82 protein-coding genes (2 of these 82 cut by a window edge) are annotated in these 115,343 nt (G+C 69.4%); 35 read left to right on the forward strand and 47 right to left on the reverse strand.

Going from position 1 to position 115,343, the window contains the following annotated elements; all coding sequences use genetic code 11:
• On the reverse strand, positions 1-267 hold the start of the coding sequence (locus K0H49_RS03785) for a sodium:proton antiporter (RefSeq protein ID WP_374122347.1). Its footprint begins 1,128 nt before the window's first position; 267 of the gene's 1,395 nt are visible here — the first part of the coding sequence; the start codon lies at positions 265-267; its stop codon lies off the left edge, out of view.
• Positions 268-305: 38 nt separating this feature from the next.
• Positions 306-1,517 (reverse strand): nicotinate phosphoribosyltransferase, encoded by a 1,212-nt coding sequence (pncB, locus tag K0H49_RS03790; RefSeq protein ID WP_219209796.1) that lies wholly within the window; start codon positions 1,515-1,517, stop codon positions 306-308.
• 200 nt (positions 1,518-1,717) lie between these two features.
• On the opposite strand from pncB, the gene K0H49_RS03795 reads away from it, so the two are divergent.
• Complete coding sequence (locus tag K0H49_RS03795; RefSeq protein WP_183023963.1) at positions 1,718-1,951, forward strand: CsbD family protein; 234 nt, start codon at positions 1,718-1,720, stop codon at positions 1,949-1,951.
• Positions 1,952-2,006: 55 nt separating this feature from the next.
• Entirely contained in the window at positions 2,007-2,411 is a 405-nt protein-coding gene (locus K0H49_RS03800; protein ID WP_219209797.1) for a hypothetical protein, read from the forward strand.
• 50 nt (positions 2,412-2,461) lie between these two features.
• On the opposite strand, the gene K0H49_RS03805 is transcribed toward K0H49_RS03800, so the two are convergent.
• On the reverse strand, positions 2,462-2,956 hold the full coding sequence (locus tag K0H49_RS03805; protein WP_219209798.1) for an acyl-CoA thioesterase: 495 nt from the start codon (positions 2,954-2,956) through the stop codon (positions 2,462-2,464).
• A gap of 222 nt (positions 2,957-3,178) precedes the next feature.
• Between K0H49_RS03805 and K0H49_RS03810 the strand changes: the two genes are divergently transcribed.
• On the forward strand, positions 3,179-3,733 hold the full coding sequence (locus K0H49_RS03810; protein WP_219209799.1) for a phasin family protein: 555 nt from the start codon (positions 3,179-3,181) through the stop codon (positions 3,731-3,733).
• Positions 3,734-3,876: 143 nt separating this feature from the next.
• Complete coding sequence (locus K0H49_RS03815; RefSeq protein WP_219209800.1) at positions 3,877-4,635, forward strand: 3-hydroxyacyl-CoA dehydrogenase; 759 nt, start codon at positions 3,877-3,879, stop codon at positions 4,633-4,635.
• Between the two features lie 167 nt (positions 4,636-4,802).
• On the opposite strand, the gene K0H49_RS03820 is transcribed toward K0H49_RS03815, so the two are convergent.
• Positions 4,803-5,681, reverse strand: coding sequence for a YihY/virulence factor BrkB family protein (locus K0H49_RS03820; RefSeq protein ID WP_219209801.1), 879 nt, complete (start codon positions 5,679-5,681; stop codon positions 4,803-4,805).
• 89 nt (positions 5,682-5,770) lie between these two features.
• On the opposite strand from K0H49_RS03820, the gene dnaG reads away from it, so the two are divergent.
• From dnaG to K0H49_RS03835, 3 genes are all read left to right on the forward strand, one after another.
• On the forward strand, positions 5,771-7,837 hold the full coding sequence (gene dnaG / locus K0H49_RS03825) for a DNA primase (RefSeq protein WP_219209802.1): 2,067 nt from the start codon (positions 5,771-5,773) through the stop codon (positions 7,835-7,837).
• A 348-nt stretch (positions 7,838-8,185) separates the two neighbouring features.
• A complete protein-coding gene (gene rpoD, locus K0H49_RS03830) occupies positions 8,186-10,537 on the forward strand; it encodes an RNA polymerase sigma factor RpoD (RefSeq protein WP_219209803.1) in 2,352 nt (783 codons plus the stop codon).
• Between the two features lie 162 nt (positions 10,538-10,699).
• A complete protein-coding gene (locus K0H49_RS03835; RefSeq protein WP_219209804.1) occupies positions 10,700-11,932 on the forward strand; it encodes a multidrug effflux MFS transporter in 1,233 nt (410 codons plus the stop codon).
• 262 nt (positions 11,933-12,194) lie between these two features.
• Here the strand turns inward: K0H49_RS03835 and phhA are convergent, their stop codons facing one another.
• The gene (phhA, locus tag K0H49_RS03840) at positions 12,195-13,091 is read right to left on the reverse strand and encodes a phenylalanine 4-monooxygenase (RefSeq protein WP_219209805.1); all 897 of its coding nucleotides are present in this window, start codon (positions 13,089-13,091) and stop codon (positions 12,195-12,197) included.
• A gap of 2 nt (positions 13,092-13,093) precedes the next feature.
• Complete coding sequence (gene hppD / locus K0H49_RS03845) at positions 13,094-14,182, reverse strand: 4-hydroxyphenylpyruvate dioxygenase (protein WP_219209806.1); 1,089 nt, start codon at positions 14,180-14,182, stop codon at positions 13,094-13,096.
• 121 nt (positions 14,183-14,303) lie between these two features.
• Between hppD and K0H49_RS03850 the strand changes: the two genes are divergently transcribed.
• On the forward strand, positions 14,304-14,786 hold the full coding sequence (locus K0H49_RS03850) for an Lrp/AsnC family transcriptional regulator (RefSeq protein WP_183023974.1): 483 nt from the start codon (positions 14,304-14,306) through the stop codon (positions 14,784-14,786).
• A 27-nt stretch (positions 14,787-14,813) separates the two neighbouring features.
• On the opposite strand, the gene K0H49_RS03855 is transcribed toward K0H49_RS03850, so the two are convergent.
• The 3 genes from K0H49_RS03855 to K0H49_RS03865 form a co-directional block, all read right to left on the reverse strand.
• Positions 14,814-19,040, reverse strand: coding sequence for an OmpA family protein (locus K0H49_RS03855; protein ID WP_219209807.1), 4,227 nt, complete (start codon positions 19,038-19,040; stop codon positions 14,814-14,816).
• 62 nt (positions 19,041-19,102) lie between these two features.
• Positions 19,103-26,761, reverse strand: coding sequence for an SdrD B-like domain-containing protein (locus K0H49_RS03860; protein ID WP_219209808.1), 7,659 nt, complete (start codon positions 26,759-26,761; stop codon positions 19,103-19,105).
• Positions 26,762-27,475: 714 nt separating this feature from the next.
• A complete protein-coding gene (locus K0H49_RS03865) occupies positions 27,476-28,141 on the reverse strand; it encodes a response regulator transcription factor (protein ID WP_374122301.1) in 666 nt (221 codons plus the stop codon).
• 162 nt (positions 28,142-28,303) lie between these two features.
• Between K0H49_RS03865 and K0H49_RS03870 the strand changes: the two genes are divergently transcribed.
• The gene (locus K0H49_RS03870) at positions 28,304-30,418 is read left to right on the forward strand and encodes a sensor histidine kinase (protein WP_219209810.1); all 2,115 of its coding nucleotides are present in this window, start codon (positions 28,304-28,306) and stop codon (positions 30,416-30,418) included.
• A 45-nt stretch (positions 30,419-30,463) separates the two neighbouring features.
• Here the strand turns inward: K0H49_RS03870 and K0H49_RS03875 are convergent, their stop codons facing one another.
• The 5 genes from K0H49_RS03875 to K0H49_RS03895 all read right to left on the reverse strand — a co-directional run bounded on the left by K0H49_RS03875 (position 30,464) and on the right by K0H49_RS03895 (position 35,283).
• Positions 30,464-31,171 (reverse strand): ABC transporter ATP-binding protein, encoded by a 708-nt coding sequence (locus tag K0H49_RS03875; RefSeq protein WP_219209811.1) that lies wholly within the window; start codon positions 31,169-31,171, stop codon positions 30,464-30,466.
• Positions 31,164-31,922 carry an ABC transporter ATP-binding protein gene (locus K0H49_RS03880; protein ID WP_219209812.1) on the reverse strand — a complete coding sequence of 253 codons (759 nt, stop codon included), beginning with the start codon at positions 31,920-31,922 and terminating at the stop codon, positions 31,164-31,166. Before K0H49_RS03880 ends, K0H49_RS03875 begins: the two co-directional genes overlap by 8 nt.
• Positions 31,919-32,920, reverse strand: a complete 1,002-nt coding sequence (locus K0H49_RS03885; RefSeq protein ID WP_219209813.1) for a branched-chain amino acid ABC transporter permease — start codon at positions 32,918-32,920, stop codon at positions 31,919-31,921. The genes K0H49_RS03880 and K0H49_RS03885 overlap by 4 nt, the downstream gene beginning before the upstream one ends.
• A complete protein-coding gene (locus K0H49_RS03890; protein WP_219209814.1) occupies positions 32,920-33,792 on the reverse strand; it encodes a branched-chain amino acid ABC transporter permease in 873 nt (290 codons plus the stop codon). Before K0H49_RS03890 ends, K0H49_RS03885 begins: the two co-directional genes overlap by 1 nt.
• Positions 33,793-34,107: 315 nt before the next feature.
• Positions 34,108-35,283, reverse strand: coding sequence for an ABC transporter substrate-binding protein (locus tag K0H49_RS03895; RefSeq protein ID WP_219209815.1), 1,176 nt, complete (start codon positions 35,281-35,283; stop codon positions 34,108-34,110).
• A gap of 197 nt (positions 35,284-35,480) precedes the next feature.
• Here K0H49_RS03895 and ampC point away from each other — a divergent pair, with 197 nt between their 5' ends.
• On the forward strand, positions 35,481-36,647 hold the full coding sequence (gene ampC, locus K0H49_RS03900; RefSeq protein WP_219209816.1) for a class C beta-lactamase: 1,167 nt from the start codon (positions 35,481-35,483) through the stop codon (positions 36,645-36,647).
• A 19-nt stretch (positions 36,648-36,666) separates the two neighbouring features.
• Here the strand turns inward: ampC and K0H49_RS03905 are convergent, their stop codons facing one another.
• From K0H49_RS03905 to K0H49_RS03915, 3 genes are read right to left on the reverse strand one after another with little or no spacing between them, the layout of a single operon-like run.
• The gene (locus K0H49_RS03905) at positions 36,667-37,653 is read right to left on the reverse strand and encodes a PDR/VanB family oxidoreductase (RefSeq protein WP_219209817.1); all 987 of its coding nucleotides are present in this window, start codon (positions 37,651-37,653) and stop codon (positions 36,667-36,669) included.
• 35 nt (positions 37,654-37,688) lie between these two features.
• Positions 37,689-38,465: a GntR family transcriptional regulator gene (locus K0H49_RS03910; RefSeq protein WP_219209818.1), complete on the reverse strand. Its 777-nt coding sequence runs from the start codon at positions 38,463-38,465 to the stop codon at positions 37,689-37,691.
• The gene (locus K0H49_RS03915) at positions 38,462-39,568 is read right to left on the reverse strand and encodes an aromatic ring-hydroxylating dioxygenase subunit alpha (protein ID WP_219209819.1); all 1,107 of its coding nucleotides are present in this window, start codon (positions 39,566-39,568) and stop codon (positions 38,462-38,464) included. The genes K0H49_RS03910 and K0H49_RS03915 overlap by 4 nt, the downstream gene beginning before the upstream one ends.
• Before the next feature lie 144 nt (positions 39,569-39,712).
• On the opposite strand from K0H49_RS03915, the gene K0H49_RS03920 reads away from it, so the two are divergent.
• Positions 39,713-40,834 carry a 5-methyltetrahydropteroyltriglutamate--homocysteine S-methyltransferase gene (locus K0H49_RS03920; protein ID WP_219209820.1) on the forward strand — a complete coding sequence of 374 codons (1,122 nt, stop codon included), beginning with the start codon at positions 39,713-39,715 and terminating at the stop codon, positions 40,832-40,834.
• A gap of 3 nt (positions 40,835-40,837) precedes the next feature.
• Here K0H49_RS03920 and K0H49_RS03925 read toward each other — a convergent pair whose 3' ends face one another.
• Entirely contained in the window at positions 40,838-41,731 is an 894-nt protein-coding gene (locus tag K0H49_RS03925) for a LysR family transcriptional regulator (protein WP_219209821.1), read from the reverse strand.
• 99 nt (positions 41,732-41,830) lie between these two features.
• Between K0H49_RS03925 and K0H49_RS03930 the strand changes: the two genes are divergently transcribed.
• The 3 genes from K0H49_RS03930 to K0H49_RS03940 all read left to right on the forward strand — a co-directional run bounded on the left by K0H49_RS03930 (position 41,831) and on the right by K0H49_RS03940 (position 45,234).
• Complete coding sequence (locus K0H49_RS03930) at positions 41,831-42,748, forward strand: dihydrodipicolinate synthase family protein (protein WP_219209822.1); 918 nt, start codon at positions 41,831-41,833, stop codon at positions 42,746-42,748.
• Between the two features lie 48 nt (positions 42,749-42,796).
• Positions 42,797-43,756 (forward strand): Bug family tripartite tricarboxylate transporter substrate binding protein, encoded by a 960-nt coding sequence (locus K0H49_RS03935; RefSeq protein WP_219209823.1) that lies wholly within the window; start codon positions 42,797-42,799, stop codon positions 43,754-43,756.
• Between the two features lie 95 nt (positions 43,757-43,851).
• A complete protein-coding gene (locus K0H49_RS03940; RefSeq protein WP_219209824.1) occupies positions 43,852-45,234 on the forward strand; it encodes a phospholipase D-like domain-containing protein in 1,383 nt (460 codons plus the stop codon).
• On the opposite strand, the gene K0H49_RS03945 is transcribed toward K0H49_RS03940, so the two are convergent.
• Positions 45,231-46,457, reverse strand: coding sequence for an ROK family protein (locus K0H49_RS03945; RefSeq protein WP_257624577.1), 1,227 nt, complete (start codon positions 46,455-46,457; stop codon positions 45,231-45,233). The genes K0H49_RS03940 and K0H49_RS03945 overlap by 4 nt on opposite strands.
• 114 nt (positions 46,458-46,571) lie before the next feature.
• Here K0H49_RS03945 and K0H49_RS03950 point away from each other — a divergent pair, with 114 nt between their 5' ends.
• Positions 46,572-48,101: a glycine betaine ABC transporter substrate-binding protein gene (locus K0H49_RS03950; RefSeq protein WP_374122302.1), complete on the forward strand. Its 1,530-nt coding sequence runs from the start codon at positions 46,572-46,574 to the stop codon at positions 48,099-48,101.
• Positions 48,102-48,110: 9 nt separating this feature from the next.
• Here the strand turns inward: K0H49_RS03950 and K0H49_RS03955 are convergent, their stop codons facing one another.
• From K0H49_RS03955 to K0H49_RS03995, 9 genes are all read right to left on the reverse strand, one after another.
• Positions 48,111-48,716 carry a glutathione S-transferase gene (locus tag K0H49_RS03955; protein ID WP_374122348.1) on the reverse strand — a complete coding sequence of 202 codons (606 nt, stop codon included), beginning with the start codon at positions 48,714-48,716 and terminating at the stop codon, positions 48,111-48,113.
• 61 nt (positions 48,717-48,777) lie between these two features.
• Positions 48,778-50,214 carry an aldehyde dehydrogenase family protein gene (locus K0H49_RS03960; protein WP_219209825.1) on the reverse strand — a complete coding sequence of 479 codons (1,437 nt, stop codon included), beginning with the start codon at positions 50,212-50,214 and terminating at the stop codon, positions 48,778-48,780.
• A gap of 202 nt (positions 50,215-50,416) precedes the next feature.
• Entirely contained in the window at positions 50,417-52,093 is a 1,677-nt protein-coding gene (locus K0H49_RS03965; RefSeq protein ID WP_219209826.1) for a ShlB/FhaC/HecB family hemolysin secretion/activation protein, read from the reverse strand.
• Complete coding sequence (locus K0H49_RS30890; protein WP_219209827.1) at positions 52,090-72,108, reverse strand: leukotoxin LktA family filamentous adhesin; 20,019 nt, start codon at positions 72,106-72,108, stop codon at positions 52,090-52,092. The genes K0H49_RS03965 and K0H49_RS30890 overlap by 4 nt, the downstream gene beginning before the upstream one ends.
• Positions 72,109-72,368: 260 nt before the next feature.
• Positions 72,369-73,694 carry a glucarate dehydratase gene (gudD, locus tag K0H49_RS03975; RefSeq protein ID WP_219209828.1) on the reverse strand — a complete coding sequence of 442 codons (1,326 nt, stop codon included), beginning with the start codon at positions 73,692-73,694 and terminating at the stop codon, positions 72,369-72,371.
• The gene (locus tag K0H49_RS03980) at positions 73,691-74,143 is read right to left on the reverse strand and encodes a nuclear transport factor 2 family protein (RefSeq protein ID WP_219209829.1); all 453 of its coding nucleotides are present in this window, start codon (positions 74,141-74,143) and stop codon (positions 73,691-73,693) included. Before K0H49_RS03980 ends, gudD begins: the two co-directional genes overlap by 4 nt.
• Positions 74,144-74,299: 156 nt before the next feature.
• The gene (gene kdgD, locus K0H49_RS03985) at positions 74,300-75,211 is read right to left on the reverse strand and encodes a 5-dehydro-4-deoxyglucarate dehydratase (protein ID WP_219209830.1); all 912 of its coding nucleotides are present in this window, start codon (positions 75,209-75,211) and stop codon (positions 74,300-74,302) included.
• 158 nt (positions 75,212-75,369) lie between these two features.
• Entirely contained in the window at positions 75,370-76,350 is a 981-nt protein-coding gene (locus K0H49_RS03990) for a Bug family tripartite tricarboxylate transporter substrate binding protein (protein WP_219209831.1), read from the reverse strand.
• 126 nt (positions 76,351-76,476) lie between these two features.
• Positions 76,477-77,289 carry a FadR/GntR family transcriptional regulator gene (locus K0H49_RS03995; protein ID WP_257624579.1) on the reverse strand — a complete coding sequence of 271 codons (813 nt, stop codon included), beginning with the start codon at positions 77,287-77,289 and terminating at the stop codon, positions 76,477-76,479.
• A gap of 165 nt (positions 77,290-77,454) precedes the next feature.
• Here K0H49_RS03995 and K0H49_RS04000 point away from each other — a divergent pair, with 165 nt between their 5' ends.
• The 14 genes from K0H49_RS04000 to K0H49_RS04065 all read left to right on the forward strand — a co-directional run bounded on the left by K0H49_RS04000 (position 77,455) and on the right by K0H49_RS04065 (position 91,044).
• A complete protein-coding gene (locus K0H49_RS04000; RefSeq protein ID WP_219209833.1) occupies positions 77,455-78,204 on the forward strand; it encodes an amino acid ABC transporter permease in 750 nt (249 codons plus the stop codon).
• Positions 78,205-78,322: 118 nt separating this feature from the next.
• On the forward strand, positions 78,323-78,979 hold the full coding sequence (locus K0H49_RS04005) for an amino acid ABC transporter permease (RefSeq protein WP_219209834.1): 657 nt from the start codon (positions 78,323-78,325) through the stop codon (positions 78,977-78,979).
• A complete protein-coding gene (locus K0H49_RS04010; protein ID WP_219209835.1) occupies positions 78,963-79,781 on the forward strand; it encodes an amino acid ABC transporter ATP-binding protein in 819 nt (272 codons plus the stop codon). Before K0H49_RS04005 ends, K0H49_RS04010 begins: the two co-directional genes overlap by 17 nt.
• A gap of 52 nt (positions 79,782-79,833) precedes the next feature.
• On the forward strand, positions 79,834-80,631 hold the full coding sequence (locus K0H49_RS04015) for a transporter substrate-binding domain-containing protein (RefSeq protein WP_219209836.1): 798 nt from the start codon (positions 79,834-79,836) through the stop codon (positions 80,629-80,631).
• A gap of 12 nt (positions 80,632-80,643) precedes the next feature.
• A complete protein-coding gene (locus K0H49_RS04020) occupies positions 80,644-81,450 on the forward strand; it encodes an NAD-dependent epimerase/dehydratase family protein (RefSeq protein WP_219209837.1) in 807 nt (268 codons plus the stop codon).
• Between the two features lie 19 nt (positions 81,451-81,469).
• Complete coding sequence (locus tag K0H49_RS04025; RefSeq protein ID WP_219209838.1) at positions 81,470-82,369, forward strand: SMP-30/gluconolactonase/LRE family protein; 900 nt, start codon at positions 81,470-81,472, stop codon at positions 82,367-82,369.
• A gap of 47 nt (positions 82,370-82,416) precedes the next feature.
• Positions 82,417-83,394: a TRAP transporter substrate-binding protein gene (locus tag K0H49_RS04030; protein WP_183024009.1), complete on the forward strand. Its 978-nt coding sequence runs from the start codon at positions 82,417-82,419 to the stop codon at positions 83,392-83,394.
• 127 nt (positions 83,395-83,521) lie between these two features.
• The gene (locus K0H49_RS04035) at positions 83,522-84,010 is read left to right on the forward strand and encodes a TRAP transporter small permease (RefSeq protein ID WP_219209839.1); all 489 of its coding nucleotides are present in this window, start codon (positions 83,522-83,524) and stop codon (positions 84,008-84,010) included.
• 4 nt (positions 84,011-84,014) lie between these two features.
• A complete protein-coding gene (locus K0H49_RS04040) occupies positions 84,015-85,310 on the forward strand; it encodes a TRAP transporter large permease (RefSeq protein ID WP_219209840.1) in 1,296 nt (431 codons plus the stop codon).
• A gap of 20 nt (positions 85,311-85,330) precedes the next feature.
• A complete protein-coding gene (gene garD, locus K0H49_RS04045; RefSeq protein ID WP_219213014.1) occupies positions 85,331-86,881 on the forward strand; it encodes a galactarate dehydratase in 1,551 nt (516 codons plus the stop codon).
• 18 nt (positions 86,882-86,899) lie between these two features.
• A complete protein-coding gene (locus K0H49_RS04050) occupies positions 86,900-87,664 on the forward strand; it encodes an SDR family NAD(P)-dependent oxidoreductase (protein WP_219209841.1) in 765 nt (254 codons plus the stop codon).
• A gap of 44 nt (positions 87,665-87,708) precedes the next feature.
• The gene (locus K0H49_RS04055; protein ID WP_219209842.1) at positions 87,709-88,689 is read left to right on the forward strand and encodes a tripartite tricarboxylate transporter substrate binding protein; all 981 of its coding nucleotides are present in this window, start codon (positions 87,709-87,711) and stop codon (positions 88,687-88,689) included.
• A gap of 104 nt (positions 88,690-88,793) precedes the next feature.
• Positions 88,794-89,783: a Bug family tripartite tricarboxylate transporter substrate binding protein gene (locus K0H49_RS04060; RefSeq protein ID WP_219209843.1), complete on the forward strand. Its 990-nt coding sequence runs from the start codon at positions 88,794-88,796 to the stop codon at positions 89,781-89,783.
• Between the two features lie 196 nt (positions 89,784-89,979).
• The gene (locus K0H49_RS04065) at positions 89,980-91,044 is read left to right on the forward strand and encodes a GGDEF domain-containing protein (protein ID WP_219209844.1); all 1,065 of its coding nucleotides are present in this window, start codon (positions 89,980-89,982) and stop codon (positions 91,042-91,044) included.
• Positions 91,045-91,405: 361 nt separating this feature from the next.
• On the opposite strand, the gene K0H49_RS04070 is transcribed toward K0H49_RS04065, so the two are convergent.
• The 3 genes from K0H49_RS04070 to K0H49_RS04080 all read right to left on the reverse strand — a co-directional run bounded on the left by K0H49_RS04070 (position 91,406) and on the right by K0H49_RS04080 (position 92,915).
• Positions 91,406-92,035, reverse strand: a complete 630-nt coding sequence (locus tag K0H49_RS04070) for a LysE family translocator (protein ID WP_219209845.1) — start codon at positions 92,033-92,035, stop codon at positions 91,406-91,408.
• Positions 92,036-92,190: 155 nt separating this feature from the next.
• The gene (locus tag K0H49_RS04075) at positions 92,191-92,541 is read right to left on the reverse strand and encodes a VOC family protein (RefSeq protein WP_219209846.1); all 351 of its coding nucleotides are present in this window, start codon (positions 92,539-92,541) and stop codon (positions 92,191-92,193) included.
• Positions 92,542-92,558: 17 nt separating this feature from the next.
• Positions 92,559-92,915 (reverse strand): hypothetical protein, encoded by a 357-nt coding sequence (locus tag K0H49_RS04080; protein WP_219209847.1) that lies wholly within the window; start codon positions 92,913-92,915, stop codon positions 92,559-92,561.
• Between the two features lie 196 nt (positions 92,916-93,111).
• Between K0H49_RS04080 and K0H49_RS04085 the strand changes: the two genes are divergently transcribed.
• Complete coding sequence (locus K0H49_RS04085) at positions 93,112-93,495, forward strand: DUF4259 domain-containing protein (RefSeq protein ID WP_219209848.1); 384 nt, start codon at positions 93,112-93,114, stop codon at positions 93,493-93,495.
• A 152-nt stretch (positions 93,496-93,647) separates the two neighbouring features.
• A complete protein-coding gene (locus K0H49_RS04090; protein ID WP_219209849.1) occupies positions 93,648-94,628 on the forward strand; it encodes a quinone oxidoreductase family protein in 981 nt (326 codons plus the stop codon).
• A 59-nt stretch (positions 94,629-94,687) separates the two neighbouring features.
• On the opposite strand, the gene K0H49_RS04095 is transcribed toward K0H49_RS04090, so the two are convergent.
• From K0H49_RS04095 to K0H49_RS04115, 5 genes are all read right to left on the reverse strand, one after another.
• The gene (locus K0H49_RS04095; RefSeq protein ID WP_219209850.1) at positions 94,688-94,873 is read right to left on the reverse strand and encodes a hypothetical protein; all 186 of its coding nucleotides are present in this window, start codon (positions 94,871-94,873) and stop codon (positions 94,688-94,690) included.
• A complete protein-coding gene (locus K0H49_RS04100) occupies positions 94,870-96,054 on the reverse strand; it encodes a PepSY-associated TM helix domain-containing protein (RefSeq protein WP_219209851.1) in 1,185 nt (394 codons plus the stop codon). The genes K0H49_RS04095 and K0H49_RS04100 overlap by 4 nt, the downstream gene beginning before the upstream one ends.
• 29 nt (positions 96,055-96,083) lie before the next feature.
• A complete protein-coding gene (locus K0H49_RS04105; RefSeq protein ID WP_219209852.1) occupies positions 96,084-98,168 on the reverse strand; it encodes a TonB-dependent siderophore receptor in 2,085 nt (694 codons plus the stop codon).
• A 238-nt stretch (positions 98,169-98,406) separates the two neighbouring features.
• Entirely contained in the window at positions 98,407-99,234 is an 828-nt protein-coding gene (locus K0H49_RS04110; RefSeq protein WP_219209853.1) for an alpha/beta hydrolase, read from the reverse strand.
• On the reverse strand, positions 99,221-100,534 hold the full coding sequence (locus tag K0H49_RS04115; RefSeq protein ID WP_219213016.1) for a hemolysin family protein: 1,314 nt from the start codon (positions 100,532-100,534) through the stop codon (positions 99,221-99,223). The genes K0H49_RS04110 and K0H49_RS04115 overlap by 14 nt, the downstream gene beginning before the upstream one ends.
• Before the next feature lie 22 nt (positions 100,535-100,556).
• Between K0H49_RS04115 and K0H49_RS04120 the strand changes: the two genes are divergently transcribed.
• The gene (locus K0H49_RS04120; protein ID WP_219209854.1) at positions 100,557-101,402 is read left to right on the forward strand and encodes a symmetrical bis(5'-nucleosyl)-tetraphosphatase; all 846 of its coding nucleotides are present in this window, start codon (positions 100,557-100,559) and stop codon (positions 101,400-101,402) included.
• A 15-nt stretch (positions 101,403-101,417) separates the two neighbouring features.
• On the opposite strand, the gene K0H49_RS04125 is transcribed toward K0H49_RS04120, so the two are convergent.
• A complete protein-coding gene (locus tag K0H49_RS04125) occupies positions 101,418-102,131 on the reverse strand; it encodes a GNAT family N-acetyltransferase (protein WP_219209855.1) in 714 nt (237 codons plus the stop codon).
• Positions 102,132-102,229: 98 nt separating this feature from the next.
• On the opposite strand from K0H49_RS04125, the gene pdxR reads away from it, so the two are divergent.
• Positions 102,230-103,705 (forward strand): MocR-like pyridoxine biosynthesis transcription factor PdxR, encoded by a 1,476-nt coding sequence (gene pdxR / locus K0H49_RS04130; protein WP_219209856.1) that lies wholly within the window; start codon positions 102,230-102,232, stop codon positions 103,703-103,705.
• Here pdxR and K0H49_RS04135 read toward each other — a convergent pair.
• The 10 genes from K0H49_RS04135 to K0H49_RS04180 form a co-directional block, all read right to left on the reverse strand.
• Entirely contained in the window at positions 103,702-104,631 is a 930-nt protein-coding gene (locus K0H49_RS04135; RefSeq protein WP_257624580.1) for a helix-turn-helix transcriptional regulator, read from the reverse strand. The genes pdxR and K0H49_RS04135 overlap by 4 nt on opposite strands.
• A 38-nt stretch (positions 104,632-104,669) precedes the next feature.
• Positions 104,670-105,371, reverse strand: a complete 702-nt coding sequence (locus K0H49_RS04140; RefSeq protein WP_219209857.1) for a fumarylacetoacetate hydrolase family protein — start codon at positions 105,369-105,371, stop codon at positions 104,670-104,672.
• An 80-nt stretch (positions 105,372-105,451) separates the two neighbouring features.
• Positions 105,452-106,408, reverse strand: a complete 957-nt coding sequence (locus K0H49_RS04145; protein WP_219209858.1) for an ABC transporter substrate-binding protein — start codon at positions 106,406-106,408, stop codon at positions 105,452-105,454.
• 31 nt (positions 106,409-106,439) lie between these two features.
• Positions 106,440-107,591: a c-type cytochrome gene (locus K0H49_RS04150; protein ID WP_219209859.1), complete on the reverse strand. Its 1,152-nt coding sequence runs from the start codon at positions 107,589-107,591 to the stop codon at positions 106,440-106,442.
• 152 nt (positions 107,592-107,743) lie between these two features.
• Positions 107,744-108,517 carry an ABC transporter ATP-binding protein gene (locus K0H49_RS04155; protein WP_219209860.1) on the reverse strand — a complete coding sequence of 258 codons (774 nt, stop codon included), beginning with the start codon at positions 108,515-108,517 and terminating at the stop codon, positions 107,744-107,746.
• Positions 108,511-109,590, reverse strand: coding sequence for an ABC transporter permease (locus K0H49_RS04160; protein WP_219209861.1), 1,080 nt, complete (start codon positions 109,588-109,590; stop codon positions 108,511-108,513). Before K0H49_RS04160 ends, K0H49_RS04155 begins: the two co-directional genes overlap by 7 nt.
• A gap of 63 nt (positions 109,591-109,653) precedes the next feature.
• Positions 109,654-110,652 carry an ABC transporter substrate-binding protein gene (locus K0H49_RS04165; RefSeq protein ID WP_219209862.1) on the reverse strand — a complete coding sequence of 333 codons (999 nt, stop codon included), beginning with the start codon at positions 110,650-110,652 and terminating at the stop codon, positions 109,654-109,656.
• A gap of 24 nt (positions 110,653-110,676) precedes the next feature.
• The gene (locus tag K0H49_RS04170; RefSeq protein ID WP_219209863.1) at positions 110,677-111,501 is read right to left on the reverse strand and encodes a class II aldolase/adducin family protein; all 825 of its coding nucleotides are present in this window, start codon (positions 111,499-111,501) and stop codon (positions 110,677-110,679) included.
• A gap of 153 nt (positions 111,502-111,654) precedes the next feature.
• Positions 111,655-112,761, reverse strand: a complete 1,107-nt coding sequence (locus K0H49_RS04175; RefSeq protein WP_219209864.1) for an LLM class flavin-dependent oxidoreductase — start codon at positions 112,759-112,761, stop codon at positions 111,655-111,657.
• 37 nt (positions 112,762-112,798) lie between these two features.
• Positions 112,799-113,827, reverse strand: coding sequence for an ABC transporter substrate-binding protein (locus K0H49_RS04180; RefSeq protein WP_219209865.1), 1,029 nt, complete (start codon positions 113,825-113,827; stop codon positions 112,799-112,801).
• Between the two features lie 136 nt (positions 113,828-113,963).
• On the opposite strand from K0H49_RS04180, the gene K0H49_RS04185 reads away from it, so the two are divergent.
• Positions 113,964-115,175, forward strand: a complete 1,212-nt coding sequence (locus K0H49_RS04185) for an acyl-CoA dehydrogenase family protein (RefSeq protein WP_219209866.1) — start codon at positions 113,964-113,966, stop codon at positions 115,173-115,175.
• A gap of 29 nt (positions 115,176-115,204) precedes the next feature.
• Positions 115,205-115,343, forward strand: the 5' end (the start) of a protein-coding gene (locus K0H49_RS04190; protein ID WP_219209867.1) for a rhodanese-related sulfurtransferase. Its footprint extends 1,505 nt past the window's final position; 139 of the gene's 1,644 nt are visible here — the first part of the coding sequence; the start codon lies at positions 115,205-115,207; its stop codon lies off the right edge, out of view.

Genomic DNA, 115,343 nt, shown 5'->3' on the forward strand with positions numbered 1-115,343 from the left:
GGCCAGCAGCGCGTGCACGAACTCGGCGCCGGCCACGGGCAGGCCGAACACCAGGCCGAAGGGGACCAGGAAGGCCAGCGCCCAGCCGGCCGTGACCTTGCCGTAGTGGTGATGCCAGAAGGCCGGGACCAGCAGCGGCATCAGCGCGATCGACAGCAGCATGGCGGCGAAGGGAAGACCCCACCAGGCCGACAGCTGGCCGCCGTCGAAGGTGGCCGCCTGCGCCAGCGCGGGGCACAGCAGCAGCAGAAGCAGCGCCGGCAGCACCGCGCGCCGAGCGGTCGGCGCGCCGAGAACGCCGCGGCTCACGCGGCGGGCTGCGCGATCTCGAAGACCTGGCGCAGGTAGGCCAGGTACTTCTCGTCTTCGCACATGTTCTTGGAGGGTGTGTCGGACAGCTTGGCGACCGGCTGGTCGTTGCAGCGGATCATCTTGATCACGATCTGCAGCGGCTCGTAGCCCAGGTCGTTGGTCAGGTTGGTGCCGATGCCGAAGGCCAGCTGGCAGCGGCCGCGGAACTGCCGGTACAGCTCGATGGTGCGCGGCACCGTCAGGCCGTCGCTGAAGATCAGCGTCTTGGTCAGCGGATCGACCCGGTTGGCGATGTAGTGCGCCAGCATGCGCTCGCCCCACTGGAACGGGTCGCCGCTGTCGTGGCGCGCGCCATCGAAGAGCTTGCAGAAGTACAGGTCGAAGTCGCGCAGGAAGGCGTTCATGCCGTAGACGTCGGACAACGCGATGCCCAGGTCGCCGCGGTACTCGCGGGCCCACGACTCAAAGCCGAAGATCTGGCTGTCGCGCAGCCGCGGGCCCAGCGCCTGGCAGGCCTGCAGGTACTCGTGGGCCATGGTGCCCAGCGGAATCAGGCCGAGCTTCATGGCGTAGAGCACGTTGCTGGTGCCGGCGAGTTGCGGCAGCTGAACGCCGCGCTGTACGGGCGTGGTGACCGCGCCGAGCCGCGTGTTGAGCGTGCGCAGCACCTCTTCGTGCCAGGACTTGGAGAAGCGGCGGCGGGTGCCGTAGTCGGCGATCTTCAGGTCCGACAGGCCATCGGCCTGAAGCTGCCCGATCTTGGTCTCGAGCCGGCGCCGGCCCTCGGCGACATCGGCCTGGGGCTGGGTGTTGCGGAAGTAGACCTCGTTGACGATGGCCAGCACCGGGATCTCGAACAGGATCGTGTGCAGCCAGGGGCCCTTGATGCTGATGTCGAGCTCGCCGTTGGGCAGCGGCGTGATGTCGATGTACTTCTCGTTGAGCCGGAACAGCCCGAGGAAGTCGACGAAGTCGCTCTTGATGAAGCGCATCGAGCGCAGGTAGGACAGTTCGGCGTCCTTGAACTGCAGTGAACAGAGGCCCCGTATCTCCTCGCGGATCTCGCTGGCGTAGCGCGCCAGGTCGACGCCGGGGTTGCGGCACTTGAAGCGGTACTCGACGCGCGCCCCCGGGAAGTGGTGCAGCACGACCTGCATCATCGTGAACTTGTAGAGGTCGGTGTCCAGCAGGCTGTGAATGATCATGGTTCGGCGCGCTTGTCTCGGTGTCGTATCGGCGTGCGCTCGATTATCACGGTCCCCGTCGGCTTGTGCCTACGGTTGCATCCCCGGGCGTCCTACCAGAGGGGGAATGGGGCTGCTTCTACAGTGACTTCACGCCGGCCAAACAGCTCCACCACACGGCAGAGCGGCCATCGATTCATCTGACTCTGAAGGAGACCGACATGAACAAGGACACCATCGAAGGCAACTGGAAGCAGCTCAAGGGCAAGGTCAAGGAGCAATGGGGCAAGCTGACCGACGACGACTTCGACGTCATCGCCGGCAAGCGCGACCAGCTCCTGGGCCGCATCCAGGAACGCCATGGCATCAGCCGCGACGAAGCCGAACAGCAGGTCAAGGCCTGGGAATCGGCCGACGGTCGCACGCCCAGCGCGCTCTGGTTCGAGAAGTACTGAGCCCCTCCCCTTTCCCCTCTCCAAAAACCCACCCAAAACTCAACAGAGAACTCTCATGAAAAAACATCTGCTCATGCTCGCCATCGCTTCGACCTGCTTCATCGGCGTGCAGGCCAGCGCCCTGACCAAGGACGAATACAAGGTCGCCAAGGAAAAGATCGAGGCCGACTACAAGGTCGCCAAGGCGCAGTGCGACACGATGAAGGACAACGCCAAGGATGTCTGCCAGAAGGAAGCCGAAGGCACCGAGAAGGTCGCCAAGGCCGATCTGGAACAGCAGTACAAGCCCAGCGATGCCCATGCACGCAAGGTCGCCGAAGAAAAGGTCGCGATGGCCTACAACGTCGCCAAGGAAAAGTGCGACGACCAGACCGGTGATGCCAAGAGCGCTTGCGTGAAGCAGGCCAAGGCCGACGAAGCCAAGGGCAAGGCCGACATCAAGGCCATGAAGAAGATGTGATCGTCGTCCCCTGACGAATCGATGCGGCGCCTTCGGGCGCCGTTCGTCCGTCAGGCTCTGCGCACTTGCAGCGACTCGACCACCTGGCGCAAGGCGTCGGGCAAGGGCACCGGCCGCTGCGTGGCGCGATCGACATACACATGCACGAAATGCCCTTGGGCAGCCGCCTCGGCGGCGCCCTCCGCGAACAGGCCGATCTCGTAGCGGACGCTCGAACCGCCGGCATGCGCCACCCGGATGCCGGCTTCCACGGTCTGGGGGAAGGCCAGCGGCGCGAAATAGTTGCAATGGGTCTCCACCACGAAGCCGATCGTCCGGCCCTGGTGGATGTCCAGTGCACCGCGCTCGATGAGCAGTGCATTGACCGCCGTGTCGAACCAGCTGTAGTAGACGACGTTGTTCACGTGCCCGTACATGTCGTTGTCGGCCCACCGCGTGGAGATGCTGCGAAAGGCGCTGTAGCTGTCGCGCCGCTCCGGGCGGGCGCGGGGCAATGGGGGAGACGGAGGGGACGAAGGGGACGAAGGGGACGAAGGGGACGTCATGGCGCGGCATTCTGCCAGCCCGGCGCCAGCGCCACCCGCCCTGCGCCGGCTCAAGCTCGCACGGTTTTAGACAGTGCCTCCTAAACAGCGGCAACGCGCGCCCAAACCCTTGCTTGCGGCGTGCATCTCCCTATACTTGAGGCCATGCTGCACCGCAACATAGACGAGACAGGCGCAGCGCAAACGTGATCCATTCCATCCACCATTTCTGGAGCTAACACCATGGCACTGACCGCTGACCAAATCCTCGCCGCCCAAAAAGCCAACCTCGAAACCCTGTTCGGCCTGACCTCCAAGGCCTTCGAAGGCGTCGAGAAGCTCGTCGAACTGAACGTGACCGCTTCCAAGGCCGCCCTGAGCGAAGCCGCCAACACCACGCAAGCGGTGCTGAGCGTCAAGGACGCCCAGGAACTGCTGGCCCTGCAGGCCAGCCTGTTCCAGCCGCTGGCCGAGAAGACCGCGGCCTACAGCCGTCACCTGTATGACATCGCCCAAGGCGCCGGCAGCGAATTCGGCAAGGCTTTCGAAGCCAAGGCCGCTGAAGCCCAGCAGTCCTTCGTCGGCCTGGTCGACAGCGCCGCCAAGAACGCACCGGCCGGTTCGGAAACCGCCGTCGCCGTGATGAAGAGCGCCGTCGCTGCCGCGAACAACGCCTTCGAATCGGTTCAGAAGGCCGTCAAGCAAGCCTCGGACGTGGCTGAAGCCAACTTCAACGCGGTGTCCGCCACCGCCGTGAACGCTGCCAAGACCACCACCGCTGCTTCGCGCAAGCGCTGAGCCCTCCTGCAAGTTGTCTCCGGGTCCTCCGTGGGCCCTTTCAAGGCCTCGTCTCGCGACGAGGCCTTTTTTCATGGGCGCGCACTTTGCCCCCTGCCGCGCGCGTCTTCGATAATCCCCGCTCTACATCAGGAGATACGAACATGCAGATCGAAGGCAAGGTTTTCATCGTCACGGGCGCGGCCTCGGGGCTGGGCGAGGGCACGGCGCGGATGCTGGCGGCCCAGGGCGCCAAGGTGGTGGTGGCCGACATGCAGGCCGACAAGGGCGAGGCCGTGGCCCGCGAGATCGGTGGCGTGTTCGTGCGCTGCGACGTGACGCAGGAAGCCGACGGCCAGGCCGCCGTCGCCGCCGCCCTGAAGCTGGGCAAGCTGGTCGGCCTGGTCAACTGCGCCGGCATCGCGATCGGCGAGAAGACCGTCGGCAAGAACGGCCCGCACGCGCTGGCCGCCTTCAGCAAGACGGTGACCATCAACCTGATCGGCAGCTTCAACATGATCCGCCTGGCCGCCGACGCCATGGCCAAGAACGAGCCCGAAGCCACGGGCGAACGCGGCGTGCTGATCTCGACCGCCTCGGTCGCGGCCTACGACGGCCAGATCGGCCAGGCCGCCTACGCCGCCTCCAAGGGTGGCGTGGTGGGCATGACGCTGCCGATCGCACGCGACCTGGCGCGCAGCGGCATCCGCAACATGACCATCGCCCCCGGCATCTTCGGCACCCCGATGCTGTTCGGCATGCCCCAGGAAGTGCAGGACGCGCTGGCCGCCAACGTGCCCTTCCCGTCGCGCCTGGGCACGCCGGAGGACTACGCCAAGCTGGCGAAGCACATCATCGAGAACGAGATGCTCAATGGCGAGGTGATCCGGCTGGACGGCGCGATCCGTCTCGCGCCGAAGTAATCGGCCCCCCCGAGGGCGGCGGCCCGGCAAAGCCGGTTCCGCAGTCGCACTTGGCTCTCCCCCGAGGGCTCGCGCACTGCGTGTCGCTTCGCCTTCCCCCTTCCGGGGGCGACACCGGCGGCCCGGCAAAGCCGGTTCCGCGGTGTCCCTGGCCTTTCGCCTGCGCGTCAGGCCGTGGCCTGCCTGGCCTCCAGCCGCTCGTACTGTGCGATGACCTGGGCGCCGAACAGCACCAGCGTGGCGGCGATTTCCAGGCTCAGCAGGACCACGATGGCGGTGGTGAGCGAGCCGTAGACCACGCTGACCTGCGACAGCGTCGAGAAATACCAGACCAGCACGCGCCGCGTGATCTCCCAGAGCAGCGTGGCGGTCACGCCACCCAGCAGGGCGTGGCGCAGCGACAGGTGGCCGACGGGCATCACCAGGTAGAGCGAGGTCAGCATGAAGATCTCGCCCGCCAGCCCCAGAAGGTAGAGCAGCACACCCGACACGCCCGACAGCGACCAGCTGTAGCCGAACAGGTCGACGCTCTCCTGGCCGATCAGCTGCAGCGCACCCGACACCAGCGTCACCAGCAGCAGGCCCACGCACAGGAACAGGATGTAGAGGTAGGGCATCACCGCCGACACCAGGAAGTGCCGTGAACGCTCGGCCTTGCGGTGGTGGAAGATGTTCGCCATCGCGCTCTCGAGCACGGTGAAGGCCAGCGAACTGAAGAAGATCATGGTCACCAGCAGCACCGGCCCGAGCACGTCGCGGTGGGCCAGGAAATTGCGCAGCTCGTCGACCACCGCACGCGACTGGCCGGGCAGCAGCCATTCCAGGTAGCGGCCCACGGTCGCCAGCAGCTCGGCCTGCTCGATCACGTGCGAGAGCGCGATCACGCTGAGGATCAGCAGCGGCACCATCGACAGCAGCGCGTAATAGGCCACGGCGCCGGCCAGCAGCAGGCCCTGGTTGGCCTTGAAGCTCTTGAGGGCCGACCACAGGAAGCGCAACGGATGCTGGAGCAGCGGCGTGAGGTGGGCGAGGCGAAGGCTGGGCATGGAATGAGCGGGGTGTCGGATGCAGTATGCCGGCATGCCCGCGCGCACCGTGTCAGCCGCTTGCGTATGATTTGCCGCTCCGCGCCACCATGACCATCCCCGCATCTTTCATCCAGGAACTCATCGCGCGCGCCGACGTGGTGGAAATCGTCGGGCGCTATGTGCCCCTCAAGAAGGCCGGCGCCAATTTCATGGGGCTGTGCCCCTTCCACGGCGAGAAGTCGCCCTCGTTCTCGGTCAGCCCGACCAAGCAGTTCTATCACTGCTTCGGTTGCGGCGTGCACGGCAATGCCATCGGTTTCCTCATGGAACATGCGGGCATGGGCTTCGTGGAAGCGGTGCACGACCTGGCCGGCCAGTATGGCCTGCAGGTGCCCGAGGACGATGCCTCGCCCGAGGAGCGCGCCCGCGCCGCCAACCAGCGGCAGAAGCAGGCCACGCTGACCGACGTGCTCGAGAAGGCCGGCGAGGCCTACCGCAAGCAGCTGCGGCAGGCGCCCGGCGCCATCGAGTACCTCAAGGGCCGCGGCGTCTCGGGCGAGGTCGCCAAGCAGTTCGGCATCGGCTACGCTCCGCCGGGCTGGCGCACGCTGGCCGGCGTGTTCCCCGAGTACGACAACCCCCTGCTGGCCGAAAGCGGGCTGGTGATCGTGGGCGAAGACGGCGAGGACAAGCGCTACGACCGCTTCCGCGACCGCGTGATGTTCCCGATCCGCAACGTCAAGGGCGAATGCATCGGCTTCGGCGGCCGCGTGCTGGGCGACGAGAAGCCCAAGTACCTCAACTCGCCCGAGACCCCTGTCTTCAGCAAGGGCCGCGAGCTCTACGGCCTGTACGAGGCGCGCGCCGCCTTCCGCGACCGCGGCTACGCGCTGGTCACCGAAGGCTACATGGACGTGGTGGCGCTGGCGCAGCTGGGCTTCCCGAACGCCGTCGCCACGCTGGGCACGGCCTGCACCACCGAGCATGTGCAGAAGCTGTTCCGCTTCACCGATTCGGTGGTCTTCAGCTTCGACGGCGACGCCGCGGGCCGGCGCGCGGCCCGCAAGGCGCTCGACGGCGCCCTGCCCTATGCCACCGACGTGCGCAGCGTCAAGTTCCTGTTCCTGCCGGCCGAGCACGACCCCGACAGCTTCATCCGCGAGCACGGCGCCGAGGCCTTCGCCCGCTTCGTGAGCGAGGCCACGCCGCTGAGCCGCTTCATGATCGAGGCCGCGCGCGAAGGCTGCGACCTGGGCAGCGCCGAAGGGCGCGCCCACATGACGGCCAACGCCCGCCCGCTCTGGAGCGCCATGCCCGACGGCGCCCTGAAGCGGCAGCTGCTGGGCGAGATCGCCGAGCTGGTGCAGCTGGGCGCCGCGGACATCGAGGCGCTGTGGTCCGCCGCAGCCCCGGCGCGCGGCGGCGCCCGCCGCGACGCACCCCGCGAGGCCTCGCGCGACGCGCCGCCGGACTATCTCGACTACCCCGACGCTTCGGACTACCAGGGCTACCAGGGCAACCCGAGCCCCCCGGCAGCAGGCGCCCCGCGCTACGAGGACGACGGCACGCCCATCAACGCAGGCTGGGGCAACCGCAAGGACCGCGTCAGCTGGGGTAGCAAAGGCGGCAAGGGAAAGGGCAAGGGCGGCGACTGGCGCAGTGCGCGCGGCAGCTTCGGTTCCACCGACGGTTCCGCGACGCGGCCGCGCCTGCGCCCACCGGGCCGGGCCGACGTGGCCGCCCGGCTGCTGCTGTCGAACATGCACGAATGGGAAGCCCAGTCGCACGAACTGCACGAGCTGCTGTGCGCGCTGCCGGGCGAGCACGGCCAGCTGTTCACCTGGCTCGACGGCCAGATGCACGAGCATGGCGTCCAGCCCTGGGCCGCACTGCGCGAAGGCCTGCGCGGCCAGCCCTTCGAGGCCATGGTCGAACGCCTCATGACCGGCCCGGACGGCGGCCCTGTCGCGGACCCCGAGGGCGAGCAGGCGGCCGATGCGGCCAAGGAACTGCGCAACGTGCTCGACTTCATGCTCGACGACCTGCTCAAGGCGCGCCAGAGCGAGGCGATCGCCGCCGTGGGCAGCGATCCGCAGGCGCTCGAGCGCTACAAGGCGCTCGAGACGCGGCGCCTGGAACTGCGCCACCGCCTGAAGCCTTCGGTGCCCGGCTAGCCCCCGGAATTGGCGGGTCCCAGGGTAAGCAAGCACTTGAAAAGGGGCTTGGCGCTATAATGTAAGGCTTCGCCTCGCGGCGAATGAAGCAAGAGCGACAGCAACACCTCCGGGCCGGCCCCACGCGCAACGCACTTCCCAAAGGGAAACGGGCCAATACACCGCAAGGATTGCATACCAAATGTTCGCCCTACATCTTGCTTCTTGAGAGGACTTCGGTTCGCTCGCACGCAGAGCTTCGCGCCCTCGTGTCGACGTGACTCGCTTCCTCGTGACTTGTGTCCGTGCCCGCGCCGGGTCAGTGGCGCCTGTGATTCCGCTTGTTTCATTCTTGTCCTACGAGGTTGTATGCCCAGTTCAAAGAAGCCTGCCGTGTCCGTTGCCAAGAAACCCGCCGGGGCCAAACCGTTGAAAGCGACAGCATCGCCTGCACCTGCAAAGAAGAGTGCCACCGCGTCCAAGGCGACTGCCGCAACGAAAGTGAAACCCGTGCCCACGAAAACGACTCCTGCCGACCCGACCAAGACCGCCGCCGCCAAGGCCGCCGCCCCCGCCACCGCCAAGAAGGTCGGTCGTCCCCCCAAAGCCGCTGGCGCTGCCACGCCTGCCACCGGCGCCAAGCGCGGCCGCAAGCCCAAGGCCGGCGCCGACGCCGGTGAGATCGAAGAGGACTTCTCCGACGTCGAAGCCGAGTTCGCCGAGGAAGAGACCCCCGCCGCCAGCACCGAGACGGCCACCGTCGAGAAGGTCAAGCCGCTGCGCATGAAGATCAGCAAGGCGAAGGAACGCGCCTTGATGAAGGAATTCGGCCTGGACGAAACCGTCCTGTCCGAAGAGGACATGGCCAAGCGCCGCTCGCGCCTCAAGACCCTGATTACGCTGGGCAAGACCCGCGGCTACCTGACGCAGGGTGAAATCTCCGACCACTTGCCCGACAAGCTGGTCGATGCCGAGACCATGGAAGTCGTGGTCACGATGCTCAACGACATGGGCGTGGCCGTGTACGAGCAGACGCCGGATGCCGAGACGCTGTTCCAGAACAACGTCGCGCCGACCGCCGCCACCGTCGAGGAAGCCGAAGAAGAAGCCGAAGCCGCGCTGTCCACCGTGGACAGCGAGTTCGGCCGCACCACCGACCCGGTCCGCATGTACATGCGCGAAATGGGCACGGTCGAGCTGCTGACGCGCGAAGGCGAAATCGAGATCGCCAAGCGCATCGAAGGCGGCCTGATGGCCATGATGGAGGCGATCTCCGCATCGCCCGCGACCATCGCAGCGATCCTGGAAATGGCCGCCACCATCCGTGACGGCAAGGTCGTGATCTCGACCATCGTCGACGGCTTCTCGAACCCCAACGAGGCCGATGACTATGTGGCCGAAGAAGACTTCGATGAATTCGACGAGGAAGACGACGACGACGGCAAGGGCGGCTCCAAGGCGCTGACCAAGAAGCTGGAAGAGCTCAAGCGCGACGCGCTCGAGCGCTTCGACCGCATCGCCGGCATGTTCGAGAAGATCCACAAGATCTACGAGAAGGAAGGCTACGGCACGCCGGCCTACGACAAGGCACAGCAAGCCATGTCCGACGAGCTGATGACCATCCGCTTCACGGCCAAGACCATCGAGAAGCTGTGCGATCTGGTGCGCACGCAGGTCGACGACGTGCGCAAGAAGGAACGCGAACTGCGCCGCATCATCGTGGACAAGTGCGGCTTCCCGCAGGACGACTTCATCCGCGACTTCAGCGGCTACGACAAGAACGGCAACCGCATCGCGTCGAACCTGCTGAACCAGAAGTGGGTCGAGAAGCAGGCCGCCGCCGGCAAGCCCTGGAGCACGGTGCTCGCGCGCAATATCCCGCCGGTGCAGGAGCTGCAGCAGAAGCTCGCCGACATCCAGTCGAGCGTGGTGGTGCCGCTGACCCAGCTCAAGGACATCAACAAGCGCATGAACGACGGCGAACGCTCGTCGCGCGATGCCAAGAAGGAAATGATCGAGGCCAACCTGCGCCTCGTGATCTCCATCGCCAAGAAGTACACCAACCGCGGCCTGCAGTTCCTGGACCTGATCCAGGAAGGCAACATCGGCCTGATGAAGGCGGTCGACAAGTTCGAATACCGTCGTGGCTACAAGTTCTCGACCTATGCGACGTGGTGGATTCGCCAGGCCATCACGCGCTCGATCGCCGACCAGGCCCGCACCATCCGGATCCCGGTGCACATGATCGAGACGATCAACAAGATGAACCGCATCTCGCGCCAGCATCTGCAGGAGTTCGGCTTCGAGCCCGACGCCGGCATCCTGGCCGCGAAGATGGAGATCCCGGAAGACAAGATCCGCAAGATCATGAAGATCGCGAAAGAGCCGATCTCCATGGAAACGCCGATCGGCGACGACGACGATTCGCACCTGGGCGACTTCATCGAGGACAGCAGCAACACGGCCCCCATCGAGGCCGCGATGCAGGCCGGCCTGCGCGACGTGGTCAAGGACATCCTCGACTCGCTGACGCCGCGCGAAGCCAAGGTGCTGCGCATGCGTTTCGGCATCGAGATGTCGACCGACCACACGCTGGAAGAAGTCGGCAAGCAGTTCGACGTGACGCGTGAACGCATCCGCCAGATCGAGGCCAAGGCGCTGCGCAAGCTCAAGCACCCGTCGCGTTCGGACAAGCTGCGCTCGTTCATCGATACACTTTGAGCTCGCCCCCAGGCTTCGCGCACTTCGTGTCGCTTCTCCCACCCCCTACCGGGGGCAACACCTGCGGCCCGGCGAAGCCGGTTCCGCGGTGTTTCTGGTAAATACTATGAGCGCCTTCGGGCGCTCTTTTTCTTTCTGCTCGACCAGCCCGGAATCGCCTGCATGAATCCCGACGCTCAAACCCTTTGGAAAGCGCCCCGCTGGGCCCTCGCGGTGCTGCTGGCCGTGCTCGGCATGCTGGGCCCGTTCTCGATCGACACCTACATCCCGGCGTTCTCCGGCATCGCGCGCTCGATCGGCGCCACGCCGGTCGAGATGCAGCAGACGCTCTCGGCCTACCTGTTCGGCTTCGCCTTCATGAACCTGTTCCACGGCGCGCTGTCGGACAGCTTCGGCCGCCGTCCGGTGGTGCTGTGGGGCTTGGCGGTGTTCACCATCGCCTCGCTGGGTTGCGCGTTGTCGCAGACCATCGGCCAGCTGGTGCTGTTCCGGGCGCTGCAGGGCCTGTCGACCGGCGCGGGCATCGTGGTGTCGCGCGCGGTGATCCGCGACATGTTCCCGCCGGCCGAGGCGCAGAAGGTGATGGCGCAGGTCACGATCTACTTCGGCGTGGCGCCGGCCATCGCACCCATCGTCGGCGGCTTCCTGTTCGTGCATGCGGGCTGGCACAGCATCTTCTGGTTCCTGGTGGGCGTCGGCGTGGTGCTGTTCGTGGCCAACTGGAAGCTGCTGCCCGAGACGCTGCACCCCACGCATCGCCAGCCCTTCCATGCGCGCCACCTGATGCGCGGCTACTGGGACCTGTGCTCCGACCCGCGCTTCCTGCTGCTCGCGCTCGCGAGCGGCGTGCCCTTCAACGGCATGTTCCTCTACGTGCTGTCGGCGCCGGCCTTCCTCGGCGACCACCTGCACCTCGAACCGACCCAGTTCTTCTGGTTCTTCCTGATGTCCATCGGCGGCATCATGGCCGGCGCCTGGGCCAGCGGCCGCATGGCCGGCAAGGTGCCGCCCAAGCGGCAGATCCGCGACGGCTTCCTGATCATGCTCGTGACCTCGCTGGTCAACGTGGCCGCCAACGCGCTGTTCGCGCCGCATCCGGCCTGGGCCATGTGGCCGATCGGCTTCTTCGCCTTCGGCTGGGCGCTGATGGTGCCGGTCGTGACGCTGCTGGTGCTCGACCTGCACCCCGAGCGCCGCGGCATGGCGTCTTCATTGCAGGCGGTGATCGGCTCGACCGCCAACGGCCTGGTGGCCGGCGTGATCGCGCCGCTGGTGATGCATTCGACGCTGGCCCTGGCCGTGACCTCGATCCTGATGATGGGGATCGGGCTGGTGGCGTGGGTGTGGCTGCACCGCAAGTGGCCTGAAATCGGGCGCAAGGTGGCTGAGTACTAGCTCCCCCCGAAGGCAACGCGGCACTTCGTGTCCGCTTCGCCCTCCCCCTTTCGGGGGCGACACCAGCGGCCCGGCAAAGCCGGTTCCGCGGTAGCACCTGGCTCTCCCCCGAAGGCTCGCGGCACTTCGTGTCCGCTTCGCCCTCCCCCTTCCGGGGGCGACACCAGCGGCCCGGCAAAGCCGGTTCCGCGGTGTCCCTGGTAAAGAAAAGAGAGAGAGAGAGAGAGAGGGAGAGGGCGCGACGACGACGGCGGCTGCGCGCTCAGGCCGGCTTGGCCTGCTTGCGCTTGGCGTCGTGGTATTGCCCCGTGCCGCGCTCCAGCACGCGGTCGCCGGGCAGCACGTCGCCGGGCTGGTGCTCGGGTTGGCCGGCGATGCGGTCGTAGATCGGGGCGAAGTCGATCTTCGCGAGGTCGAGCAGCTGGGCCAGGCTGTCGATGACGAAGTAGCTTTCCTGGAAATCGTCGATGCGGTAGTTCGTCCGCATCACGCGTTCCAGGTCGAAGCCGATGCGGTTCGGCGAGGCGTCCTCGAGCGAGAAGACGCTCTCGGTGCGCGAGGACGCGATGCCCGCGCCGTAGATGCGCAGGCCGTCGCGCTGCTGGATCAGGCCGAACTCGACCGTGTACCAGTAGACCCGCGCCAGCTTGTCGAGCACGCCCAGTTCCTTCGCGCGCAGACCGCCCTGGCCGTAGGCCTGGATGTAGTCGGCGATCGAAGGGTTCATCAGCATCGGCACATGGCCGAACACGTCATGGAAGACGTCGGGCTCTTCCAGGTAGTCGAGCTCGTGCGGCTTGCGGATGAAGTTGCCCGACGGAAAGCGCCGGTTGGCCAGGTGCTCGAAGAACACCTCGTCGGGCACCAGGCCCGGCACCGCCACCACCTGCCAGCCGGTGCGCTGCATCAGCACCTCGCTGAGCTCCTCGAAATCGGGAATGCGTTCGGCGCCGATCGGCAGGTTCTTCATGCCCTCGACGAATTCGTCGCAGGCGCGGCCGGGCAGCAGCTTCGTCTGGCGATCGAACAGCGTCTTCCACACCGCATGCTCGGCCGGCGTGTAGTTGCTCCAGCCCTGGTCGATGGTCCAGTCCGGTCGCTCGGGCGGGGCGGCATCGCCGGCCGCGAGCCCGTGCTTGGTCGCTTCGGCGGCCAGCATGTTCAGGCCTCGGTGGTGTCCAGCACGCCGCGGCGGATCTGGTCGCGTTCCAGCGATTCGAACAGCGCCTTGAAGTTGCCCTCGCCGAAGCCTTCGCGGTAGTTGCCGCGGCGCTCGATGAACTCGAAGAACACCGGGCCCAGCGACGGGGTGGAGAAGATCTGCAGCAGCAGGCGCGCATGGCCGCCTTCGGTGGTGCCGTCCATCAGGATGCCGCGCGACTGCAGTTCCGCCACGTTCTGGCCGTGGCCCGGCAGGCGGCCGTCGAGCATCTCGTAGTAAATGTCGTTGGGGGCGGTGGCGGTCTGCACGCCGGCCAGGGCCAGCTTGTCGACCGCGTCCTTCAGGTCGTCGCAGATCAGCGCGATGTGCTGGATGCCTTCACCGTTGAACTGCATCAGGAACTCCTCGATCTGGCCGCCGCCCTTCTTCGATTCCTCGTTCAGCGGGATGCGGATCATGCCGTCGGGCGCGGACATGGCCTTCGACGTGAGGCCGGTGTATTCGCCCGAGATGTCGAAGTAGCGGATCTCGCGGAAGTTGAACAGCTTCTCGTAGAAGTCGGCCCAGAAGGTCATGCGGCCGCGGTAGACGTTGTGCGTCAGGTGGTCGATCAGCTTGAGGCCGTGGCCGACCGGGTGGCGGTCCACGCCCTCGATGAATTCGAAATCGATGTCGTAGATCGACTTGCCTTCCTCGAAGCGGTCGATCAGGTACAGCGGCGCGCCGCCGATGCCCTTGATGGCCGGCAGGCGCAGTTCCATCGGGCCGGTGGCGATCTCGATCGGCTGGGCGCCGAGTTCCAGCGCACGGTTGTAGGCCTTGTGGGCATCCTTCACGCGGAAGGCCATGCCGCAGGCCGAGGGGCCGTGCTCGGCGGCGAAATAGGCGGCCGCGCTCTTGGGTTCGCGGTTGACGATGAAGTTGATGTCGCCCTGGCGGTACAGCACCACGTCCTTCGAGCGGTGCTTGGCGACGAGCGTGAAGCCCATCATCTCGAACACGGGTTCGAGCACGCCCGGCGTGGGGGATGCGAACTCGACGAATTCGAAGCCTTGCAGGCCCATGGGGTTCTCGTACAGATCAGCCATCGTGTGTCTCCAGGAAATTCAGGTGGGGTTGCACTCGATGCTAGGCCCTCGTCACACACGATTCCTGCAACTTGCAGCCGCGCCAAGGCAGGTGACGCACGATTCCTGCAAAATAGGGCGCATGAGCGCTCCAGTCGAACTCGACACCATTGATTTGCGCGTGCTTCGCGCGTTGCAGGCCAACGGCCGCGCCACCTACGACGAGCTGGCGGCGCAGGTGAGCCTGTCCTCCTCCGCCACGCTCCGGCGCGTCAAGCGGCTGGAGGAATCGGGCGTGATCCAGGGCTACGTCGCGCTGCTGCGGCCCGAGCGCGTGGGCCTGCCGCTCACGGCCTACATCAACGTGCGGCTGGAAAAGCACACCGAGAGCCACAAGCGCAACCCGATGGACGCCTTCCGCGCGTCCATCCAGGGCTGGCCCGAGGTGATCGAGTGCGCCTCGCTCACCGGCGACATGGACTACCTGCTGCGCGTGGTGGTGGCCGACATGGCGCACTACTCGCGCTTCGTGATGGACACGCTGCTCAAGCATCCCAGCGTGCAGGACTGCAAGACCAGCTTCGTGCTCGACAAGGTCAAGACAACGACGGCCCTGCCCATCTAGCCCCCGCCCGCAGCGGGAGCCGCCGGATCAGAACTTGCCGAGCACGTTCAGGAAGAAGCCCTTGCTGCGGTAGCTCAGGTCGGTCAGGTCGTCGGAGTAGTCGGTGAAGTTGTAGCCCACGCCGACCTTGAAGTTCTCGTTGACGTGGTAGTACCCGGCCGTGAGCCAGCCGGTCTTGCGGTCCTGCAGTTCCTTGGCACGCAGCGAGCGCAGTTCCAGCATCCAGTCCCAGTTGCGCACCAGCTTCCAGTCGACGCGCACCACGGCGAGTTCGGCCGTGCTCTTGAGCCAGGGCGCCGAGCTGTCGCGGCTCATGCGCAGGTCGCCGCGGCGCCAGGCGTACTTGCCGCCGAGGGTCCAGCGCTGGTTGATGTCGTAGGTCGCATCGACCGCGAACACGTGGCTGCGCTGCTGGTAGTCGATGCCGGTGCTGTTGACCGTGCCCATGTTGCTGTCCAGGCCGGTGTTGACCACCTGCCCCGGCGACGAGAGGTCGTAGAGGAAGGTGTACTTGAACAGCAGGTTCAGCTTGTCGTTGAGCGCCGGACGCAGGCCGTAGCCGATCATGGCTTCGGTGTACTTGGCGGCGTTGAGCGCGCCGGTGCTGCTGTCGCTGTCGGCCCAGTTGAGCTTGCCGATCCAGCGCGCGTCGCGGTCCACCTTCCAGCTGAAGGAATTCTTCAGCAGCCAGCTGGTGCGCTCTTCCACGGCGCCGGCGTCCTTGCGGTACTCGATGCCGCCGCTGTACTTGACGGTCTCGCTCGAGTAGCCGGCCGTGGTGGCCACGGCCTCGCGCTTCATCACGCCCAGGGTCTCGGCGCCGATCCAGCCGTTCTCGAAGTTCACGCCGAAGGTCCAGCGCGTGTCGGGCGCGTACTGCACGCCGTAGGCATGGGTCAGGCCCGGCTGGGTGCCGGTGCTCTGGCGGTGCTCGGTGAACAGCGTGAGCCCGTCGCCGACGCGCGAGCGCGCACCGGTCACGAGGTTGCCGCCGCGGCCGATCAGGTTCTCGTCGGTGCGGCCGGTGTCGGCCACGTAGGTCATGTAGACGCTGGAACGGTCGTCGTACTGGTAGTCGACGCCGGCCTTGCCGGCCGCGCCGCCGTCGCCGCCCGAGACCTCGGCGCGCAGCGCCAGCTTGTCGGTCACGCGGTACTTGCCGCCCAGGCCCAGGCGGTCGTTCTCCTGCCGCGTGCCGGTCGTGCGCAGGCTCTTCTGCGCGAAGCCGTAGAGGCTGTAGCGTTCGGCGCCGGTGTACTCGAGCTGCACCGCGGCATCGGTGCGCTCGCCGTGCACCGCCTGCGTGCTGGGCAGCGAGGGGCTGGTGATGACCGAGTCGCCGCTCTTCTCGTCGTGGCGCAGGCCCAGGCCCAGCTTCCACGCCGGCGCGAACTGCCAGCCGTACTGCACATCGAGCACGTCGCTGTTGTAGCCGTCGCGTTCGTCGCGGCGGTCGGCCTTCAGGCGCAGTTCGCCGGTCTCGCCGATCGGCACGTTGGCCGAGGCGCCCACCTGCGTGGTCTGGTTGGTCGCGTACTGGCCGGGCGCGGAGAAGCCCGCGTCGCGCGACTGGGTGTAGGCGCCGATGCGGCCGCCCGATGCGATGCCGAAGTCGCGCAGGTCGCTCTGGCCTTCGAGGCGCCAGGCGTTGGCCCGGCCCGTCGGCCCGTTGCCGAACTGCGTCGAGCTGAAGTTGAAGCCGCCGTCCAGCGAGTTGAGCTGGTGCGTGCCCGGGCCTTCGCTGCGCGCCACCTCGGCCTTGAGGTAGGTGCTCTCGGTCTTGCGCAGCGTGATGTCGGCACCGGCCAGGCGCTGGTCGGCGCCGATCTGGTCCTGGCGCGCGGCGGTCACGCCCACGCCCACGTGGTCGTTGGCCCACCACGACACGCGCGCGCCCGTCGCCATGGTGTCGAGCGAACTCGTGAGCGGCGTGTATTCGTAGTCCACCACCAGGTAGACCGGCATGCCCGCGAAGCCGCCGGCGCGCACCAGCGAGCCGTCGTCGGCCAGGCTGGACAGCGGCGAGGACAGCAGCACACGGCCCTGCAGGTAGTCGATCTCGTAGTCGGAGGTGGGCACCAGCTGCGAGCGCTTGAGCACGAAGCCCGAGTCGCGGTCGCGGATCTCGATGCTCACGCGCTCGGCGCCGCGCGTGATGTCCTGGTTGCGAAGGTAGTACAGCGAGCCGCCGGTGCCGCGGAATTCCTCGCGCGCCGCCAGCGTGCCGGGCTCGGCCGCATAGGCGTCGACCTTGAGCCGTGCCTCGCCGAAGGAGGTGGTCTCGTCGCCCAGGTAGCGGCCGTAGAAGCCGTAGAGGCCGCGGCTGATGCGGGTCAGTTCGGTGTCACCGAAGTTGAGCTTGAAGTTGCCCCACATGGCCTGCGAGCGCCCGTCGTCCACGCGCAGGTAGAAGCGGCCCTGGGTCGGAGCGTCCTCGATCGAGGTCGAGTCGTCGCCGAAGGTGCTCCACGACTCGGTCGGGTCGAAGCGCCGGAACAGCGAGGTCGGGTCCTTGTGGTCGAGGTTGCGGAACATCTCGTCGAGCGGGCGCTCCTCGGTGTCGAGGCTGGCGGTCAGTGTCCAACGGTCGTTGAGCTGGCCCTTGGCGTAGCCTGCCAGGCGGCCTTCGCTCCAGCTGCCGCCGCCGTAGCGGTTGCGGTCGTTGGTCACCAGCGCGGCCGGGCCGCTGACGCTGTTCTTGCCGATCGTGAGGTCGGCCTGGCCGATGAAGAACCAGTCGCTGGTCGGCAGGTCGAAGTCGCGGCGGTAGATGCGCGAGGCGCCCTGCGCGTCGACCACGGCGATCTCGCCGGTCTGCACGCGGCGCGGCACCAGTTGCTGGAACACGAAGCGGCCGTTGTCGTCCACCGGCACCGAAAAGCCCAGTGCACGCACCGTCTCGCCCGGGCGGATCGACGCGCCGCTGGCGGTCACCGTGCCGGCCTGCAGCGGGATGTTGGCGATCGCGAGGTTGCTCTTGCCGTAGGCCTGCAGCAGCTCGCGCTCGGGCTCGGGCGTCTTGAGGTCGGGCACGTGGCGCTCGGCCACCGACAGCGACAGGTCGTCGGTCTCGTCGAAGCGGCCCTGGCGGTCGTAGACGCGCAGGCGGTAGTAGATCTTGCCGCCGCCGGCGTCGGCATGGCGTTCGAGCAGGCCCGCGGGCACGGTCCACTCGCCGCGCATCTCGGCGTCGAGCGGCACGGTGGCCAGCGGACGGCGTTGCATCACGTCGTTGGCGGTGAACAGGCGCAGCTCGGCCTTGGCCGTGAACAGGCGGTAGTTGCTGTAGCCGGCGAAGCGCACGGTGTCGCCGGCCACCACGGTGGCGGGCCAGGCCGAGGCGCTCAGGCGGCGCGGCGCCGACAGGTTGTCGTACTGCAGGCGCAACTGGTTGCGCTCGAGCTGCACGTCGACGCAGCGCTGGCGGTCGGCGCTGGTGGCGGCGATGCCGTCGGCGCCCAGCAGCTGGCCGTCGACCGTGATGCGCAGCGGCGCCTCGTCGGTGCCGAAGGCCGTCAGCGTGCCGCAGGCCGTGGGGTCGGTGGCGGGCGTGCCGGGGCGCACGATGGCCGGCGTCACGTCGGTCCAGTAGACGCGCACCTCGACGCGCCGGTTGGCGGCCCAGTTCGCCGGGTCCTGCGCTGGCGTGGACAGCGGCTCGCTCTCGCCGCGCGAGGCGGCGCTGGCCGCGCTCGCGGGCAGGCCGAGCTGCTGCGTCAGGTAGCGGCCCACCTGCTCGGCGCGCGCCAGGCCCAGGGCCCGGTTGTCGGCGAAGCGCGGCTGCAGTTGCGGGCTGATGCGCTGCACGTCGGTGTGGCCGACGATCTCGAAGCGCAGGCCGGTGCGGCCCTTCACCTGCGCCACGATCTGGTCGAGGCGCTCGCGGTCGTCGGGCCGCAGCAGGTCGGCACCGGAGGCGAAGCGCGGCGTGCTGCTGTCGCTGCGCGGCGTCTGCTGCGCAGCGATGGTGCTGGCGGGCGTGCCGCCCACGAGCTCGCGCTTGTCGCCCAGCACGAAGACCGCCTGGGGCAGTTCGCGCTCGGCGCTGCGCGGGATCACGTCGGTGCCGGAGATCTCCACCGCGCGCGGGTCGGCCGCACTGCGGTCGAGCATGCGGCCGCGCACTTCGGCACTGCCGTGGCGGGTGTCCGATCCCGAGGTCTGGGCCGGCGTCTGGGCCGCGGCCCATCCCATGGCGAAGCAGGCACTGGTGACGGCGCTCGCCAGGGCGATGCGCTTCGGAAGCTTTCTCATGGAGGCTCGCTGGGTCGAAATCTGTTGCGGGGTGTCGTTCATGGCGGTGTGTACTCCGGGCCTCATGGCTTCACGGAGGCGGGCACCAGCTCGACCTCGATGTCCAGGTTGAAGAGAGGCGCGTCGTCCTTGTCGGCGCGCTCGCGGCCCAGCTGCTTCCAGCGCGCCAGCAGGTCGGCCTTGAGCGCCGCCGCACGGGCCTTGCCCAGCGACGCCGGCTCGCCGGCCGTGGCGCGGTAGGCCAGGCGCAGCACCGAGGGCTTCTCGGCCAGCGCGGTCACGGTCTGTGCGATCTGCGCTGCGTGTTCGGCGCGCAATGCGGTGCCGCCGGCTTCGAAGGCGTTCGACTGCAGGGCCAGGCGCACCACGCGGTGCACGGTGGCGCCGAAGTTGACCTTCAGCACCTTGCCGCGCGTGGCGCGTTCGGCCGCCGGGTTCTCGCTGGTGGTGCGATAGCCCGAGGGCAGCGTGCGTTCGTCGACCTTGAGCACCAGGTTGCTGCCGGTGCCTTCCTTCGGGATCGCGGCGCAGGCGATGTGGTAGCGGCCTTCGGCATCGGTGGTCACCAGCACGCCGTTGACGGTCGCGACGCGCACGTTGGCCAGGCCCGGCTCGCCGTCGTCCTGGTAGCCGTTGGCGTTCTTGTCGTCGTACACGGTGCCGATCACGTCGGTGCAATCGAAGAGCGCATCGGGGATCACGCGCACCGCCGCCGTGGCGAGGTTCGACAGCACGCGGCCGCCCACGCCCTGGTTGACGATCACCTGGTTGACGTACTCGCCCTCACCCACGCCCACGCCCACGCCGGCGACCATCACGTATTCCTTGGTCTCGTTGCCGGCGAAGTTCTGGCCGGGCACGATCAGCTGGCGGCCGTTGACCTGCGGCACCACAGGCAGCGCCACGCCACCGGGCAGCGTGCGCACCGAGAGCGAGCCCTGCACGTAGCGGAAGCCCGGCGGCAGCGTGTCGACCACCGCCAGGTTGCTCAGCGGCACGCCGCGCGTGTTGCGCGCCGTGATGCGGTAGGGCAGCAGCTCGCCCTTCTTGACCGTCAGCTTCGAGGTGGTCTTGCGCAGCTCGATCAGGGTCGAGTTGGCCGGGTCCAGCGGGATGTTGTTGGCCACCACGCGCTGTCCGCCGCCCGAGGGCATCTGGAAGCTCAGGTAGTAGCCTGCACCCGCGACCAGCGCACCGCCCGGGCTCATCACGCAGGGGTTGGTCTGCGCCGGCGTCGGGCCGTTGGCCGGCGCCGAGCAGTTCTGCGTGCCGAAGGTACCGGCCGCGGCCGGGAAGATCGACGACGGCAGGTAGGCGCCCGGCGGCGTGATCGCCAGCCGGTACTCGCCCGCCGGTGCACCCGGCAGCAGGAAGAAGTCGTAGCCGCCGGCCACGCCGGTGGTATAGCTGTCGCGGCCGTCCAGCAGGTGCTGGGCCGGGTCGAAGCCGGGCGGGCCGACCAGGGTCACGACCGCGCCGGGCACGGGCGTGGCGCTGATGCTGTCGTACACCACGCCACCCGGGTCGTATGGCAGGTCCTGATGGACGATGTTGGCGCCCGGCGTCACGCGCACCTTGATCGTGTAGCGCGGATCGCTGGCCGGCAGCGTCGGGTAGGCACCGCCCGCGCCGTTCTGCGCGGGGTCGGTGGGCCAGGTGCCGCCGACGATGCGGCCGTCGGGGGTGCGGAAACGCACGCGGTACTCGCCCGGCGTGAGGTCGCCGAAGCGGTAGCTGCCATCGGCGGCCGTGACCACGCTGTACTGCGGCACCAGCGCGTTGTCGGCACAGCCGTTGCCGCCGTCGGCGCAACGCATCAGCTCCACGGTCCAGCCTTCGCCGCCGCCCTCACCGCCGTCCTTGGTGCGGTTGTGGTTGGCGTCGAGCCACACGTTGCCCGAGAGCGCCGCGGGCTGGTTGCTGCGTTCGCTGAAGTCGTAGCCCGTGCCGTCGACGGCCGGGGTGTTGAACTTCACCACGATCACGTTCGGGCCCTGCGCCGTGCCGCCCAGCGTGCCGGGCTTGGCGATGCCCTCGTCGTAGCCCTGGGGCTGCGTCTCGGTCAGCGTGTAGCCGTTGCCGTCGGGCATCGGCAGGTTGGGCAAGGTGTACTTGCCGTTGGCGTCGGTGACGACGGTGCGCGTCACCGGGTTGCCGGCCGCGTCGGTGCCGGTCAGCGTGATGGTCACGCCGGCGATCGGCAGGTCCTGCGGATCGCGCGTACCGTTGCCGTTCGCGTCGTTGTAGACCGTGCCGGCCAGCGAGGCGCCGCGTTCGCCGAAGTTGTAGTCGTCGCCGTTGCCGCCCGCATAGGCGATGGCGCTGATCACGTCGTTGCCCAGCGTGCCGCTGCGCACGCCCTCGAGCGTGCCGACCGCGTCCAGGCCGTCGGCATAGGTCACGGGTTGCGTCTCGCGCAGGGTGTAGCCCGCCGCGTCGGCCGGCAGCAGGCCGGTGAAGACGTAGCGGCCGGTGGCGTCGGTGAGCACGGTGGCGTTCACCACCAGGCCGCTCGCGGAGCGACCGGTCAGCGTCAGCGTCACGTTCGGGATGCCGGGCTCGCCGGGCTGGCGCACGCCATCGTTGTTGCCGTCGACGTAGACCCAGCCGGCGATCTGCCCGCCGAGCTCGCCGAAGTTGTAGTCGATGCCCACCTCCTCCGAGGCCAGCACGATGTCGCCGATGCGGTCGTTCACGCCGCCGGGGTTGGCGGTGCCGCGCGGCACGCCGCCCACGGTGCCGACGTTCTCCTTGCCGTCGGCCACGCCGGCGGGTTGGGTCTCGTCGATGCGGTAGGTGCCGGGCAGCAGGGTCTTCGTGCTGTAGAGGCCGTCGACGTCGGTCGTCAGCGTCTGCGTCACGGTGTTGCCGAGGTAGTCGATGCCGGTGATGGTCACGGTCACGCCCGCGATGCCGGGCTCGCCCGCATCGCGCACGCCGTTGGCCGGCGCCACGTCGGCATAGACATGGCCCGACAGGCTGGCCGGCTTGACGGCCGAGAAGTTGTTGCCGGTGGAGCCCGCGCCGATCGCGCCCAGCACGATGTTCTCGATCACGTTCGAGTTCGAGCCCTTCGGGCCGACGGTGGTGCCGTTGGTGCTGTCCCGCGTTCCGCCCTGCTGGCTGCCCGTACCGCTGACGGTGCCGGCATGCGTGAGGCCCGGCTCGTAGCCCACGGGCCGCGTCTCGGTCACGGTGTAGGTGCCCGGCGCGAGGTTGGGGAAGCTGTAGTCGCCGTTGGACGCGGTGGTGGTCGTGCGCGAGACCGGGTTGCCGTTGGTGTCGGTGCCGCTCAGCGTGACGGTCACGCCGGGCAGGCCGGGCTCGGTGCCGTTCCGCACGCCGTCGCCGTCGCGGTCGTAGTAGACGCGGCCGCCGATGCCGCCCGGCACCAGCTCGCCGAAGTAGTAGGTGCCTTGCGACAGCGGCGGCGCCGTGTTCGAGACCGTCACGTTGGTGATCGAGTTGCCGCCGCCGGTGGGCGACACGACGCCGGGGTTGCCGTTCGCGTTGGCCTTGCCCGGCGCATAGTTCGCGGGCTGGGTCTCGGTGATGGTGTAGCCGGTGCCGTTCGACGGCGGCACGTTGCGGAACTCGTAGCCGCCCGGCGTGCCGGTGGCCACCGCCGGCAGGTCCACCGGGTTGCCCGCGGCGTCGGTGCCGGTCAGGCGCAAGACGACGTTGGGGATGCCCTTCTCGCCGGCTTGCGGCAGGCCGTCGTTGTTGTCGTCGATGAAGACCTGCACCGGGATGCGGGTCAGCACTTCGCCGAAGTCGTAGCCGGTCGCGGCCACGCCCGAGCCCAGCGCGATGGCCGTGATCTGGTCGCTGGTCGCGTTACTGCCGCCCGCACTGCCCACGGTGTCGGGGCCGTCGGCGAAGTTCGCGGGCTGCGTCTCGGCCAGCGCGTAGGTACCCGGCAGCAGCTTCTGGAAGTTGTAGTCCCCGGTATTGGCGGCCGTGGTGGTGGGGAGCGCCGTGATCGCGTTGCCGAACATGTCGGTGCCGCTCAGCGTGACCGTCACGTTGCCGATGCCCGGGTCGCCCGCGCTCGAGGCGCCGCTGTAGTCGAAGTCGTGGTAGACCCGGCCTGCGATGGACGCGGCCAGCACCTCGCCGAAATTGTTGTTGACCGAGGCGCCGCCGACGCCCAGCACGATGCCTTGCACCAGGTTGGCGTTGGAGCCCTTCGGCCCGTTCGTGACACCTGCGCCGGTGGTCGGCACGTTGCCGGGCTTCGAATCCGTACCGACGACAGTGCCGGCACTGGTGATGCCCGGCAGGAAGGCCGCAGGTTGGCTCTCGGTCACGGTGTAGGTTCCAGCCGGCACGATGAAGGACCAGTTGCCCTGGCCGTCGGTCGTCGTCGTCATCGTGGGCACAGCCTTGCCCAGCGCATCGAACCCAGTGAGCGTGAGGGTGACGCCGTCAATGCCCGGTTCACCCGAGTCGAACCCGCCGTTGCCGTTCTGGTCGTGGTAGACGCGGCCGCTTACCGTGCTGTTCTTCACGGTCACCGTGCCGGAACCGAAGTTGTTGCCCGCGTCCGGTTTGTCGCCACCGTTGGTGTCGCCGGAGCCCCGGGTCACGATGCTGGCGGTGTTCGTGAAGACCTTGTCGTGCGCGGGCAGGCTGCCCGGTGTGAAGCGCACCGGGATGCGCACCGTGGCCGCGCCGCCGTCGGGCATCGAATCGATGGTGCAGGCCACGCTGTTGCCGCCGACCGTCGCGACGCACTTCGGCCCGACTGGCGTGAAGGTGCCACTGGTCACGGTGAACACCGGCTCCGCGGCGATCTGCATGCCGTCGGGCAAGGTGTCCCTGAAGATCGTGTCCTCGGCCGCCTGCGGACCGTTGTTGTGCACCTTCACCAGCCAGTCGAAGACCTGGGTACCCGCGACTTGTGTGATCGGCGTCGTGTCGCCGCTCGCGACGGCCTGTTTGCTGACCACCTGAACGTCGGCCTTCAAGCGGAAGGTCGTCGTTTCCTCGTCCCTGTTGTTGCCCTGCGGATCGTATTGGTTGAGCGATGTGTTCAGGAAGGCGACTGCGACGTTGTTCTTGAAGACGCCCTTGCCTACGCCCCTGAGCACCACCTCGAACTCCAGGCTGTTCGGCTCGCCGGTCGCGGTCTTCTCGTCATTGCCGCCCAGTGCAGGCACGCTGAAGACGATTTTTCCGCCCGACTTGCCAACGGACACGCCGGAGAGGTCCGGCGCAATGCCCGCGGGCCCTTTGGCCGAGACAAAGGTCGGCGCGGCTTGGTCAGCAATCGTGCCCGAGCCCTCTTCCGGCAAGAAGTCGGTAAGCACCACGTTCTCCGCCGTCGAAGAGCCGTTGTTCGACACGATGATCTTGTAGGTCACGTCGTCGCCCGAGTTCGCGGGGTCGACGTTGTCGGTCTTCTTCACGACCAGGTCATAGACAGGCTTGGTGATCGTCGTGGCTGCAGAGGCCGCGTTGTTGAGCTTCGCCGTCTCATGCTCCGGAGTGTCCGTCTCCACCCTCACCGAGTTGGTGATGGTCGTGTCGTTCGGCACCCCCAGTGTCGCCAGCGGCCGCACCTTCACGCGCACGTTCTGTTGGTTCCCGAGAGACATGCGGGGCCAACTGCAGACCAGTTGGTTGTTGGTCGTCGCACCGGTCGCAACCGTGGTGCTCGGCTTGGTCGTGCAGCTGCCACCGGCATCGGGCTCGGCCGAAATGAACATCAGGTTCGGCGGAAGCGTGTCCGTGATCTTGACGTTGTAGGCCGTGCTGTAGCTCTTCTGGGCAAGTTTGAGGTTGCTAGCGGTCAGCGTGTAGGTCAGCAGTTGGCCGGCCGGCACCGACGGAGGGTTCGCACTCTTCGCTACCGCCACGTCGACCAGCGCCGTGAAGTGGGCGGTCGCGGTGGCTGTGTTGTTGTCGAGCTTGTTGTCGGCAGGGGTCGCCGCGAGTGCCTTCGCCTTGTTTTCGATCGAGAACTTGTGATCGGTGCCCGAAGTGCCACTGCCGTAATGCGCCACATCCACGTGGAGCATCGGGCACTGGGGCAGCGGGCCGCTCGGATCGGTGCTGGCGCGGCAGACCGGCAGTGTCGTGATGCGACAGTCCTGGAGCGATGTCCGGCCATCGTCGCCTGCCGCAGGGACGGCGCAACTGCCTTCGAAGGTGACGCCACCGGGCACCTTCGAGACGGCACTGATGGTCGAAGCCACCACATCGACGAAGTTGTCGGTAATGGCCACCTGCTGGGCCACCGATTGACCATCGTTGATGATCTCGATTTCCCAGCGCACCGCCTGGCCGGCTTCCTGCGGGTTGCTGTCGGTACTGCCCTTGCCGATCACGCGTTTGAGAATGCGCACGTCGGCTTGCGTCACCGACGCGTCGACGCCGGTGCCGAGCCCGAGGCAGTCGTTGCCCGGGTTGCCGTCGGGATCGATGCCCGTGCGCAGCGCCACGTTGACGCAGGCCGTGTTGAGGATCGCGTTGCCTGGCGGCATCGTCGGGATCCGGGCCGGGACGTCCACAGTGCCTGCCCCGGCGCCCGGCTCCAGGTCCTGTGCGAGCGTGCGCACACAGGACACGGTGGCCGGTCCCACGACGGGATAGGCGGTTGGCGTCTTGCCGTCGACCTGGCAGGTGAAGTTGCCGCCAGAGGGCAGCGCCGTGATGTTCACGCCGGCCGGCACCCGGTCGACCAACGTGACCGTGCTGCCAGCCACCAGGCGGGTGCCGCCGAGATTGGTCGCGCTCAGCACGTAGCTGAAGGGGGCGTCCAACGGTGCGTTCTTCTGGCCTGACGAAAGGCTCTTGCCGACGATGAAGTCGGTCGACGAGCGGGCCACGTCGGCCGCGACCGATCCGTCGGCCGTGCCGCCCAGCGGACCGGTCGATTTGACCGTCGCGGTGTTCGTGATTCCCGTGCCCGCCGCGATGGCGGTCACGGGAATCCGGATCGTGCCCAGGGACATGTTGGAGCCACCGGCGCCGCCGATGTCGGGGCGCGTGCAGCTCACGAGCTGGCCGGTCACCTTGCAGTCCCAGCCGCCCGACACCTGCACAGGCTCCCGGATCTGGAAGTTCACAGGAATGGTGTCGGTGACCGTCAGGCCGACCGGCGGACTGCCGCTGAAGCGGGGCGCCAGCGTGAATTCGAAATTCTGGCCGGTCAGGATCTGGTCGCCGTTGTGGCGCTTGTCCATCGACAGCACGCTGCCGGGCCCGACCGTGGTGTTGGCCGTCGCCGAGTTGTTGTCCGCGTTGCCGTCACCGACCTGGCCAGCGACCGGCGACACACTCGCCTGGTGGCGGATGTTGCCGGAAGCGGCGCTCACGGTGCCGGTCAAGGTGATGACCCGGGGCGTATTGAGCGCCAAGGCGCCGATGTCGCAGATCAACGAATTGATGGCGATCCTGCACCCCGTGGGCGCGGTGGAGACGCTGAACCCCTGTGGAATCGGATAGTTCAACACCGAGCCCGAACTGCTGTCCGGCCCGTGGTTGACAAGTGTGAAAACGACCGACTGGGTGCTGCCGCTGCCCGCCGCAGTGGGCGCCGTCAGGGTGAGGCTGATGTCCGCGCCCTCGTTCACCGTGATCGTCTTGGCCGATGGCAGGTTGCCGCCCTCGGGCGTGGCCGTCACGATGAGCGTGCCGCGGGTCACGGTCTGCAGTCGCACCTCGAACCCGAGCACCTCGTCGACGGCGAAGGTGATGCCCGAGCAAGTGACCATCCCCGGCCCCTGATTGCCTTGCGCCACAGTCGAGGTACAACGGCCTGATGGCACGTTGCCAGTTCCTTGGTAGAGCGTATCGGCCGGAATCGTGAAATTGAACGAGGTGCCGGGGGCACCGACGGCGCTCCCGTTGTCGTTTGCAACGCGGATCGTGGTGGTGACGACTGCGCCTGCCGGGACGATCGCCGGCACGGGCTCCACGCTGGAAATCTGCGTCGCGGCCTGTGCCGCGCCGGCCAGCAGGAGCGAGGAGGCAACAAGAACGGCGAAGCGCCTGGCGGCGTGCGCGGCGGCGGCGAGGCCCGTGAAGGAACGGGCTCTCGAAATACTCAGGATGGTCATTGCGTGCGGTCGGTCATGAGTGACGCCGCCCGGGTGCCGCGCATGGCGCGCGACGTCCGTCTTGGGCGGCAGTGCTCCGAAACACCTCCCTGCGCGGTCAAGCGCGTTGCGGGGGAGGCCTTCGACGGCCGCGATTGTTCTTTTACATCCCGGTTACATTCAAACCGAGTTATTGACACTTATTGACACTTATTGACATCCGGGAATACTTTGGAATTCCTCAAATGCAAACTGCCCCTGCAATAGCGAATCAATTCCACTGAAAACCGGAAATACCGCACACTTTTAAATGCCAGATGCGCAGCACGGCATGGCGGCCCGAAGGTTCCGGGCTCCGGTTCTTTGCCGATGGGGCGGTGCTGCGTTCTTCTACTTGGCCAGCACGTAGCCGGTGCCGCGCACCGAATACAGGGGCAGGCGCATGCCCAGTTTGCGGGCCTTGCGGCGCACGCGGCTGGCGATGGCGTCGACGCGGTGGCCATCGAAATCGAACACGTCGCCGCCCAGGGCCAGGATCAGGTCGTCCCGGCTCACCGTCTGACCGCGGCGGCGGAACAGGCAACCCATGAAGGCGCGTTCGCTGGTCGTGAGCTTCATTTCCTGGCCGCTCGGATCGCTCAGGATCCACTCGCCTTCGAGCAGGCGCCAAGGCGCGGCGCGGGCTTCGGACGCTGGCGGCACGTCGACCGCCGGCGCGGCCGCGGCGGCCGGCGCGGCTGCGACCGGGAGCCGGCGCCCCAGGGCGTTCAAGGTCTCGGCCAGCTCCTCCATGTGCACCGGCTTGACCAGGTAGGCGTCGGCGCCGGTGCGCAGGCCCAGCAGGCGCTCGTCGAGCTGACCGCGGGCCGTGACCAGCACCACGCCCACGCCGCCCGCGGCACGCAGGTGCGAGACGATCGACAGCCCGCTCTCACCGGGCAGCCCGATGTCGATCACCGCCACATCGCAGGGCGTCAGCGCAAAGGCCTTGTAGAACTCGGGCGCAGCGGGAAAGCCGGCGGTCTGAAAACCCAGCGCAGCCAGGCTAAAGAGCATTTCTTCGCGAAGATCGTCGTCGTCTTCGACGACATGAACGCGCAGGTGCCGTGGTGTGGTGATAATTTTCATCATTGTTAATAAATTGTAATTACCGCCTTTCGGATGTGCTCGAAAGAAATCCGCTCCGATTCGCCCGCTGGTTTGAATTCCTTCTCCCCCATGCCTTTTTTCCTGTTGCTGTGGCGCTGCATGGCGGTGCTGTGCCTGTGTCTGGCCGCACCGGCCTGGGCTTCGCCCACGCTGATGCCCTCCGACGGCCTGGAGCGTCCCGTGCTGCTGACCGGCGCCCTCGAGGTCCTCATGGACCCGTCGGGCACCTGGGACATCGAGGCCGTCAGCCGGGGCCCGCAAAGCCAGGGCTTCCGGCCACTGTCGGGCCCGCTCGCGGCGGGCTTCACCCCTGACGCGGTCTGGCTGCGCTTCGCGCTGGCCCGCGCGCCCGACACGCCTGCAGCCTGGCTGCTGCGCCTGCTGCCGCCCCGGCTGCAGGAGGTGACGCTGTACGCGCCGGACGGTAGCGGCGGCCACGTGGTGACCCCGCTCGGTGCGAGCGTGCCTTTCGCGCAGCGCGAGATCGCCGACCACCACTTCGTCTTCCCGATGGCCGTCGGTGTGCAGCCCGCCTCCTACTACGTGCGGCTGCACACCGAGAGCAGCGCGATGCAGGCCCAACTCGAACTCTGGCAACCTGCGGGCTTCGAACGCGAACGCAGCATCGACTACGTCTTCATCGGTGCGCTGCTGGGCGCCGTGGCGCTGGCGATCTGCATGAACCTGTGCTTCGGGATATGGCTCGAAGACAGCCTCTACGCGCACTACGCGCTCTACCTGTTCGTGATGTGCGCGCTGCTGGTGCTGCGCATGGGCTATGCGGCGCAATGGTTCGAGCCCGCGCGCACCCTGCCCTTCGACCAGGTCATGCTGGCGGTGCAATGCCTCTTCAACGCGGTGACCACCTCGTTCATGGCGCGGATCTTCGGCTTTCGCCGCCACTTGCGCTGGGCCTCGCGCTGCTTCGACTTCGTGGTCGCGTTCAACCTGGCGGCCCTCGCCCCGGTGCTGGCGGGCCACCCTGCCGCGGTCGCCCCCTGGCTCGCCACCGGCAGCCTGGTGTCGACGCTGTTCGGCGCGCTCGTGGTCTGCTACCTGATCGGGGTGCGGCGGCATTTCCGGTACCTGCTGCCGGCCGCCGCCTTCTCGGTGGGCACGCTGCTGGGCCTCTACGCCATGCTCCAGAGCTGGCTCGGGCATGCGTTGCCCGGCAGCATCGGCGAGGACATCCATCTGCTGGGCGCGATCACGCACCTGGTGCTGCTGAACGTGGCGGTGGCCGATCGGACCCGGCATGCGGAGCGCAACTACCGCGCCGAGAAGGAGCGCGCGTGGTCCATCAAGCGCAACGCCGAGCAGGCGCTCGAGGCCAAGGTGACCCAGCGCACCGCCGAACTGGCGCGCGCCAACGTCGCGCTGCGCGAGGAGATCGAGAAGCGCGGCCAACTCGAGACGCGGCTGCTGCAATCGATCGAGATCAAGCGCAACGCCATCAAGCAGCAGCACGAGTTCGTCTCGATGGTGTCGCACGAATTCCGCACGCCGCTGGCAGTGATCGATGCGGCCGCGCAGTCGCTCGACATCTCCGCGCTCGGCGCCGACCCGATGCTGAAACCGCGCACCGCGAAGATCCGGCGCTCGGTGCAGCGGCTCTCGATGCTGATCGAGAACATCCTGACCGCCGACCGGCTGCAACTCGAACAGCGTCCGCTGCGACTGGAGCCCGTGGATGTCGAGTTGCTGCTGCGCGGACTGTGCGACACCTTCAACATGCCGGGCGCGCGGCGCCTTCGGCTCGAGGCCCGGGTCCGTGCGCCCGAAATCGAGGCCGACCGCTCGCTGCTCGAGATCGCGCTGCAGAACCTGATGCACAACGCGCTCAAGTACTCGCCCTCCGAGCGCGGCGTGAGCGTGGTGCTGAGCCGCACGCAGCACAGCATGCCGGACGGCACGCCCGACGGCGTGGCCATCGACGTGATCGACCACGGCAGCGGCGTGGCGCCCGACGAGGCGCAGCACATCTTCGAGCCCTACTACCGCTCGGCCAGCATGGCGAAGGTGCCGGGTTCGGGCCTGGGGCTGCACCTCTCGCGCGAGATCGCGCGCCGGCATGGCGGCGAGGTGAGCCTGGTTGCCACCGGTGAGACGGGCTCGACCTTCCGCGTGGTGTTGCCGACCACGCCACCGCCACCGCCGCCACGCTCGGACTTCGCGGCCCTGTAGGCTTTCCCAGGCGCCCTTCAGGCGAAGTTCAGCGGCGTGGAAGGTTCAGCGCGCCACGCCCAGCAGCCGGTCGAGCAGCTCGGGCTGCGCGCGCAGCGCGGGCGCGCTCGAGGCATGCACCACGCGACCATGGTCGAGCACCACCGCCTCGTCGGAGATCGCCAGCACCGCCTGTGGATGCTGCTCGACGATGATCGCGGCCAGGCCCTCGGCCTGCGTGATGCGGCGGATCGCGCGCAGCAGTTCTTCCACGATGATCGGCGCCAGCCCTTCGAGCGGCTCGTCGAGCAGCAGCAGCCGCGGGTTGAGCACCAGCGCGCGGCCGACCGCGAGCATCTGCTGCTCGCCGCCCGACAGTTGCGTGCCGAGGTTCATCTTGCGTTCGGCCAGGCGCGGGAACATCGCGTAGACGCCCTCGGGCGTCCATTTGCCGGGGCGCTGCACCGACGTCAGGTTCTCGTGCACCGTGAGCGACTTGAAGATGTTGCGCTCCTGCGGCACCCAGCCGATGCCGGCCGCCGCGCGGCGGTGCGGCGCCAGCCGGTCGAGCACGGTGCCGGCCAGCGCGATGCGCCCGCCATGCTGGCGCGTGACGCCGGCCAGCGTGTTGATCAGCGTGGTCTTGCCGGTGCCGTTGCGGCCCAGCAGCGCCAGCGTGCGGCCCTCGGCCAGCGCGAAGGACACGCCGTCGAGCACCACCGCCTCGCCGTAGCCGGCGCGCAGGTTCTCGATCTGCAGCAGCGTTTCACTCATGCGTGGCTCCATGGCCCAGGTAGACCTCCTTGACGCGCGGATCGGCCGCGATGGCCTCGGGCGTGCCCTCGGTCAGCACCGCGCCGTTGACCAGCACCGTCATGCGGTCGGCAAAGCCGAACACCAGGTCCATGTCGTGCTCGATCAGCAGCACCGTGACTTCGGCCGGCAGCGCGGACACGGTCTGCAGCAGCTCTTCGCGCTCGCCCGCGGGCACACCGGCCACCGGCTCGTCGAGCAGCAGCACGCGCGGCTCGCAGGCCAGCGCGATCGCGATCTCCAGCAGCCGGCGCTTGCCGTAGGCCAGCTGCTTGGTGGGTTGCCGCGCGACGTCGGCCAGATGGAACTGTTCGAGCAGCTGGGCCGCGCGCGCCGTCACCGCCTTGGAGGAGCCCAGCGGACGCCACCATTGCGCGCCGAGGCCCTGGTGCTGCGACACGACCAACGCCAGCGTCTCGAGCGGCGTCATCGAATCGAAGAGCTGGTTGATCTGGAAGGTGCGCACCAGCCCGCGCGCCACGCGCTTGTGCGGCGCCAGGGTCGTGATGTCTTCGCCCAGCAGCGTGATGCGGCCTTCGCTCGGCGTGAGCACGCCGGTCAGCTGGTTGATCAGCGTGGTCTTGCCCGCGCCGTTGGGGCCGATCAGCGCATGGCGTGCGCCGCGCTTCAATTCCATCGACACGTCATGGGTGGCGGTGATGCCGCCGAAGCGCATCACCAGGCCATGGGTGGAGAGCACGGTGTCGCTCATGCCGCGCCCCCCTTCTTTTTCTTCGCGCCGGCACCGAACCAGGTCCAGGGCTTGAACAGGCGGTCGCGCCCCACCAGCACCAGCAGTACCAGGATCAGGCCGATCCAGAACATCCAGTACTGTGGCGTCACGGCCGACAGCCAGGTCTGCAGCAGCTTGAACACGATGGCCCCCACCACGCCGCCGTAGAGCCAGCCCACGCCGCCGATCACCAGCATCAGCAGCACGTCGGCCGAGCGGTCGAAGGCCAGCACGTCGAGCGAGGCGAAGCCCGTGGTCTGCGCCAGCAGCGCGCCCGCGGCACCGGCCACGCCGGCCGCGAGGGTGTAGATGACCGCGACCCGCGACACCACCGGAATGCCGATGGCCATGGCGCGCAGCCGGTTGTCGCGGATCGCCTTGAGCGTGGCGCCGAAGGGCGAATGCACCAGCCGGCGCATCAGCAGGAACAGCAGCAGCATCACGGCCAGCGAGTACCAGGCGGCCGTGCGGCCGTACAGGTCGAACTCGAACAGGCCGAGCACCGGCCCCATGACCACGCCCTGCAGGCCGTCGGCGCCGCCGGTGAGCCAGTCGAGCTTGTTGGCCAGTTCGAGCAGCAGCAGCGCGGTGCCCAGCGTGACCATCAGCCGCGTGAGGTCGCTGCCGCGCAGGATCGTCACGCTGGCGACCAGGCCCAGCAGCGCCGACACCACGGTCGCGAACACCAGGCCCACGGTCGGGTCGGGCATCACGAGCTTGGCGAACAGCGCGGCCGCATAGGCGCCGAAACCGAAGAAGGCCGCATGGCCCAGCGACACGATGCCGGTGTAGCCCAGGATCAGGTCGAGCGACATCGCGAACAGCGCGACGATGGCGATCTCGTTGACCAGCAGCGAATGCGAAGGCATGACCAGCGGCAGCGCGAAGGCCGCGGCCCAGGCCACGAATTCGAGCGGGTGCCAGCGCGCCTTGCGCAGCAGGGCCGACTGGAAGTCGGCGGCGGAAGGTGCGCCCATCAGCGGCCTCCCTTGCGGGTGAACAGGCCCTGCGGGCGCCACATCAGGATCAGGATCATCAGCAGGTAGACGGTGAACGCGCCCATCTTCGGAATGAAATACTTGCCGGCCACGTCGGCCACGCCGAGCAGCAGCGCGGCGGCGAGCGGCCCGGTGATCGACGAGGTGCCGCCGACCGAGACCACGATCAGGAAATAGATCATGTACTTGAGCGGGAAGGTCGGGTCGAGCCCCAGGATCTCCGCGCCCAGCGCGCCGCCGAGCCCGGCCAGGCCCGAGCCGACCGCGAAGGTCAGCAGGAACACGCGGTTGACGTCGATGCCCAGCCCCGAGGCCACGCGCGGGTCGTCGACCGCGGCGCGCAGCCGGCTGCCGAAGCGCGTCTTCGACAGGATCAGCTGCAGCACCACGGTGAGCACCGCGCACACCGCGACGATGAACAGCCGGTAGTGGCCCATGCCCAGCATCCAGGCGCCGTCGCCGAGTTCGGTGCGCCCGCGCAGCCACTCGGGCAACTGGATGTTCTGCTGCGAGGAGCCGACGAAGTAGTCGATGGCCGCCACCGCCATGAAGGTCAGGCCGATGGAGAACAGCACCTGGTCGAGGTGCGACTTGCCGTACATCGGCCGGTAGAGCGTGCGCTCCAGCAACGCGCCGGCACCGCCCACCACCACGAAGGCCAGCGGCAGGCACAGCAGGAACGGGATGCCCAGCTTCTGCATCGCGAACACCGTGAGATAGCCGCCCGCCATGGCGAACGCGCCGTGTGCGAGGTTGATGAAGTTCATCAGCCCCAGCGTCACGGCCAGCCCGACCGCGAGCACGAAGAGGAGCATGCCGTAGGCGATGCCGTCGAAAAGAATGGTCAGCATGTCAGTTTCTACGAAGCTGTTTCAAGGCCGGTTCGGGACGCGTGCACAGGCCATCGGGCACTCCCCTCCGCGAATGTCCCCCGGGGGCTGCGCCCCCTCCTCCTTCATTTCGCTGCGGGGAGCACCCGATGCCCTGCGCACGTGGATGCGCCAGGGCCTCATCGCCGTCGATCGACGACTGCGCCTCTCGATCTCGTCGATGGGGTGCCTTGCGCAGCGACATAAAGGAGGAGGCCGCAGGCCGGGGGACAGTCGCGGAGCAAGGTGCGCCGTCGGCGGGATCGCGCCCCGAACCATGCACCCTGGCCCGGCCGCTCACTTGGTCTTGCCTGGATCCTTCACGCCCTTGATCACGTCGAACTCGACGTTGTACAGCTGCCCGTCCTTCTTCTCGACCTTGCGCAGGTACACGTCCTGCACCACGTCGCGGGTCTGCGCATCGATCAGCACCTGGCCGCGCGGGCTCTCGAAGACCTGGCCCTTCATGGCCGCCAGCAGTGCGTCGCCGCCGCCCTGGCCCTTGGTGATCTTGAGCGCTTCGTAGATCACGCGCATGCCGTCATAGCCGCCCACGGCCATGAAGTTGGGGCGCATCTTGGGATTGGCCTTCTCGAAGGCCTCGACGAACTTCTTGTTCATCGCCGACGGGTGTGCGGCCGAGTAGTGGTGCGAGGTGACCACGCCCAGCGCGCCGTCGCCCATGTCGTTGAGCTGGTCGTCGTCGGTCACGTCGCCGGTGGCGATCAGCTTGATGCCGGCCTTGTCCATGCCGCGCTCGAGGAACTGCTTCATCACCGCCGCGCCCGCGCCCGAGGGCACGAAGACGAACAGCGCATCGGGCTTGGCGTCGCGCACCTTTTGCAGGAAGGGCGCGAAGTCGGGGTTGCGCAGCGGCACGCGCAGCTTGTCGATCACCTTGCCGCCGTTGAGCTGGAAGCGCTCGCTGAAGAACTTCTCGGCGTCGTTGCCGGGGCCGTAGTCGGCCACCAGCGTCACCACGGTCTTGATGCCGTTCTTGGGCGCCCAGTCGCCCATCGGCACCGACACCTGCGGCAGCGTGAAGCCCGAGCGCACGATGTAGGGCGAGGCCTCGGTGATGCTCGAGGTGGCCGCGGCCATCACGAGCTGGGGCGTCTTCGACTGGGTGGCGATGGGCGCCACGGCCAGGGCCAGCGGCGTCAGGCCGAAGCCGGCGAGCACGCCGACCTTGTCGTTGACCACCAGCTCCTGCGCCAGGCGCTTGGTCACGTCGGGCAGGCCGGTGTCGTCCTTGACGATCAGCTCGATCTTGCGACCGGCCACGGTGTCGCCGTTCTGCGCCATGTACAGGCGCGCGGCCGCCTCGATCTGGCGGCCGGTGGAAGCCGATTGGCCGGTCATGGGCAGGATCAGGCCGATCTTGAAGGGCGTGGTCTGCGCCTGTGCGGCGAAAGGCAGGGCCAGTGCGATGGCGGCCAAGCCTGCAGCCTGGACGAGATGGCGACGTTGCATGGTTGTCTCCTGAGGAATATGAAATGCCGTAACCGGCGTCATTGTGAACACGCCCGGGCGCGCCGACTTCGCGGCAATCCCCTAGGCGACCGATGCTGCGGCGGCATTGTGCGCGAACAACATGCAACATGTGCGGTGATCGCGCAACAGGTACGGGCAGCTAGCATTCCCATCCCTGTCACACACGAAAGAACCTCATGCATGCACGCGCTCGGCTTCGCGCCGGATGGACCCCTGTGATCGGCGCCCTCTTCTTCGCGAGTGCCGCCCTCGCCAAGGCGCCGCAGCCCACTTCGCCCATCGACGAGGTGGTGCGCGAAGCCGCCCACACCTTGATGCAGCAGAACGGCATTCCGGGCCTGGCGATCGCAGTCACCGTCGACGGCCGGCAGCACTTCTTCAACTACGGCGTGGCGTCGAGGCAGACGCAGCGCCCGGTCACGCGCGACACGCTGTTCGAGATCGGCTCGATCAGCAAGACCTTCACCGCCACGCTGGCCAGCTACGCCCAGGCCACCGGCCGGCTGGCACTCACCGACCCGCCGGCCAAACACCTGCCGCCGCTCGAAGGCAGCGCCTTCGGCAACACGACCACGCTGATGCACCTCGGCACCCATACTGCCGGCGGTTTTCCGCTGCAGGTGCCCGATGCGGTGCAGACCACGGGGCAGTTGTTCGACTACCTCCGCACCTGGCAGCCGCAGTACGTCGCAGGCACGCGCCGGACCTATGCCAACCCCAGCATCGGCATGCTGGGCCTGATCGCGGCCAAGAGCCTGGACATGCCCTTCGAGGAGGCCATGGCACAGCACGTCTTCCGCCCGCTCGGCCTGAGGCATACCACCCTCGACGTGCCCGCCGCGCAGATGGCCTCGTACGCGCAGGGCTACACCAAGACCGACGCGCCGATCCGCCTGCGCGGCGGCGTGCTGGGCGCCGAGGCCTACGGCGTGCGGACCAGCGCACGCGACCTGATCCGCTTCGTCGAGGCCAACCTGCGCGGCCCCGGCACGACGCCGCTGCAGCGCGCCATCGAAGCCACCCACACGGGCTACTTCCGCGCGGGCGCGCTGACGCAGGACCTCGTCTGGGAGCAGTACCCCTACCCGGTCGCGCTGCCGGTGCTGCTCGAAGGCAACGGCGACAAGATGGCCTACGAGACGCAGGACGTCACGGCCATCGACCCGCCGCAGCCGCCACAGCAGGCCGTGTGGATCAACAAGACCGGCTCGACCAACGGCTTCGCCGCCTACGTGGCCTTCGTGCCTTCGAGGAAGATCGGCATCGTGCTGCTGGCCAACAGGAACGTGCCGATCGCACCGCGCGTGCGCCTGGCCCACGAGATCCTCGAGAAGCTGGAGTGATCGGCTCGGCATCGCGGCCTCAGGCGTCCGGGCGGTAGGCGGAGTCGAGCGTGAGCGCGCCCACGGCGCGTGACACGCAGGCGCAGATGCGCGTGTTCGCCGCTTTCTCGTGGGCGCCGAGGAACACGTCGCGGTGGTCGAGCTCCCCGTCCACGGCCAGCACGTCCATCGTGCACAGGCCGCATTCGCCGCGCTTGCAGTCCGACAGCGTCTGCACGCCGGCCGCCTCGAGTGCGTCGAGCAGCGTGCTGTCGGCCGGCACGGTGATCGTCAGGCCGTGGCGCGGAATGCGCACCTGAAAGGCCTGCGTGGGCAGCCGCCCGCTGCTGCCGAAGGTCTCGAAGCGCAGGTCCTCGAGCGGGCGGCCGGCCGCATGCCAGGCGCGCTTGATCGCCTCCAGCATCGGCACCGGACCGCAGGTGTAGAGCTGGCCGCCGGGCGGCAGCGCGGCGATGGCGGCGTCGAAGTCGATGGCAGTCGCGCCTTCGTGGGCCGACACGCGCTCGCCCAGCGCCGCCTGCAGCTGCGGCAAGTAGCCGAGCTCGCCCGCATGGCGCGCGCCGTAGAGCATCCGCACCGGCACGCCGCTGCGCCGGGCCAGTGCGCCCAGGCGCTGCGCCATCCCCACCAGCGGCGTGATGCCGATGCCGCCCGCCACCAGCAGGTAGCCGGGCGCGGCCAGGTCGAGCGCGAAGTGGTTCTGCGGCGCGCTGACCTGCAGGCGATCGCCCACGCCCAGCCGCCACATCGCCAGCGAGCCGCCACGGCCGTCGTCGAGCCGCTTCACCGCGATGCGCCAGCTCCGGCCATCGCCCTCGCCGACCAGCGAATAGGAGCGGGTCTGCAGCCTGCCCTGCGCGGTCATCACCTGCACCTGCAGGTGGGCGCCGGGCTCATGGGCGCCGGCGAAGCCGCCGTCGGGGCGCAGTTCGAATTCGCGCACGGTGGGCGTGACGTCGCGCAGCGCGACAAGCTGCGCCTGCATCCATTGAAGATCGCTTTTCATCGGCGGAACACCCAAGGCGAAGAAGTGGCGGCCTCTCAGCCGCGGCGGCGGATCAGCTGCACGCCGGGCAGGGGGCGTTGCGCGGCGGTGGGCGTGCCATGCAGCGCCTCGCGCAGGTTGCGCCGCGCGAGGCGGCTGTGCTCGCGCATCAGCGCCTCGGCGCGCGAACCTTCGCCGGACTCGATGGCGTCGAGCACCTGCAGGTGCTGGTCCTGCGCGATCACGAGCATGTCGCGCGCGGCCGGCGAGTTGGCCTGCACGATGACGAAGCCCGAGGGCGAGGCGAAGGGCAGCTTGACCACGCGCTCCAGCTGCTGCGCGATGACCGGGCTGCCCGCCATCTCGCACAGCAGCGCATGGAAGCGCTCGTTGTGCGTCACGTAGCGCGAGAAGGCGGCGTCGTCGAGCGCGGGCTCGCGCAGCAGCTCGTCGATGCGGCTCAGGCAGGCGCGCGCCTCGCGCAGCACCACGGGCGCCGCACCGCGCTCGGCCGCGAGCCGCGCGACCAGGCCTTCGAGCGTGCCGCGCAGTTCGATGGCGTCGGCCACGTCGCGTTCGGAGAAGGTGCGCACCGCATAGCCGCCGTTGGGCAGGGCCTCGAGCAGGCCTTCCTGTTCGAGCCGCATCAGCGCGGTGCGCACCGGCGTGCGCGACACGCCGAGCTGCTCGGAGATGGCCACTTCGGCAATGCGCGCACCGCCGGGCAGCTCGCCCGCGAGGATCATTTCGCGCAGCCGCAGCTGCGCCTTCACGGCCTGAGAGCTGCCGCTGTCGCCGGGCTCGGCGGCGGGAGGAACAGCGGCCACCTTCATGCGATCTGCCCCTCGGCGGCGTGGATCGGGATCGCGGCGCGCGCCGGCCTTTCCCGCTCGACCATGCGGTCGATCAGCTTGCGCGCCCACATCGAACCGGCGTCGATGTTGAGGTTGTAGAACCGGTGGTCGGGATGGTCGTCCATGGCCTTCTGCTGCGCCTCGAGCACCAGTTCGTCCTCGCGGAAGATGCCCGAGACGCCTTCGCGCAATTCGTGCGTGAGGCGCTGCTCGCCGATGCAGTAGTTGCGCGAAAAGGCCCAGAAGTACAGGCAGGTCTTGTCGGTCTCGGGCGTGATGGTGTTGAGCACGTAGCCATTGACGCCCCTGCTGCGGTCGCCGGGGTGCTCGCCCTTCGGCACCGCGCCGCTGCCGGCCTCGGCCACGCCGACGTCGATGTTCACGGTGCACGGCCCTTCGAAACGGATGATCTGCCAGCGGTCGACCTTGCCCGTGTAGCCGCGCGCGTGGCGGATCTGGCTGCCCCAGAAGGGCGGCGGGTCGATGTCCTCCATCCAGCGCGTGACGGTGGCCGAGCGGTCGCCGTGCGTGGCCACGAAAGGTGCCTCGGCCACTTCGCGGTTGCCGATGGACGAGCCGTGCACGAAGGTCTCGTGCGTGAGGTCCATCAGGTTGTCGACCACCAGGCGGTAGTCGCAGTTCACGCGGATCATCTTGCCGTCGCCGGCCCAGGCCGGGTCGTCGTTCCAGTGCATGTCGGGCACCAGCGCCGGGTCGGCCTTGGCCGGATCGCCGGGCCAGATCCACACGAAGCGGTGCTTCTCCACCGCCGGAAAGCTGCGCACGCAGGCCGAGGGATTGAGCGTCTCCTGGCTCGGCATGTGGGTGCAGCGGCCCTGGCTGTTGTAGACCAGGCCGTGGTAGCCGCAGACCAGCTCGTCGCCCTCGAGGCGGCCCAGCGACAGCGGCATCAGCCGGTGCCAGCAGGCGTCTTCCAGCACGGCCACCTGGCCGTCGGTGCGGCGGAACAGCACCAGCTTCTGGTTGCAGACGGTGCGCGGCAGCAGCGCATGACGCACTTCCACGTCATAGGCGGCGGCGTACCAGGCGTTCAGCGGAAAGGCACTCGTGGGCGTTTTCATGAATACTCAATGTATACAGAAATACCGAAAAATCCAGCGTTTCAACGCATTTCGAGGGTAAGTACCGATCCTTCTGTACACATCATCTTCCACCCCGGAGGCGATACGATGCTGCGCTCGTTCCCCATCCGACGGAGACCTCCCATGTCACAGCACGCCGCCCTCCCCGCCCGCTACGACCATGTCGGCAGCTTCCTGCGCCCCCAATACCTGCTCGAGGCGAGAGAGCAGAAGGCCAAGGGCGCGATCACGCCCGAGCAGCTGCGCACGGTCGAAGACCGGGCCATCACCGAGATCGTGCAGTTCCAGCAGGACGTGGGGCTCAAGAGCATCACCGACGGCGAGTTCCGCCGCACCTACTTCCACATCGACTTCCTCGACCAGCTGGGTGGCGTGAAGACCGACATCCCGGTCACGATCCGCAAGCCCGATGGCCGCGAGGAACTCGCGCCGCCGGTGCTGCGCGTGATCGACAAGGTCCGGCACGCGAAGAACATCCAGCTGGCCGACTTCGAGTACCTCCAGAGCCAGGTGGCTGCCGGCCGCACGCCCAAGGTGACCATCCCCTCGCCCACCATGCTGCATTTCCGCGGCGGACGTGCGGGCATCAGCAAGGTCGCGTATCCCGAGCTCGACCCGGTGTTCTACGACGACGTGGCCCGGGCCTATGGCGACGAGCTGCGCTCGCTGGCCGCGGCGGGCTGCACCTATGTGCAGATGGACGACACCAACCTCGCCTACCTCTGCGACGAGCACATGCGCGAAGCGGCCCGCCAGCGCGGCGACGACCCCAACGAGCTGCCGCACCGCTATGCCGCCTTCATCAACAAGGTGGTGGCGCAGAAGCCGCCGGGCATGCTGCTGGCCATGCACCTGTGCCGCGGCAACTTCAAGAGCACGCATGCCGCGGCCGGCAACTACGAGCCCGTGGCCGAGGCGCTCCTGAAGGAGATGGACCTTGACGCCTACTTCATGGAGTACGACGACGCGCGTTCGGGCGACTTCAAGCCGCTGCGCTACCTGCCCAAGGGCAAGACCGTGGTGCTGGGCCTGGTGACCACCAAGTTCGGCGAGATGGAAGACAAGGACGAACTCAAGCGCCGCATCGACGACGCCGCGAAGTACGTGCCGCTGGAACAGCTCGCGCTGTCGCCGCAATGCGGCTTCTCGAGCACGGTGCACGGCAACAACATCGCGGTCGAGGCGCAGCGCAACAAGCTCCGGCTGGTGATCGAGACGGCGCGCGAGGTCTGGGGCACCGACTAGCCTTCAGTCGGCGGAAAAGGCCCGCTGCAGCGCCTCGCGCACCGTGTGGGCTACGCCCTCGCGGCTGCCCTTGCGCCAGACCAGGTGCAGCTCGGATTCCAGCGCCGCGTGGGGCTGCAGCGCGCGGAAGGCCACGTGGGCATAGCCCAGGCGTTGCGCCGATGCGGGCACCAGCGCCACGCCCATGCCCGCATCGACCAGCGACAGGATCGAGTGCGTGTGGCTCAGCGTCTGCACGGTCTCGGGCGCCACGCCTTCGGCGCGCAGGCGCCCGGCGATAAGCTCGTAGAGATAGCGCGTCTCCGACGGACAGAATTCGATGAAGGGCTGGCCCTGCAGGGCCGACAGCGGCATCGCCGGCCCCTCGGCCAGCGCATGGCCGCGCGGCGCGGCCAGCACCAGCGGCTCGCGCATCAGCGTGCTCGCGTCGGCGAAGCTGCGCGGCACGAAGGGCCGCACGATGCCGAGCTCGATGCGGTCGCCGGCCAGCGCATCGAGCTGGTCGGTGGTCTGCATCTCACGGAGCATCACCTGCACGTCGGGCAGCGCGGTGCGCAGCGCGAGCAGCACCGTCGGCAGGACCGAGAAGCTGGCCGCCGCGATGAAGCCCAGCGTCACGCTGCCCGCATCGGCCCGCATCGCGCGGCGCGCGACCAGTGTCGCGGCCTGGCTGCGGCGCAGGATGTCCTCGGCCTCGCGCAGGAACACGCTGCCGGCCGGCGTGAGCCGCACGGTGCCGCCCGCGCGCTCAAGCAGGCGCGCGCCCACCTCGTGCTCGAGCAGCTGGATCTGCCGCGTGAGCGGCGGCTGGGTCATGTTCAGCAGGACGGCGGCGCGACCGAAATGGAGTTCGGTCGCCACGGCCACGAAGCAGCGGAGTTGGGAGAGCTGGAACACGATTCAGTTTTTGAATGGCGGCATCGCCTGATTGGATTGGACGCGATCGTCGCCGCTTTCTAGAGTCAACACTGACTTTCATGATTCTGGAGACAAGCGATGAGTTTCTTTCACGGCGCGGACCTGCGCCAGGCGCTGAACGGCATTTCGGGCATTCTGGTCACCCCCTTCGACGCGAACGACGCGATCGCGCCCGCACCGCTGCAAGCGGTGGTCGACCGCGCCATCGCGGCCGGCGTGCAGGTGCTGGTGGCCAACGGCAACACCAGCGAGTTCTACGGCCTGCAGGCGCACGAGGCCGAACACGCGGTGCGCATTTCGGCCGACTGCGTGCGCGGCCGCGTGCCGCTCCTGGCCGGCATCGGCCGCAGCGTGCACGAGGCCTGTGCGCTGGCCCGCGTCTCGCGCGCAGCCGGCGCCGATGCGCTGATGGTGCACCAGCCGCCGGACCCCTTCGTCTCGCCGCGCGGCGTGCTGGCCTATGTGCAGCGCATCGCCGAGGCCGGCGCAGGCCTGCCGCTGGTGCTCTACCTGCGCAACGAGAACATCGGGCTCGACGCCATCGAGGCCCTGTGCCGCGTGCCCGAGGTGATCGGCGTGAAATGGGCCTCGCCCACGCCGCTGGTGCTCGCGCAGGCGATGCGCCGCACCACCGACCGCCAGCTGGCCTGGGTCGGCGGCCTGGCCGAGGTCTGGGCACCGCCCTTCTATGCGGTCGGTGCGCGCGGCTTCACCTCGGGGCTGATCAACGTGATGCCCGAGCGCTCGGTCGCGATCCACCAGGCGCTCGAGGACGCCAACCATGCGTTGGCCATGCGGCTGATCGACGAGATGCTGCCCTTCGAGGAGCTGCGCGCGCAAGAGAACAACGGCACCAACGTGACCGTGGTCAAGACCGCGCTGCAGATGATGGGCAACGACTGCGGCGCCACCCGCGCGCCCTCGGCCTGGCCGCTGACCGATGCACAGCAACAGGCGCTGCATGCGCTGCTGCAGGGCTGGCAGCTCGCACGCTGATTGCACCTCCGTCTCTCTCGCGCCCCCTATAACGATCAAGGACAAACCATGAAACTGCGTCGCTCCCTGCTGCTGCTCGCCACCCTGCTGCCCCTGGGCAGCGTGGCCCTGGCCCAGGCCTATCCCGCCCGGCCGATCACCATCGTGCTCGGTTCCACCGCCGGCAGCGCCACCGACGGCCTGGCCCGCGCCATCGCGGCCGAGGTCACCAAGTCCAGCGGGCAGCCGGTGATCGTCGACAACCGCGCCGGCGCGTTCGGCGGCATCGCGGCGCAGTACACGGCCCATGCGCAACCGGACGGCTACACGCTGTTCATGACCACCAACACCACGCAGTCGGCCAACCCGCACCTGCTGAAGAAGCTGAGCTACGACCCGATCAAGGACTTCGCGCCGGTGGCGCTGCTGGCGCGCGGCTACCTGGCGCTGGTGGTCAACCCCAAGGTCAAGGCGAACAACGTGGCCGAGCTGGTGGCGCTGGCCAAGAGCGCGCCGGGCAAGCTCAACTACGGTTCGGGCAGTTCGTCGGCGCAGGTGGCGACCGAGCTGTTCCAGCAATCGACCGGCACGAAATTCACCTACGTGCCGTACAAGGCCAACCCGCCGGCCGTGCTGGACCTGGTGGGCGGACAGATCGACCTGATGATCGTCGACCTCACGACCAGCCTGCCGCAGGTCAAGGCCGGCAAGCTGCGCGCCCTGGGCATCAGCAGCGCGACGCCCTCGCCGCTGGTGCCCGAGGTGCCGCCCATCGCGAACTCGCTGCCGGGCTACGAGTTCGGCTACTGGAACGCGCTCTATGCGCCGGCGAAGACGCCCGCGCCCGTGGTCCAGCGGCTCAGCGAACTGATGCGCGACGCGCTGGCCAAGCCTTCGGTACGCCAGGCGATCGAGAAGAGCGGGCAGGAAGTCGCGTTCGCGCCGCCCGAGGAACTGGCGAAGTTCCAGCTCTCGGAGCTGGAGCGTTGGGGCCGGATCATCAAGGCCGCGGGCATCGAACCCGAGTGAGGGCTCCCCACCTGCGGATGCTTCTGCCGCGGTGTCCCTGGCACTTCACTGGATAGTGCCAGGGGTTTTGCGCGGGCCGGTTAATCTCTGCGGACATGCCGCACCTGCTCCAGCCCTGGCTGCCTTCGCCCTCCCAGCACTTCCTGGTCGTGACCTTCGCGCTGCTCGTCTATGTGCTGACGACGCGGGCGCGGCGCGAGCAGCGGGCGCCCACCACGGCCATCGCCTGGGTCATGGGGCTGCTGCTGATCCCCTACGTCACGCTGCCGATGTACCTGATGTTCGGCCAGCGCAAGCTGCGGCCGGTGGGTGCGCCACGGCCGCCGCGCACGCTGCCGGCGGGCCATTGGGCGGCCGAGCTCATCGAGAGCTTCGGCCTGCCGGCCCCCGGGCGCTGCGCGCCGCGTTTCCACGCCGACGGCGCCGCGGCGCGCGATGCGCTGTGGCAGGTGATCGACGGCGCGCGCACGCGGCTCGACGTCTGCACCTTCATCATCGGCGACGACTCGCTGGGCCACGAGGTCGTGACCCGGCTCACGCGGCGGGCCCGCGACGGCGTGCAGGTGCGCGTGCTGCTCGACGGCTTCGGCGCACTCACGCTGCCGGCCCATCACTTCGATGCGCTGCGTTCGGCCGGCGGCACGGTGGCGGTGTTCCGCCCGCTGTTCAGCCTGCGGCGCAACGGCCCGCGCAACCTGCGCAACCACCGCAAGTTCGTGATCTCCGACGACCACTGGCTCTGGTCGGGCGGGCGCAACCTGGCGGGCGAGTACTTCACCGGCAACGACGAGCATTCGGTGCCCTGGCGCGACCTGTCCTTCGACCTGCACGGCAGCGTGGCCGAGGCCGCGGCGGTGCAGTTCGAGCACGACTGGTCCTCGGTGCGCGACACCACGGCGCGCGACATCCCGCCCAGCGCCACCGACACCCAGCGCGAAGACGGCACCCTGGCGCAGTTCCTGCCCAGCGGCCCGGACCAGACCGAGGACACGGCGCACGCGCTGCTGATCGATGCCTGTTTCCGCGCCGAGCACCGCATCCTCGCCATCACGCCCTACTTCGTGCCCGACGACGGCCTGCGCAACGCCTTGCGCCTGGCCGCGCGGCGCGGCGTGCAGGTGACCATCGCGGTGCCCGAATGCTCGAACCACCGGCTGGCCGATTTCGTGCGCGCGCGTGCGATGCGCGACCTGGCCGGCGCCGGCGTCACCTTCCGCATGCTGCCCTTCATGGCGCACGCCAAGGCGGTGGTGGTCGATGAGCAATTGGCGCTGTGCGGCTCGATCAACCTCGACCTGCGCAGCCTGCTGCTCAACCATGAAGCGGCCGTCGTGTTCTACGGCCGCGGGCCAATCGACTGGCTGGCGCATTGGATCGAGACCACGGCCTCGGCCGGCGCGCCCTACCGCGCGCGGCGCCCCGGCCTCGGGCGCGACCTGGCCGAAGGCCTGCTGCTGACCATCGCCTTCCAGCTCTAGCGTGCGCGGGCCTTAGGGCTCATGGGCGTCTTTGCGGTCTTTGCCTTCTGTGCGACCTTGGCCGCCTTGACGGCTTTCGCCTTCTTCGCGTCCTCGATCGGCTGGAGCGGTTTCGGCGGCTTGCCGTTCTTGCCGGGCGCCTCCGCCGGCGAGACCTGCACCTCGGGCTTGTTGGTGTAGCTCGCGTTGCCCAGCCCGGTCCCGATCGTGAGGATCGCCCAGTGCTTGACGTCGCGCATGAAGGGCAGCTCGCTCAGCCCCTGCACCACCGCATCGTTGTGCAGCCGCGCGGTGGTGGGCGCGCCGCCGATGGTGGGCAGGCGCTTGCACAGCTCGCTGGGCAGATGGAAGGTGTCGCTCTCCCAGTCGCCCGGCAGGTTCTGGGTGCCGGCCGCGATCGAGCCGTCGGTGCGGATCCGGCCCGGGCAGGCGATGCCGACGAAAGGCGCGAGCCGCACGCCCTTCGCCGCGCAGTGGTCGATCAGTTCCTGCAGCATCAATGCCAGCCGCTCGAGCAGTCCGCTGCGGCTGGGCTTGTCGTCGGCATGGCGCCACTTCATGCGCCGCACCACCTTGGCCATCGACAGGTCGGGAGCCTTGTGCAGCCGCGTCTTCACGATGCCGCAGCGCAGGTTGGTGCCGCCGATGTCGACCGCGAGGATCGCGTCGTAGGCCGCCAGCATGTCGGGCGGCACCAGGTGCACCCAGCCGATCAGGCCGCCGTCGTCGACCTCGTGCGACAGCCGCGCCAGCGGCACCCGCACCTTCATCTCCTGCAGGATCGCCGCGGCCTGCAGGATCGCACGCTCGCCCACGTCGCTCTCGGGAAAGCCGCCGCCGATCACGATGCGCTCGACCTTCTGCCAGGAGGGCTCGCGCAGGAAGCGGCGCGTGACGTGCGCGAGTTCCTCGGCGAACTCCTCGATCGCGCCGTGCAGCACGTCGGAGGCCTCGGAGCCATCCCGCGTGAGCATGCGGTCGAGCGCCTTCTTGCTGAGGTCGCGCGAGGGCAGCGGCCCCATCGGGTCCTCGCCGCCGTTCTTGCGCCGGCGCTTGCGCCACTGCTCGAGCAGCGCGCGGAAGGCCGTCTGGCTGGCCTGGTCGCCGGCAAAGCCGTCCTGGCTGTCGCGCACCTGCAGGCTGTAGCCGTCGACCAGCACCGAGGGAAGCTCGCGCGCGCCGTGTTCGGCGGCAAGGTGGGACGGCACGGTCGATGGGGCCATGGATGCTTTCGATGGAAGTGGGATGCCTCGACTGTCGCCGCGATGGCCCCTGGCACGCATCGGCGCGGCGCACGAACGGCTGTAGGAGCGCGGCCTGACCGATACACTGGCCCGATGCGCCTGCCCCTGCCCCGCCATGCATGGCTTCTCGCCATGGCCTGCCTCGCGGCCATGGCCATGGCCCTGGCACTCGCCCTGCCGTCGTCCGCCCAGACCGAGCGCGACACGCTGCGCATCGGCTCCAAGCGCTTCACCGAGTCCTACATCCTGGCCGAGCTGCTGGCCCAGAGCGCGGCCCCGCACACGGCCGCGCCGCCCGTGGTGCGCCAGGGCCTGGGCAACACCTCGATCGTCTACGAGGCGCTGCGCTCGGGCGCGATCGACCTGTACGCCGAGTACACCGGCACCATCGCGCTCGAGATCCTGCAGGGTGCGGCCTCGATGACGCGCGAGGAGATGAACGCCCGGCTCGCACCGCTGGGCCTGGGCGTGGCCATTCCGCTGGGCTTCAACGACGGCTATGCGCTGGCCATGCGCGCCGCCGATGCCGACCGGCTGCAGCTGCGCACCCTGAGCGACCTGGCGCGCCACCCCGAACTCAAGCTGGGCCTGTCGAACGAGTTCATCGGCCGCGCCGACGGCTGGCAGGGCCTGGCCGCGCGCTACGGCTTCGCGCAGAAGCCCACCGGCCTCGACCATGGCCTGGCCTACGACGCCATCGCCGCGAAGCAGATCGACGTGATCGACATCTACACGACCGACGCCAAGATCGAGCACCTGGGCCTGCGCGTGCTGACCGACGACCGCAATTACTTCCCGCACTACGACGCGATCGTGCTGCACCGGCTCGACCTGCCCGCGCGGCTGCCGCAGGCCTGGGCCGCGCTGCGCAAGCTCGAGGGCCGCATCGACGAGCGCGCCATGATCGCGATGAACGCACGCGCCGAACTGCAGGGCACGGCCTTCGACACCATCGCGCGCGACTTCCTGGCCGGCGGCACCGCGCCCTCGGCCCAGCGCGGCTTCGTGGCCAAGCTGTTCGGCGACGACCTGGGCCGGCTCGCTCGCCAGCACCTGCTGCTGGTCGCGGTGTCGGTGGGCCTGGCGATCCTGATCGCCGTGCCGCTGGCCATCGTGGTGTCGCCGCACGCCCGCACCCGCGCTGTGGTGCTGGGGGTCGCGGGCCTGATGCAGACCGTGCCATCGCTCGCGCTGCTGGCGGTGCTGATCTCGCTGTTGGGGCAGATCGGCACCGGGCCGGCGCTGATCGCGCTCACGCTCTATTCGCTGCTGCCGATCATGCGCAACACCGTCACCGGCCTGGGCGAGGTGCGCAGCGGCCTGCGCGACGCGGGCACCGCGCTGGGCATGACGCGCGCGCAGAACCTGCGGCTGGTGGTACTGCCGCTGGCCATGCCCACGCTGATCGCGGGCGTGCGCACCGCCACCGCGATCGCGATCGGCACCGCCACCATCGCGGCCTTCATCGGCGCGGGCGGCTTCGGCGAACGCATCGTGACCGGGCTGGCGCTCAACGACCGGCAGCTGCTGCTGGCCGGCGCGCTGCCCGCGGCCGCGCTGGCGCTCGCGAGCGAATTGGTGTTCGAGGCGATCGAGCGGCTGCTGGTGCGGCGCGCGCGCTGAACGGCCCTGTTAGTCCGGCGGGAAGTGCAGCACCGGATCGCCGGGCTTCCAAGCCGCGTACTTCTGCGTCGCGGCCAGCCATGTCTCGCTGGCCGTCAACGCCGCCAGCCATTGCGCCAGCGCGGGCCAGGGTTGCGCCGCGAACCAGTCGGCATCGACCTGCGCGAACTGGCGCACGAAGGGCGCGACCGCCATGTCGGCCAGCGTGGGCCGGTCGCCGAACAGGTGCGAGCCCAGCGCCAGGCGCTGTTCCAGGGCCTGCAGGAACAGCGCGCCCTCGGCCCGTTGCTGCAGCGCATCGACGCCTTCGAAGCGGTTCGGGTACTTGTAGCGGTCGAGCTGCTGCTTGAAGGCGCCGTCGCATTGCGCGACCAGCGCCAGCATGGCCTCGAAAGTCTCGCGCGGCGGCCGCAGCCAGGCCTGCGGATCGTGGCGCGCCAGCGCCCACTGCATGATGTCCAGGCTCTGGTCGATCACCTGCCCGCCGGGCAGCACCAGCACAGGCACCGTGGCCTTGGGCGAGGCCTCGATCAGCGCCGCGGGCTTGTTGCGCAGCACCACCTCACGCAGCGCGCAGCACGTGCCGCTCGCATGCAGGGCGAAGCGCGCCCGCATCGCATAGGGGCAGCGCCGAAAGGAATAGAGCACCGGCAGCGCCGCGCTGCCCACGTCGGTCTCAGGCAAGGGTGTAGGCCGTCTTCACCGTGGTGAAGAACTCCTGCGCGTACCGGCCCTGCTCGCGCGGACCGTAGCTCGAGCCCTTGCGGCCGCCGAAGGGCACGTGGTAGTCCACGCCCGCGGTCGGCAGATTGACCATCACCATGCCCGCCTGGCTGTGGCGCTTGAAATGCGTCGCGTACTTCAGGCTGGTGGTCGCGATGCCCGCCGACAGGCCGAACTCGGTGTCGTTGGCCGTGGCCAGCGCCTCTTCGTAGCCCTTGACGCGGATCACGCTCGCCACCGGGCCGAACACTTCCTCGCGGTTGATGCGCATGCCCGCGCCCGATTCGCTGAACAGCGCGGGCGCCATGTAGAAGCCCTCGGTGTCGCGCTCGAGGCGCTCGCCGCCGACGGCCAGCACCGCGCCTTCACTCTTGCCGATCTCGATGTAGCTCAGGTCCTGCTCGAGCTGGCTCAGGCTCGACACCGGGCCGATGTCCGTGCCCTGCGCCAGCGCGTCGCCGACCTTGATCTTCTCCATGCGGGCCTTCATCGCCGCGATGAACTGCGGGTAGATGCCGTCGGTCACGATCAGGCGGCTCGAGGCCGTGCAGCGCTGGCCGGTCGAATAGAAGGCGCTCTGCACGCTGAGCTCCACCGCCTGCGCGAGGTCGGCGTCGTCCAGGATCACCTGCGGGTTCTTGCCGCCCATCTCGAGCTGCACCTTCTTGTGGTTCGTCGCGCACTGGACCGCGATGCCCCGGCCCACGCCCACCGAGCCGGTGAAGCTGATCGCATGCACGCCCGGGTGCGCCACCAGCGCATTGCCGATCACGCTGCCGCGGCCCATCACCAGGTTGAACACGCCCGCCGGGATGCCCGAGCGGCTGATGATCTCGGCCAGCGCCCAGGCGCTGCCGGGCACCAGGTCGGCCGGCTTCATGACCACGCAGTTGCCGAAGGCCAAGGCCGGTGCGATCTTCCAGGCAGGGATCGCGATCGGGAAGTTCCACGGCGTGATCAGGCCCACCACGCCCACCGGTTCGCGCGTGATCTCGACGCCGATGTTCGGGCGCACCGAAGGCAGCGTCTCGCCCGACAGGCGCAGGCATTCGCCGGCGAAGAACTTGAAGATCTGGCCGGCGCGCGTGGCTTCGCCGATGCCTTCGGCCCGGGTCTTGCCCTCTTCACGGGCCAGCAGCGTGCCCAGCTCTTCCTTGCGCGCGAGGATCTCGGCGCCGATCTTGTCGAGCGCGTCCGAGCGCGCCTGGATGCTGCCCGTGGCCCAGGCCGGGAAAGCCGCGGTGGCCGCGGCCACGGCCGCGTCGACGTGGGCCGCATCGCCCTGCGTGTATTCGGCGATGGTGTCGCCCAGGTTCGACGGGTTCAGGTTAGGGCTGTAACTATTGCCCTTCTTCCATTCGCCGCCGATCAGGTTGTCGTGTTGTTGCATGGTCTCGTCCTCGGATGGATGGGGAAGCGCTCCGGCATGCCGTGCGCGGGGGCGGTCAGGGGGTTGGCAAGCTTAACGCGGGCCTGCGGCGAACAGGCTTCGCTCGCGCCCATCCCCCACGCCCAGGCGGTGGTATCGGCGCCGGCTGGCAGCCAAGGGCGCCCGCAGCGCGGGGTCCTGCGATGCCTCTCCCCGACGGCGTCTACAGCAGGCTCGAGATCAGCTGCACCGTCACCTGGTAGTTGCGATGGGTCTGCGGCACGTCGTCCAGGCCGTAGCCCAGCGTCATGCGCAGGCTGGTGCGCTTGCCGATGGCGGCGTTCAGGCCCCAGCCGATGCCGGTGAGCTTCTCGCTCGGCGCCAGCAGCGAGGCCGGCGGGCGGTAGGGCGAGGTGCGGCCGTGGTCGACGAAGAAGAAGCCGGTGGCGGCGACAGTCTGCGAGCCCAGCGTGGTGTTGACTAGCGGATGGTGCAGCTCGACGTTGAGCGCATAGCCTTCATCGCCCGAGAACGCGCCCACCGGGTAGCCGCGCACGCTGCCCTCGCCGCCCAGGAAGAACTGCTCGCCCGAAGGCAGGTTCTTGTCGCGCGCCCACTGGCCACCCAGGCTGGTGCGCAGCGAGAAGCCCGGTGTCAGGCCCTGGTTGTAGCGCACCGAGGCGCGGTCGACCTGGTACTTGATGCGCTCGAACAGCACCGTGGCGTCGGTCCAGTACTTGATGTAGCTGGCGGTCACCGAACTGGTGTCTGCGGCCCACTGCCACTCCATGCCCAGGCTGCGGTCCTTGCTGTCGGTGCGCTGCAGGAACACGTCGTCGATGTAGTTGCTGCTGATGCGCCGCTTGGTGCCCGCCACCACGTCCCACTGCGAGCTGGCGTCGATCCACACCGGCTGGCGCAGCGACAGCACGTGCGCGCGCGAGTTGCCGGTGATGTTGAGACTCGACAGCGCGCCGTACTTGATGGCCGTGCGGTCCTCGTAGAAGCCCAGGCTGAGCCGGCCGCCGTAGCGGTTGATGGGTATCGCGTAGCTGGCGGCGCGGCTGTCCTGGCCGCGGGCGCGCGTGTACGACAGCGAGACCTCGTCGCGCCAGCCCAGCAGGCTGCGGTTTCGGTACGACAGGCCGGCGCGCCATTCGCCGGTGAGCTTGCTGCCCATGTTGTCGACCGTGGCCAGCAGCTCGTGCTTGGGCGGCTCGATCACGGCCACGCGCAGGTCGGTGGTGCCGAAGCTCTCGCCGGGCAGCAGGTCGGCCTGCAGCCGCACGTCGTTGGTGCGGTTGAACCAGACCAGGCCCTGCTCAAGCTTGTCGAGATCGACCAGCTGGCCGGCCTGCAGGCCCAGGCGCGGCGTGATGAATTCGGCGCTGGTCGAGGCGTTGCCCTCGATCACGACCTTGCCCACGCGGCCCTCGACCAGGCGCACCTCGATCACGCCCGCGGTCACGTCCTGCTGCGGAATCGTGGCCAGCGCGGTGACCACGCCCTTCTCCTTGTAGAGCGCGTTCACGCGGTCGGCCAGCTGCTGCAGCTCGGCCAGCGTGACCTGCCGGCCGCGGTAGTCGGCGGCGATGGCCTCCAGCGCGGGCGCGGCCAGGATCTCCGACGGCGAAAAGCGGATCTCCTTGACCGCCACGCGCACGCCGCTGCCGGTGAGCGGCGCGGCGGCGGTCGGCGCGGCCGGCCGGATCAGCGGCTGCGCGGGCTGCTGCAGTTCGCGCTCGGCCTCGCGCCGGCGCTGCTCCGACTCGATCTGGCGCTGCTGCAGCGCGCCCGCATCGGCGGCCGGGGGCAGCACCAGGGGCGGGACAGGCACGGACTGGGCGGCGGCCTGGAAAAAGGCCAGGGCCGCCAGGGCCGTGACGGAAAAACGAATCATCGTGTGCACTCCGGAACAAGGTTCTTGCTGCAGTCGCCGTCCAGCTTCACCGGCACGCCCGAATAGCGCACCGGCCGGAGGTCCTGCCCCTCGGTGCCCTGGCGGGCCTCGAGCGTGGGGTCGCCCCCGGTCCGCGCCACCGACAGCGCCAGCTCGCTGAACTCGACCGCGCTGCGGTTCAGGCCCATGTCGGCGATCTGGTCGTGCTCGGGGCTGCGGTAGATCACGAACGCGTTGGTGAACGCGTGGTTGTCGTACAGCGAGAAGCTGAAGGGCGCGCCGAAGGAGAAGATCTGCACGTCGGCACCCGGCTGGATGCTGCGGTCGTGCTGGTCGATCACCACATGGGTCTGCGGGTTGGTCACGGTCGCGCGGTCCACCACCAGCATGCTGTCGACCGACAGCGGGCCGACCGGGTTGGTGAGGGCCGCGGTGCGCGCCTTGAAGCGATCGATCGCGAAGCCGCCCTGGCCCGACAGCGCCAGCACCACGTCGCTCGCGGTGCCGCCGTTGAAGCCGGTGACCGTGCCCTTCACGGGCTTGGCGCCGCCGTAGACGTTGGCGTTCACGCGGTCGCCGGCCAGGTCGAACAGCGAGACCACGTTGAGGCGGTCGGCCGCCACGCGGCCCGGTGCGCGCATCACGACCGCATCGGCCGTGAGCGTGCCGGCCGTGGCGTTGCCGCCGGTCGACGACAGCGTGAAGGTGCCGCCGGCCGAGCCTTCGCGCACGTCCACGTCGTTGCGTGCCTCGAGCGTGAAGTCGCGGCCCGCCTTGACGCGCTCGACCGCCACTTGGCCCTGCGGCGCGCTGAGCACGCCGTCGAGCGCCGCATCGAGCGTGCCGATGCGCAGGTTGCCGGTGCGCGCCTTCGCGATCACGCTGCCCTGGGTGCTGGCGAGCGTGCCGGCCGTCAGGTGGCGGCCGGCGTCCAGCACGATGTCGCGCTGCGCGCTTGCGGTGCCGATCGTCAGGTCGCGTCCCGTCGTGGCCTGGATGCCGCCGCCGGTGCTGGCCAGGGTCGTGGCCTGCAGGTCGCGGCCCGCGGCCAGCACGATGTCGCCACCGGCCGTCGCGCGGTTCACGCCGATGTCCTGCGCCGCCACGATGCCGATGCGGCCGCCGGCCGTGGTGGCGTCGGCCTGCACCGCGCCTGCCGTGGCGGTCATGTCCACGTTGCCACCGGCTTGCGTGGTGCCCGCGACCCCATCGCCGGCGTTGGCCGTGAACGTCACGTTGCCGACCGTGCTGGTGGTGCGGCCCGTGCGCAGGTCGCCGGTGGCGGCGCTCGCGCGGATGTCGCCGGCCAGGCTGGACAGCGTGGTGGCCGCCAGGTCGCGGCCCGCGGCCAAGGCGATGTCGCCGCCGGCCGCTGCCGTGGTCAGCGCGATGTCGCGCGCGGCCGTGGCCTCGATGCGCCCGCCCGCCGTGGTGGCGTCGGCCTGCACCGAGCCCGCGCTGGCGATCAGCGCGACATGGCCGCCGGCCTGCGTACTGCCCGCGGCCACGTCGCCCGCATCGGCCACCAGCGTCACATTGCCGGCCGTGCTGGTGGTGCGGCCCGTGCGCACGTCGCCGGTGGCGGCGCGGGCGCGGATGTCGCCCGCGGTGCTGGCCAGCGTGCCGGCCGTCAGTGCGCGGCCTGCGGCCAACGCGATGTCGCCGCCAGCCTTGGCCGTGCCCAGTGCGATGTCCTGCGCGGCCGTGATGTCGATGCGCCCGCCGGCCGTGGTGTCGGTGGCCTGCACCGAGCCCGCGGTGGCGACCAGCGCCACCTTGCCGCCGGCCTGCGTGGCGCCGGCCGTGACCCGGCCCAGGTCGGACTGCAGCCGCACATCGCCGAAGGCGACGGTGCGACCGGCATCGATGTCGCCGCCGGTGGACACCAGCGTCACGCCGCCCAGCGTGCTCTCGACCACGGTGGTGGCGATGTGGCCCGTGGCCGTCAGCGTCGCGTTGTCGACGCTGGTGAGCTGGCCCACCACCACGTCGCCGCTCACCGCGAAGTCGGCGCTGCCGCCGGCCTTGGCGTCAAGGTGGCGCAGGCGCATCTCCAGCGCGTTGCCCTTGCCGATGTCGCCACCGGCCTCGATCGTCACGCCGGCCGCGGGTGCGGCGTCGGCCACGATGTCCAGCCGCGTGTCGCCGCCGTCGCGCACGTCGCCGCCGGCCTTGATGCGCACCGCGTCGGCCGTGCCGTTGCCGGTGGAGATGCCGGTGATGATGGCGTCGGTCAGCGTGTCGATGCGCACCGTGCCCACGTCGCCGCGCAGCGTGGCGCCGTCGGCCATCGTCAGTTCGCCGGCCGACAGCTTGAGGTTCGAAGCCGTCGAGCGCACCGACGACGTGGCGGCCATGGCCAGCGTCAGCCCCGCGCTCAGGTCGACCGCGCCGGCCGCCTGCACTGCGCCGTAGAGGCGCAGGTCCACGTCGCCCGACAGGCTGGCGCCGCCGCCGGCCGTGACGTCGCCGAAGTTCAGGTAGCGACCGCGCGGGCCGTTCAGGTGGATGTCTTGCGCGGCCTGGGCCGTGATGCGGCCGGTGGTGCCGGTCACGCCCACGTCCAGCGCGCCCGCGCCGGCTGCGCCGATGTTGCCGTTGCGCGCGGTCAGGTCGATGTTGCTGGCCAGCACGTTGAGCCCGTTGTCGCCGATCGCGTCCAGGATCGAACCCTCGGCCATGAGCTTGGCGGTCTGGCGCGAGAACACGGTGTCGAGGTTGAGGTCGCCCTCCTCCTCGATCTCGATGTTGTCCGAGGCGCGCGCAGTCAGCGTGGCACCGTCGCGCAGCTTGAGGCGCAGCGGCTGCGACTGGCCCGCGTTCACGCCGTCGCCCGGCACGTAGCCGATGCCGCCGTAGGCCGCCTCGAGCACCAGGTTGCCGGTCTGCAGCGGGCCCGACGTCGGCAGCGCGTTGGTGATCGAGCCGCGCACCTTGATGCGCGTCTCGCCCGTCACGTCGATGCTGCCCAGGCGCGCGCTGCCCATCGAGGCCAGGAAGGCCGAGCCGATGTCGGTGCCGGCCACCGGCGCGGCCGTGACCGAGGCGTTGAAGGCATCGAGCGCGCTGAAGTTCACCGGCGCGCGGCGCAGCACCGTGATGGCGCTGTCGGTCACCACGATGTCGGAGCGTTCGGCCGAGGCCAGCGCCACCTTCATCTCGTCGGTCAGGTTGCGCGGATCGATGTTGGTCGGCACCACCACCGCGCCCTGGGTCTCGCCGATGGCGATGCCCGCCTGCAGCGTCACGTTGCGGCCCGACACGTTGGCGCTCTTGACCACCGGGTTGGTGTTGGTCACGTCCTTGAGCAGGCCGGCGCTGATCGAAATGCCCAGCTCGCGGTCGGTCCACGAGGACTTGGCCAGGATCGCGTCGCGCTCGGCGGTGCTGGCCTGGTAGCGGAAGCCACTGTCGTAGCTGGCGCTGAAGCCGCCCACCTTCTCGTTGAGCGCGTGGTAGCTGGCGGTGCGCTCGGTCTCGAACGCAGCGATGGCCGCGGCGCTCTGCTGCGGCGTCTGGCCGGCCACGGTCAGGCCCTGGCGCTCGGCCGCCGAGGCCTGGTACTTGAAGGCCGGGTCGTAGGCGCTGGCGTCGGGCTGCGTGCTGCGGATCTGCCAGTACAGCTTGTATTCCTGCGTCAGTCCCTGCTCGAAGGACTTCATCGCCTGCGCCTGGTTGGCCTTGTTCTCGTCCGTGCCGGCGCGCAGGCCCGAGGCGTCCCAGAAGGCCAGCAGTTCGTTCCAGGTGCGGGTGTCGACCGACTCGATCGGGTTGTTGTCGATGATCCGGCCCGGCGTCTTGAGCAGCACGTCGCCTCCGGTGGACACCACCGTGTCGACCAGCAGGTGGCCGGCGGTGTTGCCCGACCAGGCCTGCGTCTCGATGCCGATGTCGCCCTGGGCCGAAGCCCTGAGGCCGAACAGCCCGCGCTTGGAAATGTCGTCGCTGTAGCCGACGTTGACCTTGAGCGGTGCGGCGATGCCGCCGATGGCGCCGTTCTGCGACGTCAGGTCGACCCGGTCGCCCTGGATCAGCGATGTCGCGCCGTTGGCCGCCACGATGCTGCCGTCGGAGCGCAGCGTGACGCGTCCCTTGCCGTCGAGTGCGCTGCCGCCGGCCGTGACGCGGCCCACGTTCAGCGCGCCCACGGTCTGCTCGACGTTGACGTTGCCCTGCGCGGCTGCCGCATCGAGTTTTCCGCCATTGACCGCCACCGCGATCGCCTTCGCCGGGTCGTTGCCCAGCGCACCGCCCACGTTGCCGGTGGCGTTGAGCACGACGTTCTTGCCGGTCACCAGCGCCGTGTCGTTGAGCTGCACGATCGAGCGGTCGGCCGTCGACCCGCCCGCCACGCCGCTGCCGGCGTTGACCGTGGTCGTGCCGCTGCTGTTGCGGATCTCGCCCTTGAGCAGCACGTCGGCGGCCGAGTTGACCGTGACCGTGCCCGTGTTGGCGCCGTGGAATTCGATGTTGATCTTGTTGTCGGCCGTGAGCGTCTTGGTCGTGATGGTCGTGGTCGGCGTGGTCTCGGTGAACTTCTGGTGGTAGTTGCCCGCGATGCACAGCGTCCACCAGTTGCAGGTCGACCACTCGTCAGTCTTGACCCACAGCGAATCGCCGGTCTTGTGGGTCTCGGCGTTCTGGGTGTACGGGGTCCCGGTCTTGCTCTTGTCGGTGTACAGGTAGGTGCCGTTGTCCAGCCGGTAGCTGTCGAGGATGAAGGGGCCGGACTGGCTGACCACCTCGCCGGTCGGGCCGGTGCGCAGGCTGGACGAGCCGAAGAACTGCGCGCCCTTGTAGTGCCAGTAGCTGATGGTCGAGTTGTCGGTGCCGGTGGTCCAGGCGTAGCGCAGGCCGGTCTGCGGCGCATAGGTGGTCGCACGGCCGTCGGTGCCGGCCAGCACGTTGGTGTCGGCCTGGCCGTTGACCGTGAGCACGCCGTTCTCGCGCTTGTACACCGTGTGCGTCGACACCAGCTGGCTGCCGTTGCCGATGCTCTGGATGTCGGTGATGTCGATGATTCCGGCGATGCCGCGGCCGGTGCCGGTGCTGTCCTTGCCGGTGTCGAGCTTGTTGATCACCACCGACAGGCCGGTCGGGTTGTTGACCACGATCTGGCCGTAGCCGTCGAGCGCGCGCAGCGTGCCCGAACCGTTGGTCGAGGTGTTCATGATCTGGCCGTACACCTGGATGTAGCCGCCGCTGACCTGCGTGCCGTCGAGCTCGAAGCGGTTGTTCACCACGTCGTAGCTCGCGCCGATGTTGCCGTAGTCCGACACCAGCTGGTACAGCCCGCCGGACACGGCCGTGCGCGTGGCCCAGTCAGCGGTGTGGCGATCGGCCTTGGCGAAGTCCATGCCGACCTCGAGCCGCTTCTGCAGCGCGTCGTAGGTCACGACGCCCGCCGCCACCGTGTAGGTGGTGTAGCGCAGCGCGTCCTTGGTCGCGCCGGTGGCGTTGTTGTAGGCCGTGACGGCGTTGTCCAGCGAGGTCTGCGACAGGCCGAAGAAACTGGCCGTGCCGGTGAGCTTGGGCGCCGCAGGCAGGTCGATCTTCCAGTCCGCGATGCCGCTCTGCACCAGGCTGTTGATGTTGAGGTAGCGCGCGCTCAGGAACACGCTGCCGTTGGCCACGATGCCGCCACCCAGCGGCGTGCCGTTGTCCTTGATCGAGGCCGGGTCGCCGCCCACGTGGAAGAAGTTGTCCACGTAGCTCTGCACGAAGTCGCCGTTGTCGGCCTTGATGTCCACCGTGCCGGCGCGGATGCTGCCGTTCGACAGGATGCTGCCCGCGGCGCTCTTCACCGTGACCGAGCCGCGCAGGTTGCTGATATCGCCCGCCAGCTCGATGTTCGGCGCCGGTGCCAGCACGGTGGCGCCGGCCGCGGTCGCGTCGTAGGTGCTGGTGATGTTGATCGAGGGCTTGGGCGCCGCGCTGGTGTCGCGCGTGAGCACCTGCAGCGCGCTCGCGCCCGTGCCGGTGCTGTTGATGGCATTGATGTCTGCGCCCGAATGCACCAGCACGCCGTTGAAGCGCACCGTGCCGCCGTCGTCGCTGTTCACCGTCAGGTTCTTCACCTTGAGGAAGTTCGGTGTGTTGTTGACGATGTCGATCTGCGCATCGCCCGGTGCGTTGAGCTGGCCCTTGCCTTCGAGCACGTCGCCCGAGGTGCGGATGTTGCCCAGCTTGACCGTGATGTCGTTGACCGTGATGAAGTCCGCGATCGGCCCGTTGGCCGGGGTGGTCGACTGCTGGCCCAGCGTGCTGTTGAGCTGCACCAGGTTGGTGGCGGCGCTGGTCTTCTGGCCGATCGAGGTGTCGAGCGCGGTGGCGGTCTGGCTCACCACCTGCACATAGCCGGTGGTGGCGTTGGCGAACTTGCCGGCCTCGGAGTCGATGGTGACCGCGGCGCTGGCGATGCCGTTGCGCGCCGCGTCCGCATTGCTGCGCGCGGTGTTGATCGCCGTCACCACGCCGTCCTGGCTGCCGTCGCTCTTCTTGAAGTCGTTGGCCAGCTTCGCCTGGTTGGCACTGATGGTGGTGTTGTTGTTGGCGATCTTGCTCGAGGCGGCATCGATGGCCGCGCTCTGCGTCGACACGCTGGTCAGCAGCGTCTTGATCTCGCCGGCCCGGGACAGGATGCTGGCCTGGCGGGTGTCGATCTCGGCCTGCTTGGCCATGTAGGCGGCCGAGCCGTAGGCCAGGGCCTGCATGTCGCTGCGCAGGCCCCCGATCTCGCCCAGCAACCCGTCGATGACGGTGTTCTTCTGCGCGATGGTCGTCAGCGCGTTCGTGTTCAGCGTGCGGTTCTGCTGGATCGCCGCCAGCTGCGTCGCGTTGTCGCTGATCAGCGCCTGCGTCGCCACGTAGGTGGTGTTGCCGGCGCTGAAGTTCGCCAGCGACTTGAGCTGGGTGTCGATGCCGGCGTTGGCCGTGGCCAGCGTGCCGGTGTCGGTGACGATGCTGCCGACGCTGGTGCCGATCTGGTTGGCCGAGCCGATCGCCGCGGTCGTCGTGGCCTGGATCAGCTGGCCGCTGCCGGTCGCCTTGCCGGTCTCGCTCATCAGCTGCATCTGGTACTGCTTGATCTGCGTCTCGGCGATCTGGCGCGGGCTCGGGTTGCTCCACTGGCCCGGATTGATCACCGGTTGGCCGGTGGCAGGGTCGAGCGTGATCGTGCCGTCGGCGTTGCCCTTGGCCAGGCCGAGCTCGACCAGCTTGAACATCAGGAAGTTGATCTCCGCCTGGTAGGCGCCGCGCGCAACCTCGTCCGACGCGTACTGCGACATCAGGCTGCGCAGCTTCATGATGCGCTCCTGGATGTCGGCGCCGATGCCCTTGCCCAGCTCGACCGAGTAGGTCACGCCCTTGCTGGCGGTCGACTTCATGCGCCACAGCACCCGCTGGCCGACCTGCACGTACTTGTTCTCGTCGGTCGTCATGTTGCCGTCCTTGTCCACGAACTGGCCCAGGTCGTTGGTCTGGAAGACCTTGGCATACACCGGTGCCGAGACCGGATTGCCCGCCGCGTCGATGAGTTCGATCTCGAAGGTCAGCGAGGCGCGGCGGTTGATGCCGGTCATGGCGATGCCGTCGACATGCACCACGGCGCTGCCGGTCGAACTCGTCGAGCCGCCGATCACGTCGAAGGACACGTCGCCGCCGCCGAACAGGTTGCTGATGCCGCTCGCGATGGCGGCCAGCGCCTCGCGATAGAGGTCCTTGCCGATGCCCTTGGCATTGACGCTGACGATGCCCTTGTCGGCATACAGCGCGATGTCCTCGGCCGACTCGACCTTGCTGCCGGTGGCCAGGCTCACGCGCGCATTGCTGTTCACGTTGGCCTGCGCGTCGGGATCGGTGGTGATCGGGATCGCGGTCTTGTTCCAGAGGTTGACCGTCGCGTTCGCGTCGATGCGCGTGCGCGTGCCGTCGTAGCCCTGGCCGCCCGAAAGCATCACCGAGCCGTCGTCGGCGCGCAGCAGCGCGTTGGTGCCGACGATGGCCTGGTTGTTGCCGTTGTAGACCGCGTAGGCGCGGCCCGAGGGCGCGCCCGCCAGGCCGTAGACGTTGGCCTGGGCCCGTGCGTCGAGCGCCACGGTGGCGTGCGCGCCGGCATTGATGTCGCCGTTGTCGCTGGTCACGCTCGCCCCGTCGCCGAAGGACACGGTGGCATCGGCGCGGTTCACGTTCACGTTCGAGACCGAACGCGCCACCGAGATCAGGCCGCCCGAATCGAGCCGCACCTTGTCGCGCGCCACGATGTCGTTGAAGGCGTCCATGTCCAGGCGCGCGACGCCGGCCGAAGGCAGCAGCGCATGCACCTTGGCGCCGGCGCCGATCGCGGCGGTGGTGATGTGCGAGATGTCGGTCTGGCTCGAGGCCGCGGGCAGGTCGATCACGCCGCCCGAACCCGAGTCGACGTTGAAGCCTGCTGTGTCGCCGTTGCTCGAACCGATCCAGTCCTTGCGGCTGCTGTTGCTCGCGGTGATCTTGATCTCGTTGGCCGAGACCACGCCGTTGTCGCCGATCGCGGCCGTGACCGTGCTGTTCACCGTGTTCACCGCCTTGGCGCCGCTCGCGCCCACCACCGAGGCGTTGACGCTGTTGACGGTGGCGTTGAAGTCGGTGGTGTGGCGCGCATCGAGCGAGAACTTCTTCGCCGCGATGCGGTGCGAGCCGTCGCCGCTGCCGGTCGTGGCCTGCGTGAGGCTGGTGCCGGCGGTGGTGGCGGTCGCGGCCGAGCCCGCGATCAGGCCGCCGCTGCCCGAGGTGGCGTTGGCGCGGTTGGTGTCGGTGCCGTCGGCGCTGAGCGCGACCTGCGTCATCAGCGTGGTGTTGGCGACCGGGGCCGCGACCTGGACGTTGTCGCCCAGCGCGGCCTGCGTCACCGTGTTCGAGGTGGCGCGCGCGTCGTTGAAGCCCGCCGCCACGATGCCGCCCGCGAAGCCCGAGGCATCGGCCTGCTGGCGCGTGTTGTTGAGCGCGTTCACCGCGGCCGTGCCGGTCAGCGTGAGCGTGCTGCCGTCGCCCACGCGGCTGTTGACGCGGCTGTCGGTGTCGGCATGGGCCGCGGTCGCCGTGAGGCCGGCGAACAGCGCGCCCGAGGCGCCGGTGGCGTTGGCCGACACATCGGGCCCGCTGCCCGCGAGCTGCTGCGCGGCCGAGACCGTGAGGTTGCGGCCACTCAGCTGCGTGCCGCTGCCCAGGTAGGCATCGACGCGCGAGACCGCCTCGGCCGTGGCCACCGCGGCGCCCGCGGCGGCCGTGAAGCTCAGGTTCACGCCCAGCGATTCGGCCTGCGCGCGGGTCTTGCCCGTGGCCGCGATGCGCGCGTCCTCGGACAGGCGGATGTCGCCGCCGCTGACGAAGGCGCTGACTTCGGGCGTGGCCTTGGCCGTCGCGACCGAGCCGCTCAGCGCCAGGCCCAGGCCGGCCGCCGCCGCCACCGCATGGCTCTGGGCCTGCACGTCGGATGCCGCCTCGACCGTCAACGCGCGCACCGCGTCGCCCGTGGCTGCCCCGATCTGCGCACCGCTGCCGATCGACGCACTCGTCGAGCCGTCGATGACGCTGCTGGCGATCGATGCGCCGGCCACGTAGGCCCCGACGCTCGCGCCATAGGCTTCGGCGTTGAGCGAACGCGTGTCGGTGGCGTTCACCAGCACCTCGTCGGCCTTGTGGATGGTCAGGTTGTTGCCGATGGCCGCGCGGGTCACGCTGTTGTCGGCCAGGCTCGCGTAGGCCGCATTGAGCGCGATCACGCCGCCGGTGCCCGCGAAGCCCAGGGCCTGCGCCTTCTCGGCCAGCGAGGCCGCCACCCGCAGGTCGCCGCCCGCGCTGACCGTCACGTTGTTGCCCACCAGCGCCCGGTTGGCGAGCTGGAAGTTGCCGATGCCCACGCCGGCGCCGAGGCCCAGCGCGCCGACCGACACCGCGCCGGTCTTCATGCCGAAGTCCAGCGTGCCGTGCGCGCTCACGCCCACGTCGCGGCCGGCCACGAGCACCGCGCCGTCGCCCACCTGCGCCGCGTTGCCCGAGGGCTGCGGCGCGCTCAGCGAACTGGAGATGCTCACGGCCGAGCGCTTGCTCTGCGCGGTGGCCGCGATGTCGCGGGTGCGCGCGTCGTCCGATACGGCCAGCATGCGACCCACCGTGTCGTCGCTGGCCTGCGCATCGGCTTCCTGGTTCACGTTGCGCGGGTTGCCCGCGTGCGAGAGCTGGTCGGTCGCGTCCTGGCTCAGCGCCTCGCCGATGCCGTAGACCGCGATGCCGCCGGCCAGGCCCACCAGGCCGCCCGCGCCGCTGACCACCGTGGTCGTGTAGTCCTGGCGGCTCAGCGCGTTGACGCCGATGTCGCGCGCGGCATTCACCTTCGCGTTGCTGCCGATCGAGGCCGTGGTGCGGTTGTTCACCGTGCCCACGTCCACCGCGCCAGCCAGCGCGCCGGCGCCCAGCGCCAGCGAGCCGGTGACCACCTGCGAGCGCAGCTGATTGCGCGCGCTGACGTTCACGTCCTGCGCGGCGTTGGCGCCGGCGTTGACCTGGTTGATCTTCGCGCCGTTGCCGATCGAGGCCTGGGTGTCCGAGCGCACCGACTCGACCGAGATCGCGCCCGAGATGCCCGCATAGAGCCCGGCCGCGCCGCTCGCGACCACGGTGAACAGGTCTTCCGAAGACGTGGCCTGCACCTGCACGCCACGCGCATCGGCGATGGTCGCGTCTTCGTCGCGGCCGCTGAAGGCCGTCATGTCGTTGCCCGTGCCGTTGCCCAGCGCATTCACCGTCACGCCGTCGCCGATGCCGGCCTGGGTGGTCTTGGTGAGGCTGCTCACGCCCACGGCCGCGCCCACGCCGGCCGCGCCGATGCCGGCCGCTGCGGCGCCCGCGACCATGTTGGTCTGGGTGTCGTCGCGTGCCGCCACGCGCACGTTGCCGCCGGCGTCGATGCGGGTCGTGCCCGCGCCCACCAGCGCCTGCGTGGTGTTGGCGACGGACACCACCGCCACCGAGCCCGCCACCGCGACCGTGCCCGCCGCCGACAGGCCCACGCCCATGTCGAGCACCTGGGTCTGGGCCTCGGCCAGCACCTGCACGTCGCGCGCGGCCTGGACCTGCGCGCCCGAGGCGATGGCCGCCTGCGTGGTGTTCTTGCTCACGAACACGTCGGCGCCCGCACCCACGGCCACAGCACCCGCGCCCGAGGCCGCACCGGCCAGGCCCAGGTGGAACTGCTCGTTGCCGGCCGCGACGCGCACCGATTGCGCGGCGTCGGCCACGTCGGCCGTCTGATTGATCTTGGCGCCTTCAGCGATCTGCGCGCGCGTATCGGTGTCCACGGTGGACACGTTGGCGCCCAGCGTGATCGCCGCGGCGCCCGCGCCCGCGCCCGTGACCGCATAGGCCTTGACGCTGTCGCTGTTGGTGGCCGTCACGCCCAGGCCCTGCAGGGCCTCGGTGCGCGCGGTGGCGGTGCGCTGCTGCGTGAGCGCCTTGAAGGCGTCGCGCCCGCCGATGCCGTTGCCCTGGGCGTCGGTCGGCGCCAGGCCGCCCTTGGTCACGCGGCCGTCGCCGGTGATCGCGCCGCCGTAGGCGATGTCGTAGTGGCCGGTGGCCGCCTGCAGCGCCGTGCCGTAGCCCAGCGCCTGCACGTTGGCGTTCTCGCCGATGCGCGCCAGCGTGGTCTTGTCGAGCACCACCACGCCGGCCGCCGCGCCCACCGCGGCCGAGCCGCCGGCCGCCGCGCTGCCCGCGATCAGGTCGACGGCGGTGCGGCCGTCGGCCGCCACCAGCGCGTTGCCGCGCGCGCGCAGCGTGGCGCCGTCGCCGACGCGCGCCTCGGTGTCGGTCTTGAGCGTGAAGACCGCGGCCGAGCCGGCCAGGCCGGCCGAACCGCCGGCGCCGAAGCCGATGCTGCTCAGGCGCAGGTCTTCCTGCGAATTGGCCTTGACCGTGAGGTTCTGGCCGGCCTCGACCCAGGCGTTGCCGCCGATCCAGGCCTGCGTGGTCTTCGACAGCACGCCCACGTCGCCCGCGGCACCGCCGCCGACCGAGCCGCCGCCGCCCGCGCCCGCCACCACGTCGAACACCGTGGTGTCGTCGCTCGCGGACACGGCCACGCTCTGCTGGCCGGGCGTCGCGCCCTTGTTGAGCTGCACGCCGTCGCCCAGGTAGGCCTGGGTCTGCGCGTTGAGCACGTTGACGATGGCCGATCCGCCCACTGCGACCGAGCCCGCGCCCGCGGCGCCGACGGCGAAGGTCTTGAGGTCTTCCGATGCCGCGGCCGCGACGCGGGCCGCCCCGTCGACGCGGGCCTGCACGCCCTTGCCGACGAAGGCACGGGTCTCGTTCTCGATGGTGTGCACGGCCGCGGCCACGCCCACGCCGACCGAGCCGCCCACCGCCACGCCGCTCACGATGTCGAACACCGACAGCGCGTTCTTCGCATCGAGCGAGAGATTGCCGCCGGTCTGCAGCCGGGTCGCGGCCGAGTCGGCGACGTACGCCTGCGCCGTGTTCTTGGTGGTCAGCACGTTGGCCACGCCGGCCACGGCCACGTTGCCGCCGGCCGCGCCGCTGAAGCCGATCAGGTTCACGTCCTGCAGGTTCGTTGCGCCCAGGCGGATGCCGCCCGCGCCGTTCACCTCGGCCCCGGTACCGATGTAGGCGCTGGTGTCGTTGTGGCTCGAGACCACCGCGCTCGACACGCCCACGCCGACCTTGCCGGCCAGCGCCGCCGCCGCGGCCAGCGAGGTGGCGCCGGTGTCGTTGAGGCTGGTCAGCGCGACCTCGCCGGTGGTGCGCACCTTGGCGCCGTTGCCGATCGCGACCTCGGTGGTGTCGGTGAACACGTTGACCGCGAAGGCGCCGGCCACCGAGACGTTGTCGCCGGCCGCGCCGGACACGGCTTCGGTGTAGTAGTTGGTGCCGCCGATCAGCGGGCCGCTGGTGAGGCGGTCGGGCAGGTTCTTGATGTCGTCCACGCCCGCGACCTGCAGCGACACGCCGGGCGTGCTGACCTTCAGGTTCTGCGCGTTGAGCGACAGGCTGGCCGCATCGACCTGCGCGTTGTCGCCCAGCGTGGCCTTGTACTGGTTGTTCGAGACCACGGTGGCCACCGAGGCGCCCACGCCCACGGTGCCGGCCTTGGCCGCGGCCCAGGCCTTGGCGCCGAGCAGGCTGGTGTTGGTCGCGTCGAGCCGGATGTTGCCGGCCTGGTCGATGCGCGCGTTGGCGCCGATCGAGGCCAGCGTCTGCGCGTTCGACACCGCGACCGCGAAGGCCCCGGCCACGCCGACCTTGCTGGCGCCGGCGCCGGCCACGCCCTCGGCCGCGAGCTTGCGGGCGAAGGCGGGCGAGGTGTTCTGCGTCGAGGCGGCGGTGACCGACAGGTCGCCCACCTTGGTGATGTGCGTGTTGTCGGCCAGCGAAGCCACGGTGCTGTTGTTGGCGATGCTGATGCCCACGCCGACGGCCACGCCGACCTGCGTCTTGGCATCGACCGCATCGCCCGCGCCACGCGCGCTGAAGTTGCTGTCGTTGTTCGCGGCCACGCTCATGACGCCGCCCGCGGCCAGGGTGCGGCCGCCGGTCACGGCCGCCTGCACGTCGTCGTCGAGCACGTTCACGCCCACGGCCGCCGCGATCGCGACCTTGCCGCCGCCCTGCGTGCCCTGGTTGGTCTGGCCGTTCTGGTTGTTGGCGAGCGTCTTGCTGCTGGTCGCGCTGTCGGCCTGCGCCTTGTTGTCGTCGTAGGTCTTCGAAGCCTGCGAGCCGCCGGCACTGGCCGTGGCGTCGGCCGTGTAGGCGCGCGTGGCGCTGGCCGACAGGCCCAGCTTGCCGCCGGCCGACAGGTCGCGGTCGAGCACGGCCTGCGTCGTGCTGTTGCTGGTGATCACGCCCGCGGCCGCGCCGATCGCGGCGGTGCCGGACTTGGCCTCGCCCTTGGCGGTGGCGGTGTGGGTGCCGCTGCTGGTGGCCTGCAGCGCCACGTCGCCGCTGGCCGCAATGCCCGCGCCGGACTGGATCAGCGCCTGCGTGCTCTGCTTGAGCGTGGTCACGGCCACGGCCGCGTCGAAGGCCAGCTTGCCGCCGGCCGCGCCCGAGGTGGCCTGGGTGTCGCTGTCGACGGCCGTGGTGGCCGCGACGTCGAGGTCGCGCGCGCCCGTCAGGCCCGCGTTGGTGCCCAGGCGCGCCACCGCGGCCGCATCGATCAGGTTGAGGGCCACCGAGACGCCCACGCCCACGCTGCCGCCCGAGGCGCCGCCGGTGGTGGTCGGCAGGGCCTGCGCCACGGCCTTCACGCGGTCTTCGGCCGTGAGCGACACGTCGCCGCCGCCGGCCTGCAGCGTGGCGCGCTCGCCCACCAGCGCCTGGCTCGAGGTGTTGGCGAGGTTGAGCGCCAGCGAGGCGGCGATGCCGACCTTGCTGCCGCCCGCGCCCGACTCGGCCTTGGCCTCGATGTCGTGCTGGCGGTCGCCGGCCACGTCGGTCATGGTCGCGCCGACCGCGATGCCCTGGGCACGCACCGTCGCGTCGTTGCCGATGCCGGCCAGCGTGGCCGACTTCACCTGGTTGACCGAGGCCGCCGCGCCGATGCCCACCTGCGCGGTCTTGCCGACCGCCGTGCCGTCGGACTTCGCGCTGGCGTCGGTGTGGCCGCTGGCGGCCAGTTCGAAGGCGCCGGTGGTCGACACGGTGCGGTTCGCGGCCACCGAGGCCGTGGTGTTCGCGTCGATCACGTTGACCGCCACCGCGGCCGCCACCGACACCTTGCCTTCGCTCGACGCCGCCGAGGCCTTGCCGCCGGCCGCGTTGCCCGTGGCCGTCTGCTGCTTCGCGCTGCCGACATTGGCCTGGGTCTGCTGGGTCTTGCCGTAGGCGAGCTGGTTGTCGACCTTGTCGTCGACCGTGGCGTCCTCGACCTTCTTGCCGTCGGCACCGGTCTTGCCGGCTTCGTCGTCGGACTTGCCGCCCTTGGAGCTCGCGGTGGCCGTGGTCGTGTGCCGGGACGAGGCCGTGGCCTTGAAGCGCACGTCGCCGGTCGCGCCGAGGATGTCGCGCTCGGTGGTGGCGCTGGTCAGGTCGTTGACCAGCGCGATGCCGACCGCCGCGCCGATCGCGGCGCTCTCGCCCACGGCGCTGCCTTTGGACGAAGTGGTTGTGACGTTGCTTTGCGTGGCCGAAACGGTGACTGCGCCCGTGCCCTGCAGCGCCGCACCCGTGCCCAGGCGCGCGCTGGTGGTGTTGTTGAGCATCGCCAGTGCGAGCGCGGGCGTGATCGCCACGCCGCCGGCCGAGCCGGCTTCGGCTTCGGTCGCGGCCTTGTGCGCGGCCTTGGCGTCCAGCGACACCGCGCCGCTGCCCGCCAGCGTGGCGCCGTCGGCGATCTCGGCCGTGCTCTGGTTGCCCGTGATGTTCGCCGCCACCGAGGCGCCGATGCCCACCTTGCCGCCGCTCGCGCCCTTGTCTACCGGCACGGCCTTGGCCGTGATGTCGGTGTTGTTCTCGGCCGAAAGCGCCACCGCGCCCGTGCCCGCATTGACGACCGCGCCGCTGCGCACCAGCGCCTCGCTGCGCGTGTCGATCAGGTTCAATGCCAGCGAGCCGGCGATGCCGACCTTGCTGCCGCCCGCACCCGAGGCGGCCTGCGCCAGCACGGTGTGCGTGGTGTCGCCGGCCACGTCGGTCATGGTCGCGCCGATGGCGACGCCATTGGCCTGGACGTTGGCGTTGCTGCCGACGGCCGCCACCGTGTTCGTGTGCACCTGGTTGAGCGACACGGCCGCGCCGATGCCCACCTGCGCGCCATTGCCCACGGCCGCGCCGTCGGACTTGGCGCTGGCGTCGGTGTTGCCGCTCGCGGCCAGCGCGAACGCGCCCGTGGTCGACACGGTGCGGCCGTCGGCCACCGAGGCCGTGGTGTTCGCATCGACGATGTTGACCGCCGCGGCCGCCGCCACCGACACCTTGCCTTCGCTGGTGCCGGCCGAGGCCTTGCCACCGGCCGCGTTGCCCGTGGCCGCCTGCTGCTTGGTGCTGCCCACGCCGTTCTTGGTCTGCTGGGTCTTGCCGAAGGCCAATTGGTTGTCGACCTTGTCGTCGACCGTGGCGTCTTCCTGCTTCTTGCCGTCGGCACCGGTCTTGCCGGCCTGGTCGTCGGACTTGCCGCCCTTGGAACTGGCGGTGGCCGAGGTCGTGTGGCCCGACGATCCCGTGGCCTTGAAGCCCACGTCGCCGGTGGCGCCGAGGATGTCGCGTTCGGTGGTGGCGCTCGTCAGGTCGTTGACCAAGGCCAGCGCCACGGCCGCGCCGATCGATGCGGTCTCGCCCGCCGCACTGCCCTTGGCGGTGGTGACGGTGGCGTTCGACTGCGTGGCCGACAGCGACACGCCGCCCGCGCCCTGCAGCGCCGCACCCGTGCCCAGGCGCGCGCTGGTGGTGTTGTTGAGCAGCGCCAGCGCCAGTGCGGGCGTGATCGCCACGCCGCCCGACGCGCCGGCCTCGGCCGTGGTCGTGGCCTTGTGCGCGGCCTTGGCGTCCAGCGACACCGCGCCGCTGCCGTTCAGCGTCGCGCCGTCCTCGATCTCGGCCGTGCTCTGGTTGCCGGTGATGTTCACCGCCACCGACGCACCGATGCCCACCTTGCCGCCGCTCGCGCCCTTGTCCACCGGTGCGGCCTTGGCCGTGATGTCGGTGTTGTTCTCGGCCGCCAGCGCCACCGCGCCCGTGCCCGCATCGACGTTGGCGCCGCTGCGCACCGCGGCATCGCTGCGCGTGTCGACCAGGTTCAGCGCCAGCGAACCGGCGATGCCGACCTTGCTGCCACCCGCGCCCGAAGCCGCCTCGGTCTGCACGGTGTGGGTGGTGTCGCCCGCCACGTCGGTCATGCCGGCGGACAGCGAGAGCCCGTTGGAGCGGACCACGGCGCTGCCGCCGACGATCGCGTCGGCCACCGAAGCCACCTTGTTGACCGACACCGCGGCACCGATGCCGACCTGCGTCGTGCTGCCTTCGGTCTTGCCGTCGGCGTCGGCCTTGGGCAGCGCGCTGCCGTCGCTCACGACCTTGGCGTCGGTGTTGTTCGAGGCGGCGAGCGTCAGGGCGCCCGCCGACGTCACATCGACCGGCACGTCGGCGCGCGCGGTCGAATTCTGCAGGTTGACGCCGACGGCCGCGGCCACCGAGATCTTGCCTTCGCTGGTGCTGGCCGAGCCCTGGCCGTCCTTCTGCGCCTGCACGGCGTTGCCGGTGGAAGCCTGCTGCTTGCTGTCGCCCACCTTGTTGGCCGACTGCTTGTTCTTGCCCAGCGCGAGCTGCTTGCCGATCTTGTCGTCGACGCTCGCGTCCTCACCGCCACCGGCGGCGCCGGCATCGTCGGCTTTGTGGCCGCCGCTCGCGCTGGCCGTGGCCGACACCTCGCTCGCGGACGCACCCTGGGCCTTGAACGTGACCTGGCCCTTGCCGGCGCCCGAGGCACCGTTCGCGACGATCGCCCGCGCGGTCGTGGCTTCCACCAGGTCGTCGACCAGCGCCACCGCCACGGCCGCGCCGATCGCGGCCTTGCCGCCGACCGCACTGCCCTTGGCCGTGGTCTGGGTCGTGGCCGATTGCGCAGCGTTCAGCAGCAGGTCGCCGCCGAGCGTCAGCGGCAGCTTGCTGCTCGTGCCCAGGCTGGCCTGCGTGCTGTTATTGGCGATCGAGACCGCGACCGAGGGCGTGATCGAGATGCCGCCTTCCGAGCCGGCTTCGGCTTCGGTCGTCACCGCATGCGTGCCGCCCGCGTCGAGCGTCACGTCGCGTGCGCCCTGCAGTTGGGCGCCATCGGCCAGCTGGGCCAGCGTGCGCGTGCCCACCACGTTGACCGCCACCGAAGCGCCGATGCCGACCTTGTCGCCGCTCGCCCCGCCCGCTGCGGGCGTGGCCTTGGCCGTGCTCGCGCTGGCGTTGCGTGCCGTCAGCGCCACGTCGGCGGCCGCACCGGTGAGCGTGACGTTGGCACCGCCGCGCAATGCGGCGGTGGTGGCACTGTCGATGGCGTTCACGGCCAGCGCGCCGGCCACGCCGACGTTGCTCGCGCCCGCGCCGGACACCGCTGTGGTGGTGAAGCTGTTGACCGGCGCGGCCGCAGCCATCGAAGCGCTGGCGGACACGCTGCCGGCCTGCAGCGTCTGCGCGATCGCGGCCTCGTTGCTCAGCTGCGCGAGGTTGATGGCCACCGCGGCGGCCACGCCGGTGGCGCTGTTCGTGGCGCTGCTGTCGGCACCGACCACCACGGTGTTGCCTTCTTCGCTGCGCAGTCCGACCGCGCCCGTGACCTTGGCGGCCTGGCCCGAGGCCAGCAGCGCCTGCGTGTGGCTGCTCAGGTCGCTCACTGCGACCGCGCCCGCGACCTTGATGCCCTCGCCCGGCGCGCTGTCGGCGGTGCTGGCGTTGTCCTTGTACTTGGCCAGCGTCTGGCTGCCCTGGCTGCTGCCGCTGTCGTCCTTCTCGGCACCCTGGCTCGCGGCCTTGGCCGTGACCGTTGCGGTGTTGCGCGAGGCGGCCGACAGGTCGAGCGCGCCCGCGGTGATGGCGGCCTGGCCGTCGATCACGGCCGAAGTCGTGCTGTCGATCAGGCTCACGGCCACCGCCGCGCCCGCGGCGTTGTTGCCGGCGGCCGCCGCATCGGCCACCGAGGTGGTGCTGACGGTGTTGACGGCCGCGAGGCCCAGCTTGCCGGTCACGGCCGCGGTGGTGGTGTCGGTCACGCGCACCTGGGCCAGGCTGGTCACATCGGACACCGCCACGGCCGCATCGCCGGCCTTGTTGGCCAGCGCCGAGGTGGGCGTGGCGTTGGTGCTCACGGCGGTGGTGGCGCCCAGCAGCGCATCGCCGCCGACCGTGAGCTGGCTGCTGCCGCCCACGTTCACCGTGGCGCGCGCATCCACGCGCTGCACGCTGGCCGCGATCGGCGTGGTGAAGGTGGCGGTGTTGACCGTGGTCGTCGCCTGCGCCGTGAGGTTCTCGACCGTGCGCAGCTGGCTGCCCTGGATGTCGATGGTGGCCGCGGCCTCGGCCTTGGAGAGGCCGCTGGTCACGGCCAGCGAGGCGTCATTCAGCGTCGAGCTGGCCGACAGCTCGATGCTGGTCGCGAGCATCTGCGCGCCGTCGAGGTTGATCGCCGCCTTGCCGCCCTGGGTCTGCGTGGCGATGATCCGGATCCGGCCTTCCTGCTCGACGATGCCCGTGGCCACCGACAGCCCGTTGGCATTGACCACGTCGCTGAAGTCGGGCGCCGTGCCCAGGAAGCGCGCGCCGCTGTAGATCGCGCCGCGCACGTTGATCGCGCCGGCGCTCAACAGCACGCCGTTGATCGCGTTGACGCGCCCCAGGATCGAGACCGTGCCGTCGGCGTTGAGCGGCGCGGTGCCGTTGAGCAGCTGCTGCACGTAGTTGGCGTTGGGGCCGTTGGCGCCGAAGAAGCCCTGCACGAAGGCCGCGGTGGGCGTGCTCACGTTGAGCGAGCCCACGTTGACCACGCCGCCCGCGCCCACCACCAGCCCGTAGGGGTTGGCGAACCAGACGTTGCCGCCGATGCGGCCGTCCTTGATGCCGTTGAGCACGCCGTTGATGTCGGTGCGCGCGTCGCGCACGATGTTGATCAGGTTGGTCGCGCCCGTGGGCACATGCAGGTTGGCGATGTTGCCCGCGTCCACGCTGAAGCGGCTGAAGGAGTTGAAGGCGTTGCCGCCGTTGACCGTGGTGGTCGTGATGTTGACGGCGTTGACCGAGGGCTGGCTCAACTGGGTGTTGGTGCGACCGTCGATCACGATCTTGTCCAGCGGCCCCGCCATGGCCGGCGGCATCACGCCGGCCGCGGTGCCCAGCGTGGCGGCCAGCAGGGCCGCCAGGCGCTTGCGGCCGATGCCGCCCTTGCTGCGGCCCTTGGCGTTTTCCGCCACCGCCACCCACATGCTCAGCGCCTCGTTCCAGACAATACGGTAGACGCGGTTCATCGACGAGTGGCTGTGCATGGGGATGTCTCCAGGAGGGCACGACCGACGGACCGCGCCGAAAGCAAGCGTTACCTCTGCAGAAACAAAGGTAAAAAGATCTCCTAGATGTAACCTTTTTCTAACAAAAGCACAACTGCAACCGGGCTTTTGTCACGCTTTCAGGCTACTTGGGACGTACAGATGGCGCGGCGCAACAACAATCGCCTGCGCCGGGCGTGTTGTCGCCGTGCGGCGTCATGGTGGCGCCGCTGCTTGATCTCTCGGGACGGAGGCGCGCCTCAGCGCACCATGCAGGGCCGCTTGTTGTCGAAGGCCCAGCCCGGGACCAGGTACTGCATGGCCTGCGCGTCGTCGCGCGCGCCCAGGCCGTGCTGCAGGTACAGCCGGTGCGCCTTCTCGACTTCGTCCATGTCGAGTTCCACGCCCAGGCCGCCCTGCTGCGGCACCTGCACGAAGCCGCCCTCGATCTGCAGCGGTGCCCGGGTGAGGCGCTGGCCGTCCTGCCAGATCCAGTGGGTGTCGATGGCCGTGACCTGGCCCGGTGCCGCCGCCGCCACATGGGTGAACATCGCGAGCGAGACGTCGAAGTGGTTGTTCGAGTGCGAACCCCAGGTCAGGCCCCAGGCCTGGCACAGCTGCGCCACGCGCACCGAGCCCTGCATCGTCCAGAAATGCGGGTCGGCCAGCGGGATGTCGACCGACTGCAGCGACAGGCTGTGCACCATCTCGCGCCAGTCGGTGGCCACCATGTTGGTGGCGGTCGGCAGGCCGGTGGCGCGGCGGAACTCGGCCATCACCTCGCGGCCCGAGAACACGCCTTCGGCGCCGCAAGGGTCTTCGGCGTACGCCATCACGCCGTGCAGGTCGCGCGTGAGCCGGATCGCATCCTTCAGCAGCCAGCCGCCGTTGGGGTCGAGCGTGACGCGCGCCTGCGGAAAGCGCTCGTGCAGCGCGCGGATCGCTTCGATCTCCGCCTCGCCGCGCAGCACGCCGCCCTTGAGCTTGAAGTCGGTGAAGCCATAGCGCGCATGGCTGGCCTCGGCCAGGCGCACGATCGCCTCGGGCGTCATGGCCTCTTCATGGCGCAGGCGGAACCAGTCGTTGTCGGCGTCCGGCTCGCTGCGGTAGGCCAGGTCGGTCTTCCTGCGGTCGCCGACATAGAACAGGTAGCCGAGCATCTGCACCGCGTCGCGCTGCTGGCCTTCGCCGAGCAGCGCCGCCACCGGCACCTCGAGGTGCTGCCCCAGCAGGTCGAGCAGCGCGGCCTCCGCGGCCGTGACCGCATGGATCGCGACGCGCAGGTCGAAGGTCTGCGTGCCGCGGCCGCCGCTGTCGCGGTCGGCGAAGCGTGCGCGCATCGCATTGAGCACCGCGTTGTGGCGGCCGATGGGCTGGCCCACGATCAGGCTGCGCGCGTCCTCCAGCGTCTGGCGGATCTTCTCGCCGCCGGGCACCTCGCCCACGCCGGTGCGGCCCGCGCTGTCTTTCAGGATCAGCAGGTTGCGCGTGAAGAAGGGCCCGTGCGCGCCGCTCAGGTTCATGAGCATGCCGTCGTGGCCGGCCACGGGCACCACGCGCAGCTCGGTGACGACGGGGGTCGTCATGTCGCGGCCCTCACCGCCTGGCGGGCCAGCAGCTTCCAGCCGCCGCCCTGCTTCTGCCAGACCTGGAGGATCTTGATGGCGACCGTGCCCGGCTTGCCCCCGTCGAGGGTGTCGGCCGTGAGCGTGTGCCGCACGATCGCCGCATCGCCGGCCACCCTGACGCTCTGGTCGGTGATCGCGATGGTGACGAAGTCCGAGGCGCCGCTCATCAGGTCGGCGATGAAGCTGGCCTTGGTGTCGACCTTGCCGCCCGAATGGCCGTAGCTCAGGTCCTCGGCCACCAGCGCATCGAGCGCGGCGGTTGTCGGGTCGATCATGGCCACGCGCAGCTTCTCGGCCGCGGCAGCCACGGCCGGTGCGTCGGTCGTGCTGCCACCGGAGGACAGGCCGGCACAGCCCGCCAATGCGACCGAGGCCGCGGCCATGAGGAAGGCTCTCTTCAACAGCATGCTTGTCTCCGTTCCTTTGGATCGAACTTTTTTCAACGCTCTGAGCACCTTGCGCCCCTGTCTTTTCCAGAAACACCGCGGAACCGGCTTTGCCGGGCCGCCGGTGTTGCCCCCTGGGGAGAGGCGGCTACACGCAGTGAGCCGCCTCGGGGGGCGCTATTGCTTGCCGAGCTTGTCGATCAGGGCCTTCAAAATCTCCACCTCGTCGGCCTTCAGGTCGGTCAGCGGCGCGCGCACCGGACCCGCATCGTGGCCCACGATCTTCGCGCCGGCCTTGACGATGCTCACCGCATAGCCCGGCACGCGGTTGCGCAGCTCGAGGTAAGGCATGAAGAAGGTCTTGAGCAGGTGGTGCTGCGTGGGCAGGTCGTCGGCCGCGACGGCCTTGTAGAAATCCATCGCGGTCTTCGGGATGAAGTTGAAGACGGCCGACGAATACACCGGCGTGCCCAGCGCCTTGTAGGCCGCGGCATAGACCTCGGCCGTGGGCAGGCCGCCCAGGTAGGCGAAGCGCTCGCCCATGCGCTGGTAGATCGCGACCATGGCCTCGATGTCGCCCACGCCGTCCTTGAAGCCCACCAGGTTCGGGTTGCGCTCGGCCAGGCCGGCCAGCGTCTCGGGCTTGAGGCGGCTGGTGGCGCGGTTGTAGACGATCACGCCGAACTTCACGCTCTTGCACACCGCCTCGACATGCGCGGCCAGGCCTTCCTGGCCGGCTTCGGTCAGGTAGTGCGGCAGCAGCAGGATGCCGTGCGCGCCGGCCTTCTCGGCCGCCTGCGCACACTGGATCGCGAAACGCGTCGGGCCGCCCGCGCCCGCGATGATCGGCACCACGCCGCGGCAGGTGTCGACCGCGGTCTGGACGATGCCCGGGTACTCGTCGCCGGTCAGCGAGAAGAATTCACCCGTGCCGCCGGCCGCGAACAGCGCGCTCGCGCCGTAGGGCGCCAGCCATTCGAGGCGCTTCTCGTAACCCTTCTTGTGGAAGTCGCCGTTGGCGTCGAAGTCGGTCAGCGGGAACGAGAGCAGGCCGGAGCCCATGATGGATTTGAGTTCTTGGGGGTTCATCGAAGCACCATGAAGAAGAAGTTGATGAGAGAAAAAAGAAGAAGCCAACGCCTCTGTTCGTGAACAACCGCGGAACCGGCTCCGCCGGGCCGCCGGTTGTGCCCCCGGGGGGGGGAGCGCGTCGCGACACACAGTGCGCGACGCTTTCGAGGGGGGGACTAATCCAGCTTGATGTCCGCCGCCTTGACCACCGCCGCCCAGCGCGCCCGTTCCTTGTTGAAGAACTGCTCTTCCTCGGCCGGCGCCATGGTCACGACCTCGGCGCCCTGCCCGGCCAGCCGCGAACGGATGTCGGCCGAGCGGATCACGGTGATCAGCTCCTTGTTGAGGCGCTGGATGATCGCGTCGGGCGTGCCCTTGGCGACCCGCACGCCCTGCCAGGTGCCCGACTCGTAGCCCGGCACGCCCTGCTCGGCGATGGTGGGCACGTCGCCGATCAGCGGCATGCGCGTGGCCTTGGACACCGCCAGCACCTTGAGCCGGCCGGCCTGCACCTGCGGCAGCGTGGCCAGCATGCCGTTCATCAGCACGTTGGTCTGGCCCGACACCGTGTCCTGCACCGCCTGCACGCCGCCCTTGTAGGGCACGTAGGTCCACTTGGCGCCGCTGGCGCGCTCCAGCGCCACGCCGGCCAGGTGCGGCGCGCTGCCGGTGGCCGTGACCGCGAAGTTGAGGTCGCTGGTCTTCGACAGCGCGACCAGTTCCTTGAGGTTGTTGGCCTTGACCGAGGGATGCACCACCAGCAGGTGCGGCGAATAGGCCAGCATGGTCACGCCGCGAAGGTCGGTCGACGGATCGAAAGGCAGCCTGGTGTAGACCGAGGGGCTGATCGCCAGCGCGCCCACGTCGCACAGCAGCAGCGTGTAGCCGTCGGGTGCCGACTTGGCCACGAAGTCCGCGCCGAGGTTGCCGTTGGCGCCGGGCTTGTTCTCGACGATCACGCTCTGCTTCAAGGCCTCGGACAGCGGCTGGCTGATGGACCGCGCAATGATGTCCGACGACCCGCCCGGCGGGTACGGCACGATGATCTTGATGGGCCGGGACGGCCAGTTGGCCTGCGCACTGGCGGCCAGGGGAAGGCCCAGGGAAAGTGCGGCAAGGCAGGCTGCGCCCAAGAGGCGGCGGCGAGGGGAAAGCATGGTGGTCTGTCTCCTGTCGGTGAAGTCTTCCCTGCACCGTGAACCGGCGAAGTGGTCAGTCATCGTACAACTGAAGAAATGACTTGTCCAGCCTGGGCCCGCGCGACGCACGGGAAAAACACGGCTTCAGCCGCGCACTGGAGGGGTGGCTGCCGCCGCGTCCTGCTCGACCCGCTGCGCCGCTTCTTCCTGCGCGATGCGCAGCCGCTCGCGGCTGTTGGTCAGGTGGATGCGCATCGCCGCGCGCGCCGACTCGGGGTCGCGCCGCGCGATGGCTGCGTAGATCTCTTCGTGCTCGCGGTTGACGCGGCTCAGGTAGGCCCCGCTGCGGTCCAGCGTGCGGATGGCGTTGATGCGGGTGCGCGGGATGATCGTGGTGCCGAGGTGGCTCATGATGTCCGCGAAATAGGGGTTGCCCGTGGACTGCGCGATCTGCAGGTGGAAGCGGAAGTCCGGCGCCACGGTGTCGCCCGCCACCGCCACGTTGCGCTCGAAATCGTCGAGTGCCTGGCGCATGGCCTGCAGCTGTTCCTCGGTGCGGCGGCTCGCGGCCAGGCCAGCGGATTCGGTCTCGAGGCTGATGCGCAGCTCGAGCACCGCCAGCACGTCGACCGAGGTCGCGATGTCGCCCGCATCGAGCCGGAACACGCTGCCCGCGCGCGGCTGCAGCACGAAGGTGCCGATGCCGTGGTGGGTCTCGACCAGGCCCGCGGCCTGCAGCTTCGACAGGGCCTCGCGCACCACGGTGCGGCTCACGCCGAAGCTCTGCATGATGGCCGACTCGGTCGGCAGCTTGTCGCCCGGCCGCAGCAGCTGGCTGCGGATCTTCTCGCCCAGGTCTTCCACCAGCCCGTGCGCCAGGCCGCGGCCGCGCTGGCGCGGACGGCCCGCGAAAGCAGCCCCCGCCGCACCCCCGCCGGAATCGACTTCCGGCGGCATGCCTGACGCCAAGGGATTACCCGCAATCGACTGAACCATGGTCACGATGATAATCGACAGCAAGTTGTACGACAACAGATGACATACCACCCAGACCTCTTTGAAAGCCGCGTCGCAGGTCGTCAAGGCCGTTGAAGCGTCTCGGCAGTTCCGCTCGGCACCCCCATGAAGTACTCCCTCGACTTCGCTCCGCTGGCCCCCTATTGGCCGGTCTTCGTCAATGGCGCCTGGCTGACGCTCAAGATGACCGCGCTGGCGGTGATCATCGGCGTCGCCATCGGCACGCTGGTGGCCTTCGCCAAGCGCAGCCGGATCAAGCCGCTGGCACGCGTCTGCAGCCTCTACATCGAGATCGTGCGCAACACGCCCTTCCTGGTGCAGATCTTCCTGCTGTACTTCGGCCTGGCCAGCTTCGGCGTGCGCATGCCCACCTTCGCGGCCGCGGTGCTCGCGATGGTGATCAACATCGCGGCCTATGCGGCCGAGATCATCCGCGCCGGCCTGGAGTCGGTACCGCGCGGCCAGATCGAGGCCGCCGAATGCCTGGGCCTCTCGAAGTGGCGCATCGGCTGGCACGTGATGCTGCAGCCCTCGATCGAGAAGGTCTACCCGGCCCTCACGAGCCAGTTCCTGCTGATGATGCAGGCCTCGGCCATGGCCTCGCAGATCTCGGCAGAAGAACTCACGGCCATCGCCAACACCGTGCAGTCCGACACCTTCCGCTCGCTCGAGACCTACATCGTGGTCGCGGCGCTGTACCTGGTGCTGTCGCTGTTCATCAAGCTCGTGACCTGGGCCCTGGGCGAGTACCTGTTCCGCCGCCGCCGCGTGGTGCGCCGTGCGGCCGCGCAGGCCGGCAAGTTCCAGCCCGCCGGCTCCACAGCCACCGTTGCCGTCCACGGAGGCGCGGCATGAGCGCCGCACGGCCGCCCGAAGGCGCTTGCACCGCAGCGCGAAGTGCGGAGGTGATCGTGCACGCCGCACGGCCGCCCGAAGGCGCTTGTACCGCAGCGCGAAGCGCGGAGGTGCGCCCATGAGCTTCGGCAGCTTCACCTTCACGCACCTGCTGTATCTGGTTCAGGCCATCGGCTGGACGCTGATGCTCTCGGCGCTGGCCTTCGCGCTCGGCGCGATCGGAGGCTTCGGCCTGATGCTCGCGCGCATCTCGCCGCGCGCCTGGCTGCGCTGGGCCGCGCTGATCTACATCGAGTGCATCCAGGGCATTCCGCTGCTGATCCTGCTGTTCATCGTGTACTTCGGCCTGTCGGTGTACGGGCTCTCGCTGCCTTCGCTGGTGGCGGCCGGGCTGGCGATGATGATCTACGTGAGCGCCTACCTGGGCGACATCTGGCGCGGCTGCATCGAGGCCATGCCCAAGCCGCAGTGGGAGGCCTCCGAATGCCTGGCCTTCTCGCGCTGGCAGACGCTGCGCCTGGTGATCATCCCGCAGGCCGTGCGCCTGTCGCTGCCGCCCACCGTCGGCTTCCTGGTGCAGATCATCAAGATGACCTCGCTGGCCTCGGTGATCGGCTTCGTCGAGCTCACGCGCGCCGGCCAGATCATCAACAACACCATCTTCCAGCCCTTCCTGGTGTTCTTCCTGGTCGGCGCCTTCTATTTCGCCCTGTGCTATCCGCTGTCGCGCTGGAGCGAAGCGATGGAGAAGAAACTCAATGTCGCCAATCGATAAACCGTCGCCGGCCCGCGCCCAGGTCGACCTCGCCGCCCCAGCGGGAGGCGGCGAGGCGCCCCATGCGGCCAGCGGTTCGCCCATCGTCAAGCTGGACCAGGTCTACAAGCGCTTCGGCGCCAACCAGGTGCTCAAGGGCGTGTCCTTCGAGGTCGCCAAGGGCGAAATGATCGCCATCATCGGCGCCAGCGGCTCGGGCAAGAGCACGGCGCTGCGCTGCATCGACCGGCTCGAGGTCATCGACCAGGGCAGCATCGAGGTCTGCGGCATCCGTGTCGACAGCCCGGACGTCGACCTGAAGAAGCTGCGGCTCGAAGTGGGCATCGTGTTCCAGAGCTACAACCTCTTCCCCCACCTCTCGGTGCAGGAGAACATCATGCTGGCGCTGCGCCACGTGAAGCAGCAGTCGCGCGGCGAAGCACGCGCCGTCGCGCTGCGCGTGCTCGACCAGGTGGGCCTGCTGGAGAAGGCCGACGCCTACCCCGAACAACTCTCCGGCGGGCAGCAGCAGCGCGTGGCCATCGCGCGCTCGCTGGCCATGTCGCCCAAGGTCATGCTGTTTGACGAAGTCACCTCGGCGCTCGACCCGCAACTCACGGGCGAGGTGCTGCGCGTGATGGAAGACCTTGCGGCCGGCGGCATGACCATGCTGCTGGTCACGCACGAGATGGCCTTCGCCAAGCGCGTGGCCGACCGGATCATCTACATGCACCAGGGCACCGTGTGGGAAACCGGTACGGGCGAGATGCTCGACGCGCCCAAGACGCCGGAGCTGCATGCCTTCCTGAACAACGGGCTCTGAACAGGCCGCCCGGTTCATTTCGCTTCCTCCCCATCCATTCCAGGAGACTTTCATGAAACTCGGCACCCTCTTCACCCGCAGCTGCATCGCGCTGGCCCTCGCGGGCGGCATCGCCCAGGCGGCCCTGGCCGACCAGCTCGACGACATCAAGAAGGCCGGCACGATCCGCGTGGCCATCGCCATCGGCACGCCGCTGTTCAGCTACACCGACGCCAACATGCAGCCGACCGGTTCCGACGTCGACACCGCCACCCAACTCGCCAAGGACCTGGGCGTGAAGCTGGAGATCGTGCCGATCAACACCGCGGCGCGCATCCCGACGCTGCAGGCGCAGCGCGCCGACGTGGTCATCTCCAGCCTGTCGATCACCGAGGAGCGCGCCAAGGTGGTGGACTTCTCGATCCCCTACTCGGCCATCACCATCATGGTGGCCGCGCCCAAGGACATGAAGATCGCCAGCTACGCCGACCTGAACGGCAAGCGCATCGGCCTCACGCGCGCCACCACCAACGACACCATCACGACCCGCGAAGCCAAGGGCGCGGAAATCATGCGCTATGAAGACGACGCCACGCTCATCACCTCGGTGGTGACCGGCCAGGTCGACATCTTCTCGAGCACGCCCTCGAACATGGGCGAGGTCAACAAGCGCGCGCCGGGCAAGAACTACGAGATGAAGTTCTCGCAGCTCGACTCGGGCCTGGGCATCACGATGAACAAGGGCAACCCCAAGCTCAAGGAATGGGTCGACGGCTGGGTCGCGACCAACATCAAGAACGGCAAGCTCAACACCATCTACAAGAAGTACCACGGCCGCGACCTGCCGGCCACGGTGTTCAAGCCCGCCTGAGGACCCCACGACATGGCCAAGGAACTGGGTCGGCTGCTGCTGACCGGCGCTGCCGGCGGGCTCGGCAAGGTGCTGCGCGAATCGCTCAAGCCTTCGGCCGCGGTGCTGCGGCTGTCCGACATCGCGGGCATGGCGCCGGCAAGCGGTGAAAACGAAGAAGTCGTGCACTGCGACCTGGCGGACAAGGCGGCGGTCGATGCGCTGGTGCAGGGCTGCGACGCCATCGCGCACTTCGGCGGCGTGTCGGTCGAGCGGCCCTTCGAGGAGGTGCTCGAGGCCAACATCAAGGGCACCTTCCACCTCTACGAGGCCGCGCGCCGCCACGGCGTGAAGCGCGTGGTGTTCGCGAGCTCGAACCACGTGATCGGCTTCTACAAGCAGAGCGAGCACATCGACGCGCACGCCACGCGCCGGCCCGACGGCTACTACGGCCTGTCGAAGTCCTTCGGCGAGGACCTGGCGCAGTTCTACTTCGACCGCTGGGGCATCGAGACCGTGAGCATCCGCATCGGCTCCTCGTTCCCCGAGCCGCTCAACCGCCGCATGATGAGCACCTGGCTCAGCTACCGCGACCTGACGACGCTGATCGAGAAGGCGCTGTTCACGCCCGGCGTGAAGCACACCGTCGTCTACGGCATGTCGGCCAACCGCGATGTGTGGTGGGACAACGCCGCGGCCGCGCACCTGGGCTTCGTGCCGCAGGACGGCTCGGAAGTCTTCCGCGCCACGGTCGAGGCGCAGCCGCCGGTGGCGCCGAACGACCCGAACGCGATCTACCAGGGCGGCGCCTTCACCGCCCAGGGTCCATTCGGCGACTGAGCCCGAGGCGAGCACACCCATGCAAGCCGAACTCGTCCTCGACAGCCGCAATGCCACGGGCGAAAGCCCGGTCTGGCATGCAGCCGAACAAGCGCTCTACTGGGTCGACATCCCGGCCAGGCAACTGCATCGCCTCGACCCCGACAGCGGCGTGCACAGCAGATGGACCGGCGACGAGATGCTGGCCTGCATCGCGCCGCGCGCGGGCCATCCGGGCCAGTGGATCGCGGGCATGGAGAGCGGGCTGTTCGCGCTCGCCACGCGGGACGACGGCACGCTCGCCTCGACACCGCTGGCCCATGCGGTGCACGCCGCGCACGGCATGCGCTTCAACGACGGCCGCTGCGACCGCCAGGGCCGCTTCTGGGCCGGCACGATGCTGATGGACATGGCGGCCGGCCGCAGCATCGGCCGCGTCTACCGCTACCAGAGCGACGTCAACGCCGAGGCCGCGCTGCGGCTGCAGCTCGACGAACTGATCGTGCCCAACGGCCTGGGCTTCAGCCCCGACGGCCGCACGATGTACCTGTCCGATTCGCATCCCTCGGTACAGGCGATCTGGGCCTTCGACTACGACCCCGACACCGGCACGCCGCACCACCGCCGCCTGTTCGTCGACATGAAGCCGCTGCCCGGCCGGCCCGACGGTGCGGCGGTCGACGCCGACGGCTGCTACTGGATCTGCGGCAACGATGCCGGGCTGGTGCACCGCTTCACGCCCGCCGGCAAGCTCGACCGTTCGCTCGCCGTGCCGGTGAAGAAGCCCGCGATGTGCGCCTTCGGCGGCGCCGGGCTCGACACGCTCTACGTCACCTCGATCCGCCCCGGCGGCGACGTGGCCGACCAGCCGCTGGCCGGCGGCGTGTTCGCGCTGCGCCCCGGCGTGCGCGGCCTGCCCGAGCCGGCCTGCGCCTTCTAGCGGCCCCCGTTTTTTCGATTCCACCAACGAGAGCAAGAGGAAGACAAATGACCATCCGACGCACATTGATCGCGCTCGCCGCCTGTGCCGGCGCAGCGCTCATCGGCAGCGGCGCCCACGCCACCGAGTTCCGCTCGGCCGACATCCACCCCGACGACTATCCAACCGTGACCGCGGTCAAGTTCATGAGCGAGCGCCTGAAGGCGCTGTCGGGCGGCAAGCACAGCATCAAGGTCTACAACAACAGTTCGCTCGGCAACGAGAAGGACACCATCGAGCAGACCAAGATCGGCGCGCTGCAGATGGTGCGCGTGAACATCGCCCCCATGAACAACATCTGCGCCGAGACGCAGGTGCCGACCATGCCCTTCCTGTTCCGCTCGGTCGACCACCTGCACAAGGTGCTCGACGGCCCGATCGGCGAGGAGATCCTCAAGAGCTGCGAGAAGCAGGGCTTCATCGGCCTGGCCTACTACGACAGCGGCGCACGCTCGATGTTCACCGCCAAGAAGCCGGTGCGCAGCTTCGCCGACATGAAGGGCCTGAAGGTGCGCGTGCAGCAGTCCGACCTGTGGGTCTCGATGCTCGAGGCCATGGGCGCCAACGCCACGCCGATGCCCATGGGCGAGGTCTACACCGGCCTCAAGACCGGCCTGATCGACGCCGCCGAAAACAACTACCCCACCTACGAGAGCGCACGCGCCTTCGAGGTCGCCAAGTACTACAGCAAGACCGAGCACTCGATGGCGCCCGAGATGCTGCTGTTCTCCAAGCGCGTGTGGGACAAGCTCACGCCGCAGGAGCAGGGCTGGATCCGCCAGGCCGCCAAGGAGTCGGTGCCCTACATGCGCAAGCAGTGGGAAGAGCGCGAGATCAAGTCGCTGGCCACGGTAAAGGCCGGCGGCGCGGAAATCATCGACGTCGACAAGGCCCCGTTCCAGGCCGCGATGAAGCCGGTGTACGACAAGTTCATCACCGACGCGAAGTTGAAGGACCTGGTCAAGCGGGTGCAGGACACGAAGTAGCACCTGGCTCCTTCCCCCGCCGGGGGAAGGTCGGGATGGGGGCTTTGCCGCGTTGCAATGGAGACGCCGCAGGCCCCCACCCCTGCCCTCCCCCAGAGGGGGAGGGCGCAAGACAAGGAACACAACCATGTACACCAAGATTTGCCGCACGCTCGCGCGTGCCTGCATGTGGCTGGGCATCGTCGGTCTCGTCGCGGTGATCTGCGCCGTGAGCTGGCAGGTCTTCGGCCGCTACGTCATGAACAACACGCCCACCTGGGCCGAGAGCCTGGCGCTGCTGCTGGTGCTCTACGTCACGATGTTCGGCGTGGCCGTCGGCGTGCGCGACGCAGGCCACATCGGGCTCGAGTCCTTCCTCGTGCTCGCACCCGACGGGCTGCGCCTGAAGATGGAATACCTGATCCACGCGCTGGTGCTGGTCTTCGGCGCCGCCATGGCCTGGAACTGCGCCTCGCTCGCCGAGTCGGTATGGGACTACCGACTGCCCACGCTGTGGATCTCCGAAGGCTGGAAGTACGTGCCGGCCGCGATCTCCGGCGTGCTGATCGTGATGTTCTCGATCGAACACATCATCGCGCTCGCTCAAGGCCGCGAAGTCGAACCTGCATGGGCCTGACCGCATGACCATCCCTCTGCTGATTCTCTGCATCTCCTTCACGCTGTTCCTGCTGCTGGGCGTGCCGGTCGCGTTCTCGATCGGGCTGTCGGCCCTGGCCACGCTGGCCTACGAAGGCCTGCCGCTCGCGGTGGGCTTCCAGCAGATGACCTCGGGCATGGGCATCTTCTCCTTCCTGGCGATCCCCTTCTTCATCTTCGCCGGCGAGCTCATGCTCTACGGCGGCATCGCCGACCGCATCGTCGACTTCGCGCGCAACCTGGTGGGCCATGTGCGCGGCGGGCTGGGCATGTCGAACGTGGTGGCCTGCACGCTGTTCGGCGGCGTCTCGGGCTCGCCCGTGGCCGACGTCTCGGCCATGGGCGCGGTGATGATCCCGATGATGAAGAAGGAGGGCTACCACGCCGACTACGCGGTCAACGTGACGACCCATGCGGCGCTCGTCGGCGCGTTGATGCCGACCAGCCACAACCTGATCATCTATTCGCTCGCGGCGGGCGGCAAGGTGTCGATCGCGGCGCTGATCCTGGCGGCGCTGCTGCCGGCGGTGATCCTCACGCTGAGCAACCTCGCGGCCGCCTACCTGGTGGCGGTCAAGCGCGGCTACCCCAAGGGCACCTTCCCGGGCTGGGCCATCGTGGCGCGTTCCTTCGCGGCGGCGCTGCCCGGCCTGTTCATCGTGGTGCTGATCCTGGGCGGCATTCTCTCGGGGATCTTCACCGCCACCGAATCTGCCGCGGTGGCCGTGCTCTACGCGCTGGCGCTGACCATCCTGCTGTACCGCACGCTCAAGTGGGAGCACTTCATCAAGGCCGCCTCGAAGGCGGTGCGCACCACCGGCGTGATCCTGCTGCTGATCGGCATCTCGAGCACCTTCGGCTACCTGATCAGCCTCTACGGCGTGGCCGAGCTCACCGGCCAGATGCTGTCGCAGATCACCAGCACGCCCTGGGTCATCTTCCTGATGATCAACGTGATCCTGTTCGTGCTGGGCACCTTCCTCGACATGGCCGCGACCATCCTGCTGTGCACGCCGATCTTCCTGCCCATCGCGCAGCAGTACGGCATGACCTCGGTGCAGTTCGGCATCGTGATGCTGATCAACTGCGCGCTGGGCCTGAACACCCCGCCCGTGGGCACCACGCAGTTCGTGGGCTGCGCGATCGGCGGCGTGTCGGTGGGCACGGTGATGCGCACCATCTGGCCCTTCTACGGCGCGCTGATCTTCGCGCTGGGCCTGGTGACCTTCGTGCCGGCCTTCTCCACCTGGCTCCCCAGCCTCTTCATGGTGGTCAAGTGAAGCCGCCCCTGTCCATCAAGATGCACGAACGCGACAACGTCGCGATCGTGGCCAACGACGGCGGCCTGCCCGCGGGCACGGTGTTCGCGTCGGGCCTGGTGCTGGTCGACAAGGTGCCGCAGGCCCACAAGGTCGCGCTCGAGGACATCCCCGAAGGCGGCGCGGTGCGGCGCTACGACGTGCCCATCGGCTATGCCTTGAAGCCCATCCCCGCGGGCAGCTGGGTGCACGAGCGGCTGCTGCGGATGCCCGAGGCGCGCTCGCTCGAGGGCCTGCCCATCGCCACCGTGACGGCGCCGGCGATGCCGCCACTGGAGGGCTACAGCTTCGAGGGCTACCGCAACCCCGACGGCTCGGTCGGCACGCGCAACCTGCTGGCCATCACGCAGACCGTGCAGTGCGTGGCCGGCGTGGTCGACTTCGCGGTGCAGCGCATCCGCGCCGAGCTGCTGCCGAAGTACCCGAACGTCGACGGCGTGGTGGCCCTGGCGCACGGCTACGGCTGCGGCGTGGCCATCGATGCGCCCGACGCGATCATTCCGATCCGCACGCTGCGCAACATCAGCCTCAACCCCAACTTCGGCGGCGAGGTCATGGTGATCAGCCTGGGCTGCGAAAAGCTGCAGCCCGAGCGCCTGATGCCGCCCGGCACCATCCCGCTGATCGACGAACGCAACGTGGCCGACGTGGGCGACAGCGCCGACGCCAATCTCGACGTGGTCTGCCTGCAGGACGAGGCGCACGTGGGCTTCATGTCGATGGTCGATGCGATCCTGCGCCAGGCCGAGGAACACCTCGAACGCCTCGACGCCCGCCGGCGCGAGACCGTGCCCGCGAGCGAGCTGGTGGTGGGCGTGCAGTGCGGCGGCAGCGACGCTTTTTCAGGCGTGACCGCCAACCCGGCCGTCGGCTTCTGCACCGACCTGCTGGTGCGCGCGGGCGCGACCGTGATGTTCTCGGAAGTGACCGAGGTGCGTGACGGCATCGACCAGCTGACCTCGCGCGCCAGCACGCCCGCGGTGGCCGAAGCCATGATCCGCGAGATGGCCTGGTACGACGCCTACCTCGACAAGGGCCGGGTCGACCGCAGCGCCAACACCACGCCGGGCAACAAGAAGGGCGGGCTGTCGAACATCGTCGAGAAGGCCATGGGCTCGATCGTCAAGAGCGGCAGCGCGCCGATCTCGGGCGTGGTGCCGCCGGGCGAGAAGGCCCGGCAGAAGGGCCTGCTCTACGCGGCCACGCCCGCGAGCGACTTCATCTGCGGCACGCTGCAGCTGGCCGCGGGCATGAACCTGCACGTGTTCACCACCGGCCGCGGCACGCCGTACGGCCTGGCCGAGGTGCCGGTGATCAAGGTCGCGACCCGCAGCGACCTGGCGCGCCGCTGGCACGACCTGATGGACATCAACGCCGGCCGCATCGCCGACGGCGAGGCCAGCATCGAGGACGTGGGCTGGGAGATGTTCCGGCTGATGCTCGACGTGGCCAGCGGCCGCCAGAAGACCTGGGCCGAGCACTGGAAATTGCACAACGCGCTGGTGCTGTTCAACCCCGCACCCGTGACCTGAATTCACAAGGAAGAAAAGATGGAAGACCTTCAAGGCAAGACCGCCCTCGTCACCGGCGCCAGCACCGGCATCGGTGCCGCCGTGGCCATCGCCTACGGCGCGCGCGGCATGCGCGTGGCGGTGCACTACAACCAGTCGGCCGGGCCGGCGCAGGCCGTGGTCGACACCATCGTCCGGGCCGGCGGCGAGGCCTTCGCGATCCAGGGCGATGTGCGCGACTCGGCCGCCATCGCGCGCGTGGTGCGCGACACGAACGCGCGGCTGGGCGGCATCGACGTGCTGGTGAACAACGCCGGGAGTCTGGTGAAACGCGCACCCATCGCCGAGTTCGACGACGCGCTGTTCGACGAGGTGCTGCACATCAATGCGCGCTCGGTGCTGGCCTTCTGCCGCGAGGTGGTGCCGCTGATGCGCGCCCGCGGCCAGCGCGGCAGCATCGTCAACGTGTCCTCGGTGGCCGCGCGCACCGGCGGCGGGCCGGGCGCCTACCTCTATGCAGGCGCCAAGGGCTTCGTGAGCACGGTCACGCACGGCCTGGCCAAGGAGCTCGCGCCCGATCACATCCGCGTCAACGCGGTGGCGCCGGGCGTGATCCAGACGCCCTTTCAGGACCGCTTCTCCACGCCCGCGATCCTCGAGTCCTTCAAGGCCGGCATCCCGATGGGCCGCATCGGCGAGCCCGACGACTGCACCGGCGCCTTCCTCTACCTCGCCTCAGCACAGCTCTCGGGCTACGTGACGGGCCAGGTCCTCGAGGTCAACGGCGGGCAGTACATGCCCTGAGGCACACCGCTTCCTTTCTTCATTCCAACAGCAGAGACAGACCCATGACACCGCATCCCTTCCTGCGCCGCATCGCCGCGCTGTCCGCCCTCGCCGCGCTGGCCTTGGGCGCCGCCGCGCCGGCCGCCGCGCAGGCCACCAAGTTCCCGACGCGCACCATCGAGCTGCTGGTGCCCTACCAGCCCGGCGGCGGCACCGACGGCCTGGCGCGCGCCTTCGCCGACGCGAGCCGCAAGCACATCGACCAGAGCATCGTGATCGTCAACCGGCCCGGCGCCGGCGGTGCGATCGGCTGGACCGAGGTGATCAACGCCCGCCCCGACGGCTACAAGCTGGCGGTGCTCACGGTCGAGCTGCTCACGCTGCCGCACCTGGGCCTGGCCAAGTTCAACTACGACGACTTCCAGCCCATCGCGCAGCTCAACGCCGACCCGGCCGCGATCACGGTGAAGTCCGATGCGCCGTGGAACACGGTGGAAGAGTTCCTGGCCGATGCGAAGAAGGCGCCCGAGAGCATCCGCGTGGGCAACTCCGGCAACGGCTCGATCTGGCACCTGGCCGCGGCCGCGCTGGAGGACAAGACCGGCACCAGGTTCAACCACATCCCGTTCCAGGGCGCGGCGCCCGCGGTGCTGGCGCTGCTGGGCGGCCACATCGAGGCCGTGGCCGTGAGCCCGGCCGAGGTCACGACGCATGTGCAGGGCGGCAAGCTCAAGGTGCTGATGGTGATGGCCGACAAGCGCGTCAAGGGCTTCGAGAAGGTGCCGACCGCCAAGGAGCGCGGCATCGACCTGTCGATCGGCACCTGGCGCGGCCTCGGCGCGCCCAAGAACACGCCACCCGAAGTGATGGCGCGGCTGCGCGAGATCGCCGCCAAGACCGCCGCCGAGCCGCTGATGCACGAGGTGATGGACAAGCAGAACCTGGGCTACGTCTACACCGACGGCGCGGTGTTCAAGGAGACGCTGGCCAAGGACAACATCTACTTCAAGACATTGATCACCAAGCTGAATCTCAAGCCCTGACCGGCTCCACGCACCGCGTGCCGAAGACCTAGAACAACACGGCACAACCCCTCAGGCGCGTCGCGTCTGCGGGCCTTTCTCGACCATTGAACGGAGACAAGACCATGCAACGCCGCACCCTCATCCAGACCGCCATCGCCGGCCTCGCCGCCGGCGCCCTGCCCGCCGCTTTCGCACAAGGCAGCTGGCCCACCGGCAAGGCCATCACCTACCTGGTGCCCTTCCCGGCCGGCGGCACGACCGACGTGCTGGGCCGGCTGATCAGCCAGAAGCTGGGCATGGTGCTGGGCACCAGCGTCGTGATCGACAACCGCGGCGGCGCGGGCGGCAGCGTGGGCTCGGAGATCGCCTCGCGCGCAGCGCCCGACGGCTACACGATGCTGGGCGGCACGATCAGCTCGCATGCCATCAACGTGAGCCTGTACCCGAAGATCGGCTACGACCCGGTCAAGTCCTTCGCGCCGGTCACGCTGATCGGCACCAACCCCGTGGTGCTGGTGGTCAACGCCGCGAGCCCCTACAAGACGCTCAAGGACGTGCTCGAGGCGAGCAAGGCCAAGGCCGGCGGCCTGTCCTCGGCCTCGGCGGGCACCGGCACCTCGCAGCACCTGTCGCTGGAACTGCTGGCCTTCAAGTCGGGCGTGAAGTTCACCCATGTGCCCTACAAGGGCAGCGGCCCGGCGATCCAGGACGTGATCGGCGGCCAGGTCGACATGATGTTCGACACCACGGTGGTGGCCGCGCCGCACATCCAGAGCGGCAAGCTGCGCGCCATCGCCGTGACCTCGGCCAAGCGGCTCGCGTCGCTGCCCGACGTGCCGACGATCGCCGAGTCGGGGCTGCAGGGCCTGACCGATTTCGAGGTCGTGTCGTGGCAGGCGATCTTCGTGCCGGCCGGCACGCCGGCGCCGATCGTCGACCGGCTGCACAAGGAGATCCGCACCATCCTCGCACAGCCCGACATGCAAGAGAAGATGAAGGGCTTCGGCATGGAACCGGCGGACATGACGCCCACCCAGATCGCGAGCTTCCAGAAGGCCGAGGTCGAGAAGTGGGCGCAGGTGATCAAGGCGGCAGGCGTCAAGGTCGAGTGACGCCCGCACGCGCCTGAGGCGACCGTCGGCCTTCGGTCGCCACCTCGTCCTGCGCCCTCGGTATGCTTCGGGGCTGCCGATCCTGGCAATGGACGAGGACTTCCCGCTCGAATGAAAGACGCCTTTTTGCGCCATCCCTGCCTGCGACCGGGCGGCGGCGCCATCGACGTGCTGTCGTGCGAGGTGCGCAGTGCCCTTGCGATCTGAAGCGACCGTCGCCGCCGACCGCAAGAACGCCTACCGCGAACAGACGCTCCGGCGCCTGCAGGCCACGGCCATCGAGATGGGTGCGACGGCGGTGCTGGGCTCGACGGTCGTGCTGCTGGCGCGGCTGCTGGTCCCCACGCCGGAACACCTCTGGCTGCGCGTGCTGCTGCTGCCGCTGACGGCGCTCTTCGCCTACATGATCGTCCGGGCCCCATCGGTGCGGGCCTACGGCGCCGCCTGCATGGCCACCATTGCCACGGTCAGCTTCAACAGCTACCTGGGTGCGCTGGGCACCGACCAACCGCTGATCTACTTCCTGCCGGCGGCGACCATCGTCGTGCTCGCCACCAGCTTCTTCTGGATCACGCTGGGCCAATGGATCGGTGGCGCGCTGGCCTGCTATGTCTTCTTCCTGCCCTTCGTGCTCGATCACGCAGCCAGCCGCACCGACACCGTGTTCTGCGTGCTGTTCGCGGCAATGGCCCTGGTGACCAGCTTCGTCAGCCACCTGCGCATACAGGACTTCCAGCGCCGCGCCTTCGACCAGGAATGCCGGCTGGCCGAGTTGTCCCTCACCGACACGCTGACCGGCGCGCTCAGCCGGGCCGAGTTCCTGCGGCAGGCCGACAAGGCCGCGCTTCGGGCCCGTGCGTCGGCCGCGTCGCTCACGCTGCTGTACCTGGACATCGACCATTTCAAGCGCCTCAACGACGGCCACGGCCATGCGGCCGGCGACGCCGTGCTGCGCGGCATGTCCGAGGTGCTGCAGCAGGCATTGCGCGACAGCGACGTGTTCGGCCGCTTGGGCGGCGAGGAGTTCTGCGTGCTGCTGCCCGATCAGGACGAACACCGGGCCCTGGCCCTGGCGAACCGCCTGCGCACCCTGCTGGCCGCGGTGCCGCGGCCCGACGGGCAGTTGACGGTCTCGGCCGGCATTGCCGGCCTGCGCGAGGGCGAATCCGTCGCGCAGACGCTGCACCGCGCGGATCTCGCGATGCTCAGGGCCAAGCAGGCGGGGCGCGATACGGTGTGCGTGGCGCAGGACGGCGACTGACGAGGGGTGCTCCCGGCTGGGGCGCGGCGCAGACACTGCCGCCAGGTCAGAAGCCAGGTGCCCTGTCTGGACAAGTGACCGTCGACATGGAGAACCATCAGATCCAATGGATTTCGCAACGTGTCGAAGTGTGTGTTTTTCGCGTGGAGGGGGCCGCACCCGAAAACGTGTAGGCGACCTTGGTTGACGCCCGGCGCCTGTGTCAGGGTGACGTTCTCCGGCGTCTGGATCCGCCACTGGCCCGTCTGGCGCCAACACGGCACGGATCACCGTGTCGACGGCATGCGGCCCGCCCGATGCGCCGCGGCGACGCACGCTCAGGTGCCTGCGGACGACCGTCGCGGCCGAATCAGGCCCTGCTTCAGCGCTGCTGGACGGCCACCTTCAGGCCGAGGCCGATGAAGATCGTGCCGACGATCTTTCCCTTCCAGCGGTTCAGCCAGGCGAGCCGGCCCAGCACGCGGCCCAGGGGGCGCACGGACAGCGCGAGCAGGGTGGAATAGAGCGCGCTCAGTGCGACGAAGATCAGGCCCAGGACAGCGAACTGCGCGAAGGTCGACCCGTGCCCCGGATGCACGAACTGCGGCAGGAAGGCAAGGAAGAACAACGCCGTCTTCGGGTTCAACACCTCGGCGGGAATGGCTTGCAGGAAGGCCTGTTTCGCGGTGACACGGGGCCGCACTGCTTCGACTTGCGGATCACCGGCCTTCTCGAGGAGTGCCTGGACGCCCAGCCAGATCAGGTAGCCCGCACCGACGAGCTTGACGATGTTGAAGGCCAGTGCCGATGTCATCAGGATCGCCGACAGGCCCACGGCGGCGGCCATGGCATGGACAAAGTCGCCGCAGGCGATGCCCAGGCCCGTCGCGATGCCGACGGAACGCCCGCCTTGCGCGGTTCGCATGAAGACCAGCAGCACGGCCGGCCCCGGGATCAGGAACAGGCCGATCACGACGGCGGTATAGGACACGAGGGTGGACAGTTCGAACATGGCGGCTCCATCAGCTACGCAGGGCAACAGGGGCATGCTAACCATTCGCGGCACGCCTCTTGCCGCGTCGGAACCGGTCGCCTCTGGACGCCCCCGGCGGCTTTCAGCGCTTGCCGCTCAGGACCGGCGCCAGGGGGCCATCTCCCGGACCGCACTCAGCTGTGCGAAAGGATGTTGACCAGTTGGCCGAAGGGGTCGCGAACGAAGAACCGGCGCACGCCCCAGGGCTCGTCCACCGGCCCGTATTCGATGGCGAAGCCCGCCGCCTTCATGCGCTGGAGTGCGACGTCCGCATCGTCCACTTCGATCGACAGGTCCGGTACGGGCGTGCCGGAGCCGCCTTCCGTGGCGAAGCTCAGCTGAACGCTCATCCGGACCTGGGAGCCATAGGTTCGTATCCAGCCATGGTCCATCAGAAGCTCGAGCCCCAGGACGTCCTGATAGAAGGACCGCGCCCGGTCGAGATCGAGCGCCTTGACATTGATGACCACTCTTTTGACTTGCAATCTTGGCTCCTTCACATCTAGCGCAGGAACCAGATCTTGAGCGTCACGTAGATCGCATAGCCCAGGCCCAGCACCATCCACAACAGGAAGAACATGTTGGCCCAGTAGTCGGCCGCATGGGCCGCGAGGGTGTATATCTGCCCATGGCAGCCTTTGCCGAGGCATTGAATCTCGCGCCGGATCAAGGCGCGCAACAAGGAGAAGAAGAGCACGCAGAGCACCCCCGACACCAGCAGCAGCCCGAGCGGGCCCATCATCCCTTCGGTGAGTTCACCGCGCTCATCGCGATAGCCCTTGCGGATCAGCCGCTGCCCGAACCGGTACCAGGCGAATCCGAGCAGGAGCATCAACGCGTAATAGAAGACTTGTCGCATGTCGTCGCTTGCACCAAGGCAGCAGAGTTCGTCGCGACGAATGGTATCCGGCCGCACGCAGTGCCTCGATGGCGTCCTCCATCGATCCACGCCACCGGCGTCTGCGGCCCGGCCGCCCGGCGCCGACGGCGTCGCGTCATGCGTCGGATGCTAGGCTGCGTGCTTTCGCATCCACACACCGAGAGGGGCGTTTGAAATGGGCACGTGGTCTACCGACAGCTTTGGCAACGACGATGCGCTGGACTGGTTTGGCGAACTGCGCGAAGCCCCCAGCGCGCTGCCGTTCATCCAGCAGACCTTGGCTTCCGGCTCGACGGAAAGCGTCGTCGCCGCCGGCGCGGTGCTGGCATTGCTCAACGGCAGCGACGGCGCCGACCTGCACCCGGACGTGGCCGAGTGGTGTGCCGGAAAGGCGGCACCGCCGGCCGCGCTCAAGCAAGCCGCCATCGATGCGCTCCAGGCCATCCTCGACGACCCGGAAGCGGACGGACACGACACCTGGGCGGAGCTGGGCGAGGACGATGAAGACTACCGCGCCTGGCTCTCGAACCTGAGGCACATCCAGGCCGGACTCCGGTAGGGCGTCGGTTCGCGCGCCGGAAGGCCTGCCGGGCCCCAAGCACACACCGGCAAGTCCTGCAAGAATTCGGCCCATCCCCGAGGGACCGAGGCCTGCCGTCGACACCTGACGAAGACAGGCGCCGGCCATTCCACCACAGGAGCGAATCTTCCATGACCGTTGCACACGCCATCCGGCTCACAGAATTCGGCGGACCGGAGGTCATGCGCCTCGAACGGCTCGACCTGCCGCCGCCCTCCCCGGGCGAAGTCCAGCTGCGCCAGACCGCGATCGGCTTCAACTACATCGACATCTACCAGCGCGCCGGCAAGTACCCGCTGCCGACACCGACCGGGCTCGGGCATGAAGCCGCCGGCGTGGTGGAAGCCCTGGGCGCGGACGTGAGCGACCTGGCGGTGGGCGACCACGTCGTCTACATGAACGCCGGTGTGGGCGCCTACGCGGACCGGCGCAATGTCGCGGCCAGCAAGCTGGTGAAGATTCCGGCCGGCATCGGCGACGAGGACGCCGCAGCCGTGTTCTTCAAGGCCATGACGGCGCAGTACCTGGTGAAGAAGACCCACGCCGTGCAGCCGGGCGACGTGGTGCTGGTCCACGCCGCGGCGGGCGGCGTCGGGCAGATCCTCAGCGGCTGGGCCAAGGCGCTGGGCGCCACCGTGATCGGCACCGCCGGTTCGCCGGCCAAGTGCGCGGCGGCGCTGGCCGCCGGCTGCGACGCTGCGATCGACTATTCACAGCCCGACTGGGTGGCCCAGGTCCTAGCGGCCATGGACGGACGCAAGGCACGCGTGGTCTATGACTCGGTGGCCCGGCACACCTTCATGGGGTCGCTGGATTGCACGGCGCCTTTCGGCCTGGTGGTGCTCTTCGGCGCGGCGTCGGGGCCTGCACCCGCCATCGATCCCGAGCTGCTGAACAAGAAGGGCTGCCTGTTCCTCACGCGACCGTCCGTGTTTCCGCACAACGCCGACGTGGCGACCTTCCGCGCCAACGCCGCGGATGTGTTCGCCGCCATGCAGAGCGGTGCCGTGCGTGCCGCGATCGGGGCGACCTTCCGCCTCGACCAGGTGGCGGACGCCCACCGGGCCGCGGAGCGCCGCGCGAGCACCGGCGCGATCGTGCTGCGCCCCTGAGGATGCATGCCCGGCGTGCACGAGGCGCCGGCGTTCCCTCCGGTTGCGCAATGCAGGGCCTAGCGTCGCTTGCGCACCCACCCGAACCAGATGCACACCCCCACCGGGATGCCCAGCGTGAGCCAAGCCAGCATGTCGCCCGCGCCGCCGTCGCTGAACAGCGCGGAGATCAGGCCCACGGTGGTCAACAGGCCCATCACCAGGGGCCAGCCCCAGAGCCGCCAGAAAGCGTGACGCGGGTTCATGGGCGGCGCTCCTTCAGCACGGCGGCGGCTTGCTGTGGCTGCTGCGGCGACGGCGCCCCGGCCTCCCTTGCCTTCGGCAGCGGCACGCTGTTGCCGCGCTTGAGCCAGAGATAGAGGCCGCTGCCCAGCACGATGATGGTGGCGATGTCGAGCAGCGCCCAGAGGATCTGCATCGGCATGCCGCCGTAGTCGCCGAAGTGCAGCGGCTGCGACACCAGCAGCGCCGTCAGGTACCAGGGCAGCTTGGGCGCCGCGCTCACCTCGGCGGTCTTGGCGTCGACCAGCACCGGCTGCAGCAGCTTCGAGGTGAAGGGCTCGTTGCCCTTGAGGAACACCGTCGTGTGGTGCGGGCTCGAGAAGGCGGTGCCCGGGAAGGCGATGAAGGACAGCTTGGAATGCGGTGCGACGGCGTAGGCCGCATCCAGCGATTTCTGCACCGAGGCCCGCTCGCCCACCGTCACCACCGGCTGGTCCTTGTAGGGCGCGAGCAGCGCGCTCAGCTGGTCGTACTGCCAGTACTTGATCACCAGGTCGGCCCAGGTGTTGATCATGCCGGTGGAGCCCACCACGAAGGCCCAGACCAGCGTGACGACGCCCAGCAGATTGTGCAGGTCCAGCCACTTGAGGCGCGGGCGCTTCTCGCGGCGCACGGTGCCGAACTCGAGCTTGCGCATGAAGGGCGCGTAGAGCACCACGCCCGAGACGATGGCCACCAGCAGCAGCAGGCCCATGAAGCCCAGGAACAGCTTGCCCGGCAGCCCCGCGAACAGGTCGACGTGCAGCTTGAACATCACGTACATGAAGCCCTCGTCGAACTTGGGCTGCGCCAGCACCTCGCCCGTGCGCGCGTCGACCGCCACCGACTTGAAGTCCTCGGTGGGGGCGGGCGTGGGCGTGAGCGTGACGAACCACAGGCCGTCGTCGTCCTCCGGCTGCGAGACGAACTGCACCACGCGATCGGGGTGCTTCGACTTCGCGACCTCGAGCACGCGGTCGAGGCTCACGCGCGGCGTGCTGGCTGGCATCTTCGGGGCCTCGATCTCGGTGCCCAGCAGGTGGCCGATCTCGTGGTGGAAGATCAGCGGCAGCCCGGTGAGGCACAGCAGCAGCATGAACACGGTGCAGACCAGGCTGCTCCACTTGTGGACCCAGGCCCAGGTCTTGATTCTTCGGCTGTTCATCGTGGTCTTTTTTGTCGTTCAGTCGCGGATCAGAAACGGTAGGTGGCGCTGACCACCACCTCCCGGCCCTTGCCGTACCAGCAGTCGCCGCGCGCCAGGCAGGTGCTGAAGTAGGTCTTGTCGGTGGCGTTGTTCACATTGAGCGCATAGCGCCACTGGGCGGTGTCGTAGGCCAGCACGAAGTCGAGCAAGGCCACGCTCGGGATGTTCGGACCGTAGCCACCGCCCGAAGTGTCGCGGAAATTGCTCAGGTAGCGCACGCCCGCGCCCACCGAGAAGCCGGTCGTGCCGGCGAGCGCGAAGCGGTACTTGGCCCAGACGCTGGCCTGGTTCTTCGGCAGGCCTTCGAGCTGCGCGTCGGCGTCGGTATAGGTGTAGTTCGCGATCAGGTCGAGGTCGCGGCCGATCGAGCCCTTGGCCTCGAGCTCGACGCCCCTGTTCTTCGTCTCGCCCAGCTGGGTGAAGACACCCGGCATCGGCTGGAGGATCTGGTTCTTCTCGCGCAGGTCGTAGACCGCGGCGCTGAAGGCCATCGCACGCTCCTTGGGCTCGTACTTGACGCCGACTTCCCACTGCTCGCCGCGCAGCGGCTTGAAGGTCTGGCCCATGGCCGCCGCCTGCGGCGTGAAGGACTCGGCGTAGCTGAGGTAGGGCGAGAAGCCCGAGGGCAGCCCATACATCACGCCGAAGCGCTTGGTGGTGGCGCTGGTGGTCTGGTCCTCGCTGCCGGCCGCGCCCGACACCGCACGGTCATGGCGCAGGCCGGCCAGGAAGATCCACTGCTTCCACTTGATCTGGTCCTGCGCATAGACGCCCATGTTGCGCTGGGTGGTGCGCGGCAGGTCGGTGCGCACGGGCTCGACGAAGTTGCCGTAGACCGGCGCGTAGGCATCGATCGCCCCATAGAGCGCCCCGCTCGCGACGTTCTCGGTCTGGCGCGAGAAGTCGGCGCCCAGCAGCAGCGTGTGCTGCACCTCGCCGGTGGCGAAGTGCGCCTCGGCATGATTGTCGAGCGCCGCGATGCGGTTGCGCGTGGCCGAGCTGTCGGTCACGCGGCCCAGCAGGCGCTTGTTGACCGGGTCCAGGCCCCAGCCGCCGGTGATCGTGAAGAAGTCGCCGTAGTGGTAGCGGTTGTCGTTCTCGTTCTGCGCCAGGCGGAAGTTCTGGCGCACCGTCCAGGTGTCGTTGAACTTGTGCTCGAACAGCCAGCCGAAGGTCTTGCGCTCGCTGTTGTAGTAGTCGCCGGGCTCGCCGATGAAGCGGCTCGCGGGAATGCGGCCGTTGGGGTTGGGCAGGATGGTGCCTTCCCAGGGCAGGAACTGCGAGCTCGAGCCGGTCTTGTCCTTCTGCCACAGCGCCTGCAGTGTGAGCGAGGTGGCGGCGCTGGGCCGCCAGGTCAGCGAAGGCGCGATCAGGCTGCGGTCGTCGGGCACGAAGTCGACCTGCGTGTCGGCATGGCGGTGCAGCGCGATCAGCCGGTAGGACCAGTCGCCGTCCGCGCTCAGCGCGCCGGTCAGGTCGGCCTGGACCTGCTTGCGGCCCCAGCTGCCGAACTGCACGCCGACCTCGCGCTGCGTCTCGGTCTGCGGCCGTTTGCTGACCATGTTGACGATGCCGGCCGCGGTGCCCGAGCCGAACAGCATGCCCGCCGGGCCGCGCAGCACCTCGAGCCGCTCCAGCGTGTAGGGCTCGGTGCGCGTGGTGCTGGTGTAGTAGCCATAGGCCTGGCGCAGGCCGTCGAGGTAGACGTCGGGGCTGGTGCCACGCACGCGCACCGAGTCGGTCCGCGCATCGAGGCCGTAAGCATCGGAGCGCACGCCGGCGGCATAGCCCAGCGCATCCTGCAGGCTGGTCGCGCCCTGGTCGACGATCTGGTCGCGGGTCACGACGGTGACGGCCTGCGGCGTCTCGGCCAGCGGCGTGTCGGTCTTGGTCGCGGTGGCGGCGTTCTTCGCACGGTAGCCGATCACCGCCGAGGTGGCGGTCTCGCGCTCGGTGTTGGCGTCGACACGCACCTCGGGCAGGGTCTGGCTTGCGCCTTGCGCGGTGGCCTGCAGCGACAGCAGGCCCAGTGCGAGGGAAAGCGTCGAGCGACGGGCGAAATGTGGCGTCATGCGAATCGTCACCAATATTGAAATGAGAAAGATTCGCATTCTATCCAGCGGTCCGCCCACCGCGGCCCTGCGCACGCCGAAGCGTTGCGCGTACGCCTCAACGGCTCAGAATGTGTGCAGGAGCCGTCGCGAGCGCGCCGCGCCAGCCAGAGTGAGGTTCCGGAGCGCAACCGCATGCCCGCGCGCCGAGCACCGCAGATGCGGGATCGGCGTGCGCAGCAGGCTCCTTCGCACGTTCTCAGCTCAGGGCGTGTTCCAGCAGCAGATCGATCTGTCGCCCCAACGCGCTCTCGGGTTCGACCAGCCGCTGCAGCAGGCTGAAGTGGTCGGTGCCGGGCTCGAAGTGCAGCGCGGAATGGTTGCCCATGGCCAGCCAGACCTCGTGCATGCGCCGGCTCTGTTCGCGCATAGCCGGCGTCTCGTCGGCCCCGGCCGCCAGCAGCAGCGGCGGGCCGTTCGACACCGCGCGGTAGAGCGGCGAGGCGGCCATCGCGCTGTCGGCGTCGAGCCGCAGGTTCTCGTTGAGCGAGGTCTGGGCCAGCGGCATAACGTCGTAGAGCCCGCTGAGCGCCACCACGCCGGCCACGCCGACCGTCGGCAGGCCACGCGCGGCCCAGTCGGTGAGCCCCAGCTCCATCGCCAGGTGACCGCCGGCGGAATGGCCGGCCGCGATCAGCGGCAGCGTGTCGCCCGCACGCGCGAGCACCGCGGGCATGGCGCTGCGCACCGTGTCGGTCAGCGTGGCCAGCGAGACCGAGGGGCACAGCGGGTAGTTGAGCATCGCGACGTGCAGCCCGCGCTGCACCAGCGAGGGCGCCACGAAGCGGAAGGCCGCCTTGTCGCGCCACTGCCAGTAGCCGGGGTGCAGGTACACCAGCACGCCTCGGGCGCCGGGGCCGGCGTCGAAGAAGTCGAAGGTGCAGCGCTCGCCCGCGCCGTAGCGCAGGTCGAGTTCGCAGCGGCCCGCGCGCACCGCCTCGGCGCTGCGTCGGTCGAACTCGGCGAACAGCGCGGGAAAGCCCGGTCGGGCCTGGCCCTTGAGGTACTCGTATTCAGGATCGTCCATCGTCGGTCTCGGTGCTTGCATGGGCCACCACGCGGTCGATGCGGCGGCCCTCGAGGGCCGTGACCTCGAAGGTCCAGCCCGCGCATTCGATGCGCTCGCCGACGATCGGCAGCTGGCCCGACACGGCCATCAGCAGGCCGGCCACGGTGTTGTAGCGGCCACGTTCTTCCTCGGGCAGCTCGCGGATCGCGAGCCGCGCCCGCAGTTCGGATACCGGCATCAGGCCGTCGAGTTCCCAGGCACCGTCCTCACGCTTGTGGGCCCAGGCGTCGGTGGTGGTGTTGGACTGCAGCTCGCCGGTGATGGCCTCGAGCAGGTCGCGCGGCGTCATCAGGCCCTGCACCACGCCGTATTCGTCGACCACGAACACCAGCCGGCCGGCGCGCATGCGGAACTGTTCGAGCAGTTCCATGCCGGTGAGCGTCTCGGGCACGAAGGAGGCGGGCTGCGCCACGCCCTCGATGGTGCCCTCGTGCTGCGGGCCGAGCCGCAGCAGGTGCGCCACGCTGATCACGCCCACCACGTCGTCGAGCGAGTTGCGGCACACCGGGTACCAGGAATGCACCAGGTTGAGCGCACCGGCGGCCGCCACCTTCTGCAGGCTGGCGGCCACGGTGTCGGTGGCGTCGAGCCATTCGATGTCGGCGCGCGGCACCATCAGCGAGCTCAGGCGACGGTCGTCGAGGTGGAACACGTTGCGCACCATCTGGTGCTCGTGCATCTCGATCACGCCGGCGTCCACGCCCTCCTCCAGGCTGGCGGAGATCTCTTCTTCGGTCACGGTGCGGGCGGCGTTGGCGTCGATGCGCAGCAGCTTCAGGATCATCGCGGTGGCGCCCGAGAGCAGCAGCACGAAGGGCTTGGCGCCGGTGGCCAGCGCCCGCATGGGCCGCGAGACGAAGCGCGCCACCGGCTCCGGATAGAGCTGGCCGATGCGCTTGGGCACCAGCTCGCCGAAGATGATGGTGAAGAAGGTGATGCAGGTCACGACCGCCGCGGTCGAGGCCACGCTGGCCGTGCCGGCGCCCATGCCCACGCTTTCCATCCAGACCGCCAGCGGCGCCGCGAAGGCGGCTTCGCCGACGATGCCGCTGAGCATGCCGATCGACGTGATGCCGATCTGTACGCTGGACAGGAACTGGGTCGGGTCCTGCATGAGCTTGAGCGCCGCGGCGGCGCCGGCATCTCCTGTTTCGGCCAATGCGGCAAGCCGCGCGCGACGGCTGGTGGAAAGGGCCATTTCGGACATTGCGAACAGCGCATTGAGCGTGGTCAGCAAGGCCAGCAGGAAAACATCCATGAACGAAGGAGAGAATGGGGACATGGCACTTTACTTGATCGGCGACGTGCAGGGCTGCGACGAGGCCCTGGGCCGCCTGCTGCAACGCATCGACTTCTCCCCCAGCCGCGACACGCTGGTGCTGCTGGGCGACCTGGTCAACCGCGGCCCCGCCTCGGCCGACGTGCTGCGACGGGTGCAGGCGCTGGGCGGCGCGGCGCGCAGCCTGCTGGGCAACCACGACCTGCACCTGCTGGGCGTGGCGCACGGCGCGCGCAAGTCGGGCCGCAAGGACACGCTCGACGGCGTGCTCGACGCGCCCGACCGCGACGCGCTGATCGACTGGCTGCGCCACCAGGCAATGGCGTTGCACCAGACCGTGGGCGGGCGCGACCTGCTGATGGTGCACGCGGGCGTGCTGCCGCAATGGTCGGTGGCGCAGACCCTGGTGCTGGCCTCGGAAGTCGAGTCGGTGCTGCGCGGCCCGACGCTGGGCGAGTTCGTGCGCACCATGTACGGCAACGAACCCGCGCAGTGGAACGACGCACTGACCGGCACCGCGCGGCTGCGCGCCATCGTCAACGGCCTCACGCGCTTGCGCTTCTGCACCGCCGACGGCGTGATGGACTTCGACACCAAGGACAGCGCCGACGCCCCGCCGGCCGGCTTCATGCCCTGGTTCGAGGTGCCGCAGCGCCGCGCGGCCAACGCCACCATCGCCTTCGGCCACTGGTCCACGCTGGGCTGGATCGACCGGCCTGGCCTGCTCTCGACCGACACCGGCTGCGTCTGGGGCGGCTGCCTCAGCGCGGCGCGCATCGGCGCCACGCTGGACGAGGTCGAGCACCTCGAGGTGCAGTGCGACCAGGCGCAGAAGCCCGGCGCCTGATCTCGGTGCAGCCGCTCAGTCGGCCGGCCTGAACCGCTCCAGCGCGCTGCGCTGCCGCCCCTGCGCGTCGAAGTTGTCCGGCGCCAGCCAGCGCTCGAAGGCACTGCGCAGCGCCGGCCATTCGCTGTCGATGACCGAGAACCACGCCGTGTCGCGGCTGCGGCCCTTGTAGACCAGCACCTGGCGGAAGATACCTTCGAAGCGGAAGCCCAGCCGCTGGGCCGCGCGCCGCGAGGGCGCGTTGCAGCTGTCGCACTTCCATTCGTAGCGGCGGTAGCCCAGCGTGTCGAAGGCCAGGCGCATCAGCAGGTACTGCGCCTCGGTCGACAGCGGCGTCTTCTTGAGCAGCGGCGAGAAGGTGACGTGGCCGACCTCCATCACGCCGTGCGCGGGCTCGATGCGCATCAGCGCCAGCGTGCCCACCGCGCGGCCGCTGGCGCGGTCGATCACCGCGAAATGCATGGGGTCGGCGCTCTGCGCGAGGCGTTCGACGTAGGCGCGCGTGGCCGCGGGATCGTCGGAGCGCTCGATCGACAGATAGGTCCAGTCGCGGCCGTCGGGCGCCTGCGCGTAGGCGGCGTGCAGGTCGTCGGCATGCCGGGCCGCGTCGAGCGGCTCGACCCGGCAGAAGCGGCCTTCGATGGCTTCGCGCGGCGGCAGGGCATGCGGGGTCCAGTCGGGCAGCGCGGGACCGACGGGTTGGCCGAAATCGTTGAGGCGGGTGGGCATGGCGAGGTCCTTCGAAAAAAGGGGCTGGCGCGGCCAGCAGAAGCACCGAAGGTAGCCATGCCATGGCCTCACTGAAAGTGCCAGGCAGAATGTGTTTCATGGTGCCACGATCCGCACGCTCCCCCACTGCCCTGCTCGAGGCCCCGCTGCGCCGGGAGCGCGACGCGGGCCCGATGCAGCGCCAGTTGTACGAGCGGCTCAGGCACGCCATCCTCGACGGCAGCCTTGCGCCCGGCAGCCGGCTGCCGGGTTCGCGCGCGCTGGCCGAGACGCTGGCCATCTCGCGCAACACCGTGAGCGCGACCTACGAGCACCTGGCGGCCGAAGGCTATGTGCAGCCCGACCGCCAGGGTACGCGTGTGACGGCGCTCTCGGCGCCGGACCTGCGCGGGCGCACGGCCGCCCCTACCGGCACCCCGGTCACCGCGCGCCGCCTCGCGGCCTTCCCGCCGAACGCATCGCGTCCCGACTCGGACGCCGCGCTGCGCCCCGGCGTGCCCGCGCTGTCGCACTTCCCGCTGACCGCCTGGCGCCGCGCGCTCGACCGGGCGCTGCGCGCGGCGGGCCCGGCCGCGCTGGGCTACGGCGACCCGCTGGGCGAAGCGCCGCTGCGCGCGGCCATCGCGCGGCACCTGTCGGTGGCACGCGGCGTGCGCTGCGCACCGCGGCAGATCGTCGTCACCGAGGGCGCGCAGGAGGCGCTGACGCTGTGCGTGCGCCTGCTCACCAATCCGGGCGACACGGGCTGGGTCGAGGACCCGGGCTACGGCGGCGCCAAGGCCGCGATGCGCGCGGGCGACCTGCGCATCGTGCCGCTGCGGGTCGACGCCGAGGGCCTGCAGGCGCGCGAGCGCGACTGGCAGCAGCACCCGCCGCGGCTGGTCTACACCTCGCCCTCGCACCAGTACCCGGGCGGCGCGGTGCTGAGCATCGCGCGCCGGCTCGAACTGATCGCCCGGGCGCGCGCGCACGGCGCATGGATCGTCGAGGACGACTACGACAGCGAGTTCCGCCACGCCGGCGAGCCCATCGGCGCGATGCAGGGGCTGGTGGAGGACGCGCCCGTGCTCTACGTCGGCACCTTCAGCAAGACGATGTTCCCCTCCCTGCGGCTGGGCTTCCTGGTGCTGCCCGAGGCGCTGCTGCCGGGCGTGCAGGCGCCGCTCGAGGAGATGCTGCGCGGCGGCCACCGCGGCGAGCAGCTCGCGATGGCCGACTTCATCGAGAGCGGCCAGTTCAGCCGCCACCTGGGCCGCATGCGGCGGCTCTACCGCGGCCGGCAGCAGGCCCTGCGGCTGGCGCTGCAGCAGCACCTGAAGGTGCCGCACCGCATCGAGGGCGGCCATTGCGGCCTGCACCTGACGGTGCGCCTGCCCGCGGAATTCGACGACCGCCGGATCGCGGCCGAGGCGCTGCGCCACCGCATCGCACCCTCCCCGCTGTCGGGCTTCGCGCTGCAGCCGCTCGCCGGCGACAACGGCCTGGTGCTGGGCTACGGCAACACCTCGGCCGAACTGTTCGAGCCGCTGGTCAGGCGGCTGTCGCAGATCGCGCGGGCGTCCGCGCGCGCCTAGCTGGGTGTGCTCGCCTCACGCTCGCGCCGGAAGCTGCGCGGCGTGGACCCGACCCACTGGCGAAAGCGCCGATTGAAGTAGGCCTCGTCGGTGAAGCCGCACTGGTGGGCGATCTCGCGCACCTGCAGCGAGGTGGACGCGAGCAGTTCCTTCGCGCGCTCCATGCGCCGCTCGGTCACCAGTTCGGTGAAAGTGCGGTCGGTCTTCTTGCGCAGCAGGTTGGCCAAGTAGTTGGGCGAGAGGAAGGCGGCGGCGGCCGCATCGGTGAGCGACAGCGGCTGGTCGAGGTTGTCGCGCACATAGCGCACCACGCGCTGCAGGGCGTCGCGCTGCGAGGTCCGGCCGTTGTGCTGCAGCGAGCGCCGCATCAGCGCTTCTTCCTGCCGGATGCAGGCCAGCCCGATGATCTGCTGCACGATGCCGCGCATCGCGATCTTGGCGCCGAAGCCGCGGCCCGCGTTGAGCGCCTGCAGTTCGTCGAGCCAGCCGCGGATGCGCGCGAAGTCCGCCGCGTCGAAGGCGAAGTCGACGTACTCCTGGAACAGGAAGGGCGCGAGGTCGGGATGGCGCGCGAGCGACACGTCGTCGAGGTCCAGCGCATCGACCTCGAGCGTCGGCCAGAGGAAGCGCTGGTCGAAGTTGACGATGCAGTACAGCGCCTCGGGCGGGTGCGGGATCACGTGCACCCGGTAGGGCAGCACGAAGCTCAGGTGGCGCGGGCCGAAGGGCCGCACCGCGCCGCCGATGGCCTGCTGCGACCGCCCTTCGATACCGACCTGGATCTGGAAGTAGGCATGCCGGTGCGGCAGCGTGAGCTCGTTGCGCGCGCCCTGGAAGCGGATGTCGAAATCCAGGTGATCGGCACGCTCGTGCATGCCGTAGGTGCGGACGGACGTGGGAAGGGAAGAAGAAGAGGAAGAGCGCATCGCGCCCGCGAGCGTACGCCAGCCGGCGCGCCGCCGCTTCAGACGACCTCGGCCTCCAGCACGCCGACGCCCGCCACCGTGCCGCGCAGCCGGTCGCCGCGCTGCACCGCGCCCACGCCGGCCGGCGTGCCGGTGAAGATCAGGTCGCCGGGCTGCAGCGTGAACAGCGTCGACAGGTAGGCGATGGTGTCGGGCACGTTCCAGATCATGTCGGCCAGGTCGCCGACCTGGCGTTGCGCGCCGTTGACCTCGAGCCGGATCTCGCCCGCGGCGGGATGGCCGGCCTGCGCCACCGGCACCAGTTCGCCGCAGGGCGCGGAGCCGTCGAAAGCCTTGCCGGTGTCCCAGGGCCGGCCCGCCTTCTTGGCCTCGGCCTGCAGGTCGCGGCGCGTCATGTCCAGGCCGACGGCATAGCCGTAGACATGCGCGAGCGCATCCGCCGCCGCGATGTTCGCGCCGCCGGTCTTCAGCGCGACCACCAGTTCGATCTCGTGGTGCACGTCCTTAGACAGCGTCGGATAGGCGAAGGCCGCGCCGTCCGCGACGATCGCATTGGCCGGCTTCATGAAGAAGAAGGGCGGCTCGCGCTCGGGGTTGTGGCCCATCTCGCGTGTGTGTTCGGCGTAGTTGCGGCCCACGCAAAAGATGCGGTTGACCGGGAAGCGCGCGCGCTCGCGCGCGATGGGCAGCGAGTGGACGGGCGCGGGGGCGATGGCGTAGCGGGTGTCGGTGGAAGTCATGGATCGACTCTAGCCAGCGACGGCCCGCGCGCCGGGCACGCGTCTACGCAGGTCTTGGACTCCGCTACGTTTCAGCGCGCTCAGCCGGCCACGCTGAAGCCGGTGTCGAAGGTCCCCTTCACATCGAGCGGCTGCTTGATCAGCCCGACCTGGCGGTAGAAGTCGGCCGTGGCCTGCTGGTCGGCGACCACCTGCGCGTCGATGGCCACCCACTTCTGCTGGCGGCGTTCGAACTGCAGCTTTGCCGCCTCGGGCGGGATACCGATGATCCGGGCCAGCGCGGCCGAGTAGGCGTCGACGTTGTCGTAGGACCAGCGCTGCGCCTTCACCACGCGCTGCAGGAAATCCTGCAGCACCGGCCGCTTGGCGGCGATGGCGCTGTCGGTGGCGGCGAGGTAGCTCAGGCCCGGCAGCAGGCCGCGCCCGCTGACCAGCACTCGCGCGTGCTTGCTGACCTCGGCCAGCGCGGTGTAGGGCTCCCAGGTGGCCCAGGCATCGACCGAACCCTGCGTGAGCGCCAGCTTGGCATCGGCGGGCGCGAGGAAGCGGATGTTCACGTCCTCGGGCTGGAGGCCGGCCGAGCCGATGGCCTTGAGCGCCACGTAGTGCCCGATCGAGCCGCGGTTGGTGGCGATGCTTTTGCCCTTGAGCTCGGCCGCGGTCTTCAGCGGCGAGTCGGGGCGCACCAGCACGGCCGTGCCGTAGGCGTCGGAGCGGTTGGCGCCGATGGCCTTGACGCGCGTGCCCGCGGCCAGCGCGAAGATCAGCGGCGCGTCGCCGATCGGCCCCGAATCGACCGCGCCCGCATTGAGCGCCTCGGCCAGCGGCGCGGCGGCCGGGAACTCCGACCACTGGATGTCGTAGCCCAGCCCGTCGAGCCCGCCCGCGGCCTCGAGCAGCGCGCGCAGCCCGCCCTTCTGGTCTCCGGCCTTGAGCACCGGGCGGGACTGGGCATGCGATGCGAGGGCGGGCAAGGCCAGGGCCGCGGCGGTGCCGAGGGCTTGGGTCACGAACTGGCGGCGGGAGGCGAAGGTCATGGCGATGTCTTTCCTTGGGAGATGGATGAATTCAGTGGACGAAGCCGCCCTTGACGAAGCGCACCGGCTGCGCGTCCATGCGGCGGATCAGCGCCTCCAGGCCGTCGGTGGGCGGTGCCGCGTCCACGGTGCGCGGCGCGATCTCGGTGCGGCACAGCAGGTCGTCGTCGGACCAGCCCGCCTGGCCCGGCCGGCCGAGCGCGCGCAGCCAGCCGTCGCGGTCGGCGAGCAGTTCGACGCCGGCCAGCGTCGCGCTGCCGGCGACCTGCGAGAACACGGCCCAGGCGGCGTCGCCGTCGAGCACGCAGCCCGCGCTCGGCGCGGCCGAGGCGGCGGGGCGCAGCCAGACCGTCACGAGGCGCGGGTCTTCCAGCGGCGGCGCGCCCGCGGCCACGATGCGCACGCGCTGGCCGCGCCAGCTCGCGAGCGGACGTGCCGGGCCGCCGTCGCAGCGCACGGCGGCATCGGGCAGCGCCACCGGCAGGGCCCAGGCGCCGGTCGCGCGCAAGGTTTCGCCCGCGGCCTGCGCCTTCATGAAATCGATCAACGCCCAGGCCTCGTCGTCGCGCAGCACGGCGCCGAAGGCCGGCATCGACGGTGTGCCGTGTCGGTCGCGCGTGCCGTTGAGCACATGCCACAGCAGGTCGCCATCGGCGCGCCGCCACAGCAGCGGGCCGCTCAGGTTGGGCGGCCATACGGGCTGCGCGGCCGCAAGCGGCCCCTGCCCTCTGCCGTCCGTGCCGTGGCAGGCCACGCAATGCTGCGCATAGAGCGCGCGGCCCTGTGCGATCGATTCCACGGTGAAGCCGCTGGGCGAGCGATGGAAGCTGGTCGGCGTGGCCGGCACCCAGGCCACGCGCGCGTCGGGCCAGGGCGCGAGCAGCAGCAACAGGGGCACGCTGGCCAGCAGGGGCCAGCGTCGGCGGCGCCAGAAGACCGCCAGCAGCAGCACGAGGGCGCACAACGCGAGCACCGCCACCGTGAGGCCCAGGCGCCGCGCCTGGCCCAGGTCGATCAGCAGGTTCTCGCCCGACAGCCGCCAGGCCCAGGGCCAGGCCGGCTGGCCATGGCTGGTGCCCGACAGCCCCAGCCAGCCGAGCACGCGCAGCAGCGCGAGCTGGAGCGCCTGCAGCAGCGCGATCAGCGCATTGAGCCACTCGCCATCGTCCCACAGGGCACTCACACCTCAGCTCGACGCAGAAGCAGCGACACGCAGTGCGCCCATCGGGGGGTCGGCCAAGAACACCGCGGAACCGGCTTCGCCGGGCCGCCGGTGTTGCCCCCTTGAGGGGGAAGGGGCTACACGAAGTGAGCCCCATCGGGGGTGAGTCGGTTTCACCATGTCGCGTCCAAGCCGAGGTGACGCAGCGCCTCGTGCCGCAGCTCGACCAGCCGCGGATGGTTGCGGTGCCGCGGGTACGGCAGGTCGACCACCAGCTCGGCCACGATGCGCGCCGGGCGGTCGCTGAGCACGATCACGCGGTTGGCGAGGAACAGCGCCTCCTCCACGTCGTGCGTCACCAGCAGCGCCGAGAAGCCGGCGCGCTGCCAGAGCTTGACCAGCTCGCTCTGCATCGCGATGCGCGTGAGCGAGTCGAGCTTGCCCAGCGGCTCGTCGAGCACCAGCAGCTGCGGGTCGTTGACCAGCGCGCGCGCCAGCGCCACGCGCTGCGCCATGCCGCCCGAGAGCTGGTGCGGGAAGCTCTTGGCGAAATCGGCGAGGCCGACCAGCGCCAGCGCATCGTCGACGCGCGAACGCTGCGTCTTCAACAGGCCGCGCGCCTGCAGGCCCAGCGCCACGTTGTCCCAGACGTTGCGCCACGGGTAGAGCGTCGGGTCCTGGAACACGACGATGCGCGAGGGGTCGGGCCGCGTGATGGCCTCGCCGTCCTGCGCGATGCTGCCCACGGTCGCGGGCTCGAGCCCGGCCACGAGGCGCAGCAGCGTCGACTTGCCGCAGCCGCTGGGCCCCAGCAGTGCGACGAACTCGCCGGGCTGCACGCGCAGGTCGATGTGGTCGAGCACCTGCAGCACGCCGTCCTGCTGCTTGAACCAGTGGCTCACGCCCTCGATGTCGATGTGGGCGCCGGCCGTGGCGGTGGCTACCATTTGACGGTCCCCTTCTGCCACGACAGCGCGCGGTCGCGCACCGTGAACAGCAGCGTGATCAGGCCCGAGCACAGCACCGCCATCACCCCCAGTGCCGCATACATGTTGGCGTAGGCGGCCCAGCCCTGGGCCCACTGCAGGTACCAGCCCAGGCCGGCCTTGACGCCCATCATCTCGGCCGTGACCAGCACCGAGAACGAGGCGCCCAGGCCCATGAACAGGCCGACGAAGACCTGCGGCAGCGCCGCCGGGATCGCCACCCGCCGCACCAGGAACCACTCGGTGGCGCCCAGCGTGCGCGCCACGTCGTAGTAGCTCTTGTTCACCGAGGCCACGCCCGACCAGGTTAGCACCGCCACCGGGAAGAAGGTGGCCAGCCCGACCAGGAACACGGCCGCGGCATAGCTCGAGGGTGCGAAGAAGAAGGCCAGCGGCAGCAGGGCGGATGCCGGCACCGGCCCGAGGAAACGCAGCACCGGGTGCACCCAGTAGCCCGCGATGCGCGACCAGCCGATCCACACGCCGGTGCCGAAGCCGACCAGCGCGCCCAGCACGAAGCCGTGCGCGAGCAGGCGCAGCGAATGCGCGGTCGACAGGCCGAGCCGGGCCCAGTCCTCGTAGGCCACGTCGATCAGGCTCTGCGGCGGCGCGAAGAAAGGCGGCGGCAGCAGGCCCAGCTTGGCGGTCAGCACCTCCCACAGCGCCAGCAGCAGCGGCGCGGCGATCAGCCATTGCCCTGCGGGGCGCAAGCGGCGGCCGGCCCGGCCCGCGTGCGTGCCGAGCAAGGCCACGGCCAGCAGCAGCACGCCCACGACCAGCGTCGCCACGCCCAGTTCGGTGGTGAAGGTCCAGTCGTTGAAGCCCACTTCCTTGTTGGGCCAGTAGAGCGTGAGCGTGCCCAGCGCCAGCCAGGCGATGGCGGCGACGATGCCGGTGCGCCAGAGGCCGATGGCGACGGCGTCCTGCAGCGAGGCGGGCACGTCCGTCGCGCGCGGTGGCTGCGCCCGCGGCGGCGCGGGTGCGGGCGATGGCCTGTCGAGGCGCCCGCCCAGGATCTGTTCAGCGGTCGTCATGGGAGTCCCTCCGTGTTGCGCACCGCAGTGCAAGAGCTGGCCTCGAGCGGCCCGGCGCGGCGCTCATGCCAGCACATCCACCGCCACGTGGTTCGCCAGCCGCGCCGGATCGGTCGAGGCCTTGAGCACGCCGACCGAGCGGAAGTCGCGCGCATAGAACTCGACCTCGTCGCGCAGGTTCTTGCCCACCGGATGGTGGCCATGCGTGAGCGTGCCCAGCAGCGCCTGCAGGTCTTCGACCGGCACCTTGGGCGAGTACTTGGCGAACAGCTTGGCCGATTCGTTGGGGTTCTCGGCCACGAAGTCCGAGGCCTGCACGATGGAGCGCACCAGCGCTGCGACCGTGGGCTTGTCCTTGCGCACCAGTTCGCCGCGCGCGCCGACGATGCAGCAGACCTTGTCCTTGTATTCGCCCGAGAGGTTCGATGCGAGCTCGATGTAGCGGCCCTTGTTGCGCTTCTCGATCAGGTAGAGCGTCGGGTCGCCGTCGGCGATCGCCTGGATCTCGCCCTTGTTGACCGCGATGTCGAGCAGGTCGGCCGGGTACTGGCGCCAGGCCACGTCCTTGTCGGCGTCGATGCCGTTCTTCTTGAGCAGGATGGAGAAGAAGTTCTTGCCCGGGCTCGCGATGTCCGACACGCCGATGGTCTTGCCCTTGAGCTTCTGCAGGTCGGTGATGCCGGCCTCCTTCACGCCCACCAGCCGCACGCAGCCGCCGTGCGAGCTGCCCACGATCTTCACGTCGAAGCCCGACTCCAGCGGCTTGAGCCAGCGGTGGATCATGCCGACCGCGGCATCGGCCTTGGCCGTGGCCAGCGACTCGAGCAGCTGGTCGGTCGAGCCGGTGTAGTTGATCAGGTCCACCTGCAGGCCGTTCTTCTCGAAGAAGCCGCGCTCCTGCGCCACCACCACCGGCGACAGGCAGAAGGCCGATGCGTTCCAGGCGAAGGTGAGCTTGCGCGGCTGCGACCAGGCGCGCGAGGCGAGCAGGCCGCTCGATGCGACGACCGCGGCCGCGCCGCCGGCACGCAGGACGCCGCGACGGGAAAGGGATGTGTTCATGCTGGAGGGGCCTCGTTCTTGGAGTTACAGGAGCAGTTCGGGCTCGGCCTCGACCAGCCCTTCGTAGAGGCTCTCGAAGGCATGGCGCGCGCCCTCGGGCCCGCCGATCTGGCCGTGCGTGTGGCGCGCCACCGCCTCGTCGATGGGCTGCGGCGTGCCGGCCGCCTCGGCCAGCAGTTGCGTGTGGCAGGCGTTGTCGAGCGCGATGTACCACCAGGCCGCGGCCTCGACGCTCGGGCCCGCGCTCAGGATGCCGTGGTTCTTCAGGATCGCGCCCTTGCCGTCGCCCAGCGCCTTCGCGATGCGCAGGCCTTCGCTGTCGTCGACCACCATGCCGGTGAAGTCGTCGAACAGCGCCACGTCGCCATGGAACACGCAGCTGTCCTGCGTGAGCGTGTCGAGCTTGCGGCCCAGCGTCGACCAGGCCTTGCCGTAGGTCGAGTGCGTGTGGGCGGCGGCGATGATCCCGGGGTTGTACTCGTGGATCGCCGCATGGATCGCGAAGGCCGCCTTGTTGAGCGGCCGGTCGCCGATCACGGTCTCGCCCTTCGAATTGACCAGCAGCAGGTCGGACACCTTGATGCGCGAGAAGTGGATGCCCAGCGGATTGACCCAGAAGTGGTCGCTGAGCTCGGGGTCGCGCGCCGTGATGTGGCCCGCCAGGCCCTGCGCGAAACCGAAGCGCGCGAACAGCCGGAACGCACCCGCCAGCCGCTCCTGCCGATGCCGGCGTTCGGCCTCGACGCTGGTGCGCGGCGCGGGCGGGTCGAACCAGAACTTCTGCTGCGGGTTCGGGTTGAGCTTCAGCGGCTGGGCCGCGTGGCGGTCGATGGAAAGAACGGCGCTCATGGGGTGATTCCTTGTGTAGGGGGAGTTGCCCCTTCCCCCTCTGGGGGAAGGCGGGGATGGGGGCTCGCGGCGCATCGACCGGTGCGGCGATCTCAAAGGCCGCGGGCCCCCACCCCCACCCTCCCCCAGCGGGGGAGGGAGAAAGAAAAAAGCTCAGGCCGCCTTGCGCGCCGACGCGATGCGCTGGGCCACCAATTCGTGCGTGCGCGGGATCAGCTCGCGGCCGTAGTCGCTCGCATCCTCCAGCGGGTCGAAGCCTCGGATCAGGAAGGTGGTCACGCCCAGGTCGTAGTAGTCGAGCAGCGCATCGGCGACCTGCTCGGGCGTGCCGACCAGCGCGGTGCTGTTGGAGCGCCCGCCGATCTCCTCGGCCACCGCGGTCCACAGGCGCTTGTCGACGCGCGAGCCCTGTGCGGCCGCGGCCAGCAGGCGTTTCGCGCCTTCGCTCTGCTGCGGCCCGCCGCGGTTGTAGCCCTGCACCACGCGCAGGCGCTTGGTCTCGGCCAGGATGCGCTCGGCGCGTGCCCAGGCGGCCTCCTCGGTCTGCGCGAGGATCGGCCGGAACGACACCGAGAAGCGCACGCTGCGCCCATGCTTCGCGGCCTCGGCGCGCACGCGCGTGGTCAGCTCGCGCGCCTGGTTCAGGGATTCGCCCCACAGCGCGTACACGTCGGCGTACTTGCCGGCGACCGGGATCGCCGCCGCCGAAGCGCCACCGAAGTACACCGGCACATGCGGCGTGCCGTGGCGCGTCTGCACCGGCTTGACCTCCGAGAAGGCGTTCTGGAAGCGGTAGTGCGCGCCGTCGTGGTCGAAGGGCTTGTCGGCGGCCCACACCTTGTGCAGCACCTCGAGGTACTCGTCGGTGCGCGCATAGCGCTGGTCGTGGTCGAGCCAGTCGCCGTCGCGTTTCTGCTCGTCGTCGGAGCCGCCCGAGATGTAGTGCACCGCGAGCCGGCCGCCGCTGAACTGGTCGAGCGAGGCGAACTGCCGCGCCGCCAGCGTGGGCGACACGAAACCGGGCCGGTGCGCCAGCATGAAGTGGATGCGCTCGGTGACCGAGGCGGCGTAGGCGACGGTCAGCGTGGCGTCGGGGCCGGTCGAGTGGTGCGGCACCAGGATGCGGTCGAAGCCCGCGTTCTCGTGCGCCTGCGCGAAGGCCCTCACGTAGTCGCGGTCGATCGCGGGACCGCTGGGCGCATGGACCTCCGAGACCTTCTGGCCCTGGATCATGCCGATGAATTCGATGGGACTGCTCATGGGTCTTTCCTTCAATGGGAATGGGCTGGCAAGAGATTCAGGCGGCCGAAGGACGGCGCAGCACCTTGTCGAAGCTGCGGTCCCACAGGGGCCGCACGTCGGCCGGGCCGTCCAGCACGCCGAGTTGGAGGAAGGCGTCCGCGACCGCCTGGTGACTGCGGATCGCAGCCTCGCTGCTGGCCACCAGGCTGCCGTCCTGGCTGCGGTTGTTGTAGAGCTCGAGGATGTCGCCCACCGGCACCCGCGTTTCCCTGGCCTGCGCCTCGGCATAGACGCGGTAGTTGTCGTTGCTCCACGCATAGGCGCGCTGCAGCCGCTGCAGGTAGTCGGCGATCGCGGCCTGGCGCAAGGGGTCGGCGATGGCCTTGGGGTTCGCGTAGATCAGGAAATTGCCCGACAGGTAGCCGACACCGGTCTTGAGCGTGCGTGCGCCGTAGCGGGTGCGCGCCAGCTGGCCGTTGTAGCCCCAGATCGCCCAGGCATCGAGATCGCCGCGCGCAAAGGCCGAGAGCCCATCGGCCGGCGTGAGGTTGATGGCCTGGATGTCGTTGAAGCCCAGCCCGGCTTCGACCAACTGCTTGTAGAGGTAGTAGTGGGCCGTGGTGCCGCGCACATAGCCCACGCGCTTGCCGCGCAGGTCGGCCACGCTGCGCACCGGCGAATCCTTGGTCACGAAGGTGCCCTGGTTGTTCAGGTCCTCGTGGTAGACCGCGACGATGCGCACCGGCGACCTGGCACGCGCCGCGAACACGGGCGGAATCTCGCTGCCCGAGCCGAGGTCGAGCGCATCGCCGTTGATCGCCTCGATGTGCAGCACGCCGGAGTTGAACTCCTTCCATTCGATGCGATAGGGCGTGTCGGCCAGGCCCGCGGACTGCAGCAGGGTCTGGTGCAGGCCCTTGTAGAACGCGATGCGCAGCGTCACGCCCGACAGCGACGGCGCGCTGGCGGCGTGCGCCGCGGGCCAGCCTCCTGCCGCCGCGGTGGCGACGCCGCCGGCGGCCTGCAGCCATTGGCGACGCGACCACGCGCGCTGCGGCAGGCACTCGCTGGATTCGAATGGCATGAACACGGTCCTTCAAAGCGGATAAGAGGACCGAGACCGTAAGCCCCGTCCGGTCGAAACCCAAGAAGGAAAAGCGCGTTTGGATATGCGCGAAACTTTGTTCGCCCGGCCGGGGCCGGCGCTTACCGTCGAGGGCATGAGCCCCCATGCCCTGCAACGCCCCGCCCTTCCCTTCGACACCGGAATCGACGACGTGGTGCTCGCGCAACTGACGGCGCGCTTCGCCGCGACCGCGGCCGACCACGACCGATACGGCAGCTTTCCGCACGACAACTTCGCCGCGCTGCAGCGGCACGGCCTGATCGCGCTGGTCGCGCCCACTGCCGTTGGCGGCGGCGGCGCCTCGCTGGGCACGGCACGGCGGGTGATCGCGGCGGTGGCGCGCGGCGAGCCCGCGACCGCGCTGATCCTGACCATGACCTACCTGCAGCACAACGCCATCGCACGCGCCGACAGCCGCTGGCCGCGGCACCTGCGCGAGCGCGTGCTGCAGGACGCAGCACAGCACGGTGCACTCATGAATTCGCTGCGCGTGGAGCCGGCGCTGGGCTCGCCCGCGCGCGGCGGCCTGCCCGACACCATCGCCCGCCGCGACGACGAGGGCTGGACGATCGACGGCCACAAGCTCTACACCACCGGCATCGAGGGCCTGGGCTGGCTGTCGGTCTGGGGCCGCACCGACGAGGACGAGCCGCGGGTCGGCACCTTCCTCGTGCCGCGCGATGCGCCCGGCGTGCGCGTGATCGAGAGCTGGGACCACCTGGGCCTGCGCGCCTCGGGCAGCCACGAAGTGGTGTTCGAGAACGTGCGCATCCCGCTCGACCATGCGGTGGACCTGCGTGCACCGGCCGACTGGGCGCCCGACGCCGGCAGCCAGACCGACATCGACGGCCACGCCACGCAGCAGGCCTGGATGGTGGTGATGCTGGGATCGCTCTACGACGCCGTCGCGCAGTCCGCGGCCGACTGGCTGGCCGGCTTTCTCAACGAACGCGCGCCGGGCAGCCTGGGGGCGCCGCTGGCCAGCCTGCCGCGCGTGCAGGAACAGGTGGGCGAGATCCGCGCGCTGCTGCGCAGCAACCGGGTGCTGCTCGACCATGCGGCAGCCGAGGTCGATGCCGGGCGTGCGCCCAGTGCGGTCGACAGCGGCCTGCTGAAATTCACCGTGACGCGCGATGCGGTGCGCGCCGTGGAGATCGCGTTGCAGCTGTGCGGCAACCACGGCCTGAACCGCCGCAACCCGCTCGAGCGCCACTACCGCGACGTGCTCTGCAGCCGCATCCACACGCCGCAGAACGATGCCATCCTGGTCGCGGCCGGCAAGGCCGCGCTGCGTCCCGCGGCCTGACGGGCCCCGAACGATCGACAATCCCTTCCATGACCACTGCCACCGCCACGCTCACCTGTGCCGACGTCCGCCGCCACCTGCTCGCCCGCGAGCCGGAGATCGCGCTGATCGACCTGCGCGAGGAAGACCCCTTTGCCCAGGAACATCCGCTGTGGGCCGCCAACCTGC

It is taken from the genome of Variovorax boronicumulans, assembly GCF_019352895.1.
In the GTDB taxonomy this organism is placed as follows: Bacteria; Pseudomonadota; Gammaproteobacteria; order Burkholderiales; family Burkholderiaceae_C; genus Variovorax; species Variovorax boronicumulans_A.

Excerpts from the sequence above, each read along its gene's own strand:
- pncB (WP_219209796.1), bottom strand. The coding sequence starts at position 1,517 with ATGATCATTCACAGCCTGCTGGACACCGACCTCTACAAGTTCACGATG.
- K0H49_RS03795 (WP_183023963.1), top strand. The coding sequence starts at position 1,718 with ATGAACAAGGACACCATCGAAGGCAACTGGAAGCAGCTCAAGGGCAAG.
- K0H49_RS03800 (WP_219209797.1), top strand. The coding sequence starts at position 2,007 with ATGAAAAAACATCTGCTCATGCTCGCCATCGCTTCGACCTGCTTCATC.
- K0H49_RS03805 (WP_219209798.1), bottom strand. The coding sequence starts at position 2,956 with ATGACGTCCCCTTCGTCCCCTTCGTCCCCTTCGTCCCCTCCGTCTCCC.
- K0H49_RS03810 (WP_219209799.1), top strand. The coding sequence starts at position 3,179 with ATGGCACTGACCGCTGACCAAATCCTCGCCGCCCAAAAAGCCAACCTC.
- K0H49_RS03815 (WP_219209800.1), top strand. The coding sequence starts at position 3,877 with ATGCAGATCGAAGGCAAGGTTTTCATCGTCACGGGCGCGGCCTCGGGG.
- K0H49_RS03820 (WP_219209801.1), bottom strand. The coding sequence starts at position 5,681 with ATGCCCAGCCTTCGCCTCGCCCACCTCACGCCGCTGCTCCAGCATCCG.
- dnaG (WP_219209802.1), top strand. The coding sequence starts at position 5,771 with ATGACCATCCCCGCATCTTTCATCCAGGAACTCATCGCGCGCGCCGAC.
- rpoD (WP_219209803.1), top strand. The coding sequence starts at position 8,186 with ATGCCCAGTTCAAAGAAGCCTGCCGTGTCCGTTGCCAAGAAACCCGCC.
- K0H49_RS03835 (WP_219209804.1), top strand. The coding sequence starts at position 10,700 with ATGAATCCCGACGCTCAAACCCTTTGGAAAGCGCCCCGCTGGGCCCTC.
- phhA (WP_219209805.1), bottom strand. The coding sequence starts at position 13,091 with ATGCTGGCCGCCGAAGCGACCAAGCACGGGCTCGCGGCCGGCGATGCC.
- hppD (WP_219209806.1), bottom strand. The coding sequence starts at position 14,182 with ATGGCTGATCTGTACGAGAACCCCATGGGCCTGCAAGGCTTCGAATTC.
- K0H49_RS03850 (WP_183023974.1), top strand. The coding sequence starts at position 14,304 with ATGAGCGCTCCAGTCGAACTCGACACCATTGATTTGCGCGTGCTTCGC.
- K0H49_RS03855 (WP_219209807.1), bottom strand. The coding sequence starts at position 19,040 with ATGAGAAAGCTTCCGAAGCGCATCGCCCTGGCGAGCGCCGTCACCAGT.
- K0H49_RS03860 (WP_219209808.1), bottom strand. The coding sequence starts at position 26,761 with ATGGTCACTTGCTCGGGCATCACCTTCGCCGTCGACGAGGTGCTCGGG.
- K0H49_RS03865 (WP_374122301.1), bottom strand. The coding sequence starts at position 28,141 with ATGCTCTTTAGCCTGGCTGCGCTGGGTTTTCAGACCGCCGGCTTTCCC.
- K0H49_RS03870 (WP_219209810.1), top strand. The coding sequence starts at position 28,304 with ATGCCTTTTTTCCTGTTGCTGTGGCGCTGCATGGCGGTGCTGTGCCTG.
- K0H49_RS03875 (WP_219209811.1), bottom strand. The coding sequence starts at position 31,171 with ATGAGTGAAACGCTGCTGCAGATCGAGAACCTGCGCGCCGGCTACGGC.
- K0H49_RS03880 (WP_219209812.1), bottom strand. The coding sequence starts at position 31,922 with ATGAGCGACACCGTGCTCTCCACCCATGGCCTGGTGATGCGCTTCGGC.
- K0H49_RS03885 (WP_219209813.1), bottom strand. The coding sequence starts at position 32,920 with ATGGGCGCACCTTCCGCCGCCGACTTCCAGTCGGCCCTGCTGCGCAAG.
- K0H49_RS03890 (WP_219209814.1), bottom strand. The coding sequence starts at position 33,792 with ATGCTGACCATTCTTTTCGACGGCATCGCCTACGGCATGCTCCTCTTC.
- K0H49_RS03895 (WP_219209815.1), bottom strand. The coding sequence starts at position 35,283 with ATGCAACGTCGCCATCTCGTCCAGGCTGCAGGCTTGGCCGCCATCGCA.
- ampC (WP_219209816.1), top strand. The coding sequence starts at position 35,481 with ATGCATGCACGCGCTCGGCTTCGCGCCGGATGGACCCCTGTGATCGGC.
- K0H49_RS03905 (WP_219209817.1), bottom strand. The coding sequence starts at position 37,653 with ATGAAAAGCGATCTTCAATGGATGCAGGCGCAGCTTGTCGCGCTGCGC.
- K0H49_RS03910 (WP_219209818.1), bottom strand. The coding sequence starts at position 38,465 with ATGAAGGTGGCCGCTGTTCCTCCCGCCGCCGAGCCCGGCGACAGCGGC.
- K0H49_RS03915 (WP_219209819.1), bottom strand. The coding sequence starts at position 39,568 with ATGAAAACGCCCACGAGTGCCTTTCCGCTGAACGCCTGGTACGCCGCC.
- K0H49_RS03920 (WP_219209820.1), top strand. The coding sequence starts at position 39,713 with ATGTCACAGCACGCCGCCCTCCCCGCCCGCTACGACCATGTCGGCAGC.
- K0H49_RS03930 (WP_219209822.1), top strand. The coding sequence starts at position 41,831 with ATGAGTTTCTTTCACGGCGCGGACCTGCGCCAGGCGCTGAACGGCATT.
- K0H49_RS03935 (WP_219209823.1), top strand. The coding sequence starts at position 42,797 with ATGAAACTGCGTCGCTCCCTGCTGCTGCTCGCCACCCTGCTGCCCCTG.
- K0H49_RS03940 (WP_219209824.1), top strand. The coding sequence starts at position 43,852 with ATGCCGCACCTGCTCCAGCCCTGGCTGCCTTCGCCCTCCCAGCACTTC.
- K0H49_RS03945 (WP_257624577.1), bottom strand. The coding sequence starts at position 46,457 with ATGGCCCCATCGACCGTGCCGTCCCACCTTGCCGCCGAACACGGCGCG.
- K0H49_RS03950 (WP_374122302.1), top strand. The coding sequence starts at position 46,572 with ATGCGCCTGCCCCTGCCCCGCCATGCATGGCTTCTCGCCATGGCCTGC.
- K0H49_RS03955 (WP_374122348.1), bottom strand. The coding sequence starts at position 48,716 with ATGCGGGCGCGCTTCGCCCTGCATGCGAGCGGCACGTGCTGCGCGCTG.
- K0H49_RS03960 (WP_219209825.1), bottom strand. The coding sequence starts at position 50,214 with ATGCAACAACACGACAACCTGATCGGCGGCGAATGGAAGAAGGGCAAT.
- K0H49_RS03965 (WP_219209826.1), bottom strand. The coding sequence starts at position 52,093 with ATGATTCGTTTTTCCGTCACGGCCCTGGCGGCCCTGGCCTTTTTCCAG.
- K0H49_RS30890 (WP_219209827.1), bottom strand. The coding sequence starts at position 72,108 with ATGCACAGCCACTCGTCGATGAACCGCGTCTACCGTATTGTCTGGAAC.
- gudD (WP_219209828.1), bottom strand. The coding sequence starts at position 73,694 with ATGACGACCCCCGTCGTCACCGAGCTGCGCGTGGTGCCCGTGGCCGGC.
- K0H49_RS03980 (WP_219209829.1), bottom strand. The coding sequence starts at position 74,143 with ATGCTGTTGAAGAGAGCCTTCCTCATGGCCGCGGCCTCGGTCGCATTG.
- kdgD (WP_219209830.1), bottom strand. The coding sequence starts at position 75,211 with ATGAACCCCCAAGAACTCAAATCCATCATGGGCTCCGGCCTGCTCTCG.
- K0H49_RS03990 (WP_219209831.1), bottom strand. The coding sequence starts at position 76,350 with ATGCTTTCCCCTCGCCGCCGCCTCTTGGGCGCAGCCTGCCTTGCCGCA.
- K0H49_RS03995 (WP_257624579.1), bottom strand. The coding sequence starts at position 77,289 with ATGCCGCCGGAAGTCGATTCCGGCGGGGGTGCGGCGGGGGCTGCTTTC.
- K0H49_RS04000 (WP_219209833.1), top strand. The coding sequence starts at position 77,455 with ATGAAGTACTCCCTCGACTTCGCTCCGCTGGCCCCCTATTGGCCGGTC.
- K0H49_RS04005 (WP_219209834.1), top strand. The coding sequence starts at position 78,323 with ATGAGCTTCGGCAGCTTCACCTTCACGCACCTGCTGTATCTGGTTCAG.
- K0H49_RS04010 (WP_219209835.1), top strand. The coding sequence starts at position 78,963 with ATGTCGCCAATCGATAAACCGTCGCCGGCCCGCGCCCAGGTCGACCTC.
- K0H49_RS04015 (WP_219209836.1), top strand. The coding sequence starts at position 79,834 with ATGAAACTCGGCACCCTCTTCACCCGCAGCTGCATCGCGCTGGCCCTC.
- K0H49_RS04020 (WP_219209837.1), top strand. The coding sequence starts at position 80,644 with ATGGCCAAGGAACTGGGTCGGCTGCTGCTGACCGGCGCTGCCGGCGGG.
- K0H49_RS04025 (WP_219209838.1), top strand. The coding sequence starts at position 81,470 with ATGCAAGCCGAACTCGTCCTCGACAGCCGCAATGCCACGGGCGAAAGC.
- K0H49_RS04030 (WP_183024009.1), top strand. The coding sequence starts at position 82,417 with ATGACCATCCGACGCACATTGATCGCGCTCGCCGCCTGTGCCGGCGCA.
- K0H49_RS04035 (WP_219209839.1), top strand. The coding sequence starts at position 83,522 with ATGTACACCAAGATTTGCCGCACGCTCGCGCGTGCCTGCATGTGGCTG.
- K0H49_RS04040 (WP_219209840.1), top strand. The coding sequence starts at position 84,015 with ATGACCATCCCTCTGCTGATTCTCTGCATCTCCTTCACGCTGTTCCTG.
- garD (WP_219213014.1), top strand. The coding sequence starts at position 85,331 with ATGCACGAACGCGACAACGTCGCGATCGTGGCCAACGACGGCGGCCTG.
- K0H49_RS04050 (WP_219209841.1), top strand. The coding sequence starts at position 86,900 with ATGGAAGACCTTCAAGGCAAGACCGCCCTCGTCACCGGCGCCAGCACC.
- K0H49_RS04055 (WP_219209842.1), top strand. The coding sequence starts at position 87,709 with ATGACACCGCATCCCTTCCTGCGCCGCATCGCCGCGCTGTCCGCCCTC.
- K0H49_RS04060 (WP_219209843.1), top strand. The coding sequence starts at position 88,794 with ATGCAACGCCGCACCCTCATCCAGACCGCCATCGCCGGCCTCGCCGCC.
- K0H49_RS04070 (WP_219209845.1), bottom strand. The coding sequence starts at position 92,035 with ATGTTCGAACTGTCCACCCTCGTGTCCTATACCGCCGTCGTGATCGGC.
- K0H49_RS04080 (WP_219209847.1), bottom strand. The coding sequence starts at position 92,915 with ATGCGACAAGTCTTCTATTACGCGTTGATGCTCCTGCTCGGATTCGCC.
- K0H49_RS04085 (WP_219209848.1), top strand. The coding sequence starts at position 93,112 with ATGGGCACGTGGTCTACCGACAGCTTTGGCAACGACGATGCGCTGGAC.
- K0H49_RS04090 (WP_219209849.1), top strand. The coding sequence starts at position 93,648 with ATGACCGTTGCACACGCCATCCGGCTCACAGAATTCGGCGGACCGGAG.
- K0H49_RS04095 (WP_219209850.1), bottom strand. The coding sequence starts at position 94,873 with ATGAACCCGCGTCACGCTTTCTGGCGGCTCTGGGGCTGGCCCCTGGTG.
- K0H49_RS04100 (WP_219209851.1), bottom strand. The coding sequence starts at position 96,054 with ATGAACAGCCGAAGAATCAAGACCTGGGCCTGGGTCCACAAGTGGAGC.
- K0H49_RS04105 (WP_219209852.1), bottom strand. The coding sequence starts at position 98,168 with ATGACGCCACATTTCGCCCGTCGCTCGACGCTTTCCCTCGCACTGGGC.
- K0H49_RS04110 (WP_219209853.1), bottom strand. The coding sequence starts at position 99,234 with ATGGACGATCCTGAATACGAGTACCTCAAGGGCCAGGCCCGACCGGGC.
- K0H49_RS04115 (WP_219213016.1), bottom strand. The coding sequence starts at position 100,534 with ATGGATGTTTTCCTGCTGGCCTTGCTGACCACGCTCAATGCGCTGTTC.
- K0H49_RS04120 (WP_219209854.1), top strand. The coding sequence starts at position 100,557 with ATGGCACTTTACTTGATCGGCGACGTGCAGGGCTGCGACGAGGCCCTG.
- K0H49_RS04125 (WP_219209855.1), bottom strand. The coding sequence starts at position 102,131 with ATGCCCACCCGCCTCAACGATTTCGGCCAACCCGTCGGTCCCGCGCTG.
- pdxR (WP_219209856.1), top strand. The coding sequence starts at position 102,230 with ATGGTGCCACGATCCGCACGCTCCCCCACTGCCCTGCTCGAGGCCCCG.
- K0H49_RS04135 (WP_257624580.1), bottom strand. The coding sequence starts at position 104,631 with ATGCGCTCTTCCTCTTCTTCTTCCCTTCCCACGTCCGTCCGCACCTAC.
- K0H49_RS04140 (WP_219209857.1), bottom strand. The coding sequence starts at position 105,371 with ATGACTTCCACCGACACCCGCTACGCCATCGCCCCCGCGCCCGTCCAC.
- K0H49_RS04145 (WP_219209858.1), bottom strand. The coding sequence starts at position 106,408 with ATGACCTTCGCCTCCCGCCGCCAGTTCGTGACCCAAGCCCTCGGCACC.
- K0H49_RS04155 (WP_219209860.1), bottom strand. The coding sequence starts at position 108,517 with ATGGTAGCCACCGCCACGGCCGGCGCCCACATCGACATCGAGGGCGTG.
- K0H49_RS04160 (WP_219209861.1), bottom strand. The coding sequence starts at position 109,590 with ATGACGACCGCTGAACAGATCCTGGGCGGGCGCCTCGACAGGCCATCG.
- K0H49_RS04165 (WP_219209862.1), bottom strand. The coding sequence starts at position 110,652 with ATGAACACATCCCTTTCCCGTCGCGGCGTCCTGCGTGCCGGCGGCGCG.
- K0H49_RS04170 (WP_219209863.1), bottom strand. The coding sequence starts at position 111,501 with ATGAGCGCCGTTCTTTCCATCGACCGCCACGCGGCCCAGCCGCTGAAG.
- K0H49_RS04175 (WP_219209864.1), bottom strand. The coding sequence starts at position 112,761 with ATGAGCAGTCCCATCGAATTCATCGGCATGATCCAGGGCCAGAAGGTC.
- K0H49_RS04180 (WP_219209865.1), bottom strand. The coding sequence starts at position 113,827 with ATGCCATTCGAATCCAGCGAGTGCCTGCCGCAGCGCGCGTGGTCGCGT.
- K0H49_RS04185 (WP_219209866.1), top strand. The coding sequence starts at position 113,964 with ATGAGCCCCCATGCCCTGCAACGCCCCGCCCTTCCCTTCGACACCGGA.